This is a genomic window from Hyphomicrobium sp. (assembly GCF_035687085.1).
Lineage (GTDB): Bacteria > Pseudomonadota > Alphaproteobacteria > Rhizobiales > Hyphomicrobiaceae > Hyphomicrobium_B.
Window position 1 is genome coordinate 112818 of sequence record NZ_DASRYS010000012.1, and the last position, 115343, is coordinate 228160.

The following is a 115343-nucleotide window of genomic DNA, read 5'->3' on the forward strand; positions in this document are numbered from 1 at the left end:
GGCAGCATCCACGGCCATCTACTTCCTATTGAAAGAAGGCGAGCGCTCCCACTGGCACGCGGTCGATGCCGCGGAAGGTTGGCACTTCTATGCGGGCGATCCTTTGGAGCTCGACGTGTCTCCAACGGGCGGGCCAATTACGCACATTCGCCTTGGCGCAGATCTCGTCAACGGGGAGCGGCCGCAAGCGATCGTTCCGGCAGGCCATTGGCAACGCGCGCGCAGCCTCGGCAAGTGGACGCTCGTCGGCTGCACGGTTGCTCCCGGCTTCACTTTCGAAGGGTTTACGCTGACGGCGCCGGACTTCTCACCGGACGCGCCTCCGTCGGTCGATTAAGCGGCTAAGCTGCAACAGCAGAAAGCCTTTCGCGAACAATCCACACGCCGTCCCCAACTGCGTTTTTTGGCGGCGTGGCGTGATGGCCTTCCATCCACGGGTTAATTGCCCCTTTCCAACAACAGTGGTGTGGCGCTTCTTGTGGGAGGCGTTCGACTCGTCAACAGTGAACGGCGAATCACGTTCCGATTCACGGGGGTTGCAGTCCATGAAACGCGAGTCCTCAGGACCCGTCCTATCTACGGTGTTTGTCGACTACGACAACATCTACCTATCTTTGAAACGTAAGAACGAAGACGCTGCGAAGCGTTTCGCCAAAGACAGTGCTGTGTGGCTGCAAGGAATTGCGTCCGGCGAACTCATCACGTCCACGAACTCGTACGCATTGCCCGGCCCGCGCCGGATCGCGATGAACCGCTGCTACGGCAATCCTGTTCCTCGCCGTAACGCGCACGACAATTCGACCGACATGAACTCGTTCCCGTTCATCCGCCATCACTTCTTGCGCGCCGGCTTCGAGGTGATCGATTGCCCGCCGCTGACGGCGCAGCTGAAGAATTCAGCCGACATCCGGATCGTCATGGACGTTCGTGACATTCTCAATCACGACACGTATTTCGACGAATTCATCATTCTGTCGGGCGACGCTGATTTCACGCCGCTGCTGCATCGTTTGCGCGCGCATGCTCGGCGCACGGTCGTTTTTGCGAACGATCATACGGCGCAACCGTATACGGCAATCAGCGATGGCGAAATTCGCGAGTCGAACCTCATCTCGCTGTTGACGAGCAGTGGGCGCGCGATCTCAGGCGAGAGCCCGCGCGAGATTTCGGCTCCGGCTCCGGTGATCGATGTCGAGGCAGCACGCAAGGCGATCGTCTCCGAAGTCGTCGAGTTCGTCCGCGTGGCGCCGCAGGCCGTTCCGCTCGAGACGCTTGCCGATCGTGCGGTTCGCGTCGTCGGCCGGGACAAGACGGTCGGCACCAACTGGGGCGGCTATGGCTCGTTCCGCGATCTGCTGCTTGCCGATCTGCCGGACGACATTCACTTGAGCGACACCGCGCCTTACACGGTGTTCGACGGCAACCGGCACATCTCGGCAGCGGGGCTGATCGCGCCGCAGCTGTCGCCCCCGGCCGCAGAGCCGCCGCGCCGCCGTGAACCTGAGCCCGAGCCGGTGCGTGTCGAAGCGCAGCCGCAGCAGCCTGCGTTGTCCGCACCTCAGCGGATGCCTCAGCCGGCCGCGACGCCTGCCGTTCCGCACGGCGGCTATCAGGCCCCTGTTCCGCCGTCGCGCTACATCGACCGGGTGACGCCTGCCGCGCCGCCGGCTCCGCCCATGCCGTCTTCGCGCATGCCGGAACTGACGGCGATTGCTCCGGCCGCCGCACAGGCTTCGATCGCGCAGGCAGCTGCCGCGCCGTTGCAGCCGCGCCGGCAGCCGATCGCGCCACCACCGCAGCAGCAGGCGCCGCTGCAGCCCGAACCGCGCCGGGAACTGGCACGGCCGCAGGCTCAGCCGACACCTCCGCCGCCGATGGCTCCGCAACAGCGCGGCGCCGATCAGGCCACGCAGATCCAGCAGTCGATCGCGCGTATCCACGAAGCCTGCCAAGCACCCGCGCTGGCTCCGGCGGAATATCGCGTGCTCTTCGACGTCATGTCGCAAGAGATTTCGACGAATGGGCTGCAGGGCGCGCAAACGCTCGTGAACATCACGCAGCGGGCTCGCGAGTTCGGTCTCGACATCAAGCGGGATGATCTGCGGTTCATCTACGACGTGGTGAGTGAGAGCGATCCGTGGTTCGAGCAGGGGACGTCGGCGAACCTGTTCGCGGGACGCTTCCGCAACTTCGTCGTGGCGCGCTGCCGTAGCCAGGGGCTGAGCCTTTCGTCCGACGAACTCGATCTGATCGAGGCTTGGTTCTCGGCGCCTCAGCAGCAGCCGCAGGCGCGCCAGCAGCAACAGGCACCGGCATACGCTGGACGCCCGGCGCAGGCGGCCGCTCCGCAGCAGCAGATGCCGGCCATGGCCGGTGGGCCTGGCGGTGAGCGCTGGTGGAGCCATGACGACGGCCGCCAGCAGCAACTGCCGGAGCCGCAGCGGGACAGCGAGCATCGCACGCCGAACGCCTATGCGCAGACGCAGAGCGAAGGCGAGGAAGAGTTTCCGCGCATCGTCCGGTCGCGCTTCCGCGGCTAAGGCGGCGGCTCAACCGCAAGGACACTAAAAAGGCCCTGCCGGAGATTTCCGGCAGGGCCTTTTTCATTGGTGTGATGTCCGCCGAGAGGCTGAGCGATCAGCTCGCGAGATACTGGCCGCCGTTGGCTGTCAGCGTCGAACCGGTGATGAAGGACGCATCATCGGAGGCGAGGAACACGACGCAGCGCGCGATCTCTGCCGGTTCGCCGAGACGGCCGACCGGGATCTGCGGAAGGATGCTCTTCTCAAGAACGTCCTGCGGAACGGCCTTCACCATTTCGGTCGCGATGTAGCCCGGGCAGATGACGTTGACGGTGATACCGGCGCGCGCGCCTTCCTGTGCCAACGCCTTCGTGAAGCCGATGTCGCCCGCCTTCGATGCCGAGTAGTTCACCTGGCCCATCTGGCCTTTCTGGCCGTTGATGGAGGAGATGTTGATGACGCGGCCGAACTTGCGGGCGCGCATGCCTTCCCAAACCTGACGGGTGACGTTGAAGAGGCCGTTGAGGTTCGTGCCGATGACATCGTCCCACTGCTGCTTCGTCATCTTGTGGAACATGACATCGCGCGTGATGCCGGCGTTGTTCACGAGAACGTCGATGGGGCCGACGTCTTTCGTGATCTGCTGGACGGCTTTCTCGGTCGCCTCGAAGTTGGCGACGTCGAACTTGTAGACGGGGATTCCCGTCTCGGCCTGGAAGGCTTGCGCGGCGGCATCGTTGCCGGCGTAGCTCGCGGCGACACGGTATCCACTATTCTTGAGCGCGATCGAAATTGCGTGGCCAATGCCGCGCGTGCCTCCCGTAACGAGGGCAACCCGTGCCATATCGGTGTCTCCTGGATTTTTTGTTTCTGCTTATGATTGGGATGCAAAGGCGCAGCCGCTGTTTGCGACGGCTGCGCGAGGAATTTTAGAAAAGTCAGTCTCTCGCCACGCACATGGCGACGCCCATGCCGCCACCGATGCACAGCGTGGCGAGGCCCTTCTTGGCGTCGCGGCGCTGCATTTCGAAAACGAGCGTGTTCAAGATGCGTGCGCCGGAAGCGCCGATGGGGTGACCGATGGCGATGGCGCCGCCATTGACGTTGACCTTGTCCGCATCCCAGCCGATGCCCTTGTTCACCGCGAGCGCTTGCGCGGCGAAGGCTTCGTTGGCTTCGATCAGATCAAGATCCTGGATGGTCCAGCCGGCTTTCTCGAGCGCCTTCTTCGACGCTGAGATCGGCCCCGTGCCCATGATCGAGGGATCGACGCCCGTCGTTGCCCAGGAGACGATGCGGGCAAGCGGAGTGATGCCGCGCTTCTTGGCTTCCTCGGCCGTCATCAGCACGACGACGGCTGCGCCATCGTTGATGCCGGACGCGTTAGCGGCGGTAACGGTGCCTTCCTTCGGATCGAAGGCCGGACGCAGCTTGGCGACGCTATCGTAGGTCACGCCTTCCTTGATGTACTCGTCGTTCTCGACGACAGTATCACCCTTGCGGCCCTTGATCGTGACGGGGGTAATCTCGTCCTTGAACTTGCCGGCCTTGCGCGCGGCTTCAGCCTTGTTCTGCGAAGCGACAGCGAACTTGTCCTGCTCTTCGCGCGTGATCTGCCACTGGCGCGCAACGTTCTCGGCCGTGGTGCCCATGTGATAGTTGTTGAAGGCGTCCCAGAGGCCGTCCTTCACCATCGTGTCGATGAACTTGATGTCGCCCATCTTGGTGCCGTCACGCATGTGGGCGGCGTGGGTCGACTGGCTCATGCTTTCCTGACCGCCGGCGACAACAATCGAAGCGCCGCCCGTCTGGATCTGCTGCATGCCCAGCGCAACGGCGCGGAGACCCGAGCCGCAGATCTGGTTGATGCTCCAGGCCGGTGCATCGACTGGAATACCGGCGCCGACCGATGCCTGGCGAGCCGGGCCTTGGCCCTGGGCCGCTGTCAGGACCTGTCCGAGAATGACTTCGGAGACGTCGCCTGCCGGCACGTTGGCGCGCTGAAGCGCTGCTTTGATCGCAATCTCGCCGAGCTTGGAAGCCGGCAACGAGGCCAAACTGCCGTTGAAGGAACCGACGGGAGTGCGCGCCGCACTCGCAATAACAATTGTCGAAGCGTCCTGGCTCATCTTGGCGGCCCCTCCCTGGGCACACGTGTTTTCCTTAAGATTTATCGATCGGGCCGCTGACGAACCGTTTGTTTACGGCCTCATTCAGCATCCGCAGGCAGTTTGCAGTGGGTGGTCATTTTCAGCAATTGCGACCTCTTAGCGATACTGCCCAGTGGCATTGGTTCATTCCCGCCCAAAAGAGTGACAGAATCGTCTGGCGGTGATGGGCAAGGGTGTGGTACGCTGCCGCAGTGCAGCAACCTGCCCGTACGCCGCCGTTAGTAGAGATCGCGAACGCAATGTTGACCAACCCAGATCCGCAGGCACAGGCCCCCAAGCGTGAGGCCGTCGTCATCAAGAAGTACGCCAACCGGCGTCTTTATAACACCGAGACCAGCACCTACGTCACGCTGGAAGATCTGGCGAAGATGGTGCGTGGTGATCGCGATTTCGTCGTGTACGACGCAAAGAACGGCGATGACCTGACCCACGCGGTGCTTACGCAGATCATCGTCGAGCAGGAAAGCCGCGAAGGCGGGCAAGCGCTGCTGCCCATTCCTTTCCTTCGGCAGTTGATCCGGTTCTACGACGACAGCATCGCGCGCATGGTGCCGAGCTATCTGCAATTCAGTCTCGAACATCTGGCGAAAGAGCAGGTTCGCTTCCGCGAGCAGTTCGCGTCGGCCTTCTCCAACCCGGCCGCTGCGTTCGAATTTTATCAGCAGCAGGCGCGGCAGAACATGGCCATGTTCGAGCAGGCAATGTCGATGTGGGCTTCATTCGGAACGCCCGGCAAGGGCGGCAAGCCCGGCGAAGGGCAGCCCCAAGCTTCAGGCGAGGCAGCGAGCAGCACTGAAAAGAGCGGCGATCGCGATGAACTGAGCGAACTCAAGTCTCAGCTCTCGGCGATGCAGGAAAAGATCGAAAAGCTCTCGCAGTCGCGTCCCTGAGGCCCGCTCAGATGCGTCAGGCCCGTTTGACGTACTCGGAGCTGTCGATGGGCATGCCATAGTAATAGCCCTGCAGGTACGTGACGCCTGCATCGATCAGGTAGTTGGCGGACCGCTCATCGCCAACCCACTCGGCCACGGTTTCCATGCCGAAGGAATTTGCCAGCTCCAGCATGGTTTTGATGAAGATCTGATCGTTTTTGTCATCGACAACGTTCTTCACGAACGCGCCATCGATTTTCACCATGTCGACGTTGAGCGACTTCAGATTTTTGAAGGACGTGTAGCCCGCGCCGAAATCGTCAATGGCGACGCGGCAGCCTAGCTCCTTCAAGGTATCGACGAAGTTGGCGGTCTGATTGATTTCCTGAAGTGCCACGGTCTCCGTGATCTCGATGATCATGCGGTGGAGCAGGTTCGCGTCGCCTTCAGTCAGGCGGCGCAAAGCCGCCAGCCACTCTTTGTCCGTGCACGTGTGACCCGACACATTGACGGACAAGTGGAGCTCGGGATGTTTCTTCAAAAGTTCGACCGCGAGTTCGAGCGCCCTTCGATCAATGAGGCGGGAAAGACCAAGCTGCTCGGCAACGGGCACGAACTCGCCGGCAGGAACGAGGCTTCCGTCGGGGCGCTCCATGCGCAGCAGAGCCTCGTAGATGTCGGCCTTGCCGGTGCTCGTTGCGACCAGGGGCTGAAGCACGAGACGCATGCGATTTTCATCGAGGGCGCTCACGACACTTTCCGCGATCGTCTTGTTGCGGTGACGTGTTCCATCTCCGGCGGACGACGGCTGATAGAGCGCGAAGCTGTCATGCCGCTTCGACTTGGCAAGGTCCAATGCGTGAAGGGCGAAGTTCACTGTGTCCTGAACGGATTTTGCTTGATCGGGCACGATGACGCCGCCGAGCGAAATTGCAGCGGCGAGCTGCGCTGCAGTCGTCTTGATGGTTGTATCGCGGACGGCGCCAATGAATCGCTCAGCTGCCGTGTGTGCAGCGGCGGGGCCGCAATTCATGAGGATGAGACCGAACTTGTTGTCGGAGTATCGTCCGATGACATCGCCACCGCGCAACTTCGATTTGATCCGGCGGCCGATCTCGGCAATGACTTCGTCGCCGGCTTGCAGGCCGAACGTCTCGTTGATGACGGCCAGATTGTTGACGGAGATCATGAGGAAGGCGCAGGAGCGCCCGTCGCGTTCGGTGCGCGCGAGAACAGCGCGCAGGGCCTGCATCAGGCGAATGCGATTGAGCTGGCCCGTCAGTTCATCGAGATCGTTGCGCGCAAGCAGGCGCTGCTGTTCCAGGTACTGCTCGTCGACAATGCGAACGACGCCGCGCGCCAGCTGCGGATGCCCGTCGGGTCCGGGCCACCAGCGGCCTTGATCTTCAAGATGCACTTCCTTGGCGCTGCGCAGGCCACGGGGGCGCAGCCGGTAGTGGATGTGATAGGGCACGCCGCGCAAATTGTCGGCGCCAGCCGTGCGCGAGAAGACCTCCTGCCGGACGTTCAGATGCTCAGGTGCGATCAGCGCGTGGTAGGCGGCGCCGGTTGCGATTTTGCTGAGGTCAGTAACACCCAGAATATCGGGAGCATTGCTTTCCCAATCGACCCGGCCAGACTTCAAGTCCCAAACGTAGGCAGTCTCTTCGACGGAGGAGAGAATGCTGACGAGGTCGAGTGCGTCTGTTTCGTTGGAGAGGTCTTGTCGTTCGCTCGCGGACTGCGGTTCGTCCTCGGGCTCGGTGCTTTCTGGTCTTGTGCCGGCGTCGCGTCCCGAAATCACGTTTTCCCCTCAAGCTGCCACGCCGCGACCCCTCGAACGTAAACCGAAGGGCGCTCGAGAAGCTGAAGGGAAACTAATTCGGTGGCCTTCACAAGGGCCAAAATTGTGCAATCAGGGGCTGCGGAAACGCAGCCCCTTCTGCGAAGATGTCTGAACGCTGATCTAGTGATCAGCACCGATGTTCAGATCGCGGCGGGCGACGCGGATGCCGATCGTGTAGCCGCCGATGACGTCAATGAGCGCGGCGATCAGGATCAAGAAGAAGACCGACGTTGCGGCCTGCGGGACCATCAGAAATTCAATGACGACGGCCGTGAAGACGACCATGGACAGCGCGTGGTCGATCAGCGTCGAAGTGGTCGTGAACGTCGATTTCACGATCTCGATGAAGAGCAGGATCAGGGTGACGAGCAGGATGAAATCACCCCAGTTGAACGTCCAGTCGCCGCCGCTCAGAAGGTGAACTCGGAAAATCTCGTTTTGGAGGGCTTCGGGGCCCATCGTCAGGACGATTGCATTGTAAAGAATGAATGCGAGAACCAAGAGCGGGATGGCCCTGACCGACATGAATGCTCTCCTGACATCAATCACCCCCCTGGGGCGAGCCCGCGCTTTTTTGCACGGTTAATGAACTTTGCCAAGCAACGGTGGCCGACAAAAGGCGATAGGCGCCGTCGCGATGGCAACGGCGCCTTAAATTTCAGTCAGATGAAGCTTGTGAGCTTACTCTTCGACTGCCGGCGGCAGGATCTGCCGGCCGCGGTACTTGCCCGACTTCAGGTCGATGTGGTGGGGACGGCGACGCTCGCCGCTGTCCTTGTCCTCAACGTACGCGTTCGCCGTGAGGGCGTCGTGCGAGCGACGCTGGCCCCGCTTCATGGGGGACGTCTTTTTGCGCGGAACTGCCATCGTCTTGCTCCAAATGTGACAACCGTGCCGCCAAAGCGGACGGACCGCCGAACGAGCGGCGGGAAAGCCAATCTCAAATCGCTGGATAAACCGGCGGCTCCGTTTCCGGGCGCTCGGTCCTTGGGCGGCGCTTATACGCAAGTTATGGACGAAACGCCAGTCCCCCGGTGAACCTTTAAATTCGCCGCTTCCGGAGGACGCAGGCGAGCTGGCTGGATGGGGCAAGCCGCATGCGGACCTGGATGGCGTTTGCGAGCCTCTGGAGGCCGGGTCCGGGCTTGCCGGCATTGCGTACCAAGGGGTTCGGCAGGGCCACCGCCAGGCGCGCGGCTTCCCGCTCGGTGAGGTTTCTGGCCGGTTTGTGGAAGTAGTACTCGGCGGCCTCGCCGATGCCGAAGATGCCGGGGCCCCACTCCGCGATGTTGAGGTAGACCTCCATGATGCGGTGTTTGGGCCAGACGACCTCCATGACGTAGGTGAGCGGCAGCTCGATGGCCTTGCGCAGGTAGCTCTTCGATGGCCAGAGGAACATGTTCTTGACCACCTGCATCGAGATGGTGCTGGCGCCGCGCGCAGCTTTGCCGCCCCCTGCCTTCTCGACCGCGTCTTCCAGAGCCTCGAAGTCGATGCCCGAATGCTGGCAGAAGCGGCCGTCTTCGCTCAACATCACAGCCCGCACGATGTTGGGCGACATGTTCTCGATCGGCACCCAACTTTGTTCGACGGGGCGGCCGGTGATCCAATGCTGCAGCATCAGAGCCGACGCGGGCGGATTGACGTAGCGATAGAGCACCATCAGCAGCAGCACGAGTGCGAGCCACCCCGCGACGAGCCAAACGGCGATCTTGAAGATGCGCTTTGGGAGCGAGCTTTTCGGCTTTGATGTTTCCTGCTTTGCGGCGCGCTGCTTCTTCGGCGCGGGCGCAAGGTCGGGCCGCATCGAGGGATCGACGGTCAGCCCCTCGAACGCAGGCGGCGGTGGAGGCCCCCACAGCTGCGGCTCCAGCCTTTGCTGCGGTATCACTTGGCCAAGCGACTCTTTCGCGGGCTCTATTCTCCCGAACAGCGTTGGCTTTTGGGGCGCGGCCGGGACGGCGCTCGCATCATGAGACGCGGCGCCTTCCAATTCCTCAGGCGAGACTGCGCGCGATGAGACTTCGGCTTCAATTTCGGAGAATACGTCTGCTTCCCTCGCCGCTTCTTCTGGGGCTTCGCTTTTTATCGCCTCCACCGGCGGCTCGGGCTCGGGGTCGGTTTCTGGTTCTGGCAGAGGCGGCAAGTCGAAAGAAAACAGCGGATCGATGGCGGGTGTGATTGGCGCGCTTTGGGGGAGAGGCTCAGGCGCCGTGAAGAATGCGCGGGCTGGAAGCGGCAACGGCGGATGCGAGCGGGCCTGCAAATCACGCCTGCGTGCCGCCTCCACGACAGCAGTGTAGTCGCCGCTCGTGACCTCGGACGCGGACACGGCCAGCGCGTCGGCAGCGGCAAGCGAGCGGGCGAGCGCGGCTCCCAGCTCAGCAGCCGAGATCGGGCGCGGAGGCGGACGCATTGTGCCGGCGTCACCGTCATCAAGTGGCCCCAAGGGCGCGGCAGTTGAGCCCGATGTTCTGTCCGGCCGATCCATGCTTTGCTTCAATCGATGTCAGTATGATACGGCGGGCGGAATAGCGCCGAACCATGGCCTTGTTTAAGCGGCGTGCGTGATCCCTGGGGAGAGCATAAGGCAGTGTCATCGTTTCTTGTCCAGCTCGGCAACTCGGCAACAGTCGTCGAAGCCTATCTAGAAGCCGTTCTTGCCGATCAGGAGGCTGCGGGAACGCCGCCGCGGCTGGCTGAGGCCCTTCGTCACGCGGTTCTCGGTGGCGGCAAACGTTTCCGCCCTTTTCTCGTCTTCCACAGCGCCGCGCTGTTTGGCGCTGGTGAGGAAGAGGCGCTTCCGGCTGCCGCAGCCCTCGAGTGTATCCACTGCTATTCGCTGGTTCATGATGACCTGCCGGCCATGGACAACGACGAGTTGAGGCGCGGCCGCCCGACTGTGTGGAAAGCCTATGATGAGTGGACGGCAATCCTTGTGGGCGACGCGCTGCAGGCGCTGGCGTTCGAACTCCTCTGCGGGGCAAAGGGCCGGGACAATCCGAAGGCGCAGGCCGAGCTCGTGCACGTTCTCGCGGTCGCGTCCGGATCGATCGGCATGGTCGGCGGTCAGGTCCTCGACCTCGAGGCCGGCAAGCTCGGTCAGAGGGATCATCCCACGATCACTGACGTCATGCAGCTGCAGGCGATGAAAACAGGCCGGCTCATCACGGCGGCTTGCGAAATGGGTGCGATCGTCGGCGGCGCCAGTGCGGCGGAGCGGTTGGCTCTCAAGACCTATGGAGAGCATCTGGGCGCCGCGTTCCAGATCAGCGACGATCTTCTCGATGCGGAAGGCTCAAGCGCGGATGTGGGCAAAGCCACGGGCAAGGACGCTGCCGCGGGCAAGGCCACGCTTATCGGGATGCTCGGGATTGCGGAGGCGCGGCGCTATCTCGACCGGTCAATTGCTGCCGGAATCGATGCGCTCTCGATTTTCGGAGAAAAGGCTGAGCCCCTCGCCGAAGCTGCGCGACTGATGGGCAGTCGCGAAAGCTAGGGCGAGAGGCTCTCGTGCAAGTTCAGGATCAGAACTTGTAGTTGAGACCGGCACGAATGGTGTGAAGGTCGTTGTTCACACCGAAGTCGTCCTCACCGAGGCCGACGAAGAGGTATTCGGCCTTGGCGCTCCAGTTCTGAGCGAAGGCCCATTCGATACCGCCGCCGACTGCGTAGCCGACCTGCGTGCCCGAATCTTTCCATGAATCGCCGTCGTCGAAACGGACGCGCGTGTCGATATCTGCAAATGCGACACCGCCCGTGCCGTAGACGAGCCAGGGGCCGGTTGCGATACCGAGACGGCCGCGAACGGTCGAGAACCAGTTGATCTCAGAATGGAGCGATGCCTCGGGATCGACGCCGAGGCGGCCGCCAATGTCACCGCCCTGGAAGTCGCCCTCGATGCCGAAGACCAGACGTCCGCGCTGCCAGTTGTAACCAACCTGAGCGCCACCGAAGCCACCCTCGGCGTTCGTGGGATTGGAATCCGACCACGCAAAGCCGCCGTTGATACCGACGTAGGCGCCTTGCCAGATCAAGGGAGCTTCGTAGCGAACCTCCGGCTGGGGCGGCGTGTAGGACTGATAAGGACCCAAATCGGCTGCCCAGGCGCCGCTGCTTGCGGCGAGCGATAGCAAGGCCCCGCCGAACGCGGATGCGACTGATAACGATTTCATTTTCTTCCCCGTGTTAATCGACCGGTAAGGCCGTACGTTAACCAGGAAACGTCCTACAGCGTTTTTGGTTTCGAAATCGGCAATCTGCCTGCTTATCCAGAAGATCTGGTATGCATGGATAATTTAACCTTAACGTGAGTATTAGGCGCGGGCCGTAATTCGGCTTTTCTCGGCCTTGAGCTTATTCCGGGCCATGCGACGATCGCGCAATTTCAGAAACGGCAAAATCCAATGCGCCATTCTTATCTCGCGGCGCGACTTTTCCGGATCGACGAGATGGGTCGTCGGCAGGCTCTGCGTGAATGACGTCTCCATCAGCGTGCCCAGAGGAAACGTCAGCTCATCCTGCAGCTGGATCATGCGCGCGTAGAGATCGGCGAGCGGCGTGACGAGGCGGCCGAAGCCGTTGCGAGCCTGTGCCCAACCGACGATGTAGAGCCCCCGCACGCCCGGCGGAAAAGCGCCGCCGTAGACCTGCACGACGCCGCGCTCGACTTTCACGAGGCCATCGCGAAGGAACGGAAAGGACGTGTTGAAGCCCGTGGCCGCAACGATGAGATCGTAGGTGCCGGTTGTGCCATCGACAAAGGTTATGGTCTTTCCTTCGACGCGATCGATCGCGGGCCGCGGTTTGACGCGCCCCAGACGAATGGCATTCAAGAGGTCGGTTCCAAATGCCGGGTGCCGATCAAAGATCTTGTGGTTCGGCTTCTGCAGACCGTAGCGGCGGTAATCGCCGATGGTGACGGCGATGATGGCTTTTAGGATGAGCCTCTGAAGGAATATCGGCAAACCCCAGAGGGGAATATCTGTCAGTGGCCGGCCGAGAAACGTCTTTGGTAGATACCAATAGCCCGTTTGCAGACTGATATCGCAGGAGCGGCCGAACCGGCCTGCATCACAGGCCATATCGACGCCGGAATTGCCGCCGCCGATGACCAGCACGCGCTTGCCGGTGAGCTGCTCAGGTCCCCGATAGTCCTTCGAATGGAGAATTTCACCGGCGAACGTGCCGGAGAACTCGGGGTAGCGCTTGTCCCAGTGATGGCCATTGCAAACGATGACGCCTTTGTAGGTGCGTTTCTCCCCGTCCGCGAATTCAACAGCCCATGTCCCGTGGCCGTCCGGCGCGGCGGATGTAACCTTCTTATTGAATTCGCTCGAACTCAGGATGCCGCGCTCTTTTGCGAAGGCCTGCAGGTAAGCCAGCATCTGATCGGCGGAAGGGAAATCCGGATAATGATCCGGCATCGGGAAGTCGGTGTATTCGGTGGCTTTCTTCGAGGAGACGATGTGCGCGTGCCGATAGACGCCGTGGAGCCAGTTGCCGCCCACTCCCGAGGCTGCGTCGACGAGATCGAAAGGAATTCCACGGCGCTTCAATGCCGCCGCCATTGCGAGGCCGACGGGGCCTGCGCCAATTACGAGGTGGCGTTCGAGCGTGCTTATTCCTTCGCTCATTCTCCGGGATTCCCTTGTCGAAGCCGTTCACACGTTCCTAATCAAACTGCGTAGCGCGCCGGGGGGTCCATCCGAGGCTGGCGGTAACTATCGCGGAGGCGGGTCAGGTTTCTCGATACATCAACAAAGAAGGAAAAGGCGAGCCCCTGCTATATCGCCGCACATGGCAAGACTGCCGCACGCGGCCAGCGGCAGGGAATAAAAGGCTAATTTTGGTTAGGACTGATCTGGCCGCTATTCGGCGGCCGCGCCGCCGGCCATTTCGGCCACGCCGAAACGGCGCTCGATGTAGTCTTCGACGATGGCTTTGAAATCGCCTGCGATATTCGGGCCGCGGAGCGTCATTGCCTTTTTACCGTCGATGAAGACGGGGGCGGCGGGGGATTCACCGGTGCCGGGAAGCGAAATGCCGACGTCGGCATGCTTGCTCTCGCCGGGGCCGTTCACGATGCAGCCCATGACGGCGAAGTTCAGCGTTTCAACGCCCGGGTACCGCGTTTTCCAATCGGGCATGCGATCGCGGATCATGTCCTGAATATCGCGGGCCAGTTCCTGGAAAACGGTGGAGGTGGTGCGTCCGCATCCAGGGCAAGCGGCGACGACGGGCACGAACGAGCGGAGCCCCATCGTCTGCAGCAATTCCTGCGCAGCGCGGACTTCCTGCGCGCGATCGCCACCCGGCTCAGGCGTCAGCGAATAGCGGATGGTATCACCGATGCCCTGCTGGAGCAGAATGCCGAGCGCCGCGGATGACGCCACGATGCCCTTCGATCCCATACCGGCTTCGGTGAGGCCGAGATGGAGCGCATAGTTGCTGCGGTCGGCAAGCATCGCGTAGACGGCGAGCAGATCCTGCACCGACGACACCTTGCCCGAGACGATGATCTTGTCGCGTCCGAGGCCCATCTCTTCCGCGCGTTCGGCGGAAAGCAGTGCCGACTGGACCATGGCCTCGTGCATGACGCTCCGGGCGGGCTTGGGCTCGGCTGAGCGGGCGTTCTCGTCCATCAGATGCGTCAGCAGCTCGGCATCGAGCGAGCCCCAGTTGACGCCGATGCGGACGGGCTTGCCGTACTTCAGAGCCGTTTCGATGATGGCGCCGAACTGCCGGTCCTTCTTGTCCTTGAAGCCGACGTTGCCGGGATTGATGCGGTACTTGTCGAGCGCCTCAGCGCAGGCGGGATTTTCGCCCAGCAGCTTGTGGCCGATGTAATGGAAATCGCCGATCAGCGGGACCGTCACGCCTGCTGCACGCAGCCGGTCGCGAATGTGGGGAACGGCCTTGGCGGCTTCGTCGCGATCGACGGTGATGCGGACGAGTTCGGAGCCGGCGCGCGCGAGGTCTGACACCTGCTTCACGGTCGCTTCGATGTCGGCCGTATCGGTGTTGGTCATCGATTGGACGACAACGGGCGCGCGGCCGCCGACCGTGACACCGCCGACTTGGACGGCGACGGTTTCGTGCCGGGCTTTCATCGTGATGCTGCCGCCGTGCGACATTCTAAAGGCCTTTCCGATCCCTGTGGGCTTCTTCTAGCGCCGTCTGAAGCTTCCCGCCAGAAGCGATATAGACGCGATTGTGCACAGCGCTATGACGATGCTCGGGCCGCCGGGAGCGTCGCTCCACAATGACAGCCAAAGACCGAAGATTACGCCGAAAATAGCCATGACCGCGGCAAGTACCGCCATTCTGCCCGGTGTGTCGGATAGTGGCCGGGCGGCAACGGCTGGCACGACGAGAAAAGCCATGACGAGCAAAATACCGACGATCTTCATGGCGACCGCGATCACCACCGCCAGTAGCAGGTCGAAAGCCGCTCGCGGCAGTCGCGGACTGATGCCCTCCGCGGTCGCCAGATCCTCGTGCAGCGACAGACGCACCAGCGACTGCCAGAGGTACAGCGTGATGGCGAGGACGACCGCACCGCCGCCGTAGATCCAATAGAGATCGTTTTCGGTGACGGCGAAGACATCGCCGAAGAGGTAGCTCATCAGATCGATAGCGGGGCCTTTGACGACGGCTATGGCCGCAATGCCGAGTGCCAGCGATGCGTGGTGCATGAGGCCCAGCGCCGAATCGATCGGGACCATCTTCTGCCGCGAGAGGAGCGTCAGCACGGCGGCGGCGGCGACGGCTGCCAGAATCACGGCGAGCGTCAGATTGATATCGGCGGCAAGGCCAAGCGCGACGCCCAGCAAGCCCGCCTGCGACAGCGTCTCGCCGACGTAGGACATCCGCCGCCAGACGACGATGCAGCCCAAAGGCGCCGCGATGATTGCCAGTCCGAGTGCTGCGAAGAAGGCGCGCCAGACGAACGGCTCAGGCCACTCGAACACTCAGGAGCCTCGCGCGGGAGGCGGCGGGTCCGCGGGAGGTTTGGACGCAAGGGGTTTGGGCTCGCCTGCCAGATCGTGACGATGGTCATGATGATGGCGATAGACGCCGAGCACGGTCGCGGCCTGCGGTCCGAAGATGCGCGCGTAAGCGGCGTGCTGCGACACGTCCTCAGGCTTGCCGGAGCAGCAGACGTGGCCGTTGACGCAGATCACGCGATCGCTGCGCGCCATGACGACGTGAAGATCGTGCGACACCAGAAGAACACCGAGGTTATGCCGGGCCCGCAGCCGGTCGATCAGATCGTAGAGGTCGGCCTCGCCCGTGAAATCGACGCCGCTCGCGGGCTCATCGAGAATGAGAAGGTTCGGCTTACGGAGAAGCGCGCGGGCGATCAAGACCCGCTGGGTTTCGCCCCCGGACAATTTCGACAGCTGCTGGTTGAGCGTCTTGACGGCACCCGTCTCTTCGAGCGCAGCCTTGATGTCCTTCAGAGTTGTATGCTCTCCGAGCGCGAGGAAAGAGGCGACGGTCATCGGGATCGCGGAATCCACCTCGAACCGCTGGGGAACGTAGCCGATGCGCGTTGACGCCGGCTTCACGACGCGGCCTTCGCCGGGCTGCTCGATGCCAAGAAGAATGCGCACGAGCGTCGTCTTGCCCGCGCCGTTGGGACCGATCAGCGTGACGATCTCGCCGGGCTTCACATCGAGATTGATGTTGGTCAGCACTTCGCGGCTGCCGCGCCACATCGAGACTGCCCGCGCCGAGATCAGCGCATTGGGATCGGGCTCGCGCGCCGTTTCGCCGGCGAATGGCTGGTGGCCATGGTTGTGGCCGCAGCTGCAGGACACGGGCGCGCACGTGGCGCCATTACCGTTCGGCGTCAGCCCTGCTTCGTCATGAGATGACAAACGTATTTTCTCCTGCCCGAAGGCCAAGGGCCACCACGTCATCGCGGCCCTGCTGATATCGGCTATGCCTTGCGGCGCGCCGCGCAGTCCTGGCAGGTGCCAGAGACTTCGACGAAACGTACGCGCGGTTCAAAGTCCGCACCGTGAGCCGCGGCATCGATGGCGTGGAAGATGTCGTCGCCATCGACTTCTTGCACAACACCGCACTTCTCGCAGCTCAAGAACATCGGACGGCGGCCGGTTCTCGGCTGGTGCAAGCGCCGGCATGCGAAGTAGGCGTTCTTGCTTTCGAGGCGATGGACGACGCCGGCTTCGAGCAACGCGTCCAGGGCTCTGTAGACCGAGATCGGCGCCAATCTCGTGCCTTTTTTGGCGAGACGATCGAGAACCTCATAAGCACCGACGCTGGAAAGCGTCGAGGCGATTTCCTCGAACACTTTGCGGCGAAGCTCGGTAAACCGGATGTTCTTTTCCGCGAAAATCGCGGTCGCCTGCTCGATCGAGGTTTTCACCCGCTCGCGCGCGCGCTGCTCTTCGGTTGCGGTTGCTACCATGACAGTCCTCCAGGCCCTATCGAACGCCTTAGAACCTTCGGCGCCTGGAACTCTCAGGCAGCCGGACGATATAACATGTCGTGATTGCCCGCCATTCCGTTCAAGGCGCCGGTGCGCTTTTTGTGCGGCGCAGCGACCTGCTTGACCCTCTTCCACTCACGCTCCAACGTTGGAATTCTAAAGAGAAGTTCATGCGATGAGCACATTTCGTCTTAATGTTGCCGCCAATTGGCCTGCTCGGAAGCGCAATCATTAAGCAACGCGGTGTGCGACCCGCAGGACACACAGGCTGGGACCTATTTCAGCATGGACGTAAAGTTTCTGATCGACAGGCTGGTGGAGAATGCCCGGCCTATCGGCATTGCCCTCTTCCTGGCGTGCTCCATTGCTCTCCTCCTGCGGACACGGTTCGCGCGCCGCCTCCGATCCGTCATTGAAGAGACCATTTTCTCGAACTGGCGTCTGGCGTTGCTTGGCGCGACCGGCATCGTGCTGTCGGCCGCGGCCGGATGGCGGACCTGGGAAGGAATGTACAATTTCACCGGCGAGCCCATCATCGCGGGAATGGTGACGTTCGGCATTCAAGGCATCATGTTGATCGTTGCCTGGCTGATCGGCGAGAGCTTTGCGACGGGCATGAACTCGCGCGCCCGTCCGGGGCAATCTTCTCTCGTCAGTGCCGCCGCGCAGCCGTGGATCGGCTCGTTCATTGGCCTCCTTCTTTTCATCACTGGCTTTGTCCTGTTCCTGCAGTGGTCGGGACCGACAGACGGCCGCCATGCAGGCGTCGAGGACATCAACTGGTCCGCCGCCAGCGACAAGTTTCTGATGTTTGGAGCGGGACTTCTGCTCTTTGCGCTGTTCGCGCTTTATGCGGCGAGCGATCTGGTGCGGCCCTATGTGCAGGTCACGCGCCTGATCATCCGCAATTCGATGCTATGGCTGATGTTCCTTGCCTGTATGTCGGCGAGCGTCTTCTTCTCGTTCGACAGCTTCTTCACCTCGATTTTCCCAGCATCGGAACGCGCGCGAGCGGCCGAACTGCGCGCACAAAATCAAGTCTCCGGCATCATTACCGACATCGAACAGGCGATCTCAACACGCCGCGCCGCGCTTGCGGAGGAGCTGTTCACGACGGACGCGTGGAAGGGCTACGAGCAGCAGCTTGAAAACCTCACGAACGCGGCCGCGCAATCGCAGGGCGTGATCGAACAGTTCGTCAACAGTCAGATCGAAGAACACCGGCGGGCGGTCAAGGAACAGCAGGAGCGGATTTCGTCTGCGCAAGCGGGCCAGGCCGGACTGGTCAATCGCAAGACGTCGCTTACGGATGAGAAGGCGAGTCTTGCCGCACAGCGGCCTGAGTTCGCCGCCGATTACGCAGCCAAGAAAGCCGAGTACGACGCGAAGGTTCGCGACGTCGATGCCAAGCGCGTCGAAGCACTCGCGGAAGACAAAGGCGTGGAAGGCAGCGGCAAGGTTGGACGCGGCCCGCTCTATCGCCAGCGGATGGCGGAACTCTCGCAGCTGCAGGCTGCAGCCCAAATCGCCCAGGAGCGCATGAAGGACGCGCAGAAGCGTCTCAGCGGCGTCGAGACCCGTCTCTCGGCCGTCGATCGCGAGCTGGCAACGCTCGACGGCGATCTCGCCAAGTATAAAGGCGAAGCCGAAACGGCCGAGCAGCGCATCAAGCTCGCCGAGGGCAACATCGCGACCGATGCCGGGCCGAAGACGGATCCGGCGCGCATCCTCCCGCTCTTCGAACAGACGAAGGCCGAATTCCGGGCCAATCCCAATCCGGAAAACCTGCTTGCCGTCCAGCGGATGTGCGGCGACATCAAGGGCGCGATGCAGGCGACGCCCGAGACGAAGGCGCTGGTTGGCAGTGTCGATTGCGATCCGAAGACAACGGCGGATGCGGCCTCGACCCTCTTCGCGCTTCAGAACGGCACGAAGGTTTTCGAGAATACGTGCGTGGGCGGCGACAAGCTCAACGAAAACAAAACGACGGACGATCTCTTTGCCTTCGCGCGCCGGTGTCTTTCCGACAGCGCGTTGCCGAGCGCGGACACGGATGCGCTCAGGACCCAGATCAATCACATCGAGCTATCGCGCGATGACAAGGCGCACCGCTTCGTGGTGACGCTCAACGCGTTCCAGGATGGGAACCGGCTTGCTTATCTGGCGCTGGCGATTGCGATCGGTCTCGACGGTTTGATCTTCATGTCGGGTCTTTTCGGCGCCAATGCCGTGCGCTCGCCGCTGTCGGACATTCCAAGTTTCAGAACGCGTTCGGGCTCGCAGCTGGAAGCGACGATTAACGCCGCGCTTGGCGCGCATCCTTACGAGACGGCGTGGCTGACATTGACGTCCTTCCGGCCGATTACAAATCAGGACGGTTTCTCGGCGATGGCCGATTTGAGTGAGATGGAGCGTTCGCAGGCCGATCGCGTGCGCATGGTGCTGACCGCTGGCGCGGACATCGGCGCAGTCGAGACCGTCAGCCATAATCCGGAACGCTACCGCGTTCGCAGTGAGCTGCGCGAATATCTCTCGTCCGTTTGCGACAAGCAGTTCAAGACCGATGCAACGGCAAAGGATCGTGCGCGGCTCGATCAGCTCGTCTCGGCAGCGCTCGCGCCGCATCCGCGCGAACATTCGGAAATCGTGCTCAATACGCTCGAGCCCATCCGCGAGACCGAAGGCTTCACGTCGATGGTGACGCTGACGGACATCACCGACGAATACGACTCGCGCGTCGTCCGCCGCGTGATGAATGCCGGTTCTGCCGTGAAGGCGGTGGCCCCGGACGTCAAGATCGAGGACCGCTATTACATTCGCCCGGCGCTCTATGAGACGCTGCTCACGATCCGCGCGACCGCGCCTGAGAGTGCGGAATACCGCAGCCAGCGCTACTTTTTGGACGGCGGGCCGTATCGCCCGGCGCTCGATGGCGGCGTGCTGCGCGAGACACAGCAGCAATTGCCTTCGGCTCGAGCCACCGACCGCGACACAGAAATGCGGCGTGACCAGAAAGCGTTGCCGCGCGTGCCTGAGCTCGATGCCGAAGAGCGCAAGCGGCTCATTGCCTACTATCGCGAAGAGCTGCTGGAAGCCGTGAACCTGCGGTCAGACATCGTCGACACGCGATTGAGTTTGCAGCAATCGCGCGAGGCGATCCTGGAAGCTTGGAGAGCTCTCAACGCGCACAGCAAGAAAAACGAGAGCCTCGGCTTCCTGTTGCGCGAATTCCAAAACGGCCAGGAACGGCTGCTGGACGATGTCGTTGCTCGCCTGCGCAGAGAAACAGAAGGCGACGAGCGGAAGCAACATCTGCTCGATGGCGTCGACCACCGCGTGCGCGAAGATCTGACCCTTTACCTGCTGTTTCCGGAAACAGGGCTCATCAGCACCCTGATCGACGACCTCGAGATTGCCGCGCAACCGGACGACGGCCTCGTCCACGGCGAACAGGATCTGAAAGATCAGCTCAAGAATGTTCAGGAAGCGCTCGGCAGTCTGGACCTCGACAACCCGCGTTCGTGGGACGAGATCCGCCAGAAGCTTGCCATGCGGACGGGAACCGACTTCCGGAACCTCATGAGGAGGCCGCTCGGCCGGCCCCCTCAGGACGACGATACGGACGCATGAGTCTAGAGCTTGAACTCAACGACTTTCTGACGCTGCGTACCCAGGCCGTCGATGTGAAGCTCCATCACGTCGCCGGCCTTTAAAAATTCCTTCGGGTTGCGCGCGGTGCCGACGCCGGGCGGCGTGCCGGTGGTGACGATGTCGCCGGGCTCTAGCACCATGAATTCCGTCACGTAGGCGAGAAGCTCCGGGATCTTGAAGATCATCGTGGACGTGGAGCCGGTTTGCTTGCGCTCGCCGTTAACGTCCAACCACATGTCGAGGTGGTCCGGATCGGTCAGTTCGTCCGGCGTCACGAGCCAGGGGCCAATGGGTCCCATGGTCTCGCCCGATTTGCCCTTCACCCACTGACCGGCACGCTTGCTCTGGAAGCGGCGCTCGGATACGTCATTGCAGATGCAGTAGCCGGCAATGTAGTTCGCCCAGTCTTTCGCTTCGACGTAGCGCGCGCGGGCGCCGATAACGAAGGCAATCTCGCATTCCCAATCGAGATGCTTGGCGTTTCGCGGGTACATGACGTCGTCATAGGGGCCGCAGATCGACGTCGTCGCCTTGTTGAACAGGATCGGCTCGGCCGGGATTTCCTGCCCAGTCTCCTTTGCATGATCGGCGTAGTTGAGGCCGATGGCGATGAAGTTGTGCGTGCCGGCGACGGGCGGCCCGAGGCGAACATCAGCCGGCGCCTTGGGTAGCGAGTTCAAGTCGAGGCCGCGCAGGCGGGCGAGCGCGGCAGGAGCTAGGTATTCGCCAGCCAGATCCGGAATGACGCCCGAGAGATCGCGAACGGCGCCGTCCTGATCCAGAATGCCGGGTCTTTCGGCACCCGGGGCGCCAAAGCGTACGAGTTTCATCTACAGGTCTCTCCAGTGGCCGTCGCCGATGCGTTCGGGCGAGCTTCTAAGCAGAAAATGCCCGGACTGCCAATTGGACGGGCCAAGAAATGAGGTCCACCGCATTGGTGCTGCGTAATCGCAAAAGATCAGCGCTATCGGAACCTGGCCCCCACCTCCTTGTTTGACATTCGCCTGGGGAGTGTCCGCCGCGATTTAGCGACCAACCTCAAGCCCCATGTCCTAGCCTTCAGCTCGGGGAACGATGATGGATAAGAGGTTTACGGCCAGTCTTTGCCTGCTGGCCATCGTTGCTGCCGCGAGCGCGGCGCCGCAGGCCGGGAGCGCGGCCGATCCATCGCCAGCGGCGGAACCTGCTGCCAAGCCTCCCGATGCCACCGGCGCGCCAGCGATAAAGGAGGTCAAGCCAGCGCCCCCGCAGCCTTCGCCGTCAGGCACACCGGCGGTCGTTGTCGACGACAGCACAGTCGCCAGCTTGCTCGGAAAGGACGTGAAAAGCCCAACTGGTGAGAAACTGGGCCAGGTTACGGACATCATCGTCGGACGGTCGGGCGACATCCGCGCGGCCGTGATCGACTTCGGCGGTTTCCTAGGCGTGGGCTCGCGTAAGATCGCGGTCGCCTGGGCCGTTTTGCATTTCCGGCCCGATGGCATTGTTCTGGGAATGGGTGCCGACGAGTTGCGCGTGACCCCTGAATACCATCCGGGTGAGCCCATCGTTATTGTCGGCTCTGCGGGCGCGCCGCCCCAGGAGGCCAAGCCCTCCTCCTCAACCCAAGCGCCGGCGGCGACCAAATGACGGCGATACATTCGCCCGTCGCAGCCGCTCGTTATTGTACCGCGGATTGAATCATGCGCGGCTTCAAAGGGAGGCTGGCGCCTTTCATTTCGGCGCCGTCCAAGCGAAGCCAGAGGGGCGTTGACTGGTTCGCGTTTTTTCTCGCGGACGCACAGGTCGGCTTTGGTCCGTTTCTGACGGTCTATCTGACATCTGAAAAATGGACGAACGCCGATATCGGTCTGGTGCTGACCATCGGCAGCCTGTTCGGCCTCATTGGGCAGCTGCCCGCCGGCGCACTCGTCGATGCTGTGGGCCGCGAGCGAACGCTGGCCGCGACATGTACCTTGATCGTCGGGGCGACGGCGTTTTCGATCGCTTTATGGCCGACCTTCTATGCCGTGATCGTATCCCAGGTTTTTCACTCGGCCGCCAGCGTTGTGATCGGGCCCGCTCTTGCAGCGATCAGCCTTGGCTTGGTGGGGCACCGGCTCATCGGCGAACGATTGGGGCGCAACGCGCGGTTCTCCTCTCTCGGCAGCATGTTCGCCGCCGCCAGCATGGGTGCGTGCGGCTATTACCTCAGCAGTCAGGCTGTCTTCTTCGTTTCGGCGGCCATGACCATTCCCGCCGTCATGGCGCTTTATCTCATCCGGCCTTCCGATTTCCACCGCGAGGAATTGGAGCCGAAGCCCGAGCCTGAATATCATCTGCTGCAGGCAGCAAAGACGATCATGCGCAAGCGGGCGCTGCTCATTCTCGCGGGGGCTGTCGGCCTATTCCACCTCGCCAATGCTTCGTTGCTGCCGCTGGCGGCGAACCTGATCACCTTGCGCTCGAGCAAGTCTGCGACCGTTCTCGTCGCGCTTTGCATCATCGTTCCGCAGTTCATTGTGGCAATTATTTCGCCTTGGATGGGCCGCTATGGCGACGAGCATGGGCGGCGGCCGCTCCTCCTGTTGGGATTTGGCGCGCTTCCGGTTCGGGCGGTTCTCTTTGCTTGGAGTTCCGATCCGATGGTGATGGTGGCTGTCCAAGTTCTCGACGGCGTATCGGCTAGTGCGCTCGGCGTGCTCATCGCCGGCGTCGTGGCGGACATCACGAAGGACACCGGCAACTTCAATCTCGCGCTCGGGTTCGTCGGCGTTGCGATGGGTATCGGCGCATCGATCAGCACGACGCTCGCGGGTGAGTTTGCGCAGCATTTTGGAACGTCGTCGGCGTTTTTGCTGCTCGCGGTGATCGGGCTCCTGGCCTTCCTCGTCATCACACTCGCGATGCCTGAGACCAGAACCGCGGAAGAACCAGCCGAGGAGCAGGATTAGGTCCGCGCGGGCTTTGCTGCCGGCGGCGGAACAGCTGCAGTTGCGGGAGGCGCCTTTTTTCCTTCTGGTGCGGGCTTCGCGCCGGTGACCCAATTCGACAGGCGATCCATGTAAAGGAAGATAACCGGCGTCGTGAAGAGCGTGAGGATCTGGCTGATGGCCAAGCCCCCGACCATGGCGTAGCCGAGGGGCTGGCGGATCTCTGCTCCTGTTCCCGTGCCGATCATCAGTGGCACGCCCCCGAGGAGGGCAGCCAGCGTCGTCATCAGAATCGGCCGGAATCGCAGCAGCGAAGCCTTGCGTATGGCTTCAAGGGAAGAGAGATGCTCGTTGCGTTCGGCGTGAATGGCGAAGTCGACGAGCATGATGCCGTTCTTCTTGACGATGCCGATTAGCAAGATGATGCCGATCATTGCCACGAGGCTGAAATCGTAGCCAAAGATCATCAGCGTTGCGAGCGCACCGGCACCCGCAGACGGCAACGTGGACAAGATGGTGATCGGGTGGATGTAACTTTCGTAAAGGATGCCCAGGATCAGGTAGACCACGAAGAGCGCGGCCGCGATCAGGAGCGGTATCGTCGTCAGCGATTGCTGAAAGGCCTGGGCATTGCCTTGAAACGTCGTCTGCATCGAGAGCGGCATTCGAAGTTCACGCTCTGCCGCTTTGATGGCGTTTGTGGCGGTTCCAAGCGAACTTCCCGGAGCCAAGTTGAAGCTGATGGTCACCGCCGGGAACTGCCCTTGGTGGGAAATAGAGAGCGGTGCCGTCGGCCGCGTCGTCCAGCTCGCAAAGGTCGCCAGCGGTACGAGGCCGCCGGTCGTGGGTGAGCGAATGTAGAGGTTGTCGAGGCTGTCCGGATCGCCTTGGATCGAAGGCAGAACTTCCATCACGACATGGTAGCTGTTCTGCTGCGTGAAATATTGGGCGATTTGGCGCTGTCCGAATGCATCGTAGAGCGTGGCGTCGATGACGTCGGGCGTCAGGCCGAAGCGAGAGGCTTCGTCGCGATTGATCTCAACGGTCAGCGTCGTGCCGGCCATTTGCTGGTCAGTTGCGACGTCGCGAAGATCGGGCAGCGTCTTCAGCTTTTCGAGAACCTTCGGCGCCCAGGCGTTGAGTTCAGCAGCGTTGGCATTCTGTAGCGTATACTGGAACTGCGTGCGCGAGGAACGCCCGCCGACGTTCACATCCTGTGCTGCCTGCATGAAAAGCCTGATGCCTTCGACCTTCGCGAGCTTCGGCTGAAGCCGGCGAATGACTTCGAAGGCCGTCGCATCGCGCTGCTCCTTGGGCTTCAAGGTGATGTAGACGCGGCCGTTGTTAAGCGCGGCCGTCGAGCCGCCGGCGCCGATGGCCATGGCAAATGTTGCAACTGCCGGATCGCTCGCGATCACTTCCCCGATTTTTTCCTGGCGGCCGAGCATCGCCTGGAATGATATGTCTTGCGAGGCTTCCGTGATGCCCGTGATCAGGCCTGTGTCCTGCTGAGGGAAGAAGCCCTTCGGGATTTCAATGAAGAGATAGACGGTGAGCGCCAGGGTCGCGAAGAAACTCATCAACGTCGCGAACTGGTGGCGGAGGACGAAATCGAGACCGCGGGCATAGCTGTTGAGGATCGCTTCGAAGCCGCGCTCGCTCCAGCCATAGAGCCTGCCATGCTTAACGTCTTTTTCGCTTTTCAGAAAGCGCGAAGCCATCATCGGCGTGAGCGTGAGCGAAACGAGCGCCGATACCGCAATCGTCATCGTGACGGTGACCGCGAACTCGCGGAACAGGCGGCCGATGATGCCGCTCATGAAGAGCAGCGGGATGAACACAGCGACCAGCGATACACTGATTGAAATTACGGTAAAGCCGATTTCCCCGGCGCCCTTCATTGCGGCGTTGTAGGGCGTCTCTCCATCCTCGACGTGGCGGACAATGTTTTCCAGAACGACAATGGCGTCGTCGACGACGAAGCCGACCGAGATCGTCAACGCCATGAGCGAGAGATTGTCGAGGCTGTAGCCCATGCCGTACATCAGTGCGCAGGCGCCAAACAGCGCGAGCGGAACGGCGACGCTCGGAATGATGGTTGCCCAAAAGCTTCGCAAGAATAGGAAGATCACCGCGACGACGAGTGCGACCGAAAGCAGAAGCGTGTGCTCAACATCGGCAATGGAGGCACGGATGGTTTGCGTTCGATCGCTGACGATCTCCACTTTCAATGCCTTCGGCATCGACGCCTGAAGGCGCGGCAGTTGAGCTTTGATTCGATCGACGGTTTCAATGACGTTGGCGCCCGGCTCCTTGAAGACGATGAGGAAGATGCTGCGCTTTCCGTTCGTCCATGCCGCCTTCTTGGCGTCCTCCGGCCCGCGGACCGCCTTGCCCACGTCGCGCACGCGGATCGGACTGCCGTTGCGGTAGGCGATGATCACGTCGTCCCAGGATTTCGCATCGGTCAGCTGATCGTTCGTGTAAATGGTGAAGCCGCGGTTCGTGCTGTCGATTGATCCCTTCGGGCTGTTGACCGTCGTGATCGACAGCGGCATGCGGACTTCTTCGAGCGTCAGATTGCGCGCGTAGAGCTTGGCGGGATCGAGCTGAATGCGGATCGCCGGCTTCTGTTCGCCGCCAATCGAGACCTGCCCGACGCCGTTGATCTGGCTGATCTGCTGGGCGAGCTTAGTGTCGGCGTTGTCGTCCACGTCCGTCAGAGTCATTTCGTCGGACGAAGCGGAGAGCAGCAGAATGGGGCTGTCTGCCGGATTGACCTTCCGATAGATCGGCGGCTGCGGCAGGTTTTGCGGCAGCTGGCCGCCGGCGGCGTTGATGGCCGCCTGGATGTCGTTGGCGGCAGCGTCGATATCGCGGTCGAGATCGAACTGCACGATGACCGTCGTCACCCCGAGACCGCTCGTTGAGGTGGTCTGGGCGACGCCTGGGATTTGCGCGAACTGCCGCTCCAGCGGCTGCGCGACGTTGGTCGCCATTGTTTCCGGGCTGGCGCCGGGGAGACTGGCGGAGACCTGGATCGTTGGAAAATCGATCTGCGGCAGCGGCGCGACGGGCAGGCTCAGAAACGAGACGATGCCGAGAAACAATATGCCCACCATCAGCAGCGAGGTGCCGATGGGATAGCGAATGAAGATCCCGGAGACGCCACCGCTCGCCATGCTATTCGGCCTCCAGCACAGTCTTCTTCGAGCCAGATGCTGAAGCTCGCGGCGCGTTCTGATTTACGTCCTGGTTTTTGTTGCGGTCTTTGTCCTGCTTGCGATCCTCCTTTTTCTGGTCCTCCTGGAGGTCGACCAACGAGCCGGGCTCAAGGCGATAATAGCCGGAGGTCACGACCTTCTCTCCAGGCTTCACGCCGCTCTGGATGACGGCTTGCCCGTCTTGGATTTCACCAACGACAAGCTCACGCCGCTCGGCTTTGTTGCCGGGCCCCACGACATAGGCGAACAACTTGTCGGGTCCGCGCAGGACCGCCGCGTCGGGGATGACGACGACATTCTTCTCTGTGGTGATCAGCAGCCGGGTGGCCACAGTTAGCCCCGGCCACAGCGTATGCTCCCTGTTCGGGAACTTCCCTTTCAGCTTGATCGAGCCGGTTGTCATGTCGACCTGGTTATCAACCAGGGTAAGCTCTCCCGTGGCCAGCTCCTGTTTCCCGTCCGACGTGTAAGCGGTGACGGGAAGCGGCCCGCGCTTCAATTCCTTCAGAATGCGAGGGAGCTGTTCTTCGGGCTCAGTGAAAATCACCGCAATAGGCTCGAGCTGCGCAATGGTCGCCACGCCGCCAGCATCTCCCGCGTGGATGATGTTGCCCTGATCGACGAGGCGAAAGCCGACACGGCCAGAGATGGGCGCCTTGATTGTCGTATAGACGACCTGAACCTGCGCATTTGCAATCGCTCCGACATCTGCCTTTATGAGCGATTCCTGCTGAGCGATATTCGAGCGCTGCGTATCGATCTGTTGTTGCGTGATCGCTAGCGTGCCGACTTTCTCAAACCGCTGAAGATCGCGCTTGAGATTTGCGAGGTTGGTTTCGTCCTGCGCCTTCTTCGCAACGGCCTGATCGAGGGCGGCCTGATAGGGCCTCGGATCGATCTGAATCAGGAGATCACCGGCTTTGACGAACTGCCCTTCTTCGAAGGCGACCTTGGTGATTTCGCCATCCACCCGCGAGCGAACCGTCACGGTATTCCAGGCCTGCACTTGCCCGAGGCTATCAAAGTAAACAGGGAAGTTCTTGGTCTCGGCCGTCACGACAGAGACTGGCACCCTGGGATCTGGCTTCATCTCGGCAGATTGCGTTGCAACGCGGCGATGCTGCCACGCCCAATAGCCGCCCGCGGCCACGCCTGCCAGAATAATCAGCCAAAAGAACGATCTGACGCGGGACCTCGACACGTCTACTCCATGCGTGGCGACCGAGGAGTGTGAGGCGGAAAGCCCGCCCGAAATAAACAACGGTTTATATCGCCAGTTCCGTCAGATCGCCTGTTCAAGCAATCAGGCGCACACAGGCTCGTGGCTCGGCGCTTACCATCCGTATACCCTTAAGTTGGAAAGCATGCCGCGTTTTTACACCCTTGTGCGGGCTCTTTTGCAGAACTGTAAACCGACCGCTGGCGTGTCTTGGGCGATGGGCTCCGCGCAGGTGCAAAACCGGCAGTTCACGCATCGCCCGGCCGGGGAGCAAATCTTTAAATCAGCAGGAAGACGATGCTGGCCGTTGCCATGACGAAAGTTGCGATCCAGCCGCCGATCAACATGGGGCGAGATATCGTCAGCTTCCCCATGATGTGGGGGTTCATTGCCATTATCATCATGACGGCCATCAGGGGCGCGGCCAGCAAGCCGTTGATTACAGCGCTCCAGTACAGCGCCTTGATGGGATCAATAGATGTGAAGTTGAGCGCAGCCCCGCCAAGCGTGGCGACCGCTATCGTTGCGTAGAATGCTTTGGCCTCGCGCGGCTTGTGGTCGAGACCTTGCCGCCACCCAAAAAATTCGCTCACGCCGTAAGCCGCCGAGCCCGCCAGCACGGGAACGGCCAGCATACCCGTCGATATGATGCCAACCGCGAAGAGCGCGAATGTGAATACTCCGGCGACCGGCCGCAGTGCTTCTGCCGCTTGGGAGGATGTCTGTATTTCGGTTACGCCGTTGGCGTGCAGCGTTGCTGCCGTCGCGAAGATGATGAACAAGGCGATGAGATTCGACACGCCCATTCCGACCATCGTGTCCGTTCGGATGCGCGAAAGTTCGCGGCCGGCATTGCGCGGCGTAACGCAAAGCGGCTTGACGTGACGGCGGTGCAGCTCTTCGACTTCCTGGCCGGCCTGCCAGAAGAACAGGTAAGGACTGATCGTCGTCCCGAGAACGGCAACGAGGCCCATGGCGTGAGCCCTATCGAACTCGAATTGCGGGACGAAGGTCCCGTAAAGCGCCGTGCTCCACGGCACATGCGCAGCGAAGACAACGCCCACGTAGGTGAACAGGCAAAGCGTGGCCCATTTCAGCAGAGAGCTGTAGCGCGCATAGCTCATGAAGGTTTCGAGAAGAATGCAAACGACGCCGAAGAGCAGCATGTAAACGCGCTCGGGCCCGCCGATGAGCAAACCCAATGCGGCGCCCATGGCTCCAAGGTCTGCACCCAAGTTGACCACGTTCGCGATGAGCAAAAGGCAGATCACGACCCGCAGCAGCCACAGGGGGTAATGGCGCCGTAAGTTGTGAGCGATGCCGTGACCGGTCACGCAGCCGATCCTTGCGGCGATTGATTGAATAACGGCCATCAGCGGGAAGCTGAGCAGCATCGTCCATGCAAGGCTATAGCCGAATTGGGCGCCAACCTCACTGTAAGTTGCAATGCCGCTTGGATCGTCATCTGCCGCGCCGGTTACCAGCCCAGGTCCCAGTGCTCGCAAGATCCCTGGTGACGGCTCGGTGCCGGCGGTAGGCGCGGGCTTTGCGTTTGCTTTCGGCTTCATCGAAAGGCTCAGCTTCTTGCTTTTTACGAGCGCTGCTCGTGCCGAAATAGTCCGTTAGGGGATCAACTGCAACGCCAACGAGCTGTGGCACCCGAGAAGAAAGTGTGATTCCTGTAGAGACCCTGCTCCGGGTTGCGTCTCCAGGACTACGTGATGCGAGCCCTTGTCCAGTCGGCCGTTTGGGCGAGGTCACATTCCCGCATCCGGAGTTAGGGGAAGATTGAGAACGCGGAAAGGACGCGGAGGATAATCGAGAGGGAGTACGCGCCCGTGGCATCGCTTCCGCGTAGGAGGGCCGCACGGGCTTTCACGGTGGCTATCTAAGATGCTCGCCGGAGGTTTCCTTCCGGAACTTCCACGTATAACGTTGGTTGGCTGAACGCGGGGTTCACCCGCATCAAAAAGCCATCCAGGGAGGCATCTCTTGTTCAAAGTGGTTGTTGCGACATCGGTATTTGTTCTGGCATCGGCGGCTGCCATGGCTGCGGACACCTCCGTCGAGATCAATGCGATCGACGCCAACGGCGTGGGCAAGCCTCTCGGGACCGCGACGATCTCCGACTCGTCGGACGGACTTACGATCAAAGTCGATGTTTCAGGCGTGACCGATGGCGACCACGGCTTCCACGTTCATGAGAAGGGCGACTGCTCGCCCGGCACAAAAGACGGAAAGACGGTGCCCGGGCTTGCGGCTGGTCCTCACTTCGACCCGCACGCTACGAAGACCCACAAAGGCCCCGGCGGCGGAGGTCATGAAGGCGATTTGCCGAAGCTGACGGCTCAGGGCGGTAAGATTGATCAGACCGTCACCGTGAAGGGCCTCAAGCAGGCGGACGTCGCCGGGCGTTCGCTGATGATCCACGAAGGCGGCGACAACTACAGCGACAATCCCGAGAACGGTGGCGGCAAGGGCCGCATCGCCTGCGGCGTCATCCCGAAATAGCGCGGCGGATCTGCTTGGTGCGGACGGTGGGACTCGAACCCACACGACGTTACCGTCTCAGGATTTTAAGTCCTGTGTGTCTACCGGTTCCACCACGTCCGCGCTGCGGGACTTATGGCGAGTTCGAGCGCAGAGTGCAACAGAAGAGGACGCGAACTTCGCTGGCGTCAAATCGGATTGGCGCCGGCGGAAGGACGAGATGCCGAGGGGATTTTGAATACCTGGTGCGCCTTCTTCATCAGAGCGAGAAGCTCTGCGGGAGAGTCGACGTCCAGCGAATGGGGATATTGCGGGTCGGGCCCCACGAGCTTGTTCGACACGTTGCCTTCAGGATCGATGAAAAGCGTGCGCGGAACGTACGTGCCGTCGGGCGAAAAAGCGCCGTTGAGTTCTTTCTCGGTATCAACGTCAGCCAGGATCATGACGAAGTCACGCGAGGCGGCGACAATCGCTGGATCCTTGAACACGCGCTGAAAGCGGCGGCAAAACGAGCACCACGTCGCGTGGAAGACCATCAGCACGGGACGGTTGGTTTTTGTCGCTTCAGAAATGCCCGAGCGCGGGTCGCGCCAATTGATCTCCGCGCCATTCCACGCGCTCGCATAATTCGCGGTACCTGCCTGAGTGGCGAGCGGAAGCGCAGCCAGCAAAAGCACTGCGCAGACAAGTGAACGGATCATAACTTCAGAACTCCAACGCTCACGGCCCCAAAGGCATCCCTGTTCTTGCAGTTTGAGGAAGGGCCGGCAAGTTTAACAACAGGTAACCGGTCCACTTCACTTGCCAACAAGCTGATTTGCAGAGAACCGGTTTTCGTAAAGTTGCAGATGGATAAAGGCCGTTTCGAGAAGCGGCGTTGCGACGTTGTGCGCCCGGCCCCGGCGAATGATATCGCCGACGATCTGTTCGGCTTCGATGCGGCTGCCACGCTCGATGTCACGCAACATCGAGGCTGAAATCTTCGAATCCGGATCGCGCATGTGGGAGCGGGCAAATTCGAGCGTCGCCGGCTCGGGCGGGTAGCCGTTCGCAGTAGCGATGGCCACGCATTCACCCACAATATCGGCCATGAATTGCTGGCCTTTTTCCGTGCGATTGATCTCGCCGACCGTTCCGCGCATGAGGCAGGTTGAGGACGCGAGCGAGGCTATGAAGAACCACTTCCCCCACATAGCGGCGATCACATCGTCAGGACAGCGCGCGTCGATGCCTTTGGCAAGAACATTGTGAAGCTTCGCGGCAGCAGCCTTTTGCTCCGGAAATCTTGCCCCGAGCGTCAGCGCGGCGATCTCTCCGAAGTGGTGGATCGTGCCGTCTTCAGTCAGCGTCACGCTGATCTGGCACATACCTCCAAGAACGCGCTGCGCACCGAACGCAGTGTCGAGCGTTTCAAGATGCTTCATGCCGTTGAGCAACGGCAAAACCAGAGTGTTGTCGCCGACTGCGGGCTGTATCGTCTCGATGGCATCATCCAGGTCGTAGGCCTTGGAGCTTAGAATGACGGCATCGAAGGGGCCGGAGATTTCCTCGCGCGTGATCGCCTTCACCGCCGTCGTCATATTCCCAACGGGGCTTTCGATTTTGATGCCGTCCCGCATCAGCTGATCGCGCCGCTTCGGGCGAACGAGGAAGGTCACATCGCCGCCGGCTTTCGCCAACCGTCCGCCGAAATAGCCGCCAGTTGCCCCGGCTCCGAGAAAAAGAATTCGCATGAACGGATGCCTGCCTTCTGTCTTGAATTGAGGTGCAATACCGAAAGAGATTACGCGCGGTTTAGGTGATCGCATTATCTCACGCTTTCCGTGATTTGGTGCACACGGAGTTGTTTGGCAGTGATGCATGAAGCTCCCTATGTGAAGGGTGACGCGGAATGAGGTCCGCACCCCAACATAATGGAGTTTACATGATCCGCATAATTTCAATTGGACTGGCAACAGCCTTCTTTGCGCTTCCGGCCGTTGCCCAGGAGCCTTCGGTGAATGAAGCTGGAAAATCCGCCGCGCTCGGCGCAGAACTCTCGATTGCGGCTAGTGCGGAACAGGCCCGCCAGCAGCTTGCACATCAAGGTTTTACGGCGATTTCGCCCCTTCAGCGCGACTCGGGACGCTGGGTCGGCACGGCCATCAAGGACGGCAAGCGCGTGTTTGTCGCGGTTGTCGCTCCGGCAGCCGTGAATACGGTGACGCAGTAGTCATCCGATGATCGACATGAAACCGGCGCCTCTCCGCTCAGCGGATGGGCGCCGTTTCTCTTGGGGCAGACACCTACATCGTGTCGGGAGTTTTCTTTTCATTATCGGCATCGGGTTCGGCCTGCTGTGCGCACGTGTCCAAGACCGATTTAATCTTCTTGGTCGCGCCTGCGGCCGACAGTTTGCTGGCGTGAAATTTTTTGCCAACAAGCTCTAGGCCGATATCAATCCGCTTCTTCGCCGATGCGATCATTGCGGCAGCCCGCTTAACGACTTCCTCGTCGTCGGTTGAGGCCAAGAGCTTGCCTAGATTGTTTTTGCCTAACTCAACGTCGAAGCGGGTGGGTGCGGCTCCATCGATCGAGATGATAATCTTCGGACCTAAAAGGTTCATCGCGGACGACGAGTCCGTCCAGTCCTCAGGAGTGGCCAAGCTGACCTTGAGCCCTTCGCTATTGCAGCTGACAAATACAATCGATGAGTCGCCAACTGCCATCGCGACGGCTTCTATCTCGCCGAACGCCTTCTCATCTTTTTTGAAGATCCACTGGGCATTAGCGGAAGAAACAGCAACGAACGTTACGATGATCGAAACCGAAAGACCGGCTAGGCAGGCTTTGCGAAAAGGCATTATTCTCTCCCCCGAGATAACATCTCATCGTTGTGACACGAGCCAGGGGGCGCAGCAACGAAATAGCGCGGCACCATGTTGGCACCGCGCTTTTTTCATTCGGCTGACGAAATTGGGTTGAGCTCAGCTCTTCTTTTCCGGCGCAACGACGCGGATTGACAGTTCGCGGAGCTGCTTGGGAGATGCTTCGCTGGGCGCGCCCATCAGGAGATCGGCGGCCTGCTGATTCATCGGGAAGAGCGCCACTTCGCGCACGGTCTTTCCACCCGTCAGCAGCATGACGATGCGTTCCAGACCGGCCGCCATGCCACCGTGCGGAGGCGCGCCGTACTGGAAGGCGCGGAAGAGGCCGCCGAAACGCTGCTCGACGACTTCGGGTCCGAGGCCCGCGATGCCGAACGCCTTGATCATGTCTTCCGGCTTGTGATTGCGGATGCCGCCCGAGGCGATCTCGTAGCCGTTGCAGACGATGTCGTACTGGTAGGCTTTGAGTTTCAACCGCTCTTCAGTGGTCGTCGCCGCATCAAGAGCCGCTCCGCCGCCTTGCGGCATCGAGAACGGGTTGTGCGAGAAGTCGATCTTCTTGTCTTCCTCGTTCCATTCATAGAACGGGAAGTCGACGATCCAGGCGAGCGCGAACCGATTTTCATCGATGAGCTTCAGTTCCTGGCCGACGCGATCGCGTGCGAGACCTGCGAACTTGTAGAAGTTTGCCGGGTTGCCCGCGACGAAGAATACGGCGTCGCCATCGTTGAGGCCCAGCTGCGATTTGATCGCGCTTGCGCGTTCGGGTCCGATGTTCTTGGCGACGGGACCGGCTCCGCCCTCCTCGCCGTCACGCCAGAAGATGTAGCCGAGGCCCGGCTGGCCTTCGCCTTGCGCCCATGAGTTCATGCGGTCGCAGAAGGCGCGGCTGCCGCCCGTCGGCGCGGGGATGGCCCAGATGCGCGCTTTCGGGTCCTTCTCGATCATGCCGGCGAAGACCTTGAAGCCCGAGCCGCGGAAGTGCTCGGTCACGTCGGCCATTTCGATCGGGTTGCGCAGATCGGGCTTGTCGGAGCCGTATTTGGCAATTGCCGTGTCGTATGGAATGCGCGGCCAGTTGTTCGTGACGGGCTTTCCTTCAGCGAACTCCTCGAAGAGGCCGGTGATGACCGGCTCCATGGTCGCGAAGATGTCTTCCTGCTCGACGAAGCTCATTTCGACGTCGAGCTGGTAGAATTCGCCCGGCAAGCGGTCGGCGCGCGGGTCTTCATCGCGGAAGCAGGGCGCAATTTGGAAATAGCGGTCGAAGCCCGAGACCATCAACAGTTGCTTATACTGCTGAGGGGCCTGCGGCAGCGCGTAGAACTTGCCAGCGTGAATGCGGCTCGGCACGAGGAAGTCGCGGGCGCCTTCCGGGCTCGAAGCCGTGAGGATCGGCGTCGGGAATTCGTTGAAGCCCTGATCGTGCATGCGGCGGCGCATGGAGCGCGTGATCTCGAGCCGCTTCATGATGATGGAATGCAGCGTCTCGCGGCGAAGATCGAGGAAGCGATACTGCAGCCGCAGATCTTCCGGGTAATCGGGTTCGCCGAAGACCGGTACGGGCAGTTCCTTGGCCGCCGAGAGGACTTCGATCTCGGTTGCATAGAGCTCGATTTCGCCGGTCGGCAGTTCGGCGTTCGTGGTGCCTTCGGGCCGGTCGCGGACCTTGCCGTCGATGCGCACAACCCATTCGGAGCGCAACGTCTCGGCTATTTTGAAAGCGGGGCTATCCGGGTCAGCGACGACCTGGGTCAAGCCATAGTGGTCGCGCAGGTCGATGAAGAGCACGCCGCCGTGGTCGCGGACGCGATGCACCCAGCCAGAAAGCCGCACATTCGAGCCGACGTCGCTCTTCCGGAGGGCGCCGCATGTGTGCGAGCGATAACGATGCAGCTTAGCCTCGGCCATGGCCGGAAACCCTTTATCGATGTGGGTGAAAATTGCCGCGGAAAAGCGCATGCGGCCGCGCGAAAGTCAAGGTTGGCACCCTACACGTTAATGGTTGAGAGGGCGAGGCCGCGGCCAGAGCCGCCGTTGCCGCAATCGCAATCCCTAACCCTTGCGAAAAAACGCCCTACCTCTGCGATCAACCTGATGGCGACAACGTCCGGACCATGCGCTATAGGGCTGCCTTGATGCGAGTGATCACGACCACGTCAGAATTGTCGGCCCTTTGCGAGGTGCTGGCAAAAAGCGAATATGTTGCAGTTGATACCGAATTTCTGCGCGAGCAGACGTTCTGGCCGTTGCTGTGCCTTATTCAGCTCGCGGGCCCGGAAGCCGAGGCTATCGTAGACCCGCTGAGCCCAAATCTCGATCTGGCGCCATTCTACCAGCTGATGGCCGACACCTCGGTCGTCAAGGTGTTCCATGCGGCACGGCAGGACATAGAGATCATTTTCCTGAAGTCGGAAATCGTGCCGACACCGGTATTCGATACGCAGGTCGCGGCGATGGTTTGCGGCTATGGCGACAGCATCAGCTATGTGAACCTCGTCAAGAAGACGACTTCGGTCGATCTCGACAAAAGCTCGCGCTTTACCGATTGGAGCCGCCGCCCGCTCTCGGCGAAGCAGCTCGACTATGCGCTGGCCGACGTTACGCATTTGAGAGACGTTTATCAGCGCCTGAAGCAAACGCTGGAGAAGACCGGCCGCACGCCGTGGCTGCAAGAAGAGATGGAGGTTCTGACCAGCCCCTCCACCTACGATGCCAAGCCCGAGAATGCCTGGCAGCGGCTTAAGCTGCGCGTGAAGGGGCGGAAGTCGCTGGCCGTCCTCATCGAGCTTGCGGCGTGGCGTGAGCGCCTGGCGCAGACGCTCGACGTGCCGCGCGGACGTGTGCTTCGCGACGACGCGCTCTACGACATCGCCAATCAGCTTCCGGCGAGCGCCGATTCGCTCGGGCAACTGCGGACGCTTTCGGACGGCTTTGCCCGTTCGCAGCGGGCGCGCGAGATCGTCGATGTGGTCAAAGCGGGCCTCGCGCGAGACCCGAAGACGTTGCCGAAGATCGAGCGCAGCGAAGCGCTTTCAGCTGAGGCCAGCGCCACACTCGAATTGCTGAAGGTGCTGTTGAAGGCTGCCGCCGCGGAGCACGGCGTGGCGCCCCGCATCATCGCCGACAGCGACGATCTCGAGCAGCTTGCAACGTCGGACGAGGCCGACATTCTGGCGCTTCAGGGCTGGCGGCGGACGCTCTTTGGCGAGTCCGCGCTGAAGCTGAAGCGCGGGGAACTCGCGTTGACACTCGTCAACGGCGAAGTGCGCGCGGTACCTGCTGCAAGGTAGTTTTTTCTGCATTCCGTCATCCTCGCGCGAAGCAAGCGTCAGCGAGTAAGCGCGGGGATCCAGCGTAAAGCTGCCGAAGGCTCAGCTTTGCGTCTTCGACGATTCTAACGCTGGATTCCCGGCCTTCGACGCGCCCGTGGCGCTCTCGGCCGAGAATGACGAACGCCTACTTCCGGCCGGGGTCGTAGGCGTGCTTCTGACGCCATTCGGAAAAGAAGTAGGACAGGCTGTCGTCGATGTCTTGGGGCAGCACAATCTTAACCGTGACCAGTTGATCGCCGTGCAGGCCGCTCCTGCCGCGGACGCCCTTGCCTTTGAGGCGAAACGTCTTTCCTGAGCTCGTGCCCTTGGGCACGTTCAGCTGCACCCGGCCCGTGGGCGTGGGGACTTCGACCCGGCCGCCGAGAACCGCTTCATCAATCGTGATCGGCAGTTCGAGAAGGATGTCGTCGCCCTCGCGCTTGAAGTCGGGGTGCGGCCGCACCTTGATTTCGATCAGGGCGTCTCCCGGCTCCGAGCCGGGGGCTCCCATCGTGCCTTTGCCTTTCAGCCGCAGCGTCTGGCCGTCCATCACGCCTTCGGGGACGGCAAGGTCCAGAACGCCGCCGTCGGGAAGCGTCACGCGCTTCTTGGCGCCGAGAACGGCTTCGAGAAAATCGACTTCGAGCGAGTAGCGCAGATCCTGACCGCGCGGCGCGTAGCTGGGACTTGTGCGGCGTCCGCCGCCTGAGCCGAAGACATCGGAAAAAATATCGGTGAAGCTGAAGTCATCGAACCCGGTGGCCCCGGGCCGGCCTTCGAAACCGCGGGCCGAATAGCCCCCGCGGGCGCCTGCCGCTCTACTCCACTGCGGCCGGCGCAGGTCGCCCTTGGCGTCGATTTCGCCCGCGTCGTACTGGCGGCGTTTTTCGGGATCGCTCAAGATATCGTTGGCGGCCGTTATCTTCTTGAAGCGTTCAGCCGCGGCGACGTTGTTGGGATTGACGTCGGGGTGATTGGCTTTGGCCGCCTTACGAAACGCCGCGCGGATTTCCGCCTCGGTGGCTCCCCGCGAGACGCCGAGAATTTCGTAAAGGTCTTCCGCCATGGAGGCTGTCTTCATCCCGGTAAATTGTTGTAGCAGACTATCAGAAAACGGCGCGCCGCAAGCGAGGCGTACTGCCTCTCAACGGATAATTCGGATTTCCGGCCTTTTGCCGACCAACGACGCAAGCGTCTCGAACCGGCGGCGTAGCCTTTCTCCGTCCAACGGCGCGTAGGCTGCCGGTATCGTCAATATAAGGTCGCCGCCTTCATGAGAGAGGGGCGTTTGATCGATGACACCGGCCGTCCCGATCGAAAGCATATGGGCAGCCCGGATCGCCGCGCCAACGATTCGCGCCCGCCGTTGCACACGTTTACTGACCAAGCTGCGCAACCTGTCGGACAGGTGGTCGCCGTTATTCTCAGACGCTTCATGGCGGTGGTAGACGGACAAGGCGAGGAAGATGCGGCCCTGATGGTCCACCCCGCCCAGGCCGGCATGGGCGATCGTATTGACGCTTTGCTCGCCGCGATAGTCCGGATGGGCCCGCCAGTTGACGTCGGACAGCAGGCAGGCGGCATGGCGCAGTCGGCGCTCTTCGGCCGTTTCTTCCAGCGCCGGATCGGCGAAGAGCTGATCGGTCCAGTCGCAGAGTTCATAGGCGTGGGCGAGCGACCTGGAGCGCAGACCGGCGTAATCCTCACAGAAGCTGATGAGCGGATCGCGCGCTCGCTCGTGGGGCGGCAAAAGGCCGTAGATCAGCCCTTCGCGAATTCCAAAAACGGAAAATACGACCTGCCGCGGCTCCATCAGGCGCAGCAGCCGCTCAAGAACCAGCGCGCCGAAGGGAAGCACCTCGCGGCGCGCCCGGGCGACGCCAGTAATGCCAGGGATGTCCGTCGGCTTCTTGGCTTTGCGAAACTGCTCGCAGAGGTCGAGCGCTTCACGCGCCGTCAGCCGGTAGCCCTGCATCACGCGGAGCGGATAATCGACCCGGTCCATCTGCAGCTTAGCTAGGGCGCGCCAGGTGCCGCCAACCGCGTAAAACGTGCGGCCCGCGCCGTTCTTCAGCCACGGCAAGCTCAAGAGTGCGTTGTCGATGACGTCGATCGCGCGGTCGACTTTGTTGCCGGTGGTATCGATCAGCCGCAAGCCGCCGAGCGGAAGCGTGGCCGCTTCCTTCAGCTTGGACTGTTCGAGGTCGATGAGCTCGAGACTGCCGCCGCCGAGGTCGCCCGCTATGCCGTCGGCATCGACGAAGCCCATCATGATGCCCTGCGCGGCGAGACGGGCTTCCTTTTCGCCGGAAAGAATCTCGATCTTCGCCCCGATCGCGCGCTCGCCCTGCTCGATGAAGTCGGGCCCGTTCTGGGCCTCGCGAACTGCGGCGGTGGCGATGACCGTCAGATTTTTGACGCGAAGGATTTGCGCAATGACCCGGAAGCGCGCGAGTGCTGCTAGGGCACGGTCGACGGCATCGATGCTGAGACTACCGGTAGAGGCGACGGAGCGGCCCAAGCCGCAGAGGATCTTCTCATTGAAGACCGGGGTCGGTGCGCGGACCGCCCCTTCGTAGACTACTAGACGCACGGAGTTGGAGCCGATATCGACGACCCCGATTGGCTCCATGTCCGCGGCACGCTCGTTTGCGCCCGAGAGTTCTCGCCACCGTGTCAAAATTGGACTCGCGCTCAACCGGGCTGGCGGAAGCGTTGGGGGAAATTCTCCTTGAGAGATTGCCCGCGTCCCGAAAGCGAAGGATTGGTCATGAAGTACTTCTGGGCGTTAAAGGCTTCCTCCCCCGGACCCGGTTGGATGCGGGTGGAGCTGCCATCGGCGTTGATCCGCCAGCTCTGTTGATTGTCTTTCAAATTCGCAACCATGATCTGAGCCAGCACCTGTTCGTGCACCGTGGGATTCTTGACGGGCGCCAAGGCCTCAACGCGCCGGTCTAGATTGCGCGGCATCATGTCGGCGGAGCTGATGTAGACGGCGGCGTTGGGGGAAGGCAAGGCCTCGCCGTTGGCGAAACAGTAAATGCGGGCATGCTCGAGGAAGCGGCCAACAATGCTTTTCACCCGGATGTTGCTCGACAATCCTGGAACTCCCGGACGCAGGCAACAGATCCCGCGCACGATGAGATCGATCGGGACGCCGGCATTGCTCGCTTCATAAAGCGCCGAGATGATCTGAGCATCGACGAGCGCGTTCATCTTCCACCAGATGCCGGAGGGCTTTCCGGCCTTGGCGTTCCGGATCTCTTCGGCGATGTGCGTCATGATCCGGTTTCGGATGCCGTGCGGGCTTGCCGCCATGCATTCGAGTTCCACCGGCTCGCCGTAGCCGGTCACGAAATTCAGGATGCGGGTGATATCGCGCGCCATCACCGGATCCGTCGTGAAGAGGGACAGGTCCGTGTAAACGCGCGCGGTCTGAGGATGATAGTTGCCGGTGCCGATATGGCAGTAGGTTGTCAGCTCGGTGCCTTCGCGGCGAACGATGAGCCCGAGCTTGGCGTGCGTCTTCAGCTCGGTAAATCCGTAGACGACGTGGACGCCCGCGCTTTCGAGATCGCGCGCCCAGCGGATGTTTGCGGCTTCGTCAAAACGGGCTTTGAGCTCGACGACGGCCGTGACGGATTTGCCGGCTTCGACTGCTTCTTTCAGAGCCTGGATGATGGGGCTATCGCGTGAGGTTCGATAGAGCGTCCATTTGATTGCCATCACGTTGGGATCGGCCACCGCCTGACGCAAGTACTGCACGACGACGTCGAAACTCTCGTAGGGATGGTGGACGACGATGTCCTTGTTGCGCACGGCCGCGAAGCAGTCGCCGCTGAATTCGCGGATGCGTTCGGGAAAGCGTATCGGGAACGGCTTGAACTGCAGCTCGGGCATGTCGGACACGATGAGCTGCGACGTATCGGCGAGCGCCAGGATACCGTCTTTGACGAAAACGCTTTCCTCGCGCACCTCCAGTTCGTCCATGACGAACTTGCGCAACGGTTCGGGCATGCGCGATTCGATCTCGAGGCGGATGACGTTGCCCCGACGCCGCCGCTTCAGCTGGCTTTCATAGGAACGGACGAGATCTTCGGCCTCTTCCTGGAGTTCGATATCGCTATCGCGCAGGACACGAAACGCGCCTTTGCTCTTGATTTCGAAGCCGGTGAAGAGCTCGGGCAGGAACATGCCGATGACGTATTCAAGCTGAATGAAGCGCACTTCCTTCGGCTTCGCCGGATCGGTTTCAAGACGGATGAAGCGTTCGAGCTGGCCCGGAATGGGGATGAGTCCGTTCATCGTCTTGCCGTCCATCGGGCGAACCATTTCGACGACCATCGTCGTCGCCTTGTTCGGGATGAACGGGAATGGATGGGCCGGGTCGGCGGCGATCGGCGTCAGGATCGGGAAGATGTGCGTCAGGAACAGACGCTCGAGCCACTGACGCTCCGCCTTCGTGACATCGTCGGGCTGCAGCACGAAAAACCCGACTTCAGCCAGCTCGCTCGTGATCTTGCGCCATGTCGCCTGCTTCTCCGCGACGAGGCCGCCGGCAAACTTGTTGATCGCGGCAAGCTGCTGCATCGGCGTCATGCCGTCGGGAGAGAGCGTCGTGATGCCAGCGCGGATCTGGCCGTAAACGCCGGCGGCGCGGACCATATAGAATTCATCGAGGTTGGCCGCCGCTATCGACAGAAAGCGCAGCCGCTCTAGTAGCGGATGATTAACGTTGCCCGCTTCTTCCAGAACGCGACGGTTGAACTGAAGCCACGACAGCTCGCGGTTATAGAAGCGTTCCGGCCCTTCCGGGACGCTCTCTACGGCTGTTTTGCCACTTCTTTTTTGCGCGGTTGCCATGGCAGGAAAGTTGCTCCGGATTAGACCGTGTAGATCCAGACATTACGTTACACCCGAATGACGGCCGGGTGCCTTAATGCTCAATATAGGACGATTAGTAGCCCAGCGCGTCCAGCGTTATCGCGGCAATGGAGCGCGTGACGCGGCGTTGCAGCACCAGGGCGCGGCGGTCGGCCTCCGCCACGAAGCGTTCCGCGGCGAGCATCGAGCGTTCCATCCGGACAAGAACGTAGTCCAACAATTGCGGTTCGACGCTCAGCTGACGGTCGGCGAAGAGCTTGACCAGAACGGCCCGAAGCAGCGCGTCGTCCGGCGGCTCGATGGTTGCCAGCGGCAGCGCCTTCAGGCGCGAGCGCAGGTCGGGAAGCGTGATCGCCAACTCGCCCGGGACGGTGTCAGTCGTCAGAAGGATTTGCAGGCGCTGCTCGCGGACGAGGTTCAGCAGGTGAAATAGCGCGGCTTCGTCCGTGATGTTCTGGACGTTTTCGATCAATAGGGCGCCAGCGGATGCCATGGACGGCACGGCCTCTCGCGAGAGTGCGCTGGCCTCGAATGGGGCAGCCCCTGCCCGCTTCAGCCACACATTGGCGAGATGGGTTTTGCCGCTGCCGCGGGGACCCGCAAGCACTGCGGCTCCGATCGGCCAGTCCGGCCAGCGATCGACGAGCGCGACGGCGGCGGCATTCGATTCCGAGACAAGGAAGTCCTCAAGGCCCATTGCTGCCCGGTGCGGCAGTTCGAATACGAGCTGCTCAGGTGTTGTCGTCATGGGGCTGTTCAAGGCTTGTCCTTCATAGTCATCTCCACCTCACCTTGATAGAGCGATGACTCCAGATAGGAACGGAGTGCGAAGCGTACGAGCACGCCGATTGCGGCGGAAACCGGCACGGCGACAAGAAGGCCCAAAAATCCGAACAGATAGCTGAAGGTCAGCAGCGCAAAGATCACCCAGACCGGATGCAGCCCGACCTCGGAGCCGATGATGTACGGGCTGAGAATGGCTGACTCGAGCGCCTCTCCGGCAAGCAGTATGCCGACGATAATCAAAATATGGGTGATGTCGGGCCAAAACTGAATGAATGCGATGATCATGGTCGTGAGCGCCCCCAGCGCCCATCCGAAGATCGGAATGAACGCCGCAAGGCCAGTCAACGAACCGACGAGCAAGCCGTAGTCCAATCCCGCGAGTGTCAACGAGATCGCGTAGAACAGGGCCAGGAGGATGCAGACCAAGCCTTGTCCCCGGATGAACGCGGAGATGCGGCTGTCAATGTCGATGAAGAGGCCGCGGATCTGATCGGCGCCGTCGCGGGGCAGCCAGGAATCGATCTTGGCGACCATCTTCGGCCAGTCGACAACGACGTAGAAAAAGACGACGGGCGTTATGAGAATAACGGTGAAGAAGTTGACGGCGGCCGTGCTCTGTTTCCAAAGCTCCTGAGCGAATGTCCCCAGTAGAGAGGGCACCGAGTCCGCGAATGAACTGACTGCCGATCGCACCGCCGCTTCGGCTTGCGGGTAGCGCGTGCCCAAGTTTTCGCGCGCGAGTTCTTCGATCCATACCCGCAAGCGTGCGATTTCTCGCGGGGCGGCTTCGAACAGTCCGGCGGCCTGCTGCACGAGTATCGGAACGACGAAGAGCAGCGCCAGGGTGATGATCAGTGTCATCACCGTAAGGAGGATGATCGCGGAAACCCAACGCGGAATGCCGGCGCGCGACATCCAATCGACGACGGGCGCCAGGAAGTAGGCGAGCGTCAGGCCGATGACGAACGGGACGAGAGCCGGTGCGATCGCTTGCACGATGAAGGCGAACAGCAGCGCAGTCGCCGTCCAGAACAGCGCGTGCCGCTCGAAATACATTCTCTCGGTCCTCAATCAATCGCTAGCAGTAAAGATGGGCCCAACGCTCAGCTTTTCGAGCCTGTCGCTTCATCGAACGTCATATGTTTCAGCCAGACGCGCAAATAGGCAACAAGGGAGATTATGGTCGTCGCAGCCGCTAACAGCGTCAATAGCTGAACCGGCCCTTTCAGCTTCAGCGCGAAGCCCTCATCCGCCAAGACGGTGGCCGCGAGCACGATCTGCGCCACGGTGTTCATCTTGCTCACCGCGAGCGGTTTCATTGGCGTCGGATGATCCAGCAGCCAGGACAGAACCACCGCGATGATGATCAGCACGTCGCGGGACACCACCAGGATGACGAGCCAGGACGGTAAGCGGGCTGTTACGCCGAGCGCAATGAAGATGCAGACGATGAGCAGCTTGTCGGCAAGGGGATCGAGATAGGCGCCAAGCTCGGTTTCCCAATTGAAGCGCTTCGCCAGAAATCCGTCCACCGCGTCGGAGATTCCGGCCACAACGAAGGCCAGGAACGCCGCTTGAAGCTCGCCCGTCAGCAGCAGCCAGAAGACCACTGGTACGAGAATGACCCGGCCGAGCGTAATTAGATTTGGAATGCTCACGCCGAAATGATCCCCGTCTTTTTTTGGCTTGGGCGAAGTTGCAACCGATAACGCGGCGCGACCCTACCCTTTCGATGTTTATTTCGTCGAGAACATCCTCCCTTGCATTGCGGAAATGCAGCGGCAACGAAAGCCTGGAGAGCGGTCAGCCCAAGCAGGTCTCATCGCGTCCTGAAAGAATGTTCTATATATGAATCAATAACTTGGGCGGAGAATCCATGTCCCGCCGGTTGCCGTCAAGCTCAGGCCGCGGGAGCCGAGCGCGTTAGCTAAGGCACGCGCACCGCCCGGGTATTGAAGCGAGACATCGGCACGGCCTTCGGTGACAGCCTCGATGTTGAGGGCGTCGACTCCCGGCGTGTCGAGAAGTTGTCCACGCATGTCGTTCCATTGGCCGGCACTCGAGAACTCGACAACCATGCTGACGTCCTCGCCGTTGCCGCTGGTCGATGCGGCCCAGACCGGCATATCGGCGTTGGCGGCGGCGGCGGGAGGGGCGGCTGTCTTGATGGCCTTCCAGCGGCCTTCCAGCACGCCCAGCGCCACGACCGCTGCCAGCTGCGACGCGTAGTCGAGATCGCCGTCTGAGATGCGGTAGGTCCGCTTCAAGAGCAGCGGGCCGACGGCATCGCGCCCCGCGAGGGTCACTGTCAGTCTGTTGGCCGCAAGGTCCGGCTCGGCGACGGCCATGACGACGAGGCCCGTGCCGTAATCGCTCGTCAGCGCCTGCAGGCCCTTGTCGTCACCGGCAAGCATTGCTGCAACCGTGTCGGGCCGGACGGAGGGCTTCAGTTCTTTGACGTTGACCGGCGTGATCGTGTGCTTCAGGTCGAGGCCGGTCCAAGCGCGCCGCCAAAGCGCGCTATCGTTTCCTGGGCTGCCCTGCTGGACGACCGGCAAGACCGTGACGGTTGGCGCTTGCTGGTCGACGAAAGGAATCCCTTGGCGCGAAAGCGCGGAGCGGATGCCGTCCGGCTGAAACGAGAAGTCGAGGCTTGCGATATATTCGGTGGCGGAGTTGCGCTCGGAACGCACGGAGACGCCCGATACGAGATCTCCGGCTTTGAGATCCGCTACGTTCGCCAGGCGCTTGTAGGCTGTGACCGGCACCAGCCGCTTCAAAAGCGACCGCAGGGCCGCCTGCTGGCCGTCGGCCAACGCCTGCTCCTTGGCCGCCACCGCGTTGGCCGCTGTGGCTTCGACCGGGTAGTTTGCGACGGTGTAGGCGGCATCGGCGCTTGCCGAAATCGCGGGAGCTGCAGTGAGACCCACCGCCGTGCAGACGGCCAATGCGATGGCGAGGCAGCGACCAACCGACACCTTAATCCCCCGTTTCCCGTTTTAGGCGATGCATATGGCAGGCGAGCTCAGTTTCCTCGGAACCCGCCAACGATGCCTTCGTTTGCTCTCCGGACCAGTCGCTGCTACGACCCCCATCAGGGGTTGGCAATGGGGCAAAAGTGAGTTTTACCGATGCCTTCCCAGCGCGCCGCCCGAGGACGCAGCTTTCATTCCCAAAACTCTCCCCATGATGAGGACTAATGCCCGCGGCTGACGACAATCCGAAACAATCCATCACCTATGCCGATGCGGGCGTGGACATCGATGCAGGCAATGCGCTGGTGGCGGCGATCAAGCCCTTGGCGCGCGCAACGAGCCGTCCCGGTGCCGACGTCGATCTCGGCGGGTTTGGCGGCCTCTTCGATCTGAAGCGGACCGGTTTCCGCGATCCCATTCTCGTCGCGGCCAACGACGGTGTCGGCACGAAGCTCAAGATCGCCATCGATACGGGGCGCCATTCGACGATCGGCATCGATCTCGTCGCGATGTGCGTCAACGATCTCGTTGTGCAAGGCGCGGAGCCGCTGTTCTTCCTCGACTACTTCGCCGTCGGCAAACTCGACGTGGCGGCAGCACGCGAAGTCATCGCGGGTATCGCCGATGGCTGCCGGGATGCCGGCTGCGCGCTGATCGGCGGCGAGACGGCCGAGATGCCCGGTCTCTACAAGAGCGGCGACTACGATCTTGCCGGGTTTTCGGTCGGCGCCGTCGAGCGTGACGAAATTCTGCCGCGCGCCGATCTCGCGGTCGGCGATATTCTGATCGGTCTGAAATCATCCGGCGTGCATTCGAACGGCTATAGCCTCGTGCGAAAGCTCGTCGAGCATGCGGGATTGAGTTGGGACGCACCCGCGCCGTTTGCACCGGAGCAGTCGATCGCAGATGCGCTGCTCACGCCAACGCGCATCTACGTCAAGCCGCTTCTCGCCGCCATTCGCGGAACGGGCGGATCGGGAATGAACGGCGCGATCAAGGCGCTGTCGCACATTACTGGCGGCGGTCTTTCGGAGAACGTTCCGCGCGTGATGCCGAAGGACATGGCCGCACGCATCGATCTTTCTGCCATCGACGTGCCGCCGGTTTTCGGATGGCTCGCTCGGACCGGCAACATCGACGAGGCCGAGATGCTTCGCACATTCAACTGCGGCATCGGCATGATCGCTGTCGTGTCGAAGGGGCGCGTCGACGAGGTGATTTCGAAGCTCAAGGCCGCGGGCGAAGAGCCCGTCATTATGGGCGACGTCATTCCGCCGACCGGCGAGAAGTCTGACGCGAAAGGCAAGGGCGAAGCCTGGGCCGTGAAGTACGAAGGCAAGCTGCTCTTTTAGTTCTCGCTTCTTTAGTGTTGCCTCCGGCACGCGTGCTGCGCGCCGGCCGGAGGCGAATAGTTTACTGTTTGTCGCCTCCGACTCGCGTTCCGCGAGCCGGCGGGAGGCGACATTCAGAGGGGCTCAGGGCAACGCGAACACGTTGAGCGACCCGCCTAGGCTCGCGTAGTCCGAGAGCTTAGCGAAGCCGCCGACAGCACCTGATCCGTCGTCAGGGTTGTCGAGTCCAGCAGCGAGGCCAATGCCAGCCCATCCTCCGACGCCTGAGAAGACCGCCACGTATTGCTTGCCCTCGTGCATGTAGGTCATCGGGTTGCCGATGATGCCCGAGGCGGTTTTGAACTTGAAAAGCTCACGACCATCGCTTTGGTCGACGGCCTTCAGATAGCCTTCGAGCGTGCCGTAGAAAGCAATTCCTCCCGCGGTCGTCAGCACGCCCGACCAGACGGCAAAGCGCTCCGGCTTCGACCAAACGATCTTGCCTTTCACCGCGTCCCACGCGGTAAGACCGCCGGTTGCGTCTTTCGAACCCGGTGCCGGAAACATCGTGAGCGTCGCTCCGACGAAGGGCTGGCCCACGGCGTATGAAACTTTGAACGGCTCGTAGTCCATGCACATGCGCGTCGCCGGCACATAGAACAGCCCGGTCAGTTTCGAAAATGATGCGGGCTGCTGGTTCTTGGATCCAAGCGAAGATGGGCAGATGCCCTTCGTCGTCTCGTCGGTTCCCTTCTCGAAAGGCGCGTACTTTTTAGCGACGACGGGCCGGCCGTAATCCGGATCACCTTTGTCCATGACAATCGAGGTGGCCCAGTTGGCATCGGGATCGAATTTTTCCGCTACGAGCAGCTCGCCGGTGACGCGGTCCCATGTGTAAGCAAAGCCGTTGCGATCGAAGTGCGTGACGGTCTTGCGTTTGAAGCCATTGATTTCAAGTTCAGCGAGGATGGGCTCGTTCACGCCGTCGTAATCCCACTGGTCGAACGGCGTCATCTGGTACGCCCACCGCGCAACGCCGGTGTCGGCATCACGGGCAAGCATCGTCATCGCCCATTTCTGGTCGATCGGCTTTCCGTCAGGCCCTGCGCGTTGAACCGGGTTCCATGTCGAGGGATTGCCGGTGCCGTAGTAGATGAGGTTCAACTCCGGATCGTAAGCCATGTAGCCCCACGCGGGCCCGCCGCCGATCTTCCACTGGTCGCCGTTCCAGGTCTTCAGCGAACTGTCTTTACCGGCAGGCTTGCCGAGAACGAGTGTCCTTTCCGGGTCGAAAAGAATGTCCTCGTCCGGGCCCATCGCGTAGGCGCGCCAAACCTTGTTGCCGGAGTTCAGGTCGTAGGCGGTGATGTAGCCGCGCACGCCGAACTCGCCGCCCGAGATACCGACGATGACCTTGTCCTTGACGACAAACGGCGCACCGGTGCCCGTGGGGCCCTTCTTCGGATCGTCGTCAGCGACTTTCCAAAGCTCCATACCGGTTTTGGCATCGAGCGCGATCAGCGATGTATCGGCAGTATGAACGAGGATCTTGCCTTCCGCGTACTGCAGGCCGCGATTGACAGTGTCGCAACACATGACGGCAATGACTGCCGGATCCTGTTTGGGCTGATATTTCCAGAGGATCTTCTGGTCATTGGCGAGATCGACTGCCATCACCACGTTGGGAAAGGGCGTCACGAGATACATGGTGTCGCCGATGACGAGCGGGCTGCCTTCGTGCCCGCGTAGCACGCCCGTCGAGAACGTCCACGCGAGTTTCAGTTCGCCGACATTGTCTTTGTTGATCTGATCGAGCTTCGAATAGCGCTGGCCCGTGTAATCGCCGGATTGGACGGCCCAGTTCGCAGGATCGTTCGCGTGCGCGATGACATCCTGGTTGGCTCGCGCTGCCGTCGCGAAACTCACGAGCGCTGCGACGCTGGAGAGGAGAAGCCAATGTCTCATGTCATAACCTCCGAGTGAGCCCTGTCGCGGATCTCATCGAAGCCGGACGTTCAGCACATTTTGAGCGCATCAGAGCTGCGAAACAGCGGACATTGGAAGGCGGCAAGCTGAAGCGTCCTTGTTGCCGTCTCTTGCAGCGAAGCGGAGCAAAAGAGTGCCACGGAAATGAAAAATTTGCGGGCTAGTTTGCCGGCGGAATCAACGTGCCACCGGAGGCCGCATGTCCCAAAATGCAGCCGACCTCACGGTCGGGGAATTCATCGAGATCAAATACCGCGTGCCCCAGCGCGCCTTTGAGGATGGTGCAGAGCCGTCGCTTTCCGACCGGTGGTTCGTCGCAGAAATTATCTATCAGGATTACGACACGCCGCCGATGGCGCGGCTCGCCGACGGGCAGTTCACCGACATTCGTCCGTTTATGACGTGGCGGCGGATTGGGGCAGGCGCGGGTCATTCCATGTGAACGGCGGCTGAGCGGGCATTTTCACATGGCTGCTATCGGGCCGGCTGTCACACAACCGTAAGAGTGAGGAGGCAGAAGCGGATGCATTGGGTGCAGATTCCTGCTGCCTAACTTCGAGGAAGCGTCATGCGGATCCTCATCGCGACGGATGCCTGGAGGCCGCAGGTTAACGGTGTGGTTCGCACCTATGAGAACCTGAAGCGCGAACTCGAAGCCGCCGGCCACGACGTCACGATCCTATCGCCTCTCGACTATGCGACTTTCGCCTGCCCAGGATATCCCGAAATCCGGCTGGCCCTGGCGCGGCGTTCGGTGATCGCTCAGCACCTCAAAGATCACGTCTACGACCACGTGCATATCGCCACGGAGGGGCCGATCGGCTGGGCAACGCGCGCGGCCTGCCTGCGGCAGCACCTTCTCTTCACGACGTCGTTTCACACGCGTTTTGCCGAATATATCGAAAGCTACACAGGTTTGCCCGCGTGGATCAGCTACGCCTTTCAGCGACGCTTTCACCGGCCGAGCATCGGCACGTTTGCGGCGACGCCCTCCTTAAAGGCTGATCTTGCGCGGCGAGGCTTTCGCCGGTTGATGCTCTGGTCACGCGGCGTCGACACGGATCTGTTCAAGCCGCCCGCGCCGCGAGACAGTCCGCGTGACGGCGCGGACAGGGAGCCGGTCTTTCTCTACGTCGGGCGTGTCTCGCGGGAGAAGAACGTTGAAGCGTTTCTCCGGCTCAATCTTCCCGGGCGGAAGGTCATTGTCGGCGACGGACCACTGCTGCCCGCCCTACGTCTTCAATATCCGGATGCTATTTTCAAAGGCGCCAAGACCGGCGCTGATCTGGCGCGCGAATATGCGAGCGCCGACGTTTTCGTTTTTGCCAGTCGCACGGACACGTTCGGGCTTGTCTTGCTCGAGGCCATGGCTTCAGGCCTCGCAGTCGCGGCATATCCGGTGATGGGGCCCATCGATGTCGTGATGCCAGGCGTGACGGGCTATCTCGACGAAGATTTGGAAGCGGCGGCGCTTGCCTGCCTGCAGCTCGACCGCGAGCAAATCCGCGTCCAGGCGATGCGGTATGATTGGAAGCGCGTCGCGACCATTTTCCTCGCCAACATTCACCAAGCGCGGCGCGCGGCCGGGCTCGGCAAACGGCGTGCGAGAGCTAAAGCCGCCAGGCCGCAGATCAAGGCGACCGCGCGTCCAATCAGCTAGCAGCCGCCTCCAACGGCATGGCCGCGACTTCGAGAGGCGCCTTGCTGGCGAGTTCTCCTTCAATGACGCTCCGGACAACCTCGAGCGCTCGGGCGATGCCGTTTTCGCGCTGCATGGCGCTGCCGATTTCGGCGGCGCGCGCGGCATAGCCTTGATTGGTCACCAGGTCGCGGATGCGCTTCGTCAGCGTGTCTTCCGTCCAATGCTGGATTTCGAGGTAGTCGGGTCCGGCGCCGACCTGGAAAATCGTGTGGCCCCAGTATTTTTGATCGAGCATGAACGAGCAGACGAAGCTCGGGCGGCCGGCGCGCAGGGCCGCGTGCGTCGTGCCCACGCCACCGTGATGGATGACTGCGGCCATCTCGGGCAAGAGTTGATCGTGAGGCGCGTACTCATCAAGGAGATGGAAATTCTCCGATAGCGAAAGGCGATGGAATTCGCCCCGGCCGTTGCCGATGACGGCGCGCTGACCGGCGGCTTCGCAGGCGCGCAGGATCATCTCAGAGCGCTCAAGGCCCAAGGCCGGCATGCTGCCGAAACCGATATAGATGGGCCGTGGACCGGCTTTCAGGAACTCGGTCAATCGCGGGGACGGCCGCCAGCCGGACGCCGTTTCGCGCGACCAGTAGCCTGTGAAATGGATCTCGTCGCCCTCGGTATTGGGGCGCAGCTGCAGCGTGGGGCTCACCGGATAGATCACCGGCACACGGCGGCCGTCGACCTTGTGGGGGTGCTTGAGCCGATAGGTTCGCTTAAGGCCAAGCGACCGGCGAAGGTCGTTGATGACCGAAACGTAGGCCAGTCGCTGGAGGCTCAGAAGCGAATAGCCATACCGGTTCCAGGCCGCAATTTGGGTTCCGGGGATGCAGGAGAGCAGCGCTTCGGCGGACGGAGATACCGATCCGAGGCCAGCCATGATTGCAGGTATGCGTCGCGCCTCGGCGATTTCGGCCGCAACCGAGATCGCCGGGTGAAAGATGATCGCATCGGCATCGGCGGACGCGGCAACCGCATCGCGATAGATGCCTTCGAACATGGCGCGCATGTCCTGGCCGGGCCAAAGCCATCTCGTCAACATCACGACGGTATGGACGCCGGCCAACTCGGCCATTTCGCCTTCTTTCAAGAACCTTCCGAAGTCGCCGCCGCAGCGGCGCGCTTCGAGCCCATGGCTTTCGACGAATGGCAGGAAGTCTTCCGGAGCGGCGAGGCTGACCTCGTATCCTTGTTCCTTCAGTGCCAGCCCCAACGCGACCATGGGCCCGACATCGCCCAACGTTCCAACAGTGAGGAGAGAGATCCTGCGGGCCATTACCATCCAAAGTGCAATTTCGAGCCGCGTGCCATGGGGAGCGGATCTGCTAACCAATTCTAAAGATCGTCCTTGATCGACATCAGCATGAGGGAGGCGGCCCCTTCTCGCAATCGTTCAGCGTAAGATTGCCTAACGAGCCGCGACATTCGTGGCGGCCCGGCATCAACAGCCGGCCTCGCCTGCGAAAGCGGGCTCTGCTAGACCCGCCGCATGAGCACAAAGAAACGCACCGCCATTTTGATCTCGGGCCGCGGCTCGAACATGAAATCCCTCGTCGAGGCTTCGCGCGGGGCCGACTATCCGGCTGAAATCGTGCTGGTCGCCTCCAACCGGCCGGACGCGGCTGGCATCGGCTGGGCCGAAAAGCAGGGACTGCGAACCGCCGTCATCGACCACAAGCTCTTCCCGTCGCGGGAGGCTTTCGAAACCAACCTGCAAAGCGCGCTTGAAGAGCATGGCGTTGAACTCATCGCGCTCGCGGGGTTCATGCGGCTCATGACGCCGGGCTTCGTTGAGCGCTGGCGTGACCGCATGATCAACATCCACCCATCCCTACTGCCGAGCTTCAAGGGGCTCGATACGCATGCGCGTGCGATTGAAGCTGGCGTAAAAATTACGGGCTGCACTGTCCATTTCGTTCGGGCGGAGATGGATGAAGGCCCGATCATCGCGCAAGCGGCGGTTCGCGTGCTTCCCGGCGATGATCCGGAGACGCTTGCGGCGCGCGTTCTGCAGACTGAACACCGGGTTTACCCGGCCGCGTTAAGACTTGTCGCCGCAGGCCAAGCGCAATCGAAAGATCAAAAAGTAACTATAAATCAGCATTCCGGAGAAACGGACACGCTGTTTTCCCCTGCAATATAGGCCACACTCAGAGTTTGATAGTTACCTAGCACTGGCCGCCGCATGGACAGGCACCCCCCGAACCATGGTAATTCTGTGGCTTCCGGAAGGGGAGATCCGGCGATCTGACGTGCAGCGCGCGGTTTCGATCTGATCGAAGCCCTGTCTTGCGCTCACGCGCACGGCTCCGCCCGGGTTCCGATTGGAGAAATGCCTATGGAAACTACCCCCAGCACCGCTCTGGGACTAGGTGATGAATCTAGCATCTGGTTCAAACTGACGCCGCTTCTGCGCGGCGATCCCGAAAACCCGATGCGCATTCTGATGCACATGATGGACCGATACGGCCCGGTTCTGCCAGTCACGATGGCGAACCAGCGCGTGGTGCTGATTTCGGAACCCGAGTACTTCAAGCACGTGCTCGTCACGAAGGCCGATAGCTACACGAAATACTTCGATGGCCTGAAGCCGATCTTCGGCAAGTCGATGATCACCAACGACGGCGCGCTCTGGCAAAAAATCCGGATGCCGCAGCAGCCGGCCTTCCACCCGGACATGTTTGCCGAATACATCCCGTACTTCCTCAGGGCCATCCAAACCAAGATGGACCTTTGGAGCGAACTCGCCCAGACCGGCGAGACGGTGGAAATGGTGGAGCAGACGTGGACGCTTGCGGCCGACATGATCTGCAAGGCTTTGTTCGACCGCGACATGCCGTTCAATCCGCACGTCGTCTTCAAATGCGTCAAGACCTACACGGACGTGATGAACCATCGCGAAATTCGCTTGCGCAAGCAGGCCGGCGAGGTGTTCGAGATCACCGAAGAAGATCCCGCCAAGGCGATGGAGATCTGGGCCAGCGTTCCGCCGGCCGTTATGGGTGCGGATCCGCGGGAAGCGCGCGAGCGCACGCTTTTGAAGATGATCGAAGCGGTGGTGGCTGATCCGTCAGTACCTGAATTCGACCGCGAGCAGGCCGTCGACGAACTCAAGCAGTACCTGTGGGCCGGCACGGAGACGACGGCTCTCACCCTCGCGTGGGCGCTTTATGAGATTTCACGCCGTCCAGAGGCCGCCGAGCGCATTCGCCGCGAAGGCGAGCAGGTTTATGGTGACCGCGAACCGACGGCGGCCGACTATTCCGGCCTCGCCTACACGCGCGCGGTCATCCAGGAGACGATGCGCATCTATCCGCCCGTGTGGGGCTTGATCCGCGTCGCTCAGGCGGAAGACGAGATCGGGGGCGTGAAGATCAACCCGGGCGACCGGGTGACGCTCTTTGCCTATGGGGCGCATCACAACGCCAAATTCTGGCCGGAGCCGGAATCCTTCCAGCCGGAGCGCTGGATGGCGGGCAACGCCAAGAAACAGGTGAAATACAGCTATATTCCGTTCGGCGCAGGCAAGCGGTCGTGCATCGGCGGCGCCATGAGCCAGGTCGAAAATACGCTTGCGTTGTCGCTGCTGCTCCGGCGCTTCCGGCCGGAGTACGTGGGCAAATATCCGGCTGGCCTCAATGCGACCGTGACACTGACGCCCAAGGGCGGACTGCCCTTCAAGATCAGGGAACTGAGCTGACGCTGAAGTGTTGGCCCAATGTGCTGAAAGTGCCGACAAGGCCGGGACAGTTGTTCCGGCCTTTTTCTATTTTAAGGAGAGTGGATGAGGACCGTGCTGGAATCGCAAAAGGCGTAAGACGCCATCTCAAAGGGAGCGATGATCGAGTTTTCCACAGCTAATTCGCAGGCTATCCCTTGTCTCGTTCCTAACCCAAAGACTGAGCGAACTTAGGGATTCGCGTTGTAGCTGCTCGCAAATGCGAAGCAGCCCGGTGTTCAACTGCCGGTGGTACTGTCATATTAGTGGCATGTTAGGACTTTAAAAGGACTTTCCAGGTGTCACTTCCCCCGGTGACATTTCATTCAGGTTCCAACTCCAGGAGGCCCCTCACCATGGAGTCCGTGAGAACTGTAGTGCTCGGCAAGCCCGTGTTTCTGTTGACGGGTGCGAAGTCTCGCCATTCGAAGAGCCATTCTTCGCCCGCGCTCGAAGTTGAAGCCCCCGAGAAGCTTCTTGAAACGGCCCGTCGTAATCCTGACGCCGTCGCCTTTGGATTTGTGGCCGGGAGCTGGGTTGCGGCCGCCTGAGGCCGCCTTCCATTCAATTTGCAAAGCATGGCGCCGGCTCAATTGGGCCGGTTAGCCCATGTAGATATCATCCCCGAAGGGCATGTCCGTCACACCCGGTTTGACGCCAAACCCGGTCAGAAGTGCGTGCACTTGGCCCCGATGGTGGGTCTGATGATTGAAAATGTGGGCGGTCAGGAAAGCGCGAGAGCGCGTCAATTGACGGCCGGTCGCGCCTGAAACCCAGGCCAGATCACCTTCCAAGTCGGATGGCTGGAGGTGGTTTGCCCAGTCCTGAATGAGGCCGTCGAAGCGGCGGCGCTCAGCTTTCAGATCATCCCAGGACTCGTGGAGTGAGAGCCCCTCCGCGATCGTCCGTTTCGCTGGAGGCGCCGCTGGACCCAGCCGGTGCAACCAGGTTTGATCGGCCCAGAGGATATGATTGAGGGTGGCGTGGATCGAGCCGAAGAATGCGCCTCGATCCTCTTTGCGCTGCTGGTCGCTCAGGCCTTCGGCCGCACCATAAATGTTGGCGTTTTGCCAGCTGTTATAGCGGGCGAGCGTGCGGACATAGCTTGGCAAGATCATATCTGCTCCAGCCCTTTATGTCCGCACGACGCCTCAGGCGTATTGTTGCCCGTTCAGCCGACGATCTCGTGGAGACCGAAGTTGAGAGCAATCTCGCGCTCGGCGGCGGCGGCGCTGTCGGAGCCGTGCGTCGAGTTAGAGCCCTTCGATTCCGCGAAAAGTTTGCGGATCGTGCCTTCAGCGGCTTCCTTGGGGTCGGTCGCGCCCATGACTTCGCGGTACTTGGCGATGGCGTTCTCGCCTTCGAGAACCTGCAGAACGACCGGGCCCGAGGTCATGAAATCCACGAGTTCGCCGTAAAAAGGCCGTGCCTTGTGTTCTTCATAGAATTTTTCAGCCTGCGCACGGGTCCACCGCACACGCTTCTGAGCCACGATGCGCAGACCGGCGTCTTCGATCACGGCGTTGATCTTGCCAGTGAGATTACGGCGCGTAGCGTCGGGCTTGATAATTGAAAACGTGCGTTCGATGGCCATAAGTCTGTCTCGCTTTACGTATATTATTCGGGGTGAGCGGGCTTATAGCGATGCGCACAGCTAGCAGCAAGCGGCTGGCGTGCACCCAATCGTAGCATGCGGTTGCACGTCGTACGCAAGAAGTCGTGGTTGACCGCATAATCGCCCGATTGACGGGCGCAATTGCGTATAACAGTGTGGGCCGGCGCGAAGCGCACGGTCGAGTGGTGGGGCAGCGATGCCTCCGTGTGCGAAGAAGCGGTGATGACGGGACAGGCCAACGAAATTCAGTGGTATATTGCTCGCGACGGCAAGCAGCACGGGCCGCTGACTGACGTCGAGATGCGCACGTTCGTCGCGCACAACTACCTTCGTCTCAGCGACCTTATCTGGCGGCCGGGGATGCCCGAATGGCAGGCGGCGCCGGCAGTCTTTCCGACCGCGTTTGAAACTCTCGGTGATGAACCGAAGCAAGCCCCTGCCCGCGCGCAAGGGGCCACCATAAGCGCGAGTTCGCGCGGTGAGCCGACGCATTATCCCAGCATGGCCAGCGCCCGCCCCGACGACCAAGGCCACGATTATTCGCAGCAGCCGCCGTCCCGGATGGACCGGAATCTGGTGAAGCGGCTGGCGATCGCTGGCGTTGCCATCACGCTCATCGGCGGGGGCGCCTTTGCGCTCGCGACCTATCGCGGGGATGATCCCGTCGCATCGGCTGAGCACGCCCCGATTGTTTCGGCTCCGGACACTGGCGCTCGCCCCACCGCAGCCGCGGAGACACAGCAGCCGGTAGATCATTTCGCCGACAATTCCGTGACGACCTCGGCGCCTCCGGCGGCGAATGACGTGATCACGAGTGCGGCGAGCCCGACGACGACAGCATCCGTCTCGGCACCCGAGCCCGATCCTGCACCGGCTGCCGAAGCGCCAAGCCAGGGTACGCAGGTTGCGGCGATTGAGCCGCAGCCGCCCGCCGCTGGTCCGACGACGGCAATCGATGGTTCGCCGCTCGACCAGCGCCTGCAGAAGGTGGCGGTGTGGTCGCTCATCAAGAAAGAATATCCGGATTGGTACGCTGCCCAGATTGGCGATGCCAACAAGCTCGTCGCTGAAAACAAGTCCAATAACGAGGTTGCCGCGCTCCTGGCCCAGAGCCTCGTCAATCTGCGCCGGCAGAATGCGGAGAAAGCACTGGCTGCTAGTCCGGACCGGCTGCAAGCGATCGCGCAGGCATTCCTCGATCATCTGAAAGCGCTGAGGGCGCAGAGCGTCAGCGCCTGCTTTGGCTTCATTTCGAAGGGCGAGACGAGCCCGGCGGTCGTGCAGATGATGGAAAATCCGGAGACTGCGACCGCGCTCAATGCGCAGGCCGGAGCCATTTTCGAGGCGATCTCCGAAGGCACAAAAAGCCCGGTCAAGCATGACTCGGCCGTCAAGAGCGACTACGACATCCTAATCAAGGAGCTCAGCAAGCTCGGCTGGAAGGAGGAAGATCTTCAGGTCTTCTCCAATCCGAAGCTCTTGGCCAAGCGCGAGCCGGAGCAGGTCTGCAAGATGGTGCAGGAGTGGTTCGTCGCCCACTTGTCCGTGCAGGACAAAGCCGTTCGCGAACGGCTGCTTTTCGAAACGCTGAAGCCCGTCGTGTCCGGGTGATGCGATGGCCTACGCCGCGATCAAGGTGCTCTTGACCGCGGTTCTCGTCGTTGCGATTTCGGAAGTTGCGAAGCGATCGACGCTTCTAGGCGGTATTTTGGCTTCGCTGCCGATCACGTCTCTTCTCGCTTTTGTCTGGCTTTATGGCGAGACGGGTGATGTGGGGAAAGTCGCGAGCCTGTCCTACAGCATCTTCTGGTATGTGCTGCCCTCGCTCGTGCTCTTCGTCGTGTTGCCGGTGCTGCTCGCGCGCGGCTTCGATTTCTGGCTGAGCCTTGCGATCGCCTGCGGATTAACCGTCGTGGCCTATGCAGCAATGGCCAGCATTCTCGCGCGTTTCGGCGTCGCGCTCTGACCCTCTGACCCAGTGACAGGAGGCGGCGGACCAGCTATCGGCTTCGCCCATGCTCCATATCAACGATCTCACCTATCGCATCGAAGGCAGACCGATTTTGCAGTCGGCGACGGCCGCCATCCCGTCCGGCCACAAGGTCGGGCTCGTCGGGCGCAATGGCGCGGGCAAGACGACGCTGTTGCGTCTCTTGAAAGGCGAGGTCGCTCCAGACGACGGGTCGATTTCCATGCCGCGGAATGCCCGGCTAGGGCACGTTGCGCAGGAGGCGCCGGGTGGCGACGATAGCCTTCTCGACTGGGTGCTTTCGGCTGATACCGAGAGGGCAAGTCTGCTGGCCGAGGCCGAAGAGGCGACGGACCCGGATCGTATCGCCGAAATCCAGATGCGGCTGACGGACATTGACGCGCATTCGGCGCCGTCGCGCGCGGCGCGCATTCTGGCGGGTCTGGGTTTCGACGAGGAAGCCCAGCAGCGCGCCTGCCGCGAGTTCTCTGGCGGCTGGCGGATGCGTGTGGCGCTCGCCTCGATCCTGTTCCTGAAGCCAGACATTCTGCTGCTCGACGAGCCGACGAACTACCTCGATCTCGAAGGCACGCTCTGGCTCGAAAATCATTTGAAGGCTTATCCGCACACGGTTCTGATCGTCAGCCATGACCGCGATCTGCTCAATCGCGCGGTGACGTCGATCCTGCATCTCGATCGGGGGAAGCTGACGCTCTACTCCGGCGGTTACGATGATTTCGAAGAAACGCGGCGCGAGAAGCAGCGCCTCGAAATGAAACTCAAGAAGAAGCAGGACGAGCAGCGCCGGCATTTGCAGGCCTTCATCGATCGCTTCAAGGCGAAGGCGACCAAGGCGGCGCAGGCGCAAAGCCGCGTCAAGGCGCTCGCGAAAATGCAGCCGATCGCGGAGCAGGTGGACGAGCGCGTGGTGCCGTTCCACTTCCCCGATCCGCAGAAGGTCATTGCCAGCCCGCTGCTCCGGATCGAGAAAGCGACCGCCGGATACGAGGCGGAACGGCCCATTCTCTCCGGCATCGATCTGCGCATCGACAACGATGACCGTATCGCGCTGCTCGGCCAGAACGGCAACGGCAAGTCGACGCTCGCCAAATTGATTGCGGGACGTTTGAAGCCGCTCTCTGGCGAAGTCTTTGGCGCGCAGAAGATCGAGGTTGGATATTTCGCGCAGCATCAGCTCGATGATTTGCAGCCGAAAGCGACGCCTTACGACTACATGCTGAAGATGATGCCCGACGCGACGGAGGCGCAGCGCCGGACGAAGCTCGGAACATTTGGCTTTAGCGCCGATAAGGCGGATACGGCGTGCGAGAAGCTTTCGGGCGGCGAGAAAGCGCGCCTGCTTTTGGCGCTGACCGCTTTCAATGGTCCGCATGTCCTCATTCTCGACGAGCCGACGAACCATCTCGACGTCGACAGCCGTGAGGCGTTGATACGCGCGCTGATGGAATACAACGGCACGGTCATTCTCATCAGCCACGACCGGCACCTGATCGAAGCCAGCGCCGACCGGCTTCTGCTCGTGCGCAATGGATCCGTTAAGACCTACGACGGGGATATGGAAAGTTATCGCGCGCTGCTGCTCGAGGAACGCGGTGCACGGACTTCGGAACGGCGCGAGGAGACGAACGGCGATCCGCGCTCGTCGCGTGCCGATCAGCGCCGGGCGGCTGCCGAGAAACGCGCGGAACTGGCGCCGCTGAAGAAAGCGATGATGGCCGCCGAAAAGCAGGTCGAAAATCTAACGAAAGACATCGCAAAGCTCGATGCTGTGCTGGGGGATACCGAGATCTACAGCACCGATCCGCAAAAGGCGCAGGCTGCCGCGCAGAAGCGCGGGCAGCTCGCGCGTGACCTGCAGGCGGCCGAAGAGGCGTGGCTGATGGCGACCGAAGCCTTCGAAGAGGCATCGGCCCAAGTCGAAGCCTAGGATTTATTTGCTTTTTTCGGCTGCTCTGCACGCGCCGGCTCACCCGAAGCGGCTAATTCGTCGCGATTGTCCCCATCTGGACGAACACGGATTCGGAACCCATTTGAGCTTCGCGAAGTTCAAATGATCGCGCAGCCACAAGTGCCCCCCCGCGTACTGCGCAGGTAGAGAACAGCCATGAAGCAGAAATTCGTGCACCACCCCTTACGGCCGAACCCTCCTCGCGCACAGGCTGCGAGCGCGAAGTTGGTGGTTTCTGAATACGTTGCTTACGTTGCGGCGCTCTCGATCGGCGTCGTGGTTGCGATCATCACGTTCGCTTACGCGGCCAACATCACAATTCAGTGGCTCCGTACGATGAGCGGTCCCAATTATTTCAGTTCCCAGGCGCAGCCGGTATCGCATCCGAACGAGAAGATTTCTGCGCCGACGAAGTTTGCGTTGGTGGCCGGGGCGGAGAGCCCTGGCACTAAGTAGTAAGTCGAGTGTTCTTGCCTATCCTCCGTTCCCAACTTCATCCCCGGCTCTGCGCCGGGGATTTTTTTGCGTTGGAAACGATCAGCCGCTGATTTTCGAGAAGTCGGCCACGGTTTGCGTTGCGGCGCGGATTTCTGACAAGAGCCGCAGGCGGTTTTCGCGGATTTTCGGATCGTCCGCGTTGACGAGGATCTTATCGAAGAACCGATCGACCGGCGCGCGCAGTTCCGAGAGCGCACGCATGGCGCCTGCGAAGTTCTCGACCTGTATCGCCGCGACCGTATCCTGCTTCACCGCCTCGATGGCGGCGGCGAGCGCGGTTTCTTCCGTCTCTTGCAGAAGGGACAGATCGTAGGCGCCGGCGTAGGATTTCTTGTCCTTCTTTTCCTCAATGGCGAGGATGTTCGCGGCGCGCTTGACGCCGGCGAGAAGGTTCACACCGTCATCCGTTTTCAAGAACGTATCGAGGGCTTCGACACGGCGGACGATGAGCGCCAGATCATCCTGGCCGCCGAGCGCGAACACGGCGTCGATGAGATCGTGGCGCTTGCCTTGATCGCGGAGGAAGACTTTCAGGCGATCGGCGAAGAAGGAAAGGAGGTCGTCAGCGATTTCTGCGGGCGACTTCGCAGTCACCTTTTGCAGCGCGAGGCTTTGCTGGATGTGCTTGCCGAGAGGTACGCGCAGATCGTTTTCCAGCACGATGCGGATGACGCCGAGAGCGGCGCGGCGGAGCTGATAGGGATCGCCGGAGCCCGTCGGTTTTTCGCCGATGGCCCAGAAGCCGACGAGCGTATCGAGCTTATCGGCGAGCGCGACGGCTACGGCGACGGCATCGCCCTGGTCTTCGCGCGGCACGACGTCGGTCGGGCCTTTTGGCTTGTAGTGCAGCTCAATCGCGCGGGCGATCTCGGGCTTGGTGCCGACGTGCTCGGCGTAATAGCGGCCCATCAAGCCCTGCAGCTCGGGGAACTCGCCGACCATTTCGGAGACGAGATCGGCTTTGCAAAGACCAGCGGCGCGGCGCGCGTCCTGCGGGTCGGCATCGCAGGCGCCAGCCAGTTCGAAGGCCAGTTCTTCGATGCGATCGACGCGATCCTTCTGGCTGCCGAGCTTTTCGTGGAAGGTGATGCCGGCGAGCTTGCCTGCCATCTCGCCGAGCGGATGCTTCAGATCCTGCTCCCAGAAGAAATTGGCGTCCGACAACCGGGCGCGGATCACCTTCTCGTTGCCGGAGACGATCTGCGCGCCGCCGTCGGAGGCAACGAGGTTCGACACGAGCAGGAACTTGTTGGCGAGCTTCTTCGATTTCGGATCGCGCAATGAGAAGCACTTCTGATGCGTCTTCATCGACGTCATCAAAACTTCGGCCGGAACATCGAGGAAGGCTTTATCGAACGTGCCCATCAGCACGACGGGCCATTCGGTGAGACCGGCGTTCTCGGCCATCAAAGCTTCGTCCTCGACGAGTTCGAGCTTGGCTTCCTTCGCGAGCGCGTGGGCTTGTTCGGAGATCGCCGCGACGCGCTTTGCGGGATCGAGCCTCACGTGATGCTCTGCGAGCTTGGCCTCATAATCGGCGAAGCTTTTCACCTTGAACGGGCCCGCGCCTAAGAAGCGATGGCCGCGCGTTTCGTGTCCTGACGGCAGTCCATTGATCTCGAACGGGACGACCTTGCCGCCGAGCAGGCAGAGCACCGATTGCAGTGGGCGCACCCACTGGAAGGGCGACGATCCCCAGCGCATCGACTTCGGCCAAGGGAACTTGGCGGCGACTTCTGTCACCGTTTCGGCGATGATTTCGGGCGCGGGACGGCCGGGCTTCTCGATCTTGGCGACGTAGTAATCGCCCTTCTTCTCGTCCTTGACGATCGTCGCGTCTTCGATTGACGCAAGACCCGCGGATTTCAGAAATCCTTCAACGGCCTTTTCCGGTGCTCCGACCCGCGGGCCCTTCTTCTCTTCCGAGATCGCGGGCGAACCAGCGGGTACGTTTTCAACGACGAGCGCCAAGCGGCGCGGCGTCGAATAAGCACGAGCATCGCCAACGTCCAGGCCGCGTGCCTTCAGGCCGTCAACGACGAGACGCTTCAAATCATCCGCTGCGCGCAGCTGCATGCGCGCGGGAATCTCCTCGGATAGAAGCTCGAGTAGTAGTTCAGACATGCAAGATCGGTCTCGGTGAAAAAAGCTCTCATCCCTCAGTGAGGAAAGAGCACGGGCGAGGGGTTGAGATGTAGGCCGCTGTGGCGGGCCTCACCCTAGGCCTCTCCTCGCTGCAGGGCGCAAACGAGGAGAGAAAGTCGTTAAGGGTTCGTTGGCGCGGGTGCCGGAGCAGGTGCAGGCGCCGCTTCCGGGTTCGTCTCGGGAGACGGACTTGCGGGCGTTTCGGGCGCGGTCTCTGCTGCAGGCGTGGGCGCTTCGGCCGGCGGCGTTTCGGCTGGCGCCGGCGGCGGTGTCTCGGCCTTCATGGCCGCACCTTCGTCCGCGGGTGCCGTTTCTTCCGCGTGCTTGTGCTCAGGGACAAGTCCGGCAGGAAGCGTAGCCCTGACCGTATGGCCGATGTCACGCGTGGCGCCGGTGGTATCGAGATAGCCAATGCCCACGGCAACCAGAGCAACGAAAAAGGCCAGTATCCAGGGCATTCGCCGCAGAGCGAAAGCTCCGATGATGAGTAGTGGCGCAGCGAGCGCTATTATGCCGAGCGTCGTGTCAGTCATGCGCGTCCTCCTCCTTCTGTCTTCAGCCACGCGGCGCAACAGGCTTTCGCCAAGTCACGGACGCGCAGGATGTAGCTCTGGCGCTCCGTGACCGAGATCACGCCCCTAGCGTCGAGCAGGTTGAAGATATGGCTCGCTTTGATGCACTGATCGTAGGCGGGAAGCGCGAGCAAGTGCTCCTCGCCACCTTTCGCTCCAGCCTCGAGCAATGCCTTGCACTCGGCTTCAGCGTCTCTGAAATGGCGGAGCAGCATCTCGGTGTCTGCGTGCTCGAAGTTGAAGCGGGAATACTCGCGCTCGGCCTGCAGGAAGACGTCGCCATATGAGAGGCGCTTATCGTCGTCGCGGCCGTTGAAGTTCAGGTCATAAACCCGGTCCACGCCCTGAACGTACATCGCAAGGCGCTCCAGACCATACGTGATCTCGCCCGCAACCGGATTGCAGTCGAAGCCGCCGACCTGCTGGAAGTAGGTGAATTGCGATACTTCCATACCGTTGCACCAGACCTCCCAGCCGAGACCCCAGGCGCCGAGCGTCGGGCTTTCCCAGTCGTCTTCTACGAAGCGAACATCATTCAGCGAAGTATCAATGCCGATGGCGTCGAGGCTCGCCAGGTAGAGCTCCTGGATATTCGCCGGAGACGGCTTCATGATGACCTGGAACTGGTAGTAGTGCTGCAGCCGGTTCGGGTTTTCACCGTAGCGGCCATCCTTGGGACGGCGGGACGGCTGTACGTAAGCCGCAGACCAGGGCTTGGGGCCCAGCGCGCGCAATGTCGTTGCCGGGTGAAAGGTGCCCGCGCCCACTTCCATGTCGTAGGGCTGGAGCACGACGCAGCCTTGAGCGCTCCAGAAGCTCTGCAACGTCAGGATCAGGTCTTGAAAGGCAGCTTTGGGGCGCAACGCGGGAAGCCGGGCGGCTCGCGTCGAAACCGTCGTTTGGGACATTTTTCTTGCTCTTCGGGCTTAATTCGCGGGCAATATACGCGTAACCCGGGGCTTGTCACGCATTGCTAAGGCCGGGTGAGGTTTTCCTGCACCGTGAGCCGCGGGAGATGCCTTTGAGCGAAGTTTAAACGCCGGGAGAGCCGTGAAGGCTGCCGCCGCAGCTTAGCGGTTCAATTCTCGCGCTGCGCCCGGGGCTTATATACGCCAGCGGCTTCGTCCCATTCGAGACTGCCGAGATCGCGCACGTGAGCTGCCGCGCGGCGCACGGCTTCGTCGGCCTTGCGCGCGCCGGACTGGGCATTACGCGAAATCGCCGATAGGAGCCGGTAACCTGCAAGGCCCGCTACGCCGACGATCGCCAGAAACATCACTGGGGGCATTTGCAAGGCCCTCCGGCCACCTAAATTCCAAACCGCGACCAAAGCGATCGGGTTTCCATAGCCGACACTAGATCATCGGCAAAAGCAAGGCCATTGCCGAGCCCGGACGCACCCGGCGCCCTCCGAAGACGGGATAGCAGCCCTCCCCGGTCCGGCTCTATGACTTTCAGCCTGACCGTATCGCCGAACATCTGCCGCATCTTGCTTCGGACATCCGCGATGCCGTCGATCAAGCCGAAGTCTGCGGCTTTGGCGGCCGACCAGAATGCGCCGGAGAAAAGCTCGCCATCGGAGCCCTTCAGCTTGCCGAGCCGGCGTTCCTTGACGAGCCCGATGAAGACGTCGTGCACGTCCTGCTGGATCGCCTTCAGACGCGCGACATCGCCTGGATCTTCAGGCAGGAAGGGATCGAGCTGGTTTTTGTCGGTACCGGCCGTATAGACGCGCCGTTCAACGCCAAGCCGCTGCAGGAGATCGACGAAGCCGAAGCTGCGGGATACGACGCCGATCGAGCCGATGATCGATGAGGGATCGGCGTAAATTTCATCGCCGGCGATTGCGAGGAAGTATCCGCCCGAAGCGGCTACGTCTTCGCAGAAAACGTAAACACGTTTTTCTTTCTCTGCCGCCAGCTGACGGATGCGATTGAAGATGAGGTTCGACTGCACCGGCGAGCCGCCGGGCGAATTGACCACGACTGCAACGGCGGGAAGCTTCGAAAGCGAGAACGCCTTCTCGATCGCCCCTGCGTAGCTCGTCAGCGAGAGGCCAGGGCGCAACGGCGTTGCCATGCCGATCGGGCCGCTGAAACGCAAAACGGGAACGACTGGCTTGCGTGTAAAGGGCCACATAAAGCTTCACTCCGGTCAGCTGTTTCGCTCTGACGTTGCGCTATGAGAAAGGAGTTGGATGATCTAGTGCAACAGTATGCTGCTTGCCAGAGGCGATCAGCCGCCGAATTGCGCTGGCAATGCGGCGCCGTGCCTGAAAATGGCCTCGACCTCGGGCCGAAACGCCTGTCCTGGTCCGTGTAGAATGAGCGGCGGTTTGATCGTGATCGGCGCGCGGCTGCCCTTCACGCCGCTAACGATCACCCGGATTGCAGCTGCACCGGCACGCGGGTAAATGGGCAAAATGCCGACGCCGCCGAACCGCCCCTCAAAGACGGATAAAATCTGAGGCAGGGCCTCCGCCTTATGGATCATCGCGACGCGGCCGCCGGGCATGGCCATGCGCGTCATGAAGCGCGCCCATATCTCCAACGCGTTCTCGGGCATCTGATGAGAGACGGCCTTCAAGGGGCTCGGCGCGGCTGTTCCCCGGCCCTCGTGGTGGTACGGCGGATTGGCAAGGACGACCGGGAACGACTCCGATGCGATACCCGCGCGCGAGAGTGCATCGGCAGGACGCGCTATATCGGTTTCGACAACCGAAACGCGCATTCCAAGCCCGTTGCGTTCGATATTGTGCCGCGCGAGCATGGCAAGATCGGCTTCGCGCTCAATGAGCACAACGTGGGCATCCGGACACCGCGCAGCAACGCAGAGGCCGACCACGCCGACCCCCGCACCAACATCCAATATTGGGCCTTTTCCCGCGGTCTCAGGGCTCATCAACGCGGCGAGCAGCACTGCATCCGTACCCGCGCGATAACCATTCCGCGGCTGGCGGACGGTCAACGCTTCGCCTAGGAAGAGGTCTTCGGTTGCAGCGTCGATGACCGATACCTCATTTACGCGCATTGCCGACCACCCATTCGCCAAGTCCTGCGTCTCGTAGGATCTGGGCTGCCTCAGCCCATTCATCGTCAGAAACGACGAGACGCCGCGGGAAAGCGCCGATTGACCCTTCCATAAGGCTCATATTTCGATCAAATACCATCGCCTCGATGCGCTGATCCTTCAGCAGCGCTTCTGCGTAACTGATGAGGACGGGTTCATTCGTCACAATCAACTCGCGCATGGCAAATCCTAAAGTATGGAAGATCGAAGGCGGCCAAGGCTGGGTGACGGCCTAAAGGCAACTACCTATATTAGCATGGTGTAAAAAATTGGGGGCCAACTTGGGTCGCGTCATTCCACTCGAAGATGTCCGGGAAACGGGACAGAAGCTGCAACCGCTTCTCGACCTCGTGTCGGATGACATGGAGGCCATAAACCGGATCATCCTCGACAAGGCCGTGTCTGACGTGGACATGATCCCCGAGCTTGCACACCACCTCATCGACAGCGGCGGCAAGCGTTTGAGACCAATGCTGGCGCTCGCGTCTGCCAAACTTTGCGGATACGGCGGCAACGGCCACATCCGTACGGCATCTGCGGTCGAATTCATGCACACAGCGACGCTGCTTCACGACGATGTCGTGGATGAGAGTTCGACGCGGCGCGGGCGGAAAACGGCGCGCATGATCTGGGGCAATCAGGCGAGCGTTCTCGTTGGCGATTTTCTGCTCGGCCAGGCCTTCAAGATGTTCGTCGATGTCGGATCGCTGAGCGTGCTTCGCATCATGTCGAACGCCGCTGCGACGATTGCGGAAGGCGAGGTCATGCAGCTCGCTGCCGCCAAGAACACCTCGACCACGGAAGACGATTACCTCTCCATCATCAACTCCAAGACCGCGGCTCTGTTTTCTGCTGCGGCGGAATCCGGCGCTGCGCTTGCCCAGCGCCCGGTCGAAGAGCAGGCCGCCCTTCGCTCCTACGGCAAGAACTTGGGCCTCGCGTTCCAGCTCGTCGACGACGCGCTCGACTATGCCGGCGACAGCAGCCGCCTTGGCAAATCCGTCGGCGATGATTTCCGCGAGGGCAAGATCACGCTGCCGGTCATTCTTTCGTTCCGGCGCGGTTCGAACGACGAGCGGCAGTTCTGGAACCGCACCATTGCCGAGGGCGAGATCGCCGACGGCGATCTTGAGCACGCTGTTAGCCTCATGCGGCGGCACAAGGCCATCGAAGCCACGTTCGAGCGCGCGCGCTCTTACGGGGCAATTGCACGCGATGCGCTCGCTATCTTCCCCGCAAGCCGGGAGAAGGATGCGTTGGAGCAGGTGATCGGCTTCTGCATCGGCCGCACGCACTGATCTTCGCGAAGCAAATCTCGCGAACTACATCAAACGCGTCGTCGTGATCCAACACTGAGGTTGCGCGGATTTCAGGATCCGCGCGCCGTATGCAGCGGCTTGCTGCGTATCGAAGAGAGCGAAGCAAGTCGGCCCCGCACCTGAGAGCTGCGCGAGGCGGCAGCGCGGCAGCTTCGCCAATTCCGACAGCATCATTCCGACCTGCGGGAAGATCTGGCGTGCAGGTCCTTCCAGTGCATTGCCACGCGTTGCCGCGTATCTGATCAGTTCGCCGAAAGACGACAGCACCGGCGGCCGTTCCGCTGTTGAGTTGGTTGGTAACGGCGGTGCCCCGAGCAGACGAAAGACTTCCGCTGTCTTGTTGGCCGGCACCTCGTCGAGCGGATTTGCGAGGATGGCGAAGAACTCGCCCGGCAGATCGACGTCACGAATTTCTTCGCCGATCCCTGTCATGATCGCGCTTTTGCTGCGCAAGCAAACGGGGACGTCAGCGCCGAGGGTGCGCGCGACAGCTTCGAGGTCGAGCTTTGCGACTTCTGGATATTCGGCACTGAGGATCCTCAGCGCGGCTGCCGCGTCCGCCGATCCGCCGCCGATGCCGCTGGCGATGGGCAGATTCTTTTCAAGCGTCAGGCTGCCGAGCTGGCAATCGGGTGCCAAGCGCTTAATGGCAGCGATAGCTTTATCTACGAGGTTCGGGCCTGCGAGCGCGCTGGCGAACGGCCCTTCGACCTTGGTTTCGCCCGCCGTGCCGGGGCCGAGCGTCAGGCGGTCGCCAACGTCGCGGGCGAAAGCGACGAGGCTTTGCAGCTCGTGATAGCCGTCGCCGCGGCGGCCCAGAACTTCAAGCGTCAGGTTGATTTTGGCGGGAGCAAATTCCGGATTGGCGGGCATGAATTCTCAGCATTATCAAAAACGGGCGCCAAATGGCGCCCGTATTATCATCCGGATTTGCAAATAGATTATTCCACGGCCCGGCTCTGGGGCGATCCGGCCTTGTTTTCACTGCGCCGGCGCGAAGTTTCGCGTTGAACCTGCCTCGTCTTCTCGGCGTTTTTGGCTTCGCCCTTGGCATCGAGACCGTGTTCAAGCTTTGACTTGATCTTGTCGACATCCTGCGGTTCGGGATCGAGCGAAAGAGCCTGGCTCCACTGGAAGCGGGCCTCGCGCTCGCGGCCAACTTTCCAAAACGCATCGCCCAAGTGGTCGTTCAGGGTCGGATCTTCCGGCTTGATCTCCACGGCACGCTCGAGGAAGCGCACGGCCTCCTTGAAGTTGCCCTGCTTATAGTGCGCCCACCCGAGACTATCGACGATGTAGCCGTCGTCAGGTTTTAGTTGCACCGCCTTCTCGATCAGACGCGTGCCTTCCTTGAGGTTCTTGCCCTGATCCACCCAAGAGTAGCCGAGATAGTTCAGAACCAGAGGCTGATCGGGCGCGAGCGCCAGCGCGCGCTTCAAATCCGCTTCGGCAGCCGGCCAGTTCTTCAGCCGCTCGTAGGACGTGCCACGGGCGTAATAGTAACCCCAGTTGCGCGGGTCGTTCTTGTTGAGCAGCGCGAGGGCCTTGGTGAAGTACGTCACGGCGCCCGCGTAGTCCTTGCGCGCTCTCATGATGTTGCCCAGAGCCTCGAGCGGGCGGACGTCCTTCGGGTTCTCCTCGATGAGCTTCAGGAGAATGGCCTTCGCCTCCTCCGGCTTGTCGAGCGAGTTCAGATCGAAGGCCTTGCGAATGTCGATCGCACTCTGCAGCGGCGTCCCTTTGGGAATCCTGTCGTAGGTCGCGATCGCGTCTTCGTACCGCTTCACGGCTTCCTGAGCGTTCGCGAGTGCCGCGAGCGCAAAGGCGTGATCGGGCTTGGCGTCGAGCGCCAGTTGCAGATAGATCGTGCCGAGACTGACGCCACCTTCTCCAGCCAGGGCTTCGCCCAAGCCGTAAAACACTTCCGACAAGCCATCCGTCGCGTTCGTGATCAAGAGCGGCGGCTTTTCCTTGCGATTGATGATGTCCAGCATCTCTTTCGCGAGCGGATGTGGATCGCCCTGCGTTTTCGCCAGTTGCTCCTTCACGACCTGACGGGCGACCTTGAAGTCTCCATAGTGGGCTGCCGACTGGGCGTATGCGAGCGACGTGCGCAGCGTGCGGCTGTCCCGCTTGAAAACTTTCTCGAAGGACGCGCGCGCATCCGCCTTGCGCCCCGCGAGATCGGCAATCAGCGCGCGATGATAGCGCAGATAGAACTGGGCCCATTCAGGCTGCTTGGAAAGATCGAGCGCCTTCAGCGCGCCGTCGGCATCTCCGGCCGCTAGACGCGTCCAGCCGACAGCGATTGCGCTGGTCAACTCACCGATGGGATTTTCGGAAGCCGCTGTGAAGTGCTCTTCGGCTTTCTTGAAGTCATTCTTCTTGAATGCGGTCACGCCCAGGAGAAACTGGGACATCCGATGCGACTGGCGCGTTGCGGCCAGCTGTTCAGCAAGAGGAATGGCCTTGGGCCAGTTCCCCGACATCGTCTCCATCTGGAAGGCCTGCTCGAGCAGGACCTCGTTCGTTGGATCGCGTTCGAGGGCTCGCCCGTAGAAGTCCGCCGCCTCCTGCGTGTCCTGAGCGGCGCGCGCGAAACGTCCGGCCAGATAATTGCCTAGAACCGAGTTCGATATCTCGTTCTGGCTGAAGTCTTGGTCTTGAGAGCGGGCCGGAGCCTCGCTGAAAAACCCGGCGACGGTCATCGCGATCGCACCGAGGCCTGTGATCAGCCCGCGCCCGAGGGGTCCCCGCATTGACATCATTCCTTTGCTGCCGGAAGCCAGTTCGATTCCTGCGGACCCAAACCTAGCAAAGTTACCGCTCGGTTGGCGACACGCTTCGCGTGAAAAATGGGACATGATTCGAAATTGCTAACCGTTCCGCACATTGCGCACGCGCAATTACGCGCAAACGGCTTCGCCAGCGCCATCATGTTTGCTGAACGCAGTGGAAGTTATGTTCCTTCTGCCGTTATCTTTGAACGCTACATTCCGGCGTAATTGGGCCCACCGCCGCCTTCGGGGCAGGTCCAAACGATATTTTGGCTCGGATCTTTAATATCGCAAGTTTTGCAGTGTACGCAGTTTTGCGCGTTGATCTGGAATTTCGGCTGGCCGACCTCGTCCGTCACGACTTCATAGACCGCAGCAGGGCAGTAGCGCTGCGCGGGCTCGGCGTACTCGGGAAGATTGATTGCGATCGGCACTGCCGGGTCAAGTAACTTCAAATGTACGGGCTGATTTTCTTCGTGATTGGTTCCCGAGAAGGATACGCTCGTCAACCTGTCGAACGTCAGCTTGCCGTCGGGCTTGGGGTAGGCAATCGGCTTGTAATTAGCCGCGAGCCCAGTCGCCGCAGCATCCGTTTTCCCATGCTTTAGAGTGAAGCCCAGGCCAACGCCGCGAATGATCGTGTTGAGCCAAAGATCGAAGCCACCCAGCGCAACGCCAAGGTAGGTGCCGAAGCGCGACCACAGCGGCTTCATGTTGCGAACGGTTTTCAGATCGCGTCCGATCTCGCCGGTGCGGACGGCTTTTTCATAATCTTCGAGCTTGTCGTGCGCGCGGCCCGCTGCGAGCGCATCCACGACCGCGTCGGCGGCGGCGATACCGGACAGAATGGCGTTATGGCTGCCCTTGATGCGCGGCAAGTTCACCATGCCTGCGGCGCAGCCCAGCAAGGCTCCGCCGGGGAAGACGAGATCCGGCATCGACTGCCAGCCGCCTTCGGTAATCGCGCGCGCGCCGTAGCCGATGCGCTTGCCGCCTGCGAATACATCGCGGATGGCCGGATGCGTTTTGAAGCGCTGGAATTCGTCGAACGGCGACAGATATGGATTGGCGTAGTTCAAGTGCACGACGAAGCCAACGGAAACCAGATTGTCCCCGTAGTGATAAAGGAACGAGCCGCCGCCGGTGCGGCTATCGAGCGGCCATCCAAACGTGTGCTGCACATGTCCGGGCCGATGCTTTTCAGGGGCGACCTGCCAAAGTTCTTTCAGACCGATGCCATATTTCTGCGGCTCATGCCCCTTCGCCAGATCGAACTGACGGATTAGAACTTTCGAGAGAGAGCCACGCGCGCCTTCGGCGACCAGCGTGTACTTGGCGCGCAATTCCATGCCGCGCACGTAATTGTCCGTCGGCGCGCCATCGCGGCCGACACCCATGTCTCCCGTCGCGATGCCAACGACGGCTCCGCTTTCGTCGTAGAGAATTTCGCTCGCCGAGAAGCCGGGATAGATTTCGACGCCAAGCTCGGTTGCCTGCTCGGCCAGCCATTTGCAAACGGAACCCAGGCTGACGATGTAGTTGCCGTGGTTCTTCAGCATCGGCGGCATCGGCCAACTGGGTAGGCGAATGTCGCCTTCTGGGCCAAGCACACGAAAGACGTCCTCGGTTACGGGCGTCTCGATGGGCGCGCCGCGTTCCTTCCAATCCGGGAAGAGGCGATTGATGCCGATTGGGTCGATGACAGCGCCGGAGAGGATGTGGGCTCCGACTTCCGACCCTTTTTCCACGGCGACAACGGAGATGTCGGAGCCTGCTTCTGCGGCCTTCTGCTTCAAGCGAATGGCAGCTGACAGACCCGCTGGGCCGGCTCCGACGATCACAACGTCGAAATCCATCGCCTCGCGCGGCGGCAGCTCGGCCTCGTCAGCAGACATCTTCACCTCGATTTGATTGCTGAAAGTTGCTTTATGCTCGATTAGGTCCCGCTATGGAACGCGTCAAGCCGACGGGTTTACATGGGAGTTGTCCATCCGCAAAGGCTGGCAGCGGCGCGCCGCCGCGTGCAATTGCATCGCTGCGCCTCTATTCTCTGGGCCCATGGAGAGATCGAACGCCGAAAACGAAATGCTTTCGCTGCTCAATTGGTTGCAAGCCATGGGCGCGGATGCCGCTGTGGGCGATACAGCGCATGACTGGCTTTCGCGCGGAAACGACGCGCCGGGGTCCGCCTTTGCTTGGCCGGAGCGCGGCGATCCGGCGCCGGGCCTCAAGCCTCCGTCCGATGCGCCACGCGCCGAGGCTCGCCCATCGGCCAGACCTCCCCGCGCCGCGAGTGCTGTTGAGCCCGGCAGACCTCGGGCCGTCACGCCGCTTGGGGCGAGCGAGGCGGAAACCAATGCGCGGCGGATTGCGCGCGCGGCCAATACGCTGCAGGAGCTCGAAGCTGCCTTACAGAATTTCGACGGCTGCGGGTTGAAGGCCACCGCCACAAAGCTCTGCTTTTACCGGGGCGCGCCAGCCAGCGACCTGATGATCATTGGCGAAGCCCCGGGCCGGGACGAGGACCTTGCCGGCAAGCCGTTCGTGGGCAAGGCCGGACAGTTGCTCGATAAGATGCTCACGGCGATCGGGCGCACAGAGGCCGACGTGCACATCACTAACGTCGTCTATTGGCGGCCGCCGGGCAATCGGACGCCCACGCCGCAGGAGACGCTTGCCTGCCGGCCGTTCCTTGAACGGCAGATCGAACTCGTCTCTCCGAAGATCGTTGTCGCGGTAGGCGGCTCGGCGGCGAAAGAGATCCTCGGCGCCTCGGAGGGCATCATGCGGCTCAGGGGCAAATGGCGCGAGCTTACAATCGGCGACCGTAAGATCCCTGCCCTTGCGACATTGCATCCGGCCTATCTGCTCCGGACCCCGGCGGCGAAGCAGCTCGCCTGGATGGATCTGTTGCAGATACGGACAAAGCTCTAGATACCACGAGGACCGTCATGGCGGGCATTGACCTTCAGCGCACATTCGTCCCCGTTCGGATCGCGATCCTGACGATGTCGGACTCACGTACGATCGCGGAAGATACGTCAGGTGACTATCTCGAGCGCGCGATTGGCGAATCGGGACATGTCTTGGCCGGGCGCAAGCTCGTGAAGGACGACACGGCGCTCATCAGAAGCATTGTCGAGGGCTGGATCAACGACCCTTCGGTCGATTGCGTGATCACGACGGGTGGCACGGGGTTCACGGGCCGGGACGTAACTCCAGAAGCGGTGAAGCCGCTCTTTGAGAAAGAGATCGAAGGCTTCGCGATCCTCTTTCATATGCTGTCTTTTCAGAAGGTGGGGACGTCGACCATCCAGTCGCGGGCGTGCGGAGGCGTAGCGCACGGGACGTTCATTTTCTGCTTGCCCGGATCGACCGGCGCATGCCGCGATGCGTGGGACGGGATCTTGAAATTCCAACTCGATGCACGCCATCGGCCGTGCAATTTCGTCGAGATCATGCCCCGACTCGAAGAGCATCGTACCGCGGGCTGATTGAGTAAATCGGCAGAGCGCTTTAACGCGCCGTCTCGGCGTTGCCGTGAAGGCGAGCGATCATGCTGATGGGCAGCCCGGCGCCGTAAAGCATCTGGCAGATCTGATTGCGGACAGAACTCAAGAGATAACCGCCCCGCTTGTATTGCTCGGCGGGCGTGACGGCGTTCGCGTCCAGCATGACCAAGCGTTTGCGGCCGAGGCGGCGGGCCAGATCAATATCTTCCAAGATCGGCAGGTTCTTGTAGCCGCCGACTGCATCGAAGAGCTGCCGCGGAATGAGCAGACCCTGGTCGCCGTATGGCATGCGCCGGATCTTGCATCGCAGGTGGACGAGCCGCTCGAGGAGCCGCGGGGCGATGCCGTTATCGTCGAGACGGAACTTGAACGCGCCGGCCGCGATCGGCCGTTCGCCGTAATCGACACGGCGCATGAAGGCGGTTGCGCTGCGTTCCCAGCCCTCTTCCAGGACAGTGCCGGCATGGAGAAAGAGAAGCCATGGGAACCGTGCGGAGGCCGCCCCTTGGGCGAGCTGCCCGCCGCGGCCGGGAGCGCTGAGGACGATGTCGGCACCGGCCTGATCTGCGATCTCAGCGGTTCTGTCGGTTGATCCGCCATCGACGACGATCACCTGTGTGACGATCCCGTCCACGGCGGAGGGGACCAGAGCAGACAGCGTCGCCGCCAACCTGTGCTCGGCGTTACAAGCAGAAATGATCACCGAAATCATATTCCTCTCCTGCCACGGCCGAGGACGTGCGGCAAGGCGCGCCAAGTCGCGGGTCTTAACCAATCGCCATCGCCTCGTCTAGGCTTTGTTCTTTATTTGTTCCAGGAATGCTGCTATGGGAAGCGGGATTTTGAGGTCGCCTCGCTCGATATGGCAGCAGAAAGAGACATTTCTGATTTTCCGGCGATGCCGGATATCGTCGACTCCGAGCGCCGCCGTGGGCGGGGGGCGCGGTCGAACAAGTCTGGGCGTTTTGAAGCCCAGGCGCACGAAGAGTTCGACGACGGATGGGAGACGCTCGGCGAGCTGGAGGCCTTCAAGACGGAGGTCTTCGAGGACACCAGCAAGACGATCATCTCACATAATGACAGCCCCGACGTTTCTTTCGACAGCTCGATAAACCCGTACAAAGGTTGCGAGCACGGCTGCATCTACTGCTATGCGCGGCCGACGCATTGCTATCTCGGGCACTCCGCCGGTCTCGATTTCGAAACGAAGCTTTATGCCAAGCCCAACGCCGCGGCTCTGCTGGAGCGCGAGTTCAAGAAGCCAGGCTACAAGCCGGACACGATCGTGATCGGCGGCAATACCGATCCCTATCAACCGATCGAGCGGGAGCACAGGATCACGCGGTCGGTCCTGGAAGTCATGGCGAGGGCCAATCATCCGCTCGGCATGATTACGAAGTCGGCGCTCGTCACGCGCGATATCGACATTCTCGGCCCAATGGCGGCAAAGAATTTGGCGCGGGTCGCCATCTCGATCACGACGCTTGACCGTCACGTTGCTCGCGCGATGGAGCCGCGCGCAGCGACGCCGTCCAAGCGACTGGAGGCGGTGCGGCTGCTCTCCGAGGCCGGAATTCCCGTGACCGTCATGGTGGCGCCGATCGTTCCGGGCCTGACGGACCACGAGATCGAGCCGATATTGGAAGCGGCCCGGGAGGCCGGCGCGCGTGAAGCCGGATACGTGCTGCTCCGCCTGCCGCTCGAGATCAAAGACCTCTTCCGCGAGTGGCTGCGAGAGGAATTTCCCGATCGCGCCGACAAGGTGATCTCGCTTCTTCGCTCCATGCACGGCGGGCGGGACTACACGGCCGATTTCGGTGTCCGCCAGCGCGGCCGCGGTCCCTATGCGACTCAGATCGCGATGCGTTTCCGCCTAGCGAAGAAGCGGCTGGGTCTCAGCGAAGAGCGCATTCCGCTGCGGAAAGACCTCTTCATCAAACCGGGAAACGGTGGACAACAACTCAGCCTACTTTGACACGCAGATAAGCGCGATGATCACAATGGCGTATGAAGATCGCCGATTCGCGCATAAAGCCGACGTTCGAGCTCGAAGCTGCAGAACATCTGCTCGGCTCCCGCCCGATCGCGGGCGTGGATGAAGCGGGTCGCGGACCGTGGGCCGGCCCGGTCGTTGCGGCGGCGGTCATTCTCAATCCCGATAAGATCCCGGCGAACATCGACGACAGCAAAATGCTCGATGAGGACTCTCGAGCATATCTTTACCGGCGCATCATGAAGGTTGCGATCGTCGGCGTGGCGATTGCGGATGTTGAGCGCATCGACCGCGAGAACATTCTGGGCGCCACGATGTGGGCGATGGCCGAGGCCGTCAGACAGCTCGCCGAAGTTCCCAAGCTGGTGCTGGTCGATGGCAACAGAGCCCCGCCCGTCAGAGTGCCGACGCGCACGATCATCAAGGGCGACACCAAGTGCCTCTCCATCGCGGCGGCATCGATCGTTGCGAAAGTGACTCGCGATCGCCTGATGACTCAAATGGCGCGCCAGTATCCGGGTTACGGTTTTGAGCGCCACAAGGGCTACGGCACACCCGAGCATCAAGCTGCGATCGAGAAGCTTGGAGTCTCCTCGCTCCATCGCCGCTCGTTCAGACCTGTTCAATTGGCTCTTGCCCTTGCCGACGCTTAGTCCGGCAGTATCCCAGGTTGCACATCGAATCGAAAATTTAAATCGCTGCGTGTGTCGAACAAGTATTCACGCGGCCTTCTGATCATGTACAAAGCTCGCTGGCTCGCGCCTCTCGTACCGGCGCGGGCGTGTTCTGTAATTCGTAGCGTAGCAGGTTGTGTACATGGGTTCGCGTCGGTCCAAAGTCCGCTCGCAAAGCGGAAAGATTCTCGTTGGTGATTGCGTCGCCGAGCTGAAAAAGCTCCCAACTGCGAGCGTCGATCTCGTATTTGCCGATCCGCCCTACAATCTGCAGCTCGCCGGCGACTTGATGCGCCCGAACAATACGAAGGTCGATGGCGTCGACGACGAATGGGACAAATTCGACGACTTTCAGGCCTATGATTCCTTTTGCCGCGCATGGCTGACCGAAGTGCGCCGCGTGTTGAAACCGGATGGCGCCATCTGGGTCATCGGCTCCTATCACAACATCTTCCGGCTCGGCGTCGCGATCCAGGATCTCGGCTTCTGGATTCAGAACGACGTCATCTGGCGCAAGGTGAACCCGATGCCGAACTTCCGCGGCAAGCGTTTCACCAATGCGCACGAAACGATGATCTGGGCTGGCCGCGATCGTAAATCGCGCGTGACGTTCAATTACGAAAGCCTCAAGGCTTCGAACGACGACTTGCAGATGCGTTCGGACTGGCTGTTCCCGATCTGCTCGGGCCCGGAGCGCCTGAAGGACGATGGCGGCCGCAAGGCGCATCCGACGCAGAAGCCGGAAGCTCTGCTCCATCGCATTCTGATCGCCTCGACGAAGCCCGGCGACACGGTGCTCGATCCCTTCTTCGGCACCGGCACGACCGGCGCAGTGGCGAAGCGGCTTGGCCGCAAGTTCGTCGGCATCGAGCGCGATATCGATTACGCAACAGCGGCGGACGAACGGATCGCCAAGGTGCAGCCGCTCGAGACGGAAGCAATCGAAACGCTGCCCTCGAAGCGCAACGAGCCGCGCATTCCGTTCGGCCAGATCTTGGAACTCGGCATCATCAAGCCGGGCCGCAAGCTGTTCGGGCCCCGCCGCGAAGTTCGCGCTGAAGTGCGCGCCGACGGCACGCTCTTCTATGATGGTCAGCAGGCGTCCATTCATCGCCTCGGGGCGATCGTTCAGGGCAAGGCCGCTTGCAACGGCTGGACGTACTGGCACTTCGAGGCGGAAGGAAAGCTGAAGCCGATCGACGATCTGCGGTCAGAGGCCAAGCGGAAGCTTGGTCTTACCGGCTCCATGTCGATCTAAGTCTATCCGCTATTCGGTTCAGTTGTCGGCCAAGCCGTGCGCGATCACTTTTTTCATCACGCTCGGCAGGGCTTGCGCATGCAGATCGCGCCGGTGAACCCACCGGCAGCGTTCCTGCTCGGCCCATAGCGTGAAGCTCGCATCGACGGGCACGATGGCGCGGTAGACGATCAGTTCGAGCCGGAAGTGCGTGAAGACGTGAACGACGGCGCCCGGCACCTGTAGCCACGCCGTCGTGACGGGAGCGCCGCGCATTGCCTCCTTCTTAGCGGGCAGCGCGTCGCCCCACGGCGTCGAGGGGACTTCCAACATACCGCCGAGCAGCCCGGCCTCAGGCCGCTGCCGCAGGAGGATGGCGCCGTCTTCCCGCTGCACCAGGAAGGCCACGCCGTATCGCGAAGGCCGCGCGGTCTTGACGCCGCGCATGGGCAAGACTTCCGCGAGGTTTTGCGCGCTCGCCGCGCAATCGCGTTGTAGCGGGCAGACCAAACATGAGGGCTTTCGCGGCGTGCAGATTTCGGCGCCGAGATCCATCATGGCTTGAGCGAAGTCGCCCGCGCGCCGCTGGGGGGTGAGAGTGGCTGCGAGCCTGCGGATCTCGGGCTTGGCGGCGGGCAGCGGCTGCTTCACCGCGAACAGCCGCGACACGACACGCTCGATATTGCCGTCGACGGGCGTCGCCTTTTCGCCGAACGCGATCGCGGAAATGGCCGCGGCCGTATAGGGGCCTATGCCCGGTAGCTTCAGAAGCTCGCCTTCCGTTCTCGGAAATTCGCCGCCGTAATCACGCGCGACGGCTTCAGCGCAGGCCTTGAGATTGCGCGCGCGCGAATAGTAACCGAGGCCCGCCCATTGCTGCAGGACCTCTTCAAGATCCGCAGCTGCCAGCGCGGTGACGGTCGGCCAACGCGCAACGAATTTCTGGAAGTAAGGAATGACGGCCTTCACGGTCGTCTGCTGCAACATGATTTCGGATAACCAGACGCGGTAAGGGTCGGCCTTCTTGCGCGGACCATACCGCCAGGGTAGATCGCGGCGCTCGGCTTCGTACCACGCGAGGAGCGCCTTGACGGTCAATGGTCCCGCCGGCCGCAACGGCAGTTGTTGCTGGCTTTTGCGTAGAGCTGCATTTTCCTGGACCGCGCCCATGCGCCCTGCTTCTCCGGTTGCGCGGGAACCTCGAATCGCATCGACAATGCTAGACTTCCTTTCCGTCACCACAAGCCTGACCGCGATGAGAGACGCACTTGAGCACTAAAGAACCCACAGCTCAGATGCACCCGTTGCCTCCTGACGTGCGGCAAGTGAAAGGCCAGTTCGCCAAGGCCGTCGGCGCGTTCGTGCCGAAAGTCACCGCAGCGGTGTTCGAGAAGTATGGCTTTCACAGCGCCGAGATCATGTCCTCCTGGGAAACGATCGCCGGCGCCGAAATTGCGCGGCTGACGCGGCCCGAGACGATCAAATGGCCTCGCGGCGCACGGGCGCCTGTCGATGCGGACGAAGCCGGACGCAGCGCCGGGGCGACACTGGTCGTGGCGTGCGACCCGGCTTTTGCGCTCGAGGTCTCCTACCGGCACAAGGAAATCATGGACCGGATCAACCGGTATTTCGGATACCGGGCCGTCAGCCAGATCAAGGTTCATCAGGTTCCGCGCGCGCAGCTGGCGGGTTCGGCTTCCAAGACCTTGCAAAATACGGTTGGGACTAGGCCTGCCACCCCCAGCGCGGCCATTCCGCCAGGCGATATCGCGGCGGCTCTCGAGGCCCTGGGCCGTAGCATTGCAGCCGCCTCCAGCCGATAGCGGTTTCTGCTAAATACCGGCCCGTTTATTGCCTCAGCTGCGGTTTCGGCTTATTCCGGCGCCAGATCCGTGCTAGGCGGCGTCGATTGACCGCCGTTCCCCCACGGCATGCATTGCGATGAGGAGTTGGGACCTTGATCAAGTTGAGAAATTTCATTCCGGGCCATTCCTCTCGAGGGCGCGGCATCCGCTTTGGCTTCCTCGCTCTGGCCGCCGTTGCGGGCCTGGCGTTTGCTGGCGCCAATCCGAGCCTTGCTCAGAACAAGAAGGGCCCGACCGAAGTCCCCGTCGATGAGCTGATGAAGCCGACGGATCTTCCCGATCTCGCCATCGGTCCGAAGGACGCGAAGATAACGATCGTCGAATACGCGTCGATGACGTGCCCGCACTGTGCGCATTTCTCCAACGACGTCTTCGAGAAGATCAAGACGAAGTACGTCGATACGGGCAAGGTGCGCTTTATTTACCGCGAGTTCCCGCTCGATAATCTCGCCGCCGCCGTCTCGATGCTGGCGCGCTGCGCGGGTGACGACAAGACGTTCCCCCTTATCGAGACGTTCTATGAGAAGCAGGCGGATTGGGCGTTTGCCAACGGCAGCCCGGTGCCGAAGCTGTTCGATATCGCGAAGCAGGCCGGTTTCACCCAGGAAAGCTTCGACAAGTGCCTGACGGATCAGAAGCTTCTGGATCAGATCACGGCCCAGCGCGCGCGGGCGAGCGATACCTTCGGCGTCAATGCCACACCGACTTTCTTTATCAATGGCAAGCGTTTGCAAGAGCCCCCGACCGTCGAAGGCTTTGATAAGGTGCTGGAGCCGCTCCTCGCCGAGAAATAACTGGGAATTCTGATGCTCGTACGCTCGCTGGGTCTTGCCGCCACCCTTCTTGGCGCTGGTTGGCTATCAGCCTGCGGGGCTAATCTCCCGCCGCTCTCTGCGGACGCAACGGCGAGCATTTCAACTGAGGGCGGCGCATCCGGCGCCGCCTATCCAGCGACTACATCTGAAAAAGCCGAAGGGATGCCCAGCCCGTTCGGCGATCCGACTGCGACAGCGGCTGGCGGCCGCGAGGTCATCCAGAATCCGACTATCGCCGACATCATGGCGCCGAGCCCCCTGCCCGAGATGAGCTGGGGGCGGACTGATGCTCCGGTGACCATTGTGGAATATGCGTCGCTCACCTGCCCACATTGCAGCAACTTCCATAAGACCACATTTCCCGAATTGAAGAGCCGGCTGATCGACACCGGCAAGGTGCGGTTCATCCTTCGCGAGTTCCCAATCGGGAAGACTTCGGGCAATGCGACAATCGCGCTGCGCTGTGCGCCGCCCGACAAGTACCTGGATTTGTACGGGAAATTCATGGAGCAGCAGGCTTCTTGGGTTTCGCAGGAAGTGCGACTTGACGCCATCTACGCGGTGGCACGACAGGTGGGGATGACTCGCCCCCAGTTTGACGCGTGCCTGCAGAATCAAGGCATGATCGAAAACTTGAAGTGGGTAAAGGATCGCGGCCGCAAGCTCGGAATCGTTGGAACGCCGAACTTCTTCATCGGCACCAAGCTTATCAAGAAAGAGCTGACGTTCGCGGAGATCGCTGATTACGTCGAGCAGGCGAGCCGAACCGGCACACCAACGGCAGCTGCAAGCCCCTAGGGCGATCTGCGATGGTCCTGATCTCCGGCGACACGGCATCGAGGACTGACGAGTAGAATGAAAATCACGCGGCTCAGGCTTCTGGGGTTCAAGTCCTTCGTCGATGCGACGGAGCTTGTCATCCAACCCGGCCTGACGGGCGTCGTCGGTCCTAACGGTTGCGGAAAATCAAACCTTCTCGAAGCCCTTCGCTGGGTGATGGGCGAGAGTTCACACAAGTCGATGCGCGCTGCCGCCATGGACGACGTGATCTTCTCCGGGAGTGGCGGGCGGCCGGAGCGGTCGAGCGCCGAAGTGACGATGTTCCTCGACAACAGCGCGCGAAAAGCCCCGGCCGAGTTCAACGACAGCGACGTTCTCGAGATCACGCGGCGCATCGAGCGCGAGGCAGGTTCGGCCTATCGCATCAACGGGCGTGAGGTGCGGGCGCGCGACGTCAAGGTGCTGTTCGAAGATGCTGCGACGGGCGCGCGATCGCCGGCGCTCGTGCGGCAGGGGCAGATCGGCGAGATCGTCAACGCCAAGCCTGAGCAGCGGCGGCGCATTCTCGAAGACGCGGCAGGGATCGCGGGTCTGCATACGCGGCGGCACGAAGCCGAATTAAAGCTCAAGGCCGCGGAAGCCAACATCGAGCGGCTGAACGACGTCGCCGGCCAGCTGCAATCGCAGACGGAATCGCTGAAACGCCAGGCGCGGCAGGCCAAGCGCTACAAAGAGCTGTCCACGGATATTCGGCAGCAAGAGGCACTTGCCCTGCATCTGACGTGGCAAGACGCGCATCACAGCGTCGAGCGCGAGGAAGCCGAGCTCACCAATGCGATGATGCGGCTCGGTGCGGCAACAGAAGCGGAAGCCAAAGCGCTCAACGAAGAGCTTCGCCTCTCAGAAGCGTTGCCGCCCCTTCGCGAAGCCGAGGCCGTGAAAGCTGCGGCGCTCGCGCGGTTCAAAATCGAGCAGGAAAATCTAGAGCGTGAGGCGGCCCGGGCTGCCGAACGCGCCCGTGAACTCGAAGCGCGCACGAAGCAACTCGAAGCCGATCTGGCGCGCGAAGCTGGCTTCATTCACGAAGCCCGCGAGACGTTGATCCATCTGAAGGCCGACCTCGCGGCCATCGAAGATGCCGATCACAGAGCGGTCGAGGAAGAGGCGAAAGAGAAAAGCAAGCTCGAGACGGCAGAGGCGCACCGCGTCAAGACCGAAGCGCATTTTGCCGATATTACGCATCGCGCTGCGGATGCCCGCGCGAAGCTCAGAAGCCTCGAGGCAGCGCTTGCCGAGCGCAAGGACCTCGTTGCGAAGATCACACGGCAGATCGGGGCTTTCGATGCTCAGATCGAGGGTTTGCGATCGAAGGCGCCGGACCCCGAGCACCTTTCCCGCATCGTTCACCGCGGTCAGGAACTCGCCCACGAGATCAGCGAGATCGAAGCCCAGACGCTGGCGGCCGAAGAGGCGGTCAAGGCGGCGCAGGCCGAAGCAAAGTCCAAGCGCGACGAGGCCCAGCGGGTTCGTCTTGCGGCCAACGCGTTTTCGACCGAGCGCGAGACAATCGCCAAGCTGCTGGCGCGTTCCGACGAAGATGCTTATCCGCCGGCGGTCGACAGCATTCGCGTATCTCCCGGTTATGAGACCGCCCTCGGCGCGGCGTTGGGTGAAGATCTTGAAGCGCCGATCGTGCCCGAAGCGGCTGTCCACTGGCGGCACCTCGATGCTCCAGCGGAAGACCAGACGCTGCCGGATGAAGCCGAACCGCTCGCTACGCATGTCGAGGCGCCGAGTGAGCTGACGCGGCGGCTGCGCCAGATTGGTGTTGTCGAGCGTTCGGAAGGCGCGCGTTTGCAGCCCTATTTGAAGCCCGGGCAGCGCCTCGTTTCGCTGGAAGGCGATCTGTGGCGTTGGGATGGGTTCGTCGCTGCCGCGGGCGGCGTTACGCCAGCGGCCCAGCGGCTGGCTCACAAAAACCGTCTGGCTGAGCTCGATCGCAATGCGCAGGACGTCCTCAATCAAGCCAAGGAGACGATCGAGGGTGAGCGCAAAGCCGCTTCAGCAGCTCAGCACGCTGAAGCCGAGGAACGGCGGCTGCGCCAGCTTTGGCGCGAGAAGCAAAGCGAGCTGGCGCAAGTCCGCCAGCAGCTGACAGGGCTCGAGAAGCTTCAGCGCGAGAGTGAGACGCAGCTCGCGGCGGTTACTGCACAGCGTGCGCGCGCCGACGAAGAGCTAACGAACGCGCAGGCGCGTCACGTCGAAATCGAAGCGCACATCACGACGATGAGCGTCGGCGACGATCTCGAAGCACAGCTCAAAATTGCCCAGGCGGAGGCCGAGGAAGCCCGCCGCATCACGGCGGAGTTGCGGGCACGTCTCAACAGTCTCGACCGTGATAAGCAGATCCGCGCCGAGCGTATTCGCCACTCCAATGCCGAGATCAAGCGTTGGCAAGGCCGTGAGGCAAGCGCCGAGGCGCAGGTTCAAGCGCTGGATGTTCGCCTCAAGGAGGCGCGTGATGAAATGGCGGCGACGGCAGATTTGCCGGAGCGCATCGCCGCGCAACGCGAAACATTGCTCTCAGCTCTATCACGCGCCGATGATGACCGGCGCGACGCAGCGGACGCGCTTGCTTCAGCTGAGAATGCCATCCGCGCGGCGACCGAGTCCCTCAGGGCCCTTCAGGCCGAAGTTTCGGCAGCACGCGAAGCGAACGCACGCATCGAGACGCGCCTGGAAAACGCGCGCCATCGGCGGCAGGAAGCAGCGCGGCATATCCGCGAGACCTTCGAGGTGGCTCCGGAAGACTGCCTGTCGCTCGCCAATCTTCCCGAAGCCTCTGCCATTCCGGCGCTGGCCGACGTCGAACGCCATCTCACGCGGCTGAAGGCCGATCGGGAGCGCCTGGGCGGCGTCAATCTGCAGGCGGACGAGGATCTCGTCGAAGTCTCCAAACAGCTCGACAGCCTGATCGCGGAACGGGAAGATCTCGAGCAGGCCATCGCCAAGCTCAGAAGCGCCATTCAGCAGCTCAATCGCGAGGGCAAGTCGCGGCTCGACGAGGCGTTCGCGACGGTCAACGGACACTTCGAGCGGCTGTTCACGCATTTGTTTGGCGGTGGCGAAGCGCGGCTCGAGATGATCGAGAGCCCGGAAGATCCGCTCGAGGGCGGGCTTGAGATCATTGCCAAGCCGCCCGGCAAAAAGCCGGCAACGCTGTCTCTCCTCTCAGGCGGCGAGCAGACACTGACGGCCTTGTCGCTGATCTTCGCCGTCTTCCTGACGAACCCATCGCCGATCTGCGTGCTGGACGAAGTGGACGCGCCGCTCGACGATGCCAATGTCGATCGCTTCTGCCGTCTCATGGAGCAGATGGCATCGGAAACCGAGACGCGCTTCCTCGTCATCACGCATCATCCGATGACCATGGCGCGGATGAACCGGCTATTCGGCGTCACGATGGCGGAAAAGGGCGTGTCGCAGCTTGTCTCAGTCGATCTGCAGACGGCGCAAAGCTTCCGCGAAGCGAGCTAAGCTCTCGAGTTTTAAGCAGATTATAATTTTATGGGGTGCGGGCCGTTAACTGCGCGGAACCGCGAGGGTGGGCGCGACGTTTTGTTCCGCTGGAGAGGAGACCGCCCATGCAAGCAACAAACGATCCCCGCGCGCCACGCGCATCCTACGAGGCAACGGAAACCCGGCAGGCGACACCCCGGAAAGGCAATTTTCGTGTCCTAGTGGCATCGATGGTGCTTGCCGTAGCGGTGGGCATCGTCCTCGTCGCAGCTTTCTGGCGCACGACGCCGACCGCCATGGACTACTCCTCCGGCGGCAAGCTCGAGGAACGCGCCCCGACACCTCAAGAGGCGCCCGCGGCCAAGCCTGAGACACCCGCTGCGCCGACGGACGCGGCCCCGAATGCGACGCCGCCAGCCCCAACGGCCCCCGAGGGACAACAGGCACCCACCACGCCGTAACAACCGGGCCAATTACAGTTTGATACGACGGGCCTGCCCTCCTCGGGGCGGGCCTGTTTGTCGTTTGCAGCGCACAGGCAAGAGGCGCGGAAAACCCTGCGCGGTTTAGCCGTACCCTGCTGCAAGGGATGGTAATACCCAATTCCTTGACACCCCTAGACCCCAAATCTATGGTCCGCGCCGTCGATCTCCCTGAGAGGCCGGTTTTACTCGTGTTCTGGATGGATTGAACTCATGTCAGCCGATGGCAAGGGTCAGCGTCCGGAAAGCGGGCAAATTAGCCACGAGGATCGCGAAGCAATTCGCAAGCGATCCGCGGAAATCGGTCAAAAGCTCGATGCGCTTCACTCAAAAAAAGCGGAACGGGCCCGGGCCGGTAGGTCGTCAGCGGGTGGACCTCAGCAGTCCGCCTATGGTGCGGCCTTCAAGTTTGCCGCTGAGCTGCTCGTCGGCGTAATCGTCGGCGGCGGGCTTGGATGGGCTCTCGACAGGCAGTTCGGCACGGCGCCGTGGCTGATGGTCCTTTGGGTGATCATCGGTTTTGCGGCAGGTCTTTTGAACGTTGTCCGTGCCGCTCAAGAGGCGCAGACAAAAAACGCGCCGCTCCAAAGGGCGGCACCGTCAGTCAAAGATGACGACGGCGAATGAGACACTAGGGGGTTACCTTGGCCGCTGAAGGTGCCGGACATCACAGTCCGATGGAACAGTTCGAGATCCGGAAGCTCGTCGATCTCGATATTCTAGGCCATGACGTCTCTTTCACGAACTCATCGTTGATGATGATCGTGGCGCTTCTTCTGATTTCAGGCTTCATGATCTACGCGATGAACGGCCGTTCGCTCGTGCCGACGCGCATTCAGTCGATCGCCGAAATCTTCTATGAATACATCGCCGGAATGGTCAAAGAGAACATCGGCGAACAGGGCATGAAGTTCTTCCCCTGGGTGTTCTCGATCTTCACGTTCATCCTGGTGTTGAACGTCATTGGCCTCATCCCGGGCAACTTCACCGTTACCAGCCACATCATCGTAACGTTCGCGCTCGCCGGCATGGTCTGGCTTGTGGCGACGCTCGTCGGATTCTGGCTGCACGGCGTCGGCTATCTGAAGCTCTTCGTGCCGTCGGGCGTGCCGATCTGGCTCATGCCGATCATCATCCCGATCGAACTCACCTCTTACTTCGTCCGCCCGATCAGCCACTCGGTTCGTCTCTTCGCGAACATGATGGCCGGCCACACGATGCTCAAGGTCTTCGCAGGCTTTGCCGTGATGCTTCCCTGGTGGGGCAAGGTCGCGCCCGCAGGCTTCATGGTGGCCTTCACGGGTCTTGAGCTGCTCGTTGCATTCCTCCAGGCCTTCATCTTCACGGTGCTGACCTGCATCTACCTCAACGACGCAGTCAACATGCACCACTGAACATTGCAGGGCGAGGACGGGTCGGTCCGTCAGCGCTCTGTTTTGCTTGTCAAATCTGAAACCACTGAAACTACACTCAAAGGGAGATACACCAATGGATCCGCAAGCCGCCAAGTTCATCGGCGCCGGCCTCGCCTGCTTCGCTCTCATCGGCGCTGGCATCGGCATCGGCAACATTTTCGGCAACTACCTCTCGGGCGCGCTGCGTAACCCTTCGGCTGCTCCTGGCCAGTTCACCAACCTTCTCATCGGCTTCGCTCTTGCTGAAGCGACGGGCCTTTTCGGTCTTCTGATCGCACTCATCATTCTCTACGGTTGAGACTGGGCGAGTAAGTTCAAGACACGCCCAAGCAACCGGAGGCACCAATGTTTGCCGGCACCACAATGCTGCTAACGGCCGCCGCTCAGGCGGCCGAGATAGCCGCTCAAACCGGAGCCGTGCCGCCTGAAACGGGCGGCCTGCCGCAGCTCAACTCGCATCACTTCTTGCCGCAGCTCTTCTGGCTCGCGGTAACGTTCGTGACGCTGCTTTTCGTGATGTCGAAGATCGCGCTTCCGCGCGTCGGAGAGGTTCTCGAAGAGCGCCGGGACCGCATCAAGCGGGACCTTGACGCCGCGGCACGCCTCAAGGCGGAAACCGATAAAGCGCTTGCCGACTACGAAAAGGCGCTTTCCGATGCCCGTACCAACGCGTCGGGCATTGCCAAGGAAACGCGGGAACGGCTCGCCTCCGAAACGGAGACGGAGCGTCACCGTGTTGACGAGCAGATCGCAGCCAAACTGCGTGAAGCGGAAAAGCGTATCGCAGGCACCAAGTCGAAGGCGACTTCGGCGATCGGCGATATTGCTACGGATACGGCGCGCGCTGTCGTCGAGAAGCTCATCGGGCAGAGCGTTACGCCTGATGAGGTGAAAAAGGTGCTCCGCCCGGTGGCGGGCGAGTGAGGATTTAGCGATGTTCGATCCCAACGATCCGCTTTTCTGGATCCTCGTCTCCTTCGTCGTATTCGTGGCGGTCGCGATCTACTATCGCGTGCCCTCCCTCGTTGGGAAGCTGCTCGACGATCGTGCGGATGCCATCCGCCTGGAACTCGACGAGGCGCGGAAGCTGCGTGAAGAAGCTCAGGCTCTTCTCGGAGACTACCAGCGCAAAGCCCGGGAAGCCGAGAACGAAGCAAAGTCGATTGTCGAACAGGCCAAGGTGGAAGCCGAGGCGCTCGCAGCTGACGCGCGGAAGGCTCTCGTCGAGACATTGGAGAGACGCTCCAAGCTCGCCGAAGAGAAGATCTCGCGCGCTGAAGCTCAGGCTCTGAGCGAAGTTCGCTCGGCGGCGGTGGAAACGGCTATCGCGGCAGCTCAGGAAATCCTGAAGGCGCGTGCTGCCGGTGCTACCGGCGAAACGCTGGTGACGAGTTCGATCAACGATCTTCGGGGAAAGCTCAACTAACGAGCGCTTCCACAATCTGAAAAATCAAAAGGCCAAGCTTCGCGCTTGGCCTTTTTTGTGGTTGGGATTTAAGCGGCGCGGGCGCGGAGCCCTCCAGAGAGGCTGGGCTTCAGCCGGAGCTCGGGGCCCGGCCGTCGAAGCCAACGACGAGCTCGTATTCGCCGGCGCGCGAACCTTCGGCGATGGGGAACGTCACCGTTCTGACCGTCGAGAAGTAGCTGATCGGCTTATCGAGGCCGACGTTGACGTCCACCTTCACACTGTCGCTGGCGACTTTGGCGCGCCTGGAGTCGTTGACGGCGACTGTGACCGGCAGCGTCACGCTGCCCGGCTCGCCTTTGGGCCCTAAGAGCAGGCGCCCGGAAAAGCCGTACTTGACGGTGACGCGGCCCGGCTCGATCTGGCATTCGCGGGCGGTTTTGGTGATCTCGCCACGCTGCGCGACAGCGAGCGCATCGCCCACGTGGCCGACCTGGTAGAACGTGATGTAATTGTCATGCGGAGCGATCGTGATGCGCGGGCAGCCGGCATCGACTTCGCCGACAAATGTGCTGCCGGTCGTGGGATCGTTGGATTTGGCGGCGTCGAGCAACTGGGCTTCTGACACCGACGAAATCTGTGGATTGTCCGAGGAGTTCCCGAACATTCCACCGCCGAGACCCGAGGTCAACGACGACATTCCGCACCCGCCAAGGCTCGTCAGCACGGCCGCAAGCGAAGCGGTCGCACCGATCCGGGCCGGCCAGAGACGACGACGTGCCGCCGTTACATCCCTGCTATAAGGATGCCGATAACCGGAGTTGAGCAACATTGTCCCCCAAGGTTCAAACTTCAGGCCCCTTGTTTTGTCTAAAAAGCACCGTAGCATCCGTTAGCTTCGGCCCCCAAATGCATTTTCTCGCGCGCCGAACGAGTATAAAGGACGTCTCTCTTCCATGTCGGGCCTTAACCAAACCGAAGCCACCGTGCAAAAGCCGCCTCTAAAGATCCTACTCGCTGCCCCGCGCGGTTTCTGTGCCGGCGTCGATCGTGCCATTCAAATCGTAGAACAGGCTTTGACGAAATTCGGCGCCCCCGTCTACGTCCGACATGAAATCGTGCACAACCGTTATGTCGTTGATTCACTGAGAGCCAAAGGCGCCGTTTTTGTGAAGGAGCTGGACGAGATTCCAGATACTTCGCAGCCCGTGATTTTTTCGGCACATGGCGTCAGCAAGGCGATCCCCGAAGCCGCGCGCGGACGCAACATGTTCGTCGTCGACGCCACCTGCCCGCTCGTCTCGAAGGTTCATATCGAAACGGCACGTCACCACGAGCAAGGACGCGAGATCATTCTCGTCGGCCACCGCGGTCATCCCGAAGTCGTGGGTACGCTTGGGCAGTTGCCCGAAGGCGCGATCACGCTGGTCGAGACCGTTGAGGACGTGCTGGCCTTCACGCCGAAGGACCCTGCAAATCTCGCCTACGTCACCCAGACGACGTTGTCGCTCGATGATACCGCCGAGATCGTTGCGGCTTTGAAGGAGCGCTTTCCCGGCATCGGAGGGCCCGTCAAAGAAGACATCTGCTATGCCACAACCAACCGTCAGAATGCGGTCAAGGCGCTGGCGCCCCAAATCGACGGGTTGATTGTGGTCGGCGGGCCGAAGAGTTCGAACTCGCTGCGTCTGGTCGAAGTGGCGGAGCGTGCCGGCTGCCGCTTCTCCTTCCTCGTCGAGCGCGCAACGGATATTCCGTGGGACAAGATTGAAGGCGCGGAAACCATCGGCATCACGGCTGGCGCATCGGCGCCCGAAGTCATCGTCGAAGAAGTGGTCGAAGCCATTCGCAGCCGCTATGATGTGACGATCGACGTCGTCACGACGCTCGAGGAGCGCGTGATCTTCAACGTGCCGCGGGAAGTCCGTGTCGCGCGCGCTCCCGCCGGGCAGCAGCACTAACTCCATTCAGCGCGCGGGAACATGGCCGTCTATACAGAAGTCAGCGACGACGAGCTTGCGCGCTTTCTCGATGGATATGCGCTCGGGCGTTTGCTCTCGTTCAAAGGCATCGCCGAGGGCGTCGAGAACACCAACTACGTGGTGCATACGACGAACGGCACGTTCATCCTGACGCTCTATGAAAAGCGCGTGGATCCGGCCGATTTGCCGTTCTTCCTCGGGTTGATGGAACATCTGTCGGCGGGCGGCGTCACCTGCCCGCTGCCGGTGCGGGACAGCCGGGGCCGCGTGCTCAACGAGCTTGCGGGGAAGCAGGCGGCGCTCATTACCTTCCTTGAAGGTGTCTGGCCGAAGCGGCCTCAGGTCTTCCATACGTTCGAGCTTGGAAAGGCGCTCGCCCGCATGCACATCGCGGGCGAAAGCTTTCCGTTGAAACGCGCCAACGCTCTGGGACTTTCCGGGTGGCAGCCGCTGTTCGATAAGTTCGCATCTCGCAGCGAAGAGATTTGCGCCGGCCTTTACGACCTCATTGCCGGTGAGCTTTCGTACCTGCATCGCGCGTGGCCGACGGATCTTCCCGAGGGGATCATTCACGCCGATCTTTTTCCGGACAACGTCTTCTTCGTCGACAACAAGCTGTCAGGCATCATCGACTTCTATTTCGCGTGCAACGATGCGCTGGCCTACGACGTCGCCATCTGCCTCAACGCGTGGTGCTTCGATGCCCAGTCGCAGTATGAACCCGCGAAGGGCAGCGCGCTTCTCGATGGCTACAACAGCGTTCGCAGGTTGAACCCGGCCGAGCGCGCGGCGATGCCGGTGCTTGCCCGCGGCGCGGCGATGCGCTTTTTGCTCACGCGCAGTTACGACTGGCTCAACACACCGAAGGATGCGCTCGTCGCTCGCAAGGATCCCGCCGACTACGTTCAGCGGCTCAAATTTCACCAATCGGTCAGCGACATTGCCGATTACACTGCACAGTTGACCTCATGACCGACGAACGACCGAAAGTTCTCATCTACAGCGACGGCGCGTGCTCGGGAAATCCGGGTCCGGGCGGTTGGGGCGCGATCCTCATCTCGGGTGATCACCGCAAGGAGATCAACGGCGGCGAGCAGTTGACGACGAACAACCGGATGGAACTCAAGGCTGCCATTTCGGCGCTGGAGGCCTTGAAGAAACCGAGCGACGTCGAAATCTGGACGGACAGTGTCTACGTCCGCAACGGCATCACGTCGTGGATTCACGGTTGGAAAAAAAACGGCTGGCGAACGGCTGACAAGAAGGCGGTGAAAAACGCCGAGCTTTGGCAGGAACTCGATTTGCTGCGCAATAAGCACAATGTCCAATGGCATTGGCTGAAGGGCCATGCCGGCCATCCGGAAAACGAGCGCGCCGATGAACTGGCGCGCATCGCGATGGCGCCGTTCAAGGCGCGCGGCCGGGCCGCCCTCCCGGCGAACGGCTCAAAGTGACCGGTCGATCATCGAGCAGAGACTTGCTGCGCTCGATTTTTCCGCGATTGGCGGGCTGTCTTCTACGTTGAGGACTTTGACAACGCCGTCTTCCACCAGCATCGCGTAACGCTTCGAGCGAACGCCTAACCCGAACTGCGAAAGATCGATTTCGAGGCCGATGGCCTTCGCAAAATCACCGGAGCCGTCCGCCAGCATCTCGATCTTGCCGGTCGCGCCGGTGTCTTTTGCCCAGTTCGTCAGAACGAAGATGTCGTTGACGGCCGTGCAGGCGACGGTGTCGATGCCCTTCGCTTTCAGTTCTTCGAAGCGTTCGACGAACCCCGGCATATGGCTCTTGGTGCAGGTTGGCGTGTAGGCGCCCGGGACTGCAAAGATCGCCACTTTCTTGCCGGAGAAGATCTCGCTCGTCTGCTTGGGCTGCGGTCCGTCCGCCCCCATCACCGTGAACTTACCCTCCGGCAGTCGATCTCCGACGCTGATCGTCATGGCATTCCTCTACAGTTCGCTGCCCATGTCGCACTCTCCGCATGGGCCAAGGATTCCTATGTACCGGCCGCGATCTACTCAAGCGTAATCGTGGTCTCCGACTGGCCTTTGCCGTCGATCATCGTGACCGTCAGCGGCTTGCCTTTCAAATCCTTGAGGTCGACGCCATCGGTCAGATCGACTTCAAATACGGCCTTACCCGAAGCGTCCTTGGCCCGTTTAGGCAAAGGCACATAGACGCCCCCCGGCGCTTCAACGAAAGCATCGGCGGTGGGGAGAGCCGCGCTTTCGACGTTCAAGACGAGCTTGGGTTTTCCGCCGTTCTGATCGAGACGCCAATTCGCGAGGGTGGGATCCTTTCCAGCCTGTGGCCGCGTCGTCGGCACACGCGCCAGAACGTTCGTCAGGTCTTCGGACGCTCCGACATCCGGCGGGATGACGAGTTGCAGCTCGGCTTCGGCGGGGATGCAGATTTCCTTGCAGACGCCGTAGGCGATTTTGCCGTGAAGCGTGACGGGCTTCGTTGGATCCTGCGGCTTTACGAGGACGGGAAAGACGACGCCATCTTTGTATCCGACGACGTCTCCTGCCTTGTCGTGCAGCCTATGGGGCGCAGCAAAGAGGACGTTTGCGGACGCAAGGTTATCTGAACCCTGCCAATCGAATTCCGGTGGCACGCCCCCCGCATCGCCTGGCGAGCGCCAATAGGTCTTCCAGCCTTCAGGCATCGCGAGTTCAACGCCGGCGTAAAGGCCGGGCTCGCCATCCCGCGTGGCAGTGCCGCCCACAAGCCGCGCCTTGTTATTGAAGCCTTGGTACCAGTCGGATGCAACCGGGCCAGGCCCGCTCCAGGCGGACGCGGCCATTACGGATACGGCCACGCCTAAGGCCAAAATCGCTATACACGGTCTGATCACAAAGTTCGCCTTTCCATCACCGTTCATGGATCGCGCTCGGCACTCGCACGTTCAACTTTTAAGTATACATCACAGCGAGGCCCGGCGTTACGAGGGCGTCCTTATTGCACGTTTGGACATCTTCACGCGGGGGTTCTATGGGGTTAGTCTCGTGGATATGAAAGTGAACCGACCGGCAGGCCCGGACCTGAAGCTCGAGGGGCAGCTCCTCATCGCCATGCCTGCGATGACTGACCGAAGATTTCAGCGCTCGGTCATTTACATGTGCGCGCATTCTCCGGAAGGCGCGATGGGGCTTATCATCAATCAGCGCGCGAACCACATTTCGGCGCCGGACCTGCTCGAACGGCTCGGCATTTCAGCGCGCAACCCCGATGACGAGATCACCAGCGAAGTTCTGTCGCTCTCTATTCAGGTCGGGGGCCCTGTCGAGACGGGCCGTGGCTTCGTGCTGCACAGCTCCGATTATTTCTCCGAGGATTCGACGCTCGCGATCGAACAGGGTGTCTGCCTGACGGCGACGATCGACATTCTGAAGGCCATCGCGCAAGGCCGAGGCCCGGCGCGGGCGCTGCTCGCATTGGGCTACGCCGGATGGTCGCCTGGCCAGCTCGAAAACGAGTTGCAGGCCAATGGCTGGCTGCACTGCCCGGCAGATCCGGAGCTCATTTTCGACGACGATCTTGAGAGCAAGTATTCCCGCGCACTGGCGAAAATGGGGATCGACCTCTCGCACCTCGTCAGCGACGCCGGACACGCCTGAGACGTCGCTTTCGCGTCTTCGTCTTCCGCGCCTTCCTTGAATTCTTTAACCGCTCACGCGCCGCCGGAACTCACCTTCGGCGCTTTCTTCTCGTCGCCCGTTGCACCAGGAGCCGCTGGACCGCCGCTTGTCCGACCGGTCGGAAGCGGTGTTCCGGCGAGCCGTGCGAGGCTCGCCGCGATCGACGGCGGCAGGGTCGAGAAATCCGGCTGCGTGGCGGGATGCGATGGGAAACCGGCACCATTCGGCGGGATTGGCGGCGGGGCGGCCGGGGGCATCCCTGTGGGAGTGTCACTTCTCAGCGAAGCAGGCACAATTGAAGGCGCGGGCGGCGGCGGCGTGGAGCTGGCCCGTGCCAGAGCTTCGGCCAGCGGATTGACGATGGTGTTCGGCTGAGCTTTCTCCGGCGGCCGTTCCTTCTTCGCGGGCTGCATGCTCGAGGGCAGCGGCGCGGAGATTGAGCTTCCGTTTTGCCCATTGGAAAGTGGCGGAGGCGTAGTGTCCGGAGCTTTTGCGGCAAGAGGGCGCGATTGAGGCTGAGGCCGTGCTGGCGGCGGCTGCGGTACGCCTTGCGGCTGAGGTTTGCCTTGCGCTTCGGCCTGGATCTGCGCTGGCGGGAATAGTGGTGCTGGTATCGGCACAGGGGCAGCTGGCGCTTCAGCAATCCGCTGGCGAAGTTCCGAGGGGGCCTGGGCTGCGCCGTTGCGCGCGCCATTCACAGCTCCGCTGAGCGTCGCGTTGGCGCCATTGACAGCGATGGCGGGCGCAGCAGGAGCCCCATTCTTAGCCGCAGCGTGAACCCCTGCGCCGTTGGCCTGCGGCTTTGCAGCGGCAGACGCGTTCGCAGTCTTCCGCTGGCGCACGACGGACCCTGACGGCAATCCGGCAGTGGGCTTTGCCTGCGCGGCGAGCCTTGCGGGCGGCGCTGTCTTCTCGTCGCCCGGCTGCTGCTTTGCAGGCGACGCGATTGCGCGTACGGGTTTCTGCGTGATCTCCTTCTTCGCGCTCTTCGTTTTCGGCCGGAAGAAGCCACGCGGCTGCATCTTGCGCTCCGAGCGGCGAACCATCTTCAAAAGCTGCGAGACGGCACGGTCGGAAATCGGCTCGCCAAAATGGTAGCCTTGCGCGTATTCGCAACCGATCGAACGCAGGAATGCCGCTTCATCGGCGCGTTCGACGTTTTCGGCGGCAATCGTCTTTGATAGCTCGTGCGCCAAGGCAACCATCGAGCGGACGATGGCAGCGCCCTCACCCGTACTACCGCCGCGGATGAGTTCGCCGCAGATCTTGATCGTGTCGAACGGAAAGCGGTGAAGGTAGGCCAGCGAAGAAAAGCCAGTGCCGAAATCATCGAGCGTCAGCTCGACGCCGGAGCCGCTCAACAACTTCAGAACTTCAACCGCCTGCTCGGGATTGTCCATGAGCAGGCTCTCGGAAATTTCGAGCCTCATCGTTCCGGCGGGCGCGATGTTGCGGCCGAGAACGTGACGAATTTCCTGCACAGACTCGGGCCGGAAGAGCTGACGGCCTGAAACATTGACGGTTACGAACAGCGGCCGCTCGGAACGCGGCAGCTCCAATACCCAGCGCGCCACATCCTTCGCCGCGCGCAGCAGCAGGTGGGACGTGAGCTTGATGAGAAGCTCGGTGTCTTCCGTGTCTGCGATCGTCGCGATCGGATTGACGAGGCCGAGCTTGGGGTGCTCCCAACGCAACTGGGCTTCGAAGCCCGCCAGCTCCTTCGTCGGAAGGTAGACGATGGGCTGATAAAGAACTTTGAGCTGGCCCTTGTCGATGGCACGAGCGATGTCGGCTTCGATCTCGTCATCGGGGTTACGATCGCGGCGCATGCTTGGGTCGAATACCTCGATCCGATCCGAGCCCGCTTGCTTAGCGCGATACATCGCGAGTTGAGCGTCTTTCAGCAGATCGCCGTCGGCACCCTGCGTGCCATCCCAAAGTGCAATGCCCATGGAACCGGTAAGCACGACTTCCTGGTTGGCAAGCGGTATCGGCGCGCGCAGCGAGCGGCGCACACGTTCGGCAAGAGCGGGGAGATTGCGGGCTTCGCGCTCGCCACAGAAGAGCAGGGCGAACTGGTCGCCGCCGACGCGAGCGACCGTATCATGTGGTCCGAGGTGGCGTTGCAGGCGGCGCGCCACGGTGAGCAAAAGGCTGTCGCCGCGTACCAGTCCGAGCGATGCGTTCGCACTCTTGAACTTGTCGAGATCGATGTAGATGACCGCGGGCTTCACCGTGTTGTCGGTCTTGGCGCGAGCCATGACCGCCTTCAGGCGATCGAGGAACAGCTCGCGGTTGGGCAGGCCGGTCAGACTGCAATGGACGGCATCATGCAACAGCCGCTCATGCGCGCGCTTGGTATCGGATACATCGCGCAGGAGGCCGACGCAGCGAAGCGTACGGCCGTCGGAGTTCGGCACGCTTGCCGCTTCAAGCTCGAACCAGCGCCAGCTGTTGTCCGCATGGCGGAGGCGGAAATCGCTTTTGATCCGGACGCCGGAGCGTTCCTGAGCCGACATCAGCGTGACCCGGAAGCGTTCCTTATCGGTCGGATGGACGTGCTTCAGAAACTCTTCGACTTTCGTCGATAGTTCGCCCGGCATCAGCGACAGCGAAACTTCGACCTCGGGGCCAACTTTGATTTCGTCGCGCCGGATGTTCCATTCCCAGACGGTCGATCCGGACGCTGCGACGGCCAGAGATCGCACCTGCGCCTCGCTCGGGGCGCCGGCGTAGGCCGTATCGAGCGAGCGGAACGCGAACTGCGTGACCGTGAAGCCCATAAGGATCACGACAAGCACGAGCCCTGCGACGAGGCTCGCAACGACGACATCGCCCGACATGCGGCCGCTGAGCGTCATCCCCGTCGCGAAGATCCAGACGAGGAAGAGCACCCACGTCGGCATGAGCGACAGTGCGCGGTCTTGGCCTTTTACAGCCAGGAACAGCGTGAAGAGCCCGCCGACACCACCAATCGCCAGGAATGAGAGCCGGGCGAAGGTCGCGGCAAGACGCGGATCGATGACAGCGACAGCAATGAGCGTCAGCTGCGCGACCATCCAGACGCCGATCATCATGCGAACGAGGCCGTGCCATAGCGCCAGGCGCAGGAATGTCGTTAGGAAGATCACGAAGCTGGAGGCCATCGCGGCTTCACCCGCCGCGCGGTAGACAGCGTTGTCCTCGGGCCGCAGGTTGAACAGTTTATGGAAGAAGCCGAAGTCGACGCAGAGGTAGGTTAGAACCGTCCAGGCGACGAGCGCGCCGGCGGGGAAAATCAGCTTGTGATTGGCTGCGAAGATCGAGGTCAGAAAGATCGCAAGCAGGCCTGTCAGGCCCAGCATGGCGCCGTTGAACAGCTGGCGGTCGCGGCTCTTGATCTCGTAATCGATCGGCTGCCAGAGATACATGCGGGCGTAACGGTCACCGGACAGTTCGGCGACATAGGTGATCGTCTGCCCCGGCTCCAGCGTGATGCGGAACACGTCGGCCTTATCGCTCTTGATGCGCTCCGGAACAAAGCCGACAGAAGGCGTGACACTTTCGATGCGGCGCGCGTCGAGGTCAGGCCAGACGGTTCCCGAGCCGACGATCGTGTAGCGGTCTGCCGTGAGCAGTCGTTCGAGAGATTTGTCGGTCGTGTTGGTGAGCGCGAACACCATCCAGTTCGGACTGGTGCCCGGGACGGAAGCGCGAACCGTCATGCGGCCCGTTACACCGTCGGCACCGGGTGCGGTCTCGACCTGGAGACTGTCGCCGCGTCCTTCGTAAGCTTCGCCGAGCGTCGTGATTTCAAGGCGATCCTGATCACCTTGCACGGGAATGGGCGTCAGGGCTTCAGCCCGTCCTGACAGCGCTGCGAGGCAGAGCGCCAGCATGCCAAGCGCGGCAAGCCAGGACCTGGCGTATTTCCCCCGGTTCATCCCCCCTGCCCCCATCAGCGCCCCCGCTCCGACCCGCTTTGGATCGGCCCATCAGCGAGCCGCGCATAAAGCAGATGATCTTCCCATCGCCCGTTGATCTTGAGATAAGCGCGGGCAAGCCCCTCACGGTGGAAGCCTGCGTGTTCGAGCACACGCATGGACGCGAAGTTCGACAGCATGATCGCGGCCTCGATGCGATGGAGCCGCAGCGCGTTGAAGGCCATTGGCAGGATCATGCCGACGGCCTCGCGCATGTGGCCACGGCCAGAGTACTTGGCGCCCATCCAGTAGCCAAGGGAAGCGGTCTGCGCTGAGCCGCGGCGAACATTGGATAGCGTTATGCCGCCGATCAATGCGCCCGTCGCATTTTCGAAAATGAAATACGGGTACGAGACGTCGTTGTGAACGTCCTTCGCATAGGCGCGCAGGCGGCGGCGGAACATGGTACGGGATAGATCGTCTTGCGCCCAGCTCGGCTCCCAAGGCGTGAGGTGCGCGCGGCTGGCGGCTCTCAACTCTGCCCATTCCGCGTAATCGCCGGCAATGGGCTGCCGCAACGTCAGCGCCGGACCGTGGACGATCTCGAAATCTTCATCGGGACGGATGGTCCGGAGAAAAGCCACTCTGTCTCACCTCGTTCCTTCGGCGGTGGGCATCCGCGTTCCCCGCGGGCTGAACCTGCTCGCGATCCGCGAGGCCTGCCCGCTGGATTTCCGGCCCGAACCGATAACGGCAACGGACGGCGTTTCGTGCGCCAACATCTCTGCAAACGACTTGATGCGATCGCTATCGACTGCATCGACTTCATGGATGAGTTCGGCGACAGGAATGAGGCGCCCTTGCGCAAGCAACTGGCGCGCCATCTGTTCCGCATTCACCGCAGAACTCTCGAGCGCCATTAGCAAGCCGGCCTTCAGCTGTGCCTTCGAACGCTGCAATTCGGCGTCGGTGGGGCCGGTTTCAGCGATTTCTTCCAGCTGCTGGACGACGACGTCGGCGAGTTCGCCAACCATTTCGGGTCCAGTCGCGGCGTGCACCGAAAGCATTCCGGTATCCCTCAGTCCCCAAATCGAAGAGTCGATCGAGTAGCAAAGACCCCGATCCTCTCTGATCTCCTGAAACAACCGCGACGACATTCCGCCGCCGAACAACCCCGAAAAAACCTGCGCCGTGTAGAACGCCGGGTCCAAATACGAGGGCGACGGCAAACCGATCAAAACGTGACTTTGCTCGAAGGGCTTACTCGACGCAGCAAAGCCGCCCCGATACTGCGCGGCTGAATCAACTCCCCGTGTCCTCCGAGTGAGCCCGCCGAATAGGGCCTCAACGTGGCGAACAACGTCTTTGTGCTGAACTGCACCGGCCGCTGAAACCACAATCGCCTCAGGCGTGTAGTGCTCATCGAGATAGGATCGGAGGTCAGCCTCCGTAAATCGGCTGACGCTGGCTTTGGTGCCCAGGATCGGCCGCCCCAACGATTGGCCAGGGAACGCCACGCCCTGCATCAGGTCGAAGGCCATGTCGTCGGGGTTATCGTCGGAGGCTGCAATTTCCTGCTGGATGACCACGCGCTCGCGGTCGAGATCGTCAGCCGCAAATTTCGAATTGAGCAGAATGTCAGCGATGAGGCCCAAAGCTACGGGCTCATCGCCCTTCAGCACACGGGCGTAATAGGCCGTGATATCGAGCCCGGTCGAAGCGTTGAGTTCGCCCCCCACACCCTCGATTTCGTCGGCGATCTGGCGAGCCGAACGCGTGTTCGTCCCCTTGAACGCCATGTGCTCGAGGAAATGCGCCAATCCGTGCTGATCTTCACGCTCGTGGCGCGCGCCGACAGAAACCCAGACGCCGAGTGAGACCGTCTCGAGAGACGGCATCCGGTGCGTGACGATCCGAAGTCCGTTCGCGAGCGTGGTGAGTTCGGTCGCCATGGCCTACACTCCCGAGGCGACGCGGCTGCGATCGCTTACGAACTCCTGGATCGCTCTCAAATCATTGGGCAGGACGGCAAACTGTTCCTCGTCCGTCATCAGGTGTTCGAACCCCTGCGGCAGCGCCGGGTTCTGGCCTGTGATCGCCTTTATTGCATCGGGGAACTTCGCGGGATGGGCTGTCGCGAGCACCACGGTTTCGCCCTTGCCTACCCGTTCGGCGGCGACAAGCGCGCAGGCCGTATGCGGATCGGCGAGATATCCGGTCTCGGCCTGCGTTTTGCGAATGCAATCGGCGACGTCGGATTCCGAAGCCGCAACCGCTGCAAAATCGTTTTTCAGCACCGGCCAAAGGCTTGCTAGTTCGAAGCCACCATTCGCTGACAGAGAGTTCATGAGACCGCGTACGACGGCTGCGTCGCGTCCTGAAGCCTCGAAAAGATAGCGCTCGAAATTCGAGGAAACCTGGATGTCCATCGACGGCGACGTCGTCGGCACGACGCCTTTCATGGCGTAGGCGCCGGTTGCGACCGCGCGCGGAAGAATATCGTTCTCGTTCGAGGCGATGATCAGCTTGTCGATCGGCAAACCCATGCGCTTGGCGACGTAGCCTGCGAAAATGTCACCGAAGTTGCCGGTGGGCACGGCGAACGACAGCGGTCCCTTCGCGTTGCCCAGCCGCGAGGCGACATAGAAGTAATACGTCACCTGCGCGACGATGCGCGCCCAGTTGATGGAATTGACGCCCGACAGCTCGACCCGATCACGGAAGGCGTGGTCGTTGAACATGCCTTTGACGAGCGCCTGGCAGTCGTCGAACGTGCCGCGAACGGCCACCGCGTGAACGTTCTTTTCCTTCGGCGTCGTCATCATGCGCCGCTGCACATCGGAGACGCGGCCCTCGGGGAAGAGGATCACGACGTCGACGCGCTTTGACGATCTGAACGCTTCGATGGCGGCGCCGCCGGTATCACCAGAGGTCGCGCCGACGATCGTCGCCCGCTTGCCGCGCTTGGCGAGCACGTAATCCATCAGGCGCGCCAGAAGTTGCATCGCCACGTCCTTGAACGCCAGCGTCGGCCCGTGGAAGAGCTCCAGGATCGTCAGGCCGGGCTTCAAGGCGTGCAGCGGCGTGACGTCGGGGGTGTTGAACGTGGAGTAGGCCTCTTTAGCCATGCGGCTGAGGTCGTCGCGGCTGACGTCGTCCCCCGTGAAGGGGCTGATAACCTCGACGGCGATCTCGTCGAACGGCTTATCGGCAAACGATGCGATGGTCTCGGGCGAGAGCGTCGGCCAGCTCTCGGGGACATAGAGACCGCCGTCTCGCGCCAAACCAGCGAGGAGGATCTCCTCGAAACCAAGCTTTTCGGCTTCCCCGCGCGTTGAGATGTATTTCAAATCTGCTCTCTTTGCCTGATCCTGCCGCCGAGCGTATTTGGACCGGTGCCGGTGAACAACCAAGCTCCGCCCGACCGAGCCCGAATCATTCTTCCCTAGGTTGTAATCTCTTGGTGCTGGCGTCCTCAAGTCGCTGCCGTGCGAACACGGCGAAGACGACGATGAGCGTCGCGGCGAGCCCATACCATGTAACGACGTACTGGAGGTGGTTGTTCGGAATGTTGATCTCGGTCGTGCCGCCTTTCGGCCAGCCGCCGGGATTTTGAACGGTGGCGTCAGCGTCGAGCGCGAACGGGGCGAACGCCTGGCTCTTCTCCGCGTTGAACTGCAGGGGCGTAGGCGGGCCCTGTGGCCCCCATTGCATGGCATCGAGATCTCGCCAGTACCAGCGGTTGCCGGCGAAGTCATTCTCGGGCGAAAACCAAGTCTTGGCCTGCGGGAGACGTACCAGGCCGGTGATCGTCACCGGGCCGGTAACCTGACCTTCCGCGCGGTTGGCCGGGTCCTTCAACTCGGCGGGGACCCAACCGCGGTTGACGAAGATGGGCGGCAGGCCGCCTTCCGGAATGAGCAGCGTGTAGATGTGCCAGCCCTGTGAGCCGGTCGTGGGGGCGTAGACATGGCGCTCGCGGCTATGATCGAACGTTCCGGTGACGCGCATGTGCTTGTATTCGACGTCGCCCGATTTGACGTATTCCGACAGCACAGCCGGGTAGGATTGCGGCTCAGCCGTCCGCCTTTCGTCGATCTTGGCGATCAGCGAATCTTTCCACGCCATCCGGTGCCACTGCCAGTTACCGAGCCCGATGAGGATCGGCAGCATGACCAGCGTCAGGATGGTTGGGACGACCAGACCTGCGGCGCGCCAGCGCGCGAACATCGTTACTCCTTGGAGAGACGGCCTTCCTCGGCCTTGTGCTTGTATTGCAATGCGATCAAGCCCGCTTTGAGGAAGCGCAACAGGAAAACCGCGACGAGTGGCGTCAAGATCCCCCACAGCAGTACATGCATCCACCACGGCACGCCGAGCTTGAATTCGACGAAGAGTGCGCCTCCGACGCAGACAAAGCCTAGGATGAAGATCGCAAAAACCGCCGGCCCGTCGCCCGTGTCGATGAACTTGTAATCAAGGCCGCAGACTTCGCAGGCGTTGCGCATGTTCAAGACGTTGACGAACAGCGGGCCCTTGCCGCAGCGCGGACACCGGCACGTCAATGCAGCTCTGAGTGGCGAAATGGTCCCGGGTTCATCGACCACAGCAATCTCGATTTCTGAGGCTCAAGTTCAGCAGAACCTCGCTCGGCTAAACCTGCGGCGCAACCCCGAACAGTGCCGCGCCTGAAGTAGAAAGAGGCGGCTTTCGGGCCGCCTCTCAGATCGTTTTAGCTCAAAGCCTACGGCTCTCAGTGAGCGCCGCCAGCGGCCGGACCTGCGCCCCACACGTAAATGCAGGCGAAGAGGAACAGCCAGACGACGTCGACGAAGTGCCAGTACCAAGCGGCCGCCTCGAAGCCGAAATGCTGCTGCGGCGTGAAGGCTCCGCGGATAGCCCGGATCAAGCAGACGAGCAGGAAGATGGTACCGATGATCACGTGCCAGCCGTGGAAGCCGGTCGCCATGAAGAAGGTCGCACCGTAGCTGTGGCCAGCGAAGCTGAACGCGGCGTGGCTGTACTCGACGGCCTGGAGGGCCGTGAAGGTCATGCCGAGCACGACGGTCAGCGCGAGGCCGATGATCAGGCCGCGGCGATCGTTCTTGAGAAGCGCGTGATGCGCCCAGGTTACCGTGCAGCCCGAGAGCAACAGGATCAGCGTGTTGACGAGCGGGAGGCCCCAGGGGTTGAATGTGTGCTGGAAGTAGCCCGGGACCGTGGCCGCCGTCGGATCAACGGCTGCCGGGGGCCAATGGCCGCCGAAGAGCTGATCACGAGCAACGAGGCCGACCGTCTGACCAGGGTTGTTCAGGAGTTCGTGGACGCCCGCGGGAAAGAGAGCGACGTCGAAATAGGCCCAGAACCAGGCAACGAAGAACATCACTTCGGACGCGATGAACAGGATCATGCCGTAGCGCAGGTGCAGCTGGACGACCGGCGTCTGATAGCCCTGATTGGCTTCGCGGATGACGTCGAGCCACCAGGCCCACGCGGAAGCCACGACCGCGGCGGCGCCAACCCAGAAGAGCCAAGAACCGTGGACGCCGAGGACGCCCTCACCATCGGCATGGGTGCGCATCCACGCGATCGCGCCGATCGCCATGACGAGCGCCGACAGCGAGGACGCAATCGGCCAAGGGCTCGGATTTACGAGATGATAATCATGATGCTTCGCGTGGGTATCAGCCATTTCCGTCTCCGTCCCCTTCAGGCTCTGGCCCGTTCTTGCTTAGATCGAAAGTTCAATTCGGCGGTTCTTATCGCCTTGTCTCGCTTCCAAATCCTTTCTTGGCTTTCTTCAATCTGCACTCTTTCAGCCCCCCGTTTTCGGCTGCGGCGGCGCAGCCGCGGCAGTCGTCGCCTTCGGCTCGGACGGGTAGAAAGAATACGACAGCGTCAACTCTGACAGCGATGCGGTGGATTTATCTTCGACGAGCTTGGGGTCGAGGAAGAACGTCACCGGCATTTCTACCGTCTGGTTGGGTTGAAGCGTCTGCTCCGTAAAGCAGAAGCATTCGATTTTGTTGAAGTAGGAGCCGAAGGCTTCGGGCGTGACGTTGAAGATCGCGTGGCCCTTCACCGGCTTATCGGAATTGTTCGTTGCCCGGTAGAAGGCGAGCGTCGTCTCGCCGACCTTCACGTCCATCTTCGCGACGTCCGGCTTGAAGGTCCAGGGAAGGCCCGGGGCAACGTTGGAATCGAAGCGAACCGTCACGACGCGGTCGATCGCGGAGCTTGTATTGCTGTCAGCACGCTGCGTGGTGCCGCCATAGCCGGTCGCCTTGCAGAACATCGTGTAGAGGGTGGGCGAGGCAGCGGTAATCGCGCCCATGACGCCGAGCGCGGCAAGGCAGCCAATCACGGCCCGCCGGTTGTTGCGGCCGGCCTTGGCGGCGTCTTGATTATCCTGCTGCACGGTCTCGCCCTTCTCCATCGCTACATCTGCCCTCTTACGGCGTTGGCACCGAGGTGAACGAAGGTCGCGACGTAGAATGCCACAACCATGAAGCCAAGCGTCAACGCGATGGCGATCGAACGGCGGCGCCGGATTTTCTCCGCGGCCGGATCGAGACGTTGGTGGGTATTGGGATCGTTGGTCAAAGGAGCCTCACGCAAAAAAACGATGGAATATTGCTTCGCTGAAAAGAACGGCAAACAGCACGTACAAATATAGGATCGAGAACCAGAAGAGCTGGCGCGCCGCCTTATCGGCCTCGCGGCCTTCGGTCGTGAAGTAGACGCGAACAGCGAGTGCCAGGAATACGGCGCCGAGCACCACAGAGCTGACGAGGTACGTCAAGCCGCCAAGGCCCGTGAAGTACGGCACAACAGCGAGCGGCACGAGCGCGATCGAGTAGAGAAGGATCTGCTTACGCGTCTCGGCGAGACCAGCCACGACCGGCAGCATCGGCACGCCGACGCGCTCGTAATCCCGGCAACGATAGAGAGACAGCGCCCAGAAGTGCGGCGGGGTCCACATGAAGATGATGAGGAACAGCAAGATGCTATCGAGGCTGATGCTGCCCGTGACAGCGGCCCAGCCGACCATCGGAGGGAACGCACCTGCGGCACCGCCGATGACGATGTTGTAGGGCGTCCGCCGCTTCAGCCACATCGTGTAGACGAAGAGGTAGAAAGCGATCGTCACGGCGAGCAGCGCGCCCGCGGTCCAGTTGACGAGCACGCCGAGCGTCAAAACAGAGCAGACGCTCAAGACTCCGCCGAAATTCAGGGCTTCGTCGCCGGTGACGCGACCGCGCGGCAAAGGACGAGCGGCAGTGCGCGCCATGCGGGCATCGATGTCGGCGTCATACCACATGTTAAGGGCGCCCGAGGCGCCCGCTCCAATGGCGATGGAGATGATGGCGATGAAGCCAAGAATGGGATTGATAGGTCCGGGCGCGGCGAGCATCGCAGCCAGCGCCGTGAAAACGACGAGCGTCATGACCCGCGGCTTCATCAGCTGAATGAAATCGCTAACGCTGGGTTCCAGCGTCAGGTCAGCTTGGCCAACTTCACTTTGAATGCTCATATCGCGGGTGCCGTCAAAAATTTCTGTTGCAATAATTCTGGGAGGCGGCGGGGCAATGGCTTGCCCCGCCGCTTACCCATTTCGTCAGTGATGCTCCGTCGCAGCGATGCGCGGCAGCGTTTCGTACGAGTGGAACGGAGGCGGTGAAGACAGCGTCCATTCCAGTGTCGTTGCTCCAGCGCCCCACGGGTTGCCAGCCGCCTTCTCCTTGCGGATGAAGTAGGCGTAGAACATCGCGAAGAGGAACACGACAACGCCAGCCGTCGTGATGTAGGAGCCGATCGACGAGACGCGGTTCCAGAACGTGAACGCTTCCGGATAGTCAGCGTAGTGGCGCTGCATGCCCGACAGTCCAAGGAAATGCTGCGGGAAGAAGAGCACGTTGGCGCCGATGAAGGTCAGCCAGAAGTGAAGCTTACCGAGCGTCTCATTGTACATGTAGCCCGACATTTTCGGGAACCAGTAGTACCAGCCCGCGAAGATCGAGAACACGGCGCCGAGCGACAGCACGTAGTGGAAGTGCGCTACGACGTAATAGGTGTTGTGCAGCGAGCGGTCGACGCCCGCGTTGGAGCACATAACGCCCGTCACGCCACCGATCGTGAAGAGGAAGATGAAGCCCAGCGCCCAAAGCATGGGAACGCGGAACTGCAGCGAGCCACCCCACATCGTCGCGATCCACGAGAACACCTTGATGCCAGTCGGCACCGCGATGACCATCGTCGCGAACATGAAGTAGGCCTGCGTGTCTACACTGATACCGGCCGTGTACATGTGGTGCGCCCACACGACGAAGCCGACGAGACCGATGGCAACCATCGCGTACGCCATGCCGAGGTAGCCGAAGATCGGCTTGCGCGAGAACGTCGACACGATGTGGCTGATCATGCCGAAGCCCGGCAGGATGAGAATGTAGACTTCGGGGTGGCCGAAGAACCAGAAAAGATGCGCGTAGAGCAGCGGATCGCCACCGCCTGCGGGGTCAAAGAAGGTGGTCCCGAAGTTACGGTCCGTCAGCAGCATCGTGATGGCGCCGGCCAGAACGGGCAGCGACAGAAGCAGCAGGAACGCTGTGACGAGCACCGACCAGGCAAAGAGCGGCATCTTGTGCAGCGTCATGCCAGGAGCGCGCATGTTGAAGATGGTGGTGATGAAGTTGATCGCGCCAAGGATCGAGGAGGCACCGGCAAGGTGAAGCGCCAGGATGCCGAAGTCGACCGCGGGTCCCGGATGGCCGATGCGCTCCGAAAGGGGAGCAACAAGAATCCAACCCGTGCCGACACCGTCCGTGTCAGCGGCGCCCGGAACGAACATCGAGATGAGCAACAGCGTGAAAGCTGCAGGCAGCAGCCAGAACGAGATGTTGTTCATGCGCGGGAACGCCATGTCCGGCGCGCCGATCATCAAAGGCACAAACCAGTTGCCGAAGCCGCCGATCATGGCCGGCATGACCATGAAGAAGACCATGATCAGACCGTGGCCCGTAACGAAGACGTTATAGATGCCTTCGTTGGCGAAGTATTGGAGGCCCGGCTCCTGAAGCTCCATTCGCATCACGACCGATAGGAACAGGCCGATGATGCCTGCGAACATCGCGAAGAGCAGATAGAGGGTGCCGATGTCTTTATGGTTCGTCGAATAGAACCATCGTTTGAAGAACGGCGGGGCGTGGTCGTGCCCCTCGTCCGTTGCGTATGCGGTGCTTCCCATTTCGTAGAGCCCTTGTCCCGGTAGTTTTGTCCGAACTTTTTTTCTTGAGCGTCAGATTTGTCGAGCTAGCGCCCGGCAGTTCTTCACTGCCGTTCCTGCGCCTGAGCTACCGACCCGAAGTCAACTTTGCTCGCAGTGTCCTCGTTGAGGATCTGCTGGGCCTTCTTCTTGTCCTTGGCCTTGATCGCCGCAATCCATGCATCATAGACCGGCTGGTCCACAACACGAATGGTGATCGGCATGGCTGAATGAAGCTTGCCGCATAGCACGGCGCACTGACCGTGATAGGAGCCGACCTTCGTGGCCTTGAACCAGACGGCCGAAACGCGACCGGGAACGGCCTGCATCTTTACGCCGAAGGACGGGATCGTCCACGAGTGAATGACGTCGTTGGACGTGACCAGAACGTCGACAACCTTATTGACAGGAACAGCAACCTCTTGATCGACGGTCAAGCGGCGAAGCTTCTTTTCCTCGTTCCACAGCGGAAGCGAAGCTTTGTAGAGGGCGTTGTGGAGTTCTGCACCCTGCAGCGAGCCGAACTGTTGATCGTAGGCCTCGTCGCCGATCTTGGCGCGGATGATGTCCTCGTCGTTCACCATGTTCGACGTGATGGTGAAGCCATCGTCGACGTATTCATGCTCCCAGAACCAAGCGTTGCCGGTCGCCTTGATGGTCAGGTCGGGCTTGGGGAAAGCGTACTGGTCGAAGAGGAGATGGAAGGAGGGAATAGAAATGCCGACGAGGATCAGGATCGGGAGGATCGTCCAAGCAACCTCAAGCATGGTGTTATGCGAGGTTCTGGAGGGGGTCGGGTTCCGCTTCTCGTTGAAGCGGTACATTACGTAGACCATCAACACGAGAACGAAGAGAACGATGACCGTGATGATCGTGTTGATCAGGTGAAACAGGTCGAAGATCTGCCCCATATTGTCGGTCGCAGGGAGCTGCAGACCAAGCTCGCCAGGGGTCGGCTGACCAAGGCCGGCCATGGCAGGAGAAAGCCCGCCGAGGGCAATCGCCAAACACGCGGCTGCCAGTACGGCAACCGCGCCACACATCCTATTCGACATTCCTTCGCTCCCAATTTGTCGGTTCAGATCCCCCTGTACCGACAGCCTCCCAGCTACTTTTTCCTGACACCCCGGGCCGGCGTGTCATTTTCCGTTTGTTTGTTGCCCGGCTTTCGACCGAGATCGCCCCGCAGTCGCTGCGGACGTATGCCTCATCGATTTGTTAAGGCGGGTCGATAAAGAGCACAATCCGTTCGTCGCTCTCAAGTCAAGCTTTCTGCGTCATTTCTTCGCGAAACCACTGTACCGGATTGGCAAATCCATACTCCAATACTGTGGGTGGCGTCAGCCTCCGCGACAGAATTCGGCCGGATTCCTAGACGACGAAGCGCGCTCTTCTCAGCTGCTTTTACCACTGGGCTTCGCCCGCGAAAGCAAGGACCATCTTTTTGTCACCGCAAAAAACGGGCTTCTGGAGCCGCCGCCTTCCGCTCACGCGTTTGAACAAAGTTGTTGCCATCTCAAAGAAGAGCAGCAAGGGGGCGCAGCTGCTCGTGCTTCTCGCAGTTGCACAAATGGCGGCGATACTGGTGACGGCCTCCCCGGCTTTCGCGGTCGATGCGCCGGAGGGAACGGTAAAGTCGCAGCATGGCGATTGGCAGGTCGTCTGCAAGGACCCGCCCGCTGGATCCAAAAATCCGGTCTGCGCCCTCGTCCAGAGCGTCACGGCTGAGGACAAGAACAACATCGGCCTGACGGTCTACTTCCAGAAGTTTTCGAATGGGACCCGAGTGCTCAGGGTTTTCGCGCCGCTCGGCGTGCTGCTGCCCCCCGGGCTCGGCCTCAAGATTGATGACAAGGATGTCGGGCATGCGCCGTTCCTGCGCTGCCATAGCTTCGCGTGCTATGCGCAGGTGGTGGTCGAGGATCCTCTGGTCGAGCAGCTGAAGACGGGCAAGACGGCCATCTTCATTATCTTCCAGACTGAGGAAGCGGGCATCGGCATTCCGATCTCGCTCAAAGGCTTCGGCGACGCTTTGAGCGAACTCAAATGATAAAGGCCGATCGGCTGGTTAAGCCCATCGGCCCTGAAGTTGTATCGGAGCGTTGAGGCCCCTTTAGGCGACCCTGCGCTCGGCGCCTTCGCCTGGGGTTTGACGATCGAGCAGGATCAGGCCGTCTCTATTCTGCCTCGGCGGCATCGGTAGGACCGTCGGCGAAACGGCCTCGGCCGCCTTCTCCACCGCCGCTGCCACGCGCGGGACGCTCTCCATATAATGGCCGGCAATCGTCGCCCAGAGTTCGGCATGGGCGGCATAGACGTCCGCGGGAGCCGCCGGCTGCATCACACGATGTGCCCAATGCACGAATGCCCGGGCCTGGCGTGCATGCAAACTTGCGACCTCAAGTTGCGTCCGCCCTGCTGCCTTGAGGAAAGGCTGCCAGAAGAGTGAGGTCGTGTCCGCCATTTCAAAGGCTTGCTGATAGAAATCATAGTACAGGGAAGTATTCGCCGCTCGCGCGACTGCCTCATAAGCCATTGCTGCGTCCTCCCAGACACAAAATATGCTGGGGCCCTCTAGGCCCGTTCTTTATGCTTGTGCGCGGTTAGTTCTACCTTGCGCTAATTGTTGGTCAGTATCACGACAGCCCAGTGGCGACCGTTCACAGATGCGTGCTTCGCTGATCAAATTCGACGTCCGATTATTCCAACTCAGGCCGTCTGCATTGCCCGCCGCGGCTCCGGGTGGTCGATTCCCCCTTCGGCCAAATCAAACTGGCCTAAGGCATGCTGCACAACCTTGGTTATATACTTCTTAATTTCACGTACTTCTGATTGTGAGCAGAAGTATTTTCTGAGTTCATCTTGCGTTCACTTGACGATGTTCAGCGCGCCACGCGTTATGTTCACATTGGTTAATAGGTGTTCTGTAGAAGTGTTTGCGTTGCATGTTGCATGCTGTGGGAAGCCGGGGTTGGGGCTTTTTCCGCGTGATCGCCCTGACGGGCAGCGCGGCGGCGCAGTCGCTTCTGGCGCATCCCTTACAAGCCCAATCCAGCGAACCGCCCGCGCAATACGGCTGGCGAGAAGCATATGGCGGCTTCGACGCCGCACGCGATCAGTGGCTGGCATATTCAGGGATGACGTTCGCGCTCCGGAGCCCCGACATCTACAGCAACGGATGGCGACTTCGTCTCGGCGGCGGGTACGGCCGGTACGGTTACGACAGCGTCGCCCCACACGCGAACTGCGGCATCGCCGTACTCAATGACATTTGCGGTGAAGATGGGCGGGCGCCGCAGCACTTCGAGGTCGCGCACTCATATGCCGAGGCGCTTCTTGGATATTACCTTCAGCTCGGCCGTCTGACGGCCAAAGCGTTCGCAGGTGCATCGATGTCAACTGAACGGCATCTCACGCGCGATCCCAACGGCGAAGACGACGGAACGCAAGTCGGCATCAAGGGCGCTTTGGAGCTTTGGCTCACCGTCGATACTCATTCCTGGACGTCGCTCGACCTCAGTTATTCGACGGCGCGCGATGAATCTTCTGCCCGGTGGAGATCGGGCTGGCGCGTGTCACCCGCGTTCTCGATCGGACCTGAGCTTCGCTACGACAAGAATATCGAAACGGGCGAGAACGCTTGGAACGGGCGCGCCGGTCTCTTCACCCGTTATGAATGGACGGGCGGCGAGCTGTCGGTGGCTGGAGGCGGAATATGGCGCGTCGATGAGTGGTCAGCCGCCTCTGCGTCGGCTTACGGAAACATCAATGTGCTCTTCCAATATTGAGTGCGATGGCGATAATCGATCGACAAGGGCGGCTCGGGATTCGGGAGGGATGAACATGGGAAAGGCTCGCGGGAAGACTTTGGCTCTCGCGCTTTCGTTGCTTTTCCTCGCTTCGTTCTCAAGTCAGGTTTCCGCAGTCAGCTGCGCGTCCTCGCCCGTCGTCGCGCGCGGTGAAGAGGCTCGCTACACTTGGCTTGCAAAGACGAAGGCGCGCGCGAATTGGCGCGCAAAGGTGCGAGCCATTCCTAAACTTGGCCCGAGCTTCGCAAATTGGGCCCGAGCGCAAGACACCGAAGAGCGTTGCCTTAGCGGCCCGGCCGGAACCTTGTGCATTTTCACGGGCACCCCTTGCGCACCTTGATGGGCGTGAGGCTTTTCAATCTCACCTTGCGAGAGATCGCATCGCCGCCTCGACATTCGGCGTTTTGCGAATCCGGCATCGCGAAAAGTGCGCTATAGACAAGCAGGACAGACGTCTCGCGCGCATCCGGTTACCGGCGCGGCGCTTTTTTTTCCGAGGCACGATTTTTATTCGATGCATTTATTGTCGTTGCGTATTTCGAACCTATTTCAAAGGGCGCCCGTTATGAGGCGAACCACACTTTCGAGAATATAAACCGATCTTGCAGAGTGTGCGCGGCGGCCATCCGGCAAGCACCTGCGCAGCTTTCGTAGTTTGCAAGACGGAGAGATCCGCCCGGCCTCCGGTTCGGGCGGTCAAGAGAGGAGCGGTGGGCTGCGGGACCTACTGCTCCTCTTTTTTCGCGAAGCTTCTTTCGATCATCGGCTGTTGGACCGCTGGGAAATTCCGGACGTGGCTGAGTTGCGCCAGCCACTCTCGAAATATTTTCCAAAACGAACACCTGTTCGCCTTGCCATTTCCGCAATCTCCCCCCAAACAGAATGCCCATTCGTTTATCTCTTCTCCGGACGGGCCATCTGCAGCCATGCCAAAGCTGAAACCAGACACGCAGCGCGCGCGGCGAGAGCACATCCTCGACGCAGCTCTTCGATGCTTCTCTGAAGGTGGATTTCACGCCACCACGATGCAGACGATCTGCCGGGAAGCCGAAGTGAGCCCGGGCGCTCTCTACGTCTATTTCGACAGCAAAGAAGCTCTGATTGCCGGTCTATGCGAACGGGACAGGGCGGAGTTTGCGGAGCGGTTCGCTGCGCTCGCGGAAGCGCCCGATTTTCTCGAGGCTCTCTCCGAGATCGGGGAGCATTATCTCGTCGATCAGGGCCCGGAGAAGCAGCGCTTCGCCATCGAGATGGGCATTGAGGCGACGCGCAATCCGCGCATCGCCGAAATCTTCATGAGCGTCGACAAATTCTGCTCGGACAACTTCGAAGCCTTGTTCAGGCGTCTTCAAGATGAAGGTCGCATTGCGCCCTCGACCGACATCGAGACGCTGGTGAGCGTCTTCAATATCATCGGCGATGGAATGTTCTGGCGACGCGCCATCTATCCTCACGACGATATGCGCCCCGTGCTGCCTGTCGTGATCGGCCTCATCGGCAGCTTGCTCAATCCAACGAAGCATCCAGCCAACCGCGCGGCCGCGAAGACGACAGCGGCAAACCGGAAAGCTTCCATCTCAAAGATCTCCGCACGCGAGGCACGCCGATGACGCTCAGAAGGCTTTTCGCGGGCATGCTCGTGGTGGGCGTGGTCGCCGGAGGCGGCTATATCTACCTGCAAAAGAAGCACACGGCGCAGGTGCAGGCCGAGAGGCTGGCAGCTGCAAAGCCGGTCGCGGCTCCGGCCGTTACCGTTTCGAAAGTTGCAATTGAGAACTTCGTCGAGACGGCCGCCGTGTCCGGCTCGCTGGTCCCGCGCGAGGAGATCCTCGTTTCACCCGAGGTCGACGGCCTGCGCGTTCTCGAGCTTCTTGTGGACGAAGGCGACAAGGTCAAAAAAGGCCAGGTTCTCGCGCGTCTCGTTGCGGAGCAGCTCGATGCGCAGCTGGCGCAGAACGACGCGAACCTGGCGCGGTCGGACGCTGCCATTGCGCAGGCCGAGAGCCAGATCGTGCAATCGGAGGCGCAGTCCAAAGAGGCCGCCGCACAATTGGAACGTGCTGTTCCCTTGAAGCAATCGGGATATCTCTCGGGGGCCACATACGATCAGCGTGAAAGTGCTGCGCATACGACGGCCGCACAGCTCATCGCCGCGCGCGACGGGCTTCGTGCCGCGAAAGCGGAAAAGGCGCAAGTTGAGGCGCAACGCCGTGAGCTCTTGTGGCGCCGGCAAAACACGGAAGTGACCGCGCCTGCCGACGGCGTCATCAGCCGCCGCATGGGACGCATCGGCGGAATGGCATCCGCTGTCGGCGAGCCGATGTTTCGCATCATTCAGAACGGCGAAATCGAGCTCGATGCCGAGATCGTTGAAACCGAGTTGCGGAAGGTGAAGGTCGGCCAGAAAGCCATCGTCACCGTCCCGGAGAACGGCGACTTCGAAGGAACGGTTCGCCTCGTCTCGCCCGAAGTCGACAAGGCGACGCGCCTCGGCCGCGTGAAGATCTTTCTTGGGGTCAACCCGGCGCTGCGCATCGGCTCCTACGCCCGCGGACGCATTGAGACAGCGTCGAGCCGCGGGCTCGCGGTGCCGGCTTCCGCCGTCGCCTTCGATCACGGAGTGCAATCCGTACAAGTCGTCAGGAACGACGCCGTTCAAAAGCTGCCGGTCACGGTCGGTCTCGTTACCGGCGATCTTATCGAAATCAAAAATGGCGTCGATGCGGGAGATCTCGTCGTCACACGTGCCGGCACCTTCCTCCGGGACGGAGACATCGTGCGCCCTATCATGCCCGAAGCGCGGCTGAGTGAGGCGAGATAATGCGCATCAATATCTCTGCCTGGGCGATCCGCCAGCCCGTCCCTTCGATTGTGCTCTTCGCGGTGCTGCTGCTGCTCGGCGCGCTGAGCTTCAAATCCATGCCCGTCACGCGTTTCCCCAACATCGACATTCCGATCGTGTCGGTGAAGGTTACGCAGTCGGGCGCTGCGCCGGCCGAACTCGAAACGCAGGTGACGAAAGTCATCGAAGACGTCGTCGCCAACATTACCGGCGTCAAGCACATTACCTCGACGCTCACTGATGGACTGTCTGCGACGGTCCTCGAATTCCGGCTCGGAATAGACACCGACCGCGCGTTGAACGACGTCCGTGACGCCGTTGCGAAAATTCGTGCCGATCTTCCACTCACGATCGATGAACCCATCATCGAACGGGTCGACGTGGAAGGGCAAGCGATCCTGTCGTTTGCTGCGACGTCTCCCGGCATGACGCTCGAAGAGCTTTCATGGCACGTGGACGACGTCATCAAGCGCAAGCTGCAGGCAACGAAAGGCGTCGGCCGCGTCGAGCGCTATGGTGGTGTGGACAGAGAGATCCGCATCAATCTCGATCCCGATAAGCTTCTCGCCTATGGCATCACCGCGGCGGAGGTGAACAGGCAGGTTCGCGCCACCAACGTCGATCTGGGTTCGGGCCGCGGCGAAGTCGGCAGCCAGGAACAAGCGATCCGCACTCTTGCCGGCGCGCGGCAGGTTGCGGCTTTGGCCGATGCGAAGATCATTCTCGCGGGCGGGCGCGAAGTGCGCCTTAAGGATCTCGGCCGTGTCATCGATGATGCCAGTGAGCAGCGCTCGTTTGGGCGCTTGAACGGTCAGCCCGTGGTATCGTTCTCGGTTTTCCGCACGAAGGGCACAAGCGATCTTGCCGTGGCGGACGCCGTCAACGCCTCGCTTAAAAGCCTCGAAGCGGAATACCCGCAGGTCAAGCTGACCAAGATTGACGATGCCGTGGCCTACACGCGCGGCAACTATGTTGCGGCCATGGAGACGCTGGTCGAGGGCGCTGTTCTCGCGGTGCTCGTCGTCTTCGTCTTCCTGCGAAACTGGCGCGCGACAGCGATCGCCGCCATTGCCTTGCCGCTCGCCGCGATACCCACGTTCTGGGCGATGAGTTCGCTCGGCTTTTCGCTCAATCTCGTCAGCCTGCTCGGCATTACGCTCGCGACAGGCATCCTCGTCGACGATGCGATCGTCGAGATCGAAAACATCGTGCGCCACATGCACATGGGGAAATCGCCCTATCGTGCCGCGCTCGAAGCCGCAGACGAGATCGGCCTCGCCGTTATCGCCATCACGTTCACGATCGTCGCGATTTTCGCGCCCGTGTCATTCATGGGCGGCATCGCGGGTCAGTACTTCCGACAGTTCGGCATGACAGTTGCCGTGGCGGTGCTGGTGTCACTGTTGGTCGCCCGTCTCATAACACCCATGATGGCCGCCTACCTCATGCGGCCCATTCCGGAAAAGCCGCACGTTGATGGCGTGATCATGCGCGCTTACACGCGGTTTCTTTCGGCGACGCTGCGCTGGCGCTATGTCACGCTCGTCTCCGGCGTCGCGCTTTTCTCGGCTTCCATTTATGCGACGACGTTGCTTCCGACCGGCTTCCTCCCCGATGAGGACACTTCCCGTGTCGTCGTCTCCGTCGAGCTGCCATCGGGAACACAGCTGTCGGAAACGCTTGCGAAGACCGATGAGGTCGTGAAGTCGCTGCGGAGCATTCCGGAAGTCTCCCAGGTTTTCGTACTCGGGGGCACAAGCCCCACCGGCCAGCTCGAGATACGCCGCGCAGCGCTCTTCGTGCAGCTCGTTCCGAAGAACGAGCGCAAGCTCACCCAAAAGCAGCTGAAGTCCATCATCGCTGCGAAAATTTCCGACGTTCCCGACATGCGCGCCTGGTACGTGAACGAGCGGGGCGAGCGCGAGCTCTCGTTCTCCCTGCTGTCTCGCGATGGCGATGATCTCAACGTTGCGACGGGTAAGATCGAGACGGCATTGCGCAGCGTTCCGGGGTTCCGCAACGTTGCAGCTTCCGGCTCCACAGAGCGGCCCGAAATCCGCATCGTTCCGCGCCTTGATGTTGCCGCGCGCCTCGGCGTTGCGCCCGATCAGATTGCGGAAGCCATTCGCGTGGCAACGATCGGTGATGCGGGCTTCAACCTCGCCAAATTTACGATCGGCGACCGGCAAATTCCGATCCGCGTACAGCTTGAGGAAAGCACGCGTGCAGACCTCAAGCAGATCGAGCAGTTGCGCGTGACCAACGCCAACGGCAAAGCCATTCCGTTGACGGCCGTCGCGACTGTCGAGTTCGGGCGCGGACCTGCATCCGTCGAACGCTTCGATCGC

Annotated in this window: 104 protein-coding genes and 1 tRNA gene (2 of these 105 cut by a window edge); 45 read left to right on the forward strand and 60 right to left on the reverse strand. The window is 61.4% G+C overall.

What is annotated here, in order from left to right; genetic code table 11:
- Positions 1-337 carry the 3' portion of a cupin domain-containing protein gene (locus VFG26_RS09845; RefSeq protein ID WP_325024759.1) on the forward strand. 113 nt of this gene lie to the left of the window's left edge, so only the last 337 of its 450 coding nucleotides appear in the window; its start codon lies beyond the left edge, outside the window; the stop codon is at positions 335-337.
- 208 nt (positions 338-545) lie between these two features.
- Entirely contained in the window at positions 546-2540 is a 1995-nt protein-coding gene (locus tag VFG26_RS09850; protein WP_325024761.1) for an NYN domain-containing protein, read from the forward strand.
- Between the two features lie 97 nt (positions 2541-2637).
- Here the strand turns inward: VFG26_RS09850 and phbB are convergent, their stop codons facing one another.
- Together phbB and VFG26_RS09860 are read right to left on the reverse strand one after the other, a co-directional pair.
- Entirely contained in the window at positions 2638-3366 is a 729-nt protein-coding gene (gene phbB / locus VFG26_RS09855) for an acetoacetyl-CoA reductase (protein ID WP_325024763.1), read from the reverse strand.
- Positions 3367-3460: 94 nt separating this feature from the next.
- Entirely contained in the window at positions 3461-4651 is a 1191-nt protein-coding gene (locus VFG26_RS09860; protein ID WP_325024765.1) for an acetyl-CoA C-acetyltransferase, read from the reverse strand.
- 281 nt (positions 4652-4932) lie between these two features.
- Here VFG26_RS09860 and phaR point away from each other — a divergent pair, with 281 nt between their 5' ends.
- Complete coding sequence (gene phaR / locus VFG26_RS09865) at positions 4933-5583, forward strand: polyhydroxyalkanoate synthesis repressor PhaR (protein WP_325024767.1); 651 nt, start codon at positions 4933-4935, stop codon at positions 5581-5583.
- Between the two features lie 16 nt (positions 5584-5599).
- Here the strand turns inward: phaR and VFG26_RS09870 are convergent, their stop codons facing one another.
- The 4 genes from VFG26_RS09870 to mtgA all read right to left on the reverse strand — a co-directional run bounded on the left by VFG26_RS09870 (position 5600) and on the right by mtgA (position 9827).
- Positions 5600-7369, reverse strand: a complete 1770-nt coding sequence (locus VFG26_RS09870; protein WP_325024769.1) for a bifunctional diguanylate cyclase/phosphodiesterase — start codon at positions 7367-7369, stop codon at positions 5600-5602.
- 162 nt (positions 7370-7531) lie between these two features.
- Positions 7532-7936 (reverse strand): hypothetical protein, encoded by a 405-nt coding sequence (locus VFG26_RS09875; protein ID WP_325024771.1) that lies wholly within the window; start codon positions 7934-7936, stop codon positions 7532-7534.
- Positions 7937-8092: 156 nt separating this feature from the next.
- The gene (gene rpmF / locus VFG26_RS09880) at positions 8093-8278 is read right to left on the reverse strand and encodes a 50S ribosomal protein L32 (RefSeq protein ID WP_290995963.1); all 186 of its coding nucleotides are present in this window, start codon (positions 8276-8278) and stop codon (positions 8093-8095) included.
- 175 nt (positions 8279-8453) lie between these two features.
- Positions 8454-9827 carry a monofunctional biosynthetic peptidoglycan transglycosylase gene (gene mtgA, locus VFG26_RS09885; protein ID WP_325024777.1) on the reverse strand — a complete coding sequence of 458 codons (1374 nt, stop codon included), beginning with the start codon at positions 9825-9827 and terminating at the stop codon, positions 8454-8456.
- 177 nt (positions 9828-10004) lie between these two features.
- Here mtgA and VFG26_RS09890 point away from each other — a divergent pair, with 177 nt between their 5' ends.
- Positions 10005-10910 carry a farnesyl diphosphate synthase gene (locus VFG26_RS09890; RefSeq protein WP_325024780.1) on the forward strand — a complete coding sequence of 302 codons (906 nt, stop codon included), beginning with the start codon at positions 10005-10007 and terminating at the stop codon, positions 10908-10910.
- Between the two features lie 28 nt (positions 10911-10938).
- On the opposite strand, the gene VFG26_RS09895 is transcribed toward VFG26_RS09890, so the two are convergent.
- The 6 genes from VFG26_RS09895 to VFG26_RS09920 form a co-directional block, all read right to left on the reverse strand.
- Entirely contained in the window at positions 10939-11586 is a 648-nt protein-coding gene (locus tag VFG26_RS09895) for an outer membrane protein (protein WP_325024782.1), read from the reverse strand.
- A 141-nt stretch (positions 11587-11727) separates the two neighbouring features.
- Positions 11728-13047, reverse strand: a complete 1320-nt coding sequence (locus VFG26_RS09900; protein WP_325024784.1) for a flavin-containing monooxygenase — start codon at positions 13045-13047, stop codon at positions 11728-11730.
- 234 nt (positions 13048-13281) lie between these two features.
- Complete coding sequence (gene ispG, locus VFG26_RS09905; protein WP_325024786.1) at positions 13282-14547, reverse strand: flavodoxin-dependent (E)-4-hydroxy-3-methylbut-2-enyl-diphosphate synthase; 1266 nt, start codon at positions 14545-14547, stop codon at positions 13282-13284.
- 33 nt (positions 14548-14580) lie between these two features.
- Entirely contained in the window at positions 14581-15384 is an 804-nt protein-coding gene (locus VFG26_RS09910; RefSeq protein WP_325024788.1) for a metal ABC transporter permease, read from the reverse strand.
- The gene (locus VFG26_RS09915) at positions 15385-16338 is read right to left on the reverse strand and encodes a metal ABC transporter ATP-binding protein (protein WP_325024790.1); all 954 of its coding nucleotides are present in this window, start codon (positions 16336-16338) and stop codon (positions 15385-15387) included. It lies immediately after the preceding gene.
- A gap of 20 nt (positions 16339-16358) precedes the next feature.
- The gene (locus tag VFG26_RS09920) at positions 16359-16850 is read right to left on the reverse strand and encodes a Fur family transcriptional regulator (protein WP_325024792.1); all 492 of its coding nucleotides are present in this window, start codon (positions 16848-16850) and stop codon (positions 16359-16361) included.
- Positions 16851-17156: 306 nt separating this feature from the next.
- Here VFG26_RS09920 and VFG26_RS09925 point away from each other — a divergent pair, with 306 nt between their 5' ends.
- Positions 17157-20501, forward strand: coding sequence for a hypothetical protein (locus tag VFG26_RS09925; protein ID WP_325024794.1), 3345 nt, complete (start codon positions 17157-17159; stop codon positions 20499-20501).
- A 2-nt stretch (positions 20502-20503) separates the two neighbouring features.
- On the opposite strand, the gene VFG26_RS09930 is transcribed toward VFG26_RS09925, so the two are convergent.
- Entirely contained in the window at positions 20504-21352 is an 849-nt protein-coding gene (locus tag VFG26_RS09930) for a fumarylacetoacetate hydrolase family protein (RefSeq protein ID WP_325024796.1), read from the reverse strand.
- A gap of 247 nt (positions 21353-21599) precedes the next feature.
- Here VFG26_RS09930 and VFG26_RS09935 point away from each other — a divergent pair, with 247 nt between their 5' ends.
- Entirely contained in the window at positions 21600-22151 is a 552-nt protein-coding gene (locus VFG26_RS09935) for a PRC-barrel domain-containing protein (protein ID WP_325024798.1), read from the forward strand.
- A gap of 53 nt (positions 22152-22204) precedes the next feature.
- Positions 22205-23455 carry an MFS transporter gene (locus VFG26_RS09940; protein ID WP_325024800.1) on the forward strand — a complete coding sequence of 417 codons (1251 nt, stop codon included), beginning with the start codon at positions 22205-22207 and terminating at the stop codon, positions 23453-23455.
- Here the strand turns inward: VFG26_RS09940 and VFG26_RS09945 are convergent.
- From VFG26_RS09945 to VFG26_RS09955, 3 genes are all read right to left on the reverse strand, one after another.
- Complete coding sequence (locus VFG26_RS09945) at positions 23452-26616, reverse strand: efflux RND transporter permease subunit (RefSeq protein WP_325024802.1); 3165 nt, start codon at positions 26614-26616, stop codon at positions 23452-23454. The two genes, VFG26_RS09940 and VFG26_RS09945, sit on opposite strands and share 4 nt — an antisense overlap.
- A 1-nt stretch (position 26617) precedes the next feature.
- Positions 26618-27859: an efflux RND transporter periplasmic adaptor subunit gene (locus VFG26_RS09950; protein ID WP_325024804.1), complete on the reverse strand. Its 1242-nt coding sequence runs from the start codon at positions 27857-27859 to the stop codon at positions 26618-26620.
- A gap of 296 nt (positions 27860-28155) precedes the next feature.
- Positions 28156-29445: a divalent metal cation transporter gene (locus VFG26_RS09955; protein WP_325024806.1), complete on the reverse strand. Its 1290-nt coding sequence runs from the start codon at positions 29443-29445 to the stop codon at positions 28156-28158.
- A gap of 478 nt (positions 29446-29923) precedes the next feature.
- Between VFG26_RS09955 and VFG26_RS09960 the strand changes: the two genes are divergently transcribed.
- Entirely contained in the window at positions 29924-30388 is a 465-nt protein-coding gene (locus VFG26_RS09960; RefSeq protein WP_414653278.1) for a superoxide dismutase family protein, read from the forward strand.
- 15 nt (positions 30389-30403) lie between these two features.
- Here VFG26_RS09960 and VFG26_RS09965 read toward each other — a convergent pair.
- From VFG26_RS09965 to panE, 3 genes are all read right to left on the reverse strand, one after another.
- Positions 30404-30490, reverse strand: a tRNA-Leu gene (locus tag VFG26_RS09965).
- A gap of 65 nt (positions 30491-30555) precedes the next feature.
- Entirely contained in the window at positions 30556-31068 is a 513-nt protein-coding gene (locus tag VFG26_RS09970) for a thioredoxin family protein (RefSeq protein WP_325024808.1), read from the reverse strand.
- 96 nt (positions 31069-31164) lie between these two features.
- Complete coding sequence (gene panE / locus VFG26_RS09975; RefSeq protein WP_325024810.1) at positions 31165-32100, reverse strand: 2-dehydropantoate 2-reductase; 936 nt, start codon at positions 32098-32100, stop codon at positions 31165-31167.
- 191 nt (positions 32101-32291) lie between these two features.
- Here panE and VFG26_RS09980 point away from each other — a divergent pair, with 191 nt between their 5' ends.
- Positions 32292-32579, forward strand: a complete 288-nt coding sequence (locus tag VFG26_RS09980; protein WP_325024812.1) for a hypothetical protein — start codon at positions 32292-32294, stop codon at positions 32577-32579.
- A 73-nt stretch (positions 32580-32652) separates the two neighbouring features.
- Here VFG26_RS09980 and VFG26_RS09985 read toward each other — a convergent pair whose 3' ends face one another.
- Together VFG26_RS09985 and aspS are read right to left on the reverse strand one after the other, a co-directional pair.
- The gene (locus tag VFG26_RS09985) at positions 32653-33210 is read right to left on the reverse strand and encodes a hypothetical protein (RefSeq protein WP_325024815.1); all 558 of its coding nucleotides are present in this window, start codon (positions 33208-33210) and stop codon (positions 32653-32655) included.
- A 123-nt stretch (positions 33211-33333) separates the two neighbouring features.
- Positions 33334-35130 (reverse strand): aspartate--tRNA ligase, encoded by a 1797-nt coding sequence (gene aspS / locus VFG26_RS09990; protein WP_325025070.1) that lies wholly within the window; start codon positions 35128-35130, stop codon positions 33334-33336.
- Positions 35131-35372: 242 nt separating this feature from the next.
- Between aspS and rnd the strand changes: the two genes are divergently transcribed.
- A complete protein-coding gene (gene rnd, locus VFG26_RS09995) occupies positions 35373-36527 on the forward strand; it encodes a ribonuclease D (protein WP_325024817.1) in 1155 nt (384 codons plus the stop codon).
- A gap of 166 nt (positions 36528-36693) precedes the next feature.
- Here the strand turns inward: rnd and VFG26_RS10000 are convergent, their stop codons facing one another.
- The 7 genes from VFG26_RS10000 to VFG26_RS10030 form a co-directional block, all read right to left on the reverse strand.
- On the reverse strand, positions 36694-37614 hold the full coding sequence (locus VFG26_RS10000) for a DnaJ C-terminal domain-containing protein (protein ID WP_325024819.1): 921 nt from the start codon (positions 37612-37614) through the stop codon (positions 36694-36696).
- A 78-nt stretch (positions 37615-37692) separates the two neighbouring features.
- Complete coding sequence (locus VFG26_RS10005; protein ID WP_325024821.1) at positions 37693-39180, reverse strand: Ppx/GppA phosphatase family protein; 1488 nt, start codon at positions 39178-39180, stop codon at positions 37693-37695.
- Positions 39181-39242: 62 nt separating this feature from the next.
- On the reverse strand, positions 39243-41411 hold the full coding sequence (locus tag VFG26_RS10010; RefSeq protein WP_325024823.1) for an RNA degradosome polyphosphate kinase: 2169 nt from the start codon (positions 41409-41411) through the stop codon (positions 39243-39245).
- A gap of 94 nt (positions 41412-41505) precedes the next feature.
- A complete protein-coding gene (locus VFG26_RS10015) occupies positions 41506-42180 on the reverse strand; it encodes a DnaA ATPase domain-containing protein (protein ID WP_325024825.1) in 675 nt (224 codons plus the stop codon).
- An 8-nt stretch (positions 42181-42188) separates the two neighbouring features.
- Entirely contained in the window at positions 42189-43274 is a 1086-nt protein-coding gene (locus tag VFG26_RS10020; protein ID WP_325024827.1) for an AI-2E family transporter, read from the reverse strand.
- Positions 43275-43321: 47 nt separating this feature from the next.
- Positions 43322-43876, reverse strand: a complete 555-nt coding sequence (locus VFG26_RS10025; protein WP_325024829.1) for a CDP-alcohol phosphatidyltransferase family protein — start codon at positions 43874-43876, stop codon at positions 43322-43324.
- A gap of 195 nt (positions 43877-44071) precedes the next feature.
- A complete protein-coding gene (locus VFG26_RS10030) occupies positions 44072-45196 on the reverse strand; it encodes a DUF2066 domain-containing protein (protein WP_325024831.1) in 1125 nt (374 codons plus the stop codon).
- A 221-nt stretch (positions 45197-45417) separates the two neighbouring features.
- Here VFG26_RS10030 and purM point away from each other — a divergent pair, with 221 nt between their 5' ends.
- Entirely contained in the window at positions 45418-46545 is a 1128-nt protein-coding gene (purM, locus tag VFG26_RS10035) for a phosphoribosylformylglycinamidine cyclo-ligase (RefSeq protein ID WP_325024833.1), read from the forward strand.
- A gap of 123 nt (positions 46546-46668) precedes the next feature.
- Here purM and VFG26_RS10040 read toward each other — a convergent pair whose 3' ends face one another.
- Positions 46669-48489 (reverse strand): methanol/ethanol family PQQ-dependent dehydrogenase, encoded by a 1821-nt coding sequence (locus VFG26_RS10040; protein ID WP_325024834.1) that lies wholly within the window; start codon positions 48487-48489, stop codon positions 46669-46671.
- Positions 48490-48709: 220 nt separating this feature from the next.
- Here VFG26_RS10040 and VFG26_RS10045 point away from each other — a divergent pair, with 220 nt between their 5' ends.
- Positions 48710-48952 carry a hypothetical protein gene (locus VFG26_RS10045; protein ID WP_325024836.1) on the forward strand — a complete coding sequence of 81 codons (243 nt, stop codon included), beginning with the start codon at positions 48710-48712 and terminating at the stop codon, positions 48950-48952.
- Positions 48953-49078: 126 nt separating this feature from the next.
- A complete protein-coding gene (locus VFG26_RS10050; RefSeq protein ID WP_325024838.1) occupies positions 49079-50170 on the forward strand; it encodes a glycosyltransferase family 1 protein in 1092 nt (363 codons plus the stop codon).
- Here VFG26_RS10050 and VFG26_RS10055 read toward each other — a convergent pair.
- Entirely contained in the window at positions 50163-51488 is a 1326-nt protein-coding gene (locus VFG26_RS10055) for a glycosyltransferase (protein ID WP_325024840.1), read from the reverse strand. The genes VFG26_RS10050 and VFG26_RS10055 overlap by 8 nt on opposite strands.
- Positions 51489-51695: 207 nt before the next feature.
- Between VFG26_RS10055 and purN the strand changes: the two genes are divergently transcribed.
- From purN to VFG26_RS10070, 3 genes are all read left to right on the forward strand, one after another.
- The gene (gene purN, locus VFG26_RS10060; protein WP_325024842.1) at positions 51696-52349 is read left to right on the forward strand and encodes a phosphoribosylglycinamide formyltransferase; all 654 of its coding nucleotides are present in this window, start codon (positions 51696-51698) and stop codon (positions 52347-52349) included.
- A 195-nt stretch (positions 52350-52544) separates the two neighbouring features.
- On the forward strand, positions 52545-53906 hold the full coding sequence (locus VFG26_RS10065) for a cytochrome P450 (protein WP_325024844.1): 1362 nt from the start codon (positions 52545-52547) through the stop codon (positions 53904-53906).
- Positions 53907-54280: 374 nt separating this feature from the next.
- Positions 54281-54475: a hypothetical protein gene (locus VFG26_RS10070; RefSeq protein ID WP_325024845.1), complete on the forward strand. Its 195-nt coding sequence runs from the start codon at positions 54281-54283 to the stop codon at positions 54473-54475.
- Between the two features lie 51 nt (positions 54476-54526).
- On the opposite strand, the gene VFG26_RS10075 is transcribed toward VFG26_RS10070, so the two are convergent.
- A complete protein-coding gene (locus VFG26_RS10075) occupies positions 54527-55042 on the reverse strand; it encodes a DinB family protein (RefSeq protein WP_325024847.1) in 516 nt (171 codons plus the stop codon).
- 53 nt (positions 55043-55095) lie between these two features.
- Positions 55096-55518, reverse strand: coding sequence for a nucleoside-diphosphate kinase (gene ndk, locus VFG26_RS10080; protein ID WP_325024848.1), 423 nt, complete (start codon positions 55516-55518; stop codon positions 55096-55098).
- A 162-nt stretch (positions 55519-55680) separates the two neighbouring features.
- On the opposite strand from ndk, the gene VFG26_RS10085 reads away from it, so the two are divergent.
- From VFG26_RS10085 to VFG26_RS10100, 4 genes are all read left to right on the forward strand, one after another.
- Positions 55681-57150 carry a DUF4339 domain-containing protein gene (locus VFG26_RS10085; protein ID WP_325024850.1) on the forward strand — a complete coding sequence of 490 codons (1470 nt, stop codon included), beginning with the start codon at positions 55681-55683 and terminating at the stop codon, positions 57148-57150.
- A 4-nt stretch (positions 57151-57154) separates the two neighbouring features.
- Positions 57155-57505, forward strand: a complete 351-nt coding sequence (locus VFG26_RS10090) for a DUF3147 family protein (RefSeq protein WP_325024852.1) — start codon at positions 57155-57157, stop codon at positions 57503-57505.
- A gap of 49 nt (positions 57506-57554) precedes the next feature.
- Positions 57555-59456 carry an ABC-F family ATP-binding cassette domain-containing protein gene (locus VFG26_RS10095; protein WP_325024854.1) on the forward strand — a complete coding sequence of 634 codons (1902 nt, stop codon included), beginning with the start codon at positions 57555-57557 and terminating at the stop codon, positions 59454-59456.
- 177 nt (positions 59457-59633) lie between these two features.
- Entirely contained in the window at positions 59634-59933 is a 300-nt protein-coding gene (locus VFG26_RS10100) for a hypothetical protein (protein ID WP_325024856.1), read from the forward strand.
- A gap of 81 nt (positions 59934-60014) precedes the next feature.
- Here the strand turns inward: VFG26_RS10100 and glyS are convergent, their stop codons facing one another.
- From glyS to VFG26_RS10135, 7 genes are all read right to left on the reverse strand, one after another.
- Positions 60015-62099 (reverse strand): glycine--tRNA ligase subunit beta, encoded by a 2085-nt coding sequence (gene glyS, locus VFG26_RS10105; RefSeq protein WP_325024857.1) that lies wholly within the window; start codon positions 62097-62099, stop codon positions 60015-60017.
- Between the two features lie 140 nt (positions 62100-62239).
- Positions 62240-62653 (reverse strand): hypothetical protein, encoded by a 414-nt coding sequence (locus tag VFG26_RS10110; RefSeq protein ID WP_325024859.1) that lies wholly within the window; start codon positions 62651-62653, stop codon positions 62240-62242.
- Positions 62650-63600: a glycine--tRNA ligase subunit alpha gene (locus VFG26_RS10115; RefSeq protein WP_325024861.1), complete on the reverse strand. Its 951-nt coding sequence runs from the start codon at positions 63598-63600 to the stop codon at positions 62650-62652. Before VFG26_RS10115 ends, VFG26_RS10110 begins: the two co-directional genes overlap by 4 nt.
- Positions 63601-63770: 170 nt before the next feature.
- On the reverse strand, positions 63771-63980 hold the full coding sequence (locus VFG26_RS10120; RefSeq protein WP_325024863.1) for a hypothetical protein: 210 nt from the start codon (positions 63978-63980) through the stop codon (positions 63771-63773).
- 20 nt (positions 63981-64000) lie between these two features.
- A complete protein-coding gene (locus VFG26_RS10125) occupies positions 64001-64831 on the reverse strand; it encodes a S49 family peptidase (protein WP_325024864.1) in 831 nt (276 codons plus the stop codon).
- A gap of 96 nt (positions 64832-64927) precedes the next feature.
- A complete protein-coding gene (locus tag VFG26_RS10130; RefSeq protein WP_325024866.1) occupies positions 64928-65722 on the reverse strand; it encodes a tRNA1(Val) (adenine(37)-N6)-methyltransferase in 795 nt (264 codons plus the stop codon).
- Positions 65709-65942 carry a DUF2007 domain-containing protein gene (locus tag VFG26_RS10135; RefSeq protein WP_325024868.1) on the reverse strand — a complete coding sequence of 78 codons (234 nt, stop codon included), beginning with the start codon at positions 65940-65942 and terminating at the stop codon, positions 65709-65711. The genes VFG26_RS10130 and VFG26_RS10135 overlap by 14 nt, the downstream gene beginning before the upstream one ends.
- Before the next feature lie 100 nt (positions 65943-66042).
- Between VFG26_RS10135 and VFG26_RS10140 the strand changes: the two genes are divergently transcribed.
- The gene (locus VFG26_RS10140; RefSeq protein ID WP_414653276.1) at positions 66043-67059 is read left to right on the forward strand and encodes a polyprenyl synthetase family protein; all 1017 of its coding nucleotides are present in this window, start codon (positions 66043-66045) and stop codon (positions 67057-67059) included.
- A gap of 24 nt (positions 67060-67083) precedes the next feature.
- On the opposite strand, the gene VFG26_RS10145 is transcribed toward VFG26_RS10140, so the two are convergent.
- The 3 genes from VFG26_RS10145 to VFG26_RS10155 form a co-directional block, all read right to left on the reverse strand.
- On the reverse strand, positions 67084-67953 hold the full coding sequence (locus tag VFG26_RS10145; RefSeq protein ID WP_325024870.1) for a 4-(cytidine 5'-diphospho)-2-C-methyl-D-erythritol kinase: 870 nt from the start codon (positions 67951-67953) through the stop codon (positions 67084-67086).
- A 68-nt stretch (positions 67954-68021) separates the two neighbouring features.
- The gene (locus VFG26_RS10150) at positions 68022-69839 is read right to left on the reverse strand and encodes a tetratricopeptide repeat protein (protein ID WP_325024872.1); all 1818 of its coding nucleotides are present in this window, start codon (positions 69837-69839) and stop codon (positions 68022-68024) included.
- 230 nt (positions 69840-70069) lie between these two features.
- Positions 70070-71752 carry an electron transfer flavoprotein-ubiquinone oxidoreductase gene (locus VFG26_RS10155; RefSeq protein WP_325024874.1) on the reverse strand — a complete coding sequence of 561 codons (1683 nt, stop codon included), beginning with the start codon at positions 71750-71752 and terminating at the stop codon, positions 70070-70072.
- 190 nt (positions 71753-71942) lie between these two features.
- Between VFG26_RS10155 and VFG26_RS10160 the strand changes: the two genes are divergently transcribed.
- Together VFG26_RS10160 and moaB are read left to right on the forward strand one after the other, a co-directional pair.
- A complete protein-coding gene (locus VFG26_RS10160) occupies positions 71943-72791 on the forward strand; it encodes a uracil-DNA glycosylase (protein ID WP_325024876.1) in 849 nt (282 codons plus the stop codon).
- Between the two features lie 17 nt (positions 72792-72808).
- Complete coding sequence (moaB, locus tag VFG26_RS10165; RefSeq protein ID WP_325024877.1) at positions 72809-73351, forward strand: molybdenum cofactor biosynthesis protein B; 543 nt, start codon at positions 72809-72811, stop codon at positions 73349-73351.
- A 22-nt stretch (positions 73352-73373) separates the two neighbouring features.
- Here moaB and VFG26_RS10170 read toward each other — a convergent pair whose 3' ends face one another.
- Entirely contained in the window at positions 73374-74081 is a 708-nt protein-coding gene (locus tag VFG26_RS10170) for a TIGR04283 family arsenosugar biosynthesis glycosyltransferase (protein WP_325024878.1), read from the reverse strand.
- Positions 74082-74231: 150 nt separating this feature from the next.
- Between VFG26_RS10170 and VFG26_RS10175 the strand changes: the two genes are divergently transcribed.
- The 3 genes from VFG26_RS10175 to VFG26_RS10185 all read left to right on the forward strand — a co-directional run bounded on the left by VFG26_RS10175 (position 74232) and on the right by VFG26_RS10185 (position 77294).
- Positions 74232-75344 (forward strand): PA0069 family radical SAM protein, encoded by a 1113-nt coding sequence (locus tag VFG26_RS10175; protein WP_325024881.1) that lies wholly within the window; start codon positions 74232-74234, stop codon positions 75342-75344.
- Positions 75345-75376: 32 nt separating this feature from the next.
- Complete coding sequence (locus VFG26_RS10180; protein WP_325024883.1) at positions 75377-76015, forward strand: ribonuclease HII; 639 nt, start codon at positions 75377-75379, stop codon at positions 76013-76015.
- Between the two features lie 163 nt (positions 76016-76178).
- Positions 76179-77294: a site-specific DNA-methyltransferase gene (locus VFG26_RS10185; RefSeq protein WP_325024885.1), complete on the forward strand. Its 1116-nt coding sequence runs from the start codon at positions 76179-76181 to the stop codon at positions 77292-77294.
- Positions 77295-77312: 18 nt separating this feature from the next.
- On the opposite strand, the gene mutY is transcribed toward VFG26_RS10185, so the two are convergent.
- Positions 77313-78443, reverse strand: a complete 1131-nt coding sequence (gene mutY / locus VFG26_RS10190) for an A/G-specific adenine glycosylase (protein WP_325024887.1) — start codon at positions 78441-78443, stop codon at positions 77313-77315.
- 98 nt (positions 78444-78541) lie between these two features.
- Here mutY and VFG26_RS10195 point away from each other — a divergent pair, with 98 nt between their 5' ends.
- The 10 genes from VFG26_RS10195 to VFG26_RS10240 all read left to right on the forward strand — a co-directional run bounded on the left by VFG26_RS10195 (position 78542) and on the right by VFG26_RS10240 (position 87575).
- Positions 78542-79096 carry a DUF721 domain-containing protein gene (locus tag VFG26_RS10195; RefSeq protein WP_325024889.1) on the forward strand — a complete coding sequence of 185 codons (555 nt, stop codon included), beginning with the start codon at positions 78542-78544 and terminating at the stop codon, positions 79094-79096.
- A 134-nt stretch (positions 79097-79230) separates the two neighbouring features.
- The gene (locus VFG26_RS10200; protein WP_325024890.1) at positions 79231-79932 is read left to right on the forward strand and encodes a DsbA family protein; all 702 of its coding nucleotides are present in this window, start codon (positions 79231-79233) and stop codon (positions 79930-79932) included.
- 12 nt (positions 79933-79944) lie between these two features.
- On the forward strand, positions 79945-80751 hold the full coding sequence (locus tag VFG26_RS10205) for a DsbA family protein (protein WP_325024892.1): 807 nt from the start codon (positions 79945-79947) through the stop codon (positions 80749-80751).
- Between the two features lie 57 nt (positions 80752-80808).
- Positions 80809-84270, forward strand: coding sequence for a chromosome segregation protein SMC (gene smc / locus VFG26_RS10210; RefSeq protein WP_325024894.1), 3462 nt, complete (start codon positions 80809-80811; stop codon positions 84268-84270).
- A 107-nt stretch (positions 84271-84377) separates the two neighbouring features.
- Positions 84378-84713, forward strand: coding sequence for a hypothetical protein (locus tag VFG26_RS10215; RefSeq protein WP_325024896.1), 336 nt, complete (start codon positions 84378-84380; stop codon positions 84711-84713).
- 234 nt (positions 84714-84947) lie between these two features.
- Positions 84948-85361 (forward strand): AtpZ/AtpI family protein, encoded by a 414-nt coding sequence (locus VFG26_RS10220; RefSeq protein WP_325024898.1) that lies wholly within the window; start codon positions 84948-84950, stop codon positions 85359-85361.
- Between the two features lie 50 nt (positions 85362-85411).
- A complete protein-coding gene (locus tag VFG26_RS10225; RefSeq protein ID WP_325025073.1) occupies positions 85412-86128 on the forward strand; it encodes a F0F1 ATP synthase subunit A in 717 nt (238 codons plus the stop codon).
- A gap of 94 nt (positions 86129-86222) precedes the next feature.
- The gene (locus VFG26_RS10230; protein WP_325024900.1) at positions 86223-86447 is read left to right on the forward strand and encodes a F0F1 ATP synthase subunit C; all 225 of its coding nucleotides are present in this window, start codon (positions 86223-86225) and stop codon (positions 86445-86447) included.
- Positions 86448-86494: 47 nt separating this feature from the next.
- Positions 86495-87073, forward strand: a complete 579-nt coding sequence (locus tag VFG26_RS10235; RefSeq protein ID WP_325024902.1) for a F0F1 ATP synthase subunit B' — start codon at positions 86495-86497, stop codon at positions 87071-87073.
- Positions 87074-87083: 10 nt separating this feature from the next.
- Positions 87084-87575, forward strand: a complete 492-nt coding sequence (locus tag VFG26_RS10240) for a F0F1 ATP synthase subunit B (RefSeq protein ID WP_325024904.1) — start codon at positions 87084-87086, stop codon at positions 87573-87575.
- Between the two features lie 109 nt (positions 87576-87684).
- On the opposite strand, the gene VFG26_RS10245 is transcribed toward VFG26_RS10240, so the two are convergent.
- Entirely contained in the window at positions 87685-88254 is a 570-nt protein-coding gene (locus VFG26_RS10245; RefSeq protein ID WP_325024906.1) for a hypothetical protein, read from the reverse strand.
- Positions 88255-88510: 256 nt separating this feature from the next.
- Here VFG26_RS10245 and ispH point away from each other — a divergent pair, with 256 nt between their 5' ends.
- Genes ispH through rnhA form a run of 3 tightly spaced genes read left to right on the forward strand, consistent with a single transcriptional unit; the run spans position 88511 to position 90990 of the window.
- On the forward strand, positions 88511-89515 hold the full coding sequence (ispH, locus tag VFG26_RS10250; RefSeq protein ID WP_325024908.1) for a 4-hydroxy-3-methylbut-2-enyl diphosphate reductase: 1005 nt from the start codon (positions 88511-88513) through the stop codon (positions 89513-89515).
- A 21-nt stretch (positions 89516-89536) separates the two neighbouring features.
- The gene (locus VFG26_RS10255; RefSeq protein ID WP_325024910.1) at positions 89537-90508 is read left to right on the forward strand and encodes a homoserine kinase; all 972 of its coding nucleotides are present in this window, start codon (positions 89537-89539) and stop codon (positions 90506-90508) included.
- Entirely contained in the window at positions 90505-90990 is a 486-nt protein-coding gene (rnhA, locus tag VFG26_RS10260) for a ribonuclease HI (RefSeq protein WP_325024911.1), read from the forward strand. The genes VFG26_RS10255 and rnhA overlap by 4 nt, the downstream gene beginning before the upstream one ends.
- On the opposite strand, the gene VFG26_RS10265 is transcribed toward rnhA, so the two are convergent.
- Positions 90982-91479: a peroxiredoxin gene (locus tag VFG26_RS10265; protein ID WP_325024914.1), complete on the reverse strand. Its 498-nt coding sequence runs from the start codon at positions 91477-91479 to the stop codon at positions 90982-90984. The two genes, rnhA and VFG26_RS10265, sit on opposite strands and share 9 nt — an antisense overlap.
- Positions 91480-91553: 74 nt before the next feature.
- Entirely contained in the window at positions 91554-92423 is an 870-nt protein-coding gene (locus VFG26_RS10270; RefSeq protein WP_325024916.1) for a protein-disulfide reductase DsbD domain-containing protein, read from the reverse strand.
- Positions 92424-92553: 130 nt separating this feature from the next.
- On the opposite strand from VFG26_RS10270, the gene VFG26_RS10275 reads away from it, so the two are divergent.
- Positions 92554-93159: a YqgE/AlgH family protein gene (locus VFG26_RS10275; protein ID WP_325024918.1), complete on the forward strand. Its 606-nt coding sequence runs from the start codon at positions 92554-92556 to the stop codon at positions 93157-93159.
- 53 nt (positions 93160-93212) lie between these two features.
- Here the strand turns inward: VFG26_RS10275 and VFG26_RS10280 are convergent, their stop codons facing one another.
- The 12 genes from VFG26_RS10280 to coxB form a co-directional block, all read right to left on the reverse strand.
- Positions 93213-97103 carry an EAL domain-containing protein gene (locus VFG26_RS10280; RefSeq protein WP_325024920.1) on the reverse strand — a complete coding sequence of 1297 codons (3891 nt, stop codon included), beginning with the start codon at positions 97101-97103 and terminating at the stop codon, positions 93213-93215.
- Positions 97104-97117: 14 nt separating this feature from the next.
- A complete protein-coding gene (locus VFG26_RS10285; RefSeq protein ID WP_325024922.1) occupies positions 97118-97726 on the reverse strand; it encodes a GNAT family protein in 609 nt (202 codons plus the stop codon).
- Between the two features lie 6 nt (positions 97727-97732).
- Positions 97733-99034 carry a pitrilysin family protein gene (locus VFG26_RS10290; protein ID WP_325024924.1) on the reverse strand — a complete coding sequence of 434 codons (1302 nt, stop codon included), beginning with the start codon at positions 99032-99034 and terminating at the stop codon, positions 97733-97735.
- A gap of 3 nt (positions 99035-99037) precedes the next feature.
- Entirely contained in the window at positions 99038-100432 is a 1395-nt protein-coding gene (thrC, locus tag VFG26_RS10295; RefSeq protein WP_325024926.1) for a threonine synthase, read from the reverse strand.
- 85 nt (positions 100433-100517) lie between these two features.
- The gene (locus VFG26_RS10300) at positions 100518-101312 is read right to left on the reverse strand and encodes an SURF1 family protein (protein WP_325024928.1); all 795 of its coding nucleotides are present in this window, start codon (positions 101310-101312) and stop codon (positions 100518-100520) included.
- A 2-nt stretch (positions 101313-101314) separates the two neighbouring features.
- Positions 101315-101689, reverse strand: a complete 375-nt coding sequence (locus VFG26_RS10305) for a DUF983 domain-containing protein (RefSeq protein WP_325024930.1) — start codon at positions 101687-101689, stop codon at positions 101315-101317.
- Between the two features lie 146 nt (positions 101690-101835).
- Positions 101836-102774, reverse strand: a complete 939-nt coding sequence (locus VFG26_RS10310; protein ID WP_325024932.1) for a cytochrome c oxidase subunit 3 — start codon at positions 102772-102774, stop codon at positions 101836-101838.
- A 123-nt stretch (positions 102775-102897) separates the two neighbouring features.
- Positions 102898-103518, reverse strand: coding sequence for a cytochrome c oxidase assembly protein (locus VFG26_RS10315; protein ID WP_325024934.1), 621 nt, complete (start codon positions 103516-103518; stop codon positions 102898-102900).
- 2 nt (positions 103519-103520) lie between these two features.
- The gene (locus VFG26_RS10320; protein ID WP_325024936.1) at positions 103521-103685 is read right to left on the reverse strand and encodes a protein CoxF; all 165 of its coding nucleotides are present in this window, start codon (positions 103683-103685) and stop codon (positions 103521-103523) included.
- Positions 103686-103692: 7 nt separating this feature from the next.
- Positions 103693-104616 carry a heme o synthase gene (locus VFG26_RS10325; protein ID WP_325024938.1) on the reverse strand — a complete coding sequence of 308 codons (924 nt, stop codon included), beginning with the start codon at positions 104614-104616 and terminating at the stop codon, positions 103693-103695.
- Between the two features lie 84 nt (positions 104617-104700).
- The gene (gene ctaD, locus VFG26_RS10330) at positions 104701-106326 is read right to left on the reverse strand and encodes a cytochrome c oxidase subunit I (RefSeq protein WP_325024940.1); all 1626 of its coding nucleotides are present in this window, start codon (positions 106324-106326) and stop codon (positions 104701-104703) included.
- Positions 106327-106409: 83 nt separating this feature from the next.
- Positions 106410-107399: a cytochrome c oxidase subunit II gene (gene coxB, locus VFG26_RS10335; RefSeq protein ID WP_325024941.1), complete on the reverse strand. Its 990-nt coding sequence runs from the start codon at positions 107397-107399 to the stop codon at positions 106410-106412.
- A 515-nt stretch (positions 107400-107914) separates the two neighbouring features.
- Between coxB and VFG26_RS10340 the strand changes: the two genes are divergently transcribed.
- Entirely contained in the window at positions 107915-108394 is a 480-nt protein-coding gene (locus tag VFG26_RS10340; protein ID WP_325025075.1) for an invasion associated locus B family protein, read from the forward strand.
- Between the two features lie 63 nt (positions 108395-108457).
- Here VFG26_RS10340 and VFG26_RS10345 read toward each other — a convergent pair whose 3' ends face one another.
- Complete coding sequence (locus tag VFG26_RS10345; RefSeq protein ID WP_325024943.1) at positions 108458-108880, reverse strand: hypothetical protein; 423 nt, start codon at positions 108878-108880, stop codon at positions 108458-108460.
- Positions 108881-109289: 409 nt separating this feature from the next.
- On the opposite strand from VFG26_RS10345, the gene bcsS reads away from it, so the two are divergent.
- The 4 genes from bcsS to VFG26_RS10365 all read left to right on the forward strand — a co-directional run.
- Positions 109290-110132: a cellulose biosynthesis protein BcsS gene (gene bcsS / locus VFG26_RS10350; protein ID WP_325024945.1), complete on the forward strand. Its 843-nt coding sequence runs from the start codon at positions 109290-109292 to the stop codon at positions 110130-110132.
- Positions 110133-111079: 947 nt separating this feature from the next.
- Positions 111080-111763 carry a TetR/AcrR family transcriptional regulator gene (locus VFG26_RS10355; protein ID WP_325024948.1) on the forward strand — a complete coding sequence of 228 codons (684 nt, stop codon included), beginning with the start codon at positions 111080-111082 and terminating at the stop codon, positions 111761-111763.
- Positions 111760-112974, forward strand: a complete 1215-nt coding sequence (locus VFG26_RS10360) for an efflux RND transporter periplasmic adaptor subunit (protein ID WP_325024950.1) — start codon at positions 111760-111762, stop codon at positions 112972-112974. The genes VFG26_RS10355 and VFG26_RS10360 overlap by 4 nt, the downstream gene beginning before the upstream one ends.
- Positions 112974-115343: the 5' portion of an efflux RND transporter permease subunit gene (locus tag VFG26_RS10365; RefSeq protein ID WP_325024952.1), read on the forward strand. 768 nt of this gene lie beyond the right edge of the window; only the first 2370 of its 3138 coding nucleotides appear in the window; the start codon lies at positions 112974-112976; its stop codon lies beyond the right edge, outside the window. The genes VFG26_RS10360 and VFG26_RS10365 overlap by 1 nt, the downstream gene beginning before the upstream one ends.

Excerpts from the sequence above, each read along its gene's own strand:
- VFG26_RS09895 (WP_325024782.1), bottom strand. The coding sequence starts at position 11,586 with ATGAAATCGTTATCAGTCGCATCCGCGTTCGGCGGGGCCTTGCTATCG.
- VFG26_RS10175 (WP_325024881.1), top strand. The coding sequence starts at position 74,232 with ATGGCAGCAGAAAGAGACATTTCTGATTTTCCGGCGATGCCGGATATC.
- coxB (WP_325024941.1), bottom strand. The coding sequence starts at position 107,399 with ATGTCGAATAGGATGTGTGGCGCGGTTGCCGTACTGGCAGCCGCGTGT.
- VFG26_RS10100 (WP_325024856.1), top strand. The coding sequence starts at position 59,634 with ATGAAGCAGAAATTCGTGCACCACCCCTTACGGCCGAACCCTCCTCGC.
- VFG26_RS10345 (WP_325024943.1), bottom strand. The coding sequence starts at position 108,880 with ATGGCTTATGAGGCAGTCGCGCGAGCGGCGAATACTTCCCTGTACTAT.
- glyS (WP_325024857.1), bottom strand. The coding sequence starts at position 62,099 with ATGTCTGAACTACTACTCGAGCTTCTATCCGAGGAGATTCCCGCGCGC.
- VFG26_RS10310 (WP_325024932.1), bottom strand. The coding sequence starts at position 102,774 with ATGGCTGATACCCACGCGAAGCATCATGATTATCATCTCGTAAATCCG.
- smc (WP_325024894.1), top strand. The coding sequence starts at position 80,809 with ATGAAAATCACGCGGCTCAGGCTTCTGGGGTTCAAGTCCTTCGTCGAT.
- VFG26_RS10010 (WP_325024823.1), bottom strand. The coding sequence starts at position 41,411 with ATGGCAACCGCGCAAAAAAGAAGTGGCAAAACAGCCGTAGAGAGCGTC.
- VFG26_RS10275 (WP_325024918.1), top strand. The coding sequence starts at position 92,554 with ATGAAAGTGAACCGACCGGCAGGCCCGGACCTGAAGCTCGAGGGGCAG.
- ctaD (WP_325024940.1), bottom strand. The coding sequence starts at position 106,326 with ATGGGAAGCACCGCATACGCAACGGACGAGGGGCACGACCACGCCCCG.
- phaR (WP_325024767.1), top strand. The coding sequence starts at position 4,933 with ATGTTGACCAACCCAGATCCGCAGGCACAGGCCCCCAAGCGTGAGGCC.
- VFG26_RS10145 (WP_325024870.1), bottom strand. The coding sequence starts at position 67,953 with ATGCCCGCCAATCCGGAATTTGCTCCCGCCAAAATCAACCTGACGCTT.
- VFG26_RS10075 (WP_325024847.1), bottom strand. The coding sequence starts at position 55,042 with ATGATCTTGCCAAGCTATGTCCGCACGCTCGCCCGCTATAACAGCTGG.
- VFG26_RS10325 (WP_325024938.1), bottom strand. The coding sequence starts at position 104,616 with ATGAGCATTCAAAGTGAAGTTGGCCAAGCTGACCTGACGCTGGAACCC.
- VFG26_RS10115 (WP_325024861.1), bottom strand. The coding sequence starts at position 63,600 with ATGTCCCAAACGACGGTTTCGACGCGAGCCGCCCGGCTTCCCGCGTTG.
- VFG26_RS09970 (WP_325024808.1), bottom strand. The coding sequence starts at position 31,068 with ATGATCCGTTCACTTGTCTGCGCAGTGCTTTTGCTGGCTGCGCTTCCG.
- VFG26_RS10160 (WP_325024876.1), top strand. The coding sequence starts at position 71,943 with ATGCTTTCGCTGCTCAATTGGTTGCAAGCCATGGGCGCGGATGCCGCT.
- VFG26_RS10225 (WP_325025073.1), top strand. The coding sequence starts at position 85,412 with ATGGAACAGTTCGAGATCCGGAAGCTCGTCGATCTCGATATTCTAGGC.
- VFG26_RS10130 (WP_325024866.1), bottom strand. The coding sequence starts at position 65,722 with ATGCGCGTAAATGAGGTATCGGTCATCGACGCTGCAACCGAAGACCTC.
- VFG26_RS09925 (WP_325024794.1), top strand. The coding sequence starts at position 17,157 with ATGGACGTAAAGTTTCTGATCGACAGGCTGGTGGAGAATGCCCGGCCT.
- VFG26_RS10290 (WP_325024924.1), bottom strand. The coding sequence starts at position 99,034 with ATGGCGACCGAACTCACCACGCTCGCGAACGGACTTCGGATCGTCACG.
- VFG26_RS10110 (WP_325024859.1), bottom strand. The coding sequence starts at position 62,653 with ATGACTGACACGACGCTCGGCATAATAGCGCTCGCTGCGCCACTACTC.
- VFG26_RS10220 (WP_325024898.1), top strand. The coding sequence starts at position 84,948 with ATGTCAGCCGATGGCAAGGGTCAGCGTCCGGAAAGCGGGCAAATTAGC.
- purN (WP_325024842.1), top strand. The coding sequence starts at position 51,696 with ATGAGCACAAAGAAACGCACCGCCATTTTGATCTCGGGCCGCGGCTCG.
- VFG26_RS10020 (WP_325024827.1), bottom strand. The coding sequence starts at position 43,274 with ATGTATTTCGAGCGGCACGCGCTGTTCTGGACGGCGACTGCGCTGCTG.
- VFG26_RS10245 (WP_325024906.1), bottom strand. The coding sequence starts at position 88,254 with ATGTCGTCGTTGACCTCGGGTCTCGGCGGTGGAATGTTCGGGAACTCC.
- bcsS (WP_325024945.1), top strand. The coding sequence starts at position 109,290 with ATGTTGCATGCTGTGGGAAGCCGGGGTTGGGGCTTTTTCCGCGTGATC.
- VFG26_RS10005 (WP_325024821.1), bottom strand. The coding sequence starts at position 39,180 with ATGGAGCCAATCGGGGTCGTCGATATCGGCTCCAACTCCGTGCGTCTA.
- VFG26_RS09915 (WP_325024790.1), bottom strand. The coding sequence starts at position 16,338 with ATGACGTGGTGGCCCTTGGCCTTCGGGCAGGAGAAAATACGTTTGTCA.
- VFG26_RS10180 (WP_325024883.1), top strand. The coding sequence starts at position 75,377 with ATGAAGATCGCCGATTCGCGCATAAAGCCGACGTTCGAGCTCGAAGCT.
- VFG26_RS10205 (WP_325024892.1), top strand. The coding sequence starts at position 79,945 with ATGCTCGTACGCTCGCTGGGTCTTGCCGCCACCCTTCTTGGCGCTGGT.
- VFG26_RS09960 (WP_414653278.1), top strand. The coding sequence starts at position 29,924 with ATGGCTGCGGACACCTCCGTCGAGATCAATGCGATCGACGCCAACGGC.
- VFG26_RS10230 (WP_325024900.1), top strand. The coding sequence starts at position 86,223 with ATGGATCCGCAAGCCGCCAAGTTCATCGGCGCCGGCCTCGCCTGCTTC.
- VFG26_RS09980 (WP_325024812.1), top strand. The coding sequence starts at position 32,292 with ATGATCCGCATAATTTCAATTGGACTGGCAACAGCCTTCTTTGCGCTT.
- VFG26_RS09900 (WP_325024784.1), bottom strand. The coding sequence starts at position 13,047 with ATGAGCGAAGGAATAAGCACGCTCGAACGCCACCTCGTAATTGGCGCA.
- mutY (WP_325024887.1), bottom strand. The coding sequence starts at position 78,443 with ATGGGCGCGGTCCAGGAAAATGCAGCTCTACGCAAAAGCCAGCAACAA.
- VFG26_RS10240 (WP_325024904.1), top strand. The coding sequence starts at position 87,084 with ATGTTCGATCCCAACGATCCGCTTTTCTGGATCCTCGTCTCCTTCGTC.
- panE (WP_325024810.1), bottom strand. The coding sequence starts at position 32,100 with ATGCGAATTCTTTTTCTCGGAGCCGGGGCAACTGGCGGCTATTTCGGC.
- VFG26_RS10355 (WP_325024948.1), top strand. The coding sequence starts at position 111,080 with ATGCCAAAGCTGAAACCAGACACGCAGCGCGCGCGGCGAGAGCACATC.
- VFG26_RS10135 (WP_325024868.1), bottom strand. The coding sequence starts at position 65,942 with ATGCGCGAGTTGATTGTGACGAATGAACCCGTCCTCATCAGTTACGCA.
- VFG26_RS10360 (WP_325024950.1), top strand. The coding sequence starts at position 111,760 with ATGACGCTCAGAAGGCTTTTCGCGGGCATGCTCGTGGTGGGCGTGGTC.
- VFG26_RS09875 (WP_325024771.1), bottom strand. The coding sequence starts at position 7,936 with ATGTCGGTCAGGGCCATCCCGCTCTTGGTTCTCGCATTCATTCTTTAC.
- VFG26_RS10055 (WP_325024840.1), bottom strand. The coding sequence starts at position 51,488 with ATGGTAATGGCCCGCAGGATCTCTCTCCTCACTGTTGGAACGTTGGGC.
- VFG26_RS10015 (WP_325024825.1), bottom strand. The coding sequence starts at position 42,180 with ATGACGACAACACCTGAGCAGCTCGTATTCGAACTGCCGCACCGGGCA.
- rpmF (WP_290995963.1), bottom strand. The coding sequence starts at position 8,278 with ATGGCAGTTCCGCGCAAAAAGACGTCCCCCATGAAGCGGGGCCAGCGT.
- VFG26_RS09955 (WP_325024806.1), bottom strand. The coding sequence starts at position 29,445 with ATGAAGCCGAAAGCAAACGCAAAGCCCGCGCCTACCGCCGGCACCGAG.
- VFG26_RS10090 (WP_325024852.1), top strand. The coding sequence starts at position 57,155 with ATGGCCTACGCCGCGATCAAGGTGCTCTTGACCGCGGTTCTCGTCGTT.
- VFG26_RS10265 (WP_325024914.1), bottom strand. The coding sequence starts at position 91,479 with ATGACGATCAGCGTCGGAGATCGACTGCCGGAGGGTAAGTTCACGGTG.
- VFG26_RS10270 (WP_325024916.1), bottom strand. The coding sequence starts at position 92,423 with ATGAACGGTGATGGAAAGGCGAACTTTGTGATCAGACCGTGTATAGCG.
- VFG26_RS09945 (WP_325024802.1), bottom strand. The coding sequence starts at position 26,616 with ATGGCGAGCGGTGGCGTCTCCGGGATCTTCATTCGCTATCCCATCGGC.
- VFG26_RS10300 (WP_325024928.1), bottom strand. The coding sequence starts at position 101,312 with ATGTTCGCGCGCTGGCGCGCCGCAGGTCTGGTCGTCCCAACCATCCTG.
- moaB (WP_325024877.1), top strand. The coding sequence starts at position 72,809 with ATGGCGGGCATTGACCTTCAGCGCACATTCGTCCCCGTTCGGATCGCG.
- VFG26_RS10155 (WP_325024874.1), bottom strand. The coding sequence starts at position 71,752 with ATGTCTGCTGACGAGGCCGAGCTGCCGCCGCGCGAGGCGATGGATTTC.
- VFG26_RS10255 (WP_325024910.1), top strand. The coding sequence starts at position 89,537 with ATGGCCGTCTATACAGAAGTCAGCGACGACGAGCTTGCGCGCTTTCTC.
- VFG26_RS10045 (WP_325024836.1), top strand. The coding sequence starts at position 48,710 with ATGTCCCAAAATGCAGCCGACCTCACGGTCGGGGAATTCATCGAGATC.
- VFG26_RS10000 (WP_325024819.1), bottom strand. The coding sequence starts at position 37,614 with ATGGCGGAAGACCTTTACGAAATTCTCGGCGTCTCGCGGGGAGCCACC.
- VFG26_RS10070 (WP_325024845.1), top strand. The coding sequence starts at position 54,281 with ATGGAGTCCGTGAGAACTGTAGTGCTCGGCAAGCCCGTGTTTCTGTTG.
- VFG26_RS09920 (WP_325024792.1), bottom strand. The coding sequence starts at position 16,850 with ATGGTAGCAACCGCAACCGAAGAGCAGCGCGCGCGCGAGCGGGTGAAA.
- ndk (WP_325024848.1), bottom strand. The coding sequence starts at position 55,518 with ATGGCCATCGAACGCACGTTTTCAATTATCAAGCCCGACGCTACGCGC.
- VFG26_RS10340 (WP_325025075.1), top strand. The coding sequence starts at position 107,915 with ATGGCGGCGATACTGGTGACGGCCTCCCCGGCTTTCGCGGTCGATGCG.
- VFG26_RS10315 (WP_325024934.1), bottom strand. The coding sequence starts at position 103,518 with ATGGAGAAGGGCGAGACCGTGCAGCAGGATAATCAAGACGCCGCCAAG.
- VFG26_RS10150 (WP_325024872.1), bottom strand. The coding sequence starts at position 69,839 with ATGCGGGGACCCCTCGGGCGCGGGCTGATCACAGGCCTCGGTGCGATC.
- rnhA (WP_325024911.1), top strand. The coding sequence starts at position 90,505 with ATGACCGACGAACGACCGAAAGTTCTCATCTACAGCGACGGCGCGTGC.
- VFG26_RS10215 (WP_325024896.1), top strand. The coding sequence starts at position 84,378 with ATGCAAGCAACAAACGATCCCCGCGCGCCACGCGCATCCTACGAGGCA.
- VFG26_RS10050 (WP_325024838.1), top strand. The coding sequence starts at position 49,079 with ATGCGGATCCTCATCGCGACGGATGCCTGGAGGCCGCAGGTTAACGGT.
- VFG26_RS10095 (WP_325024854.1), top strand. The coding sequence starts at position 57,555 with ATGCTCCATATCAACGATCTCACCTATCGCATCGAAGGCAGACCGATT.
- VFG26_RS10185 (WP_325024885.1), top strand. The coding sequence starts at position 76,179 with ATGGGTTCGCGTCGGTCCAAAGTCCGCTCGCAAAGCGGAAAGATTCTC.
- VFG26_RS09935 (WP_325024798.1), top strand. The coding sequence starts at position 21,600 with ATGGATAAGAGGTTTACGGCCAGTCTTTGCCTGCTGGCCATCGTTGCT.
- VFG26_RS10120 (WP_325024863.1), bottom strand. The coding sequence starts at position 63,980 with ATGCCCCCAGTGATGTTTCTGGCGATCGTCGGCGTAGCGGGCCTTGCA.
- ispH (WP_325024908.1), top strand. The coding sequence starts at position 88,511 with ATGTCGGGCCTTAACCAAACCGAAGCCACCGTGCAAAAGCCGCCTCTA.
- VFG26_RS09860 (WP_325024765.1), bottom strand. The coding sequence starts at position 4,651 with ATGAGCCAGGACGCTTCGACAATTGTTATTGCGAGTGCGGCGCGCACT.
- VFG26_RS10125 (WP_325024864.1), bottom strand. The coding sequence starts at position 64,831 with ATGTGGCCCTTTACACGCAAGCCAGTCGTTCCCGTTTTGCGTTTCAGC.
- VFG26_RS10280 (WP_325024920.1), bottom strand. The coding sequence starts at position 97,103 with ATGAACCGGGGGAAATACGCCAGGTCCTGGCTTGCCGCGCTTGGCATG.
- VFG26_RS10235 (WP_325024902.1), top strand. The coding sequence starts at position 86,495 with ATGTTTGCCGGCACCACAATGCTGCTAACGGCCGCCGCTCAGGCGGCC.
- VFG26_RS09850 (WP_325024761.1), top strand. The coding sequence starts at position 546 with ATGAAACGCGAGTCCTCAGGACCCGTCCTATCTACGGTGTTTGTCGAC.
- rnd (WP_325024817.1), top strand. The coding sequence starts at position 35,373 with ATGCGAGTGATCACGACCACGTCAGAATTGTCGGCCCTTTGCGAGGTG.
- VFG26_RS09930 (WP_325024796.1), bottom strand. The coding sequence starts at position 21,352 with ATGAAACTCGTACGCTTTGGCGCCCCGGGTGCCGAAAGACCCGGCATT.
- phbB (WP_325024763.1), bottom strand. The coding sequence starts at position 3,366 with ATGGCACGGGTTGCCCTCGTTACGGGAGGCACGCGCGGCATTGGCCAC.
- purM (WP_325024833.1), top strand. The coding sequence starts at position 45,418 with ATGCCCGCGGCTGACGACAATCCGAAACAATCCATCACCTATGCCGAT.
- VFG26_RS09940 (WP_325024800.1), top strand. The coding sequence starts at position 22,205 with ATGCGCGGCTTCAAAGGGAGGCTGGCGCCTTTCATTTCGGCGCCGTCC.
- mtgA (WP_325024777.1), bottom strand. The coding sequence starts at position 9,827 with ATGCGTCCGCCTCCGCGCCCGATCTCGGCTGCTGAGCTGGGAGCCGCG.
- VFG26_RS09985 (WP_325024815.1), bottom strand. The coding sequence starts at position 33,210 with ATGCCTTTTCGCAAAGCCTGCCTAGCCGGTCTTTCGGTTTCGATCATC.
- ispG (WP_325024786.1), bottom strand. The coding sequence starts at position 14,547 with ATGTCGCACGGCGGCAGCATCACGATGAAAGCCCGGCACGAAACCGTC.
- VFG26_RS10040 (WP_325024834.1), bottom strand. The coding sequence starts at position 48,489 with ATGAGACATTGGCTTCTCCTCTCCAGCGTCGCAGCGCTCGTGAGTTTC.
- VFG26_RS10170 (WP_325024878.1), bottom strand. The coding sequence starts at position 74,081 with ATGATTTCGGTGATCATTTCTGCTTGTAACGCCGAGCACAGGTTGGCG.
- VFG26_RS10065 (WP_325024844.1), top strand. The coding sequence starts at position 52,545 with ATGGAAACTACCCCCAGCACCGCTCTGGGACTAGGTGATGAATCTAGC.